This window comes from Streptomyces sp. NPDC031121 (assembly GCF_055570615.1).
The window spans coordinates 1-115,343 of sequence record NZ_JBVIGV010000015.1; the positions used below are offsets into that span (position 1 = coordinate 1).

98 protein-coding genes, 1 tRNA gene, 4 pseudogenes and 1 riboswitch (1 of these 104 running past the window's edge) are annotated in these 115,343 nt (G+C 72.3%); of the genes and pseudogenes, 61 read left to right on the top strand and 42 right to left on the bottom strand.

Annotation, left to right across the window (positions count from 1 at the left end; genetic code table 11):
* Nucleotides 1–1,436 precede the first annotated feature (1,436 nt).
* Nucleotides 1,437–1,745, bottom strand: coding sequence for a DUF6415 family natural product biosynthesis protein (locus ACZ462_RS25950; RefSeq protein ID WP_162793160.1), 309 nt, complete (start codon nt 1,743–1,745; stop codon nt 1,437–1,439).
* A gap of 191 nt (nt 1,746–1,936) precedes the next feature.
* Between ACZ462_RS25950 and ACZ462_RS25955 the strand changes: the two genes are divergently transcribed.
* Entirely contained in the window at nt 1,937–3,160 is a 1,224-nt protein-coding gene (locus ACZ462_RS25955; RefSeq protein WP_467805374.1) for a transcriptional regulator, read from the top strand.
* Here ACZ462_RS25955 and ACZ462_RS25960 read toward each other — a convergent pair.
* Nucleotides 3,141–3,806 (bottom strand): HAD family hydrolase, encoded by a 666-nt coding sequence (locus ACZ462_RS25960; RefSeq protein WP_467805376.1) that lies wholly within the window; start codon nt 3,804–3,806, stop codon nt 3,141–3,143. The two genes, ACZ462_RS25955 and ACZ462_RS25960, sit on opposite strands and share 20 nt — an antisense overlap.
* A 107-nt stretch (nt 3,807–3,913) precedes the next feature.
* Nucleotides 3,914–4,912 carry a sphingomyelin phosphodiesterase gene (sph, locus tag ACZ462_RS25965; RefSeq protein ID WP_467805377.1) on the bottom strand — a complete coding sequence of 333 codons (999 nt, stop codon included), beginning with the start codon at nt 4,910–4,912 and terminating at the stop codon, nt 3,914–3,916.
* A 216-nt stretch (nt 4,913–5,128) separates the two neighbouring features.
* On the opposite strand from sph, the gene ACZ462_RS25970 reads away from it, so the two are divergent.
* Entirely contained in the window at nt 5,129–6,031 is a 903-nt protein-coding gene (locus tag ACZ462_RS25970; RefSeq protein ID WP_467805378.1) for an oxygenase MpaB family protein, read from the top strand.
* A gap of 48 nt (nt 6,032–6,079) precedes the next feature.
* On the opposite strand, the gene ACZ462_RS25975 is transcribed toward ACZ462_RS25970, so the two are convergent.
* Entirely contained in the window at nt 6,080–7,636 is a 1,557-nt protein-coding gene (locus ACZ462_RS25975) for a M1 family metallopeptidase (RefSeq protein WP_467805379.1), read from the bottom strand.
* Between the two features lie 367 nt (nt 7,637–8,003).
* Between ACZ462_RS25975 and ACZ462_RS25980 the strand changes: the two genes are divergently transcribed.
* From ACZ462_RS25980 to ACZ462_RS26000, 5 genes are all read left to right on the top strand, one after another.
* Entirely contained in the window at nt 8,004–8,867 is an 864-nt protein-coding gene (locus tag ACZ462_RS25980) for an SCO6745 family protein (RefSeq protein WP_467805381.1), read from the top strand.
* 78 nt (nt 8,868–8,945) lie between these two features.
* On the top strand, nt 8,946–11,393 hold the full coding sequence (locus ACZ462_RS25985; protein ID WP_467805382.1) for a Tex family protein: 2,448 nt from the start codon (nt 8,946–8,948) through the stop codon (nt 11,391–11,393).
* A 279-nt stretch (nt 11,394–11,672) separates the two neighbouring features.
* The gene (locus ACZ462_RS25990; RefSeq protein ID WP_467805383.1) at nt 11,673–12,173 is read left to right on the top strand and encodes a hypothetical protein; all 501 of its coding nucleotides are present in this window, start codon (nt 11,673–11,675) and stop codon (nt 12,171–12,173) included.
* Entirely contained in the window at nt 12,163–13,341 is a 1,179-nt protein-coding gene (locus ACZ462_RS25995) for an MAB_1171c family putative transporter (RefSeq protein ID WP_467805384.1), read from the top strand. Before ACZ462_RS25990 ends, ACZ462_RS25995 begins: the two co-directional genes overlap by 11 nt.
* A 32-nt stretch (nt 13,342–13,373) precedes the next feature.
* Nucleotides 13,374–14,162, top strand: coding sequence for an SDR family NAD(P)-dependent oxidoreductase (locus tag ACZ462_RS26000; protein ID WP_467805386.1), 789 nt, complete (start codon nt 13,374–13,376; stop codon nt 14,160–14,162).
* 18 nt (nt 14,163–14,180) lie between these two features.
* Here the strand turns inward: ACZ462_RS26000 and ACZ462_RS26005 are convergent, their stop codons facing one another.
* Nucleotides 14,181–15,818 (bottom strand): ABC-F family ATP-binding cassette domain-containing protein, encoded by a 1,638-nt coding sequence (locus ACZ462_RS26005; RefSeq protein ID WP_467805388.1) that lies wholly within the window; start codon nt 15,816–15,818, stop codon nt 14,181–14,183.
* Between the two features lie 127 nt (nt 15,819–15,945).
* Between ACZ462_RS26005 and ACZ462_RS26010 the strand changes: the two genes are divergently transcribed.
* Nucleotides 15,946–16,902 carry a GlxA family transcriptional regulator gene (locus ACZ462_RS26010; protein ID WP_467805389.1) on the top strand — a complete coding sequence of 319 codons (957 nt, stop codon included), beginning with the start codon at nt 15,946–15,948 and terminating at the stop codon, nt 16,900–16,902.
* Between the two features lie 81 nt (nt 16,903–16,983).
* A complete protein-coding gene (locus ACZ462_RS26015) occupies nt 16,984–17,619 on the top strand; it encodes a DJ-1/PfpI family protein (protein WP_467805390.1) in 636 nt (211 codons plus the stop codon).
* Here ACZ462_RS26015 and ACZ462_RS26020 read toward each other — a convergent pair.
* The gene (locus ACZ462_RS26020; RefSeq protein ID WP_467805391.1) at nt 17,597–18,343 is read right to left on the bottom strand and encodes an enoyl-CoA hydratase/isomerase family protein; all 747 of its coding nucleotides are present in this window, start codon (nt 18,341–18,343) and stop codon (nt 17,597–17,599) included. The two genes, ACZ462_RS26015 and ACZ462_RS26020, sit on opposite strands and share 23 nt — an antisense overlap.
* Nucleotides 18,344–18,418: 75 nt before the next feature.
* On the opposite strand from ACZ462_RS26020, the gene ACZ462_RS26025 reads away from it, so the two are divergent.
* Nucleotides 18,419–19,075, top strand: coding sequence for an HdeD family acid-resistance protein (locus tag ACZ462_RS26025; RefSeq protein ID WP_467805392.1), 657 nt, complete (start codon nt 18,419–18,421; stop codon nt 19,073–19,075).
* A 129-nt stretch (nt 19,076–19,204) separates the two neighbouring features.
* Complete coding sequence (locus ACZ462_RS26030) at nt 19,205–19,702, top strand: ATP-binding protein (RefSeq protein ID WP_467805520.1); 498 nt, start codon at nt 19,205–19,207, stop codon at nt 19,700–19,702.
* Nucleotides 19,703–19,710: 8 nt separating this feature from the next.
* On the opposite strand, the gene idi is transcribed toward ACZ462_RS26030, so the two are convergent.
* Together idi and ACZ462_RS26040 are read right to left on the bottom strand one after the other, a co-directional pair.
* Nucleotides 19,711–20,310: an isopentenyl-diphosphate Delta-isomerase gene (idi, locus tag ACZ462_RS26035; protein ID WP_467805393.1), complete on the bottom strand. Its 600-nt coding sequence runs from the start codon at nt 20,308–20,310 to the stop codon at nt 19,711–19,713.
* 166 nt (nt 20,311–20,476) lie between these two features.
* Nucleotides 20,477–21,223 (bottom strand): annotated as a pseudogene (locus ACZ462_RS26040) (SAM-dependent methyltransferase); the annotation flags it as partial.
* 559 nt (nt 21,224–21,782) lie between these two features.
* On the opposite strand from ACZ462_RS26040, the gene ACZ462_RS26045 reads away from it, so the two are divergent.
* The 15 genes from ACZ462_RS26045 (at nt 21,783) to ACZ462_RS26115 (ending at nt 38,979) form a co-directional block, all read left to right on the top strand.
* Nucleotides 21,783–23,582, top strand: a complete 1,800-nt coding sequence (locus ACZ462_RS26045; RefSeq protein ID WP_468252970.1) for a DUF5941 domain-containing protein — start codon at nt 21,783–21,785, stop codon at nt 23,580–23,582.
* Complete coding sequence (locus ACZ462_RS26050; RefSeq protein WP_467805397.1) at nt 23,579–24,331, top strand: phosphocholine cytidylyltransferase family protein; 753 nt, start codon at nt 23,579–23,581, stop codon at nt 24,329–24,331. Before ACZ462_RS26045 ends, ACZ462_RS26050 begins: the two co-directional genes overlap by 4 nt.
* Nucleotides 24,319–25,380, top strand: a complete 1,062-nt coding sequence (locus ACZ462_RS26055) for an iron-containing alcohol dehydrogenase family protein (protein ID WP_467805398.1) — start codon at nt 24,319–24,321, stop codon at nt 25,378–25,380. The genes ACZ462_RS26050 and ACZ462_RS26055 overlap by 13 nt, the downstream gene beginning before the upstream one ends.
* Nucleotides 25,358–26,137, top strand: coding sequence for a CDP-alcohol phosphatidyltransferase family protein (locus ACZ462_RS26060; protein WP_467805400.1), 780 nt, complete (start codon nt 25,358–25,360; stop codon nt 26,135–26,137). Before ACZ462_RS26055 ends, ACZ462_RS26060 begins: the two co-directional genes overlap by 23 nt.
* Nucleotides 26,134–27,027 (top strand): glycosyltransferase family 2 protein, encoded by an 894-nt coding sequence (locus tag ACZ462_RS26065; RefSeq protein WP_467805401.1) that lies wholly within the window; start codon nt 26,134–26,136, stop codon nt 27,025–27,027. The genes ACZ462_RS26060 and ACZ462_RS26065 overlap by 4 nt, the downstream gene beginning before the upstream one ends.
* Before the next feature lie 96 nt (nt 27,028–27,123).
* Nucleotides 27,124–28,053, top strand: coding sequence for an ABC transporter permease (locus tag ACZ462_RS26070; protein WP_467805402.1), 930 nt, complete (start codon nt 27,124–27,126; stop codon nt 28,051–28,053).
* Nucleotides 28,046–28,828, top strand: coding sequence for an ABC transporter ATP-binding protein (locus tag ACZ462_RS26075; protein ID WP_467805403.1), 783 nt, complete (start codon nt 28,046–28,048; stop codon nt 28,826–28,828). The genes ACZ462_RS26070 and ACZ462_RS26075 overlap by 8 nt, the downstream gene beginning before the upstream one ends.
* 337 nt (nt 28,829–29,165) lie before the next feature.
* The gene (hpnC, locus tag ACZ462_RS26080; protein WP_467805404.1) at nt 29,166–30,101 is read left to right on the top strand and encodes a squalene synthase HpnC; all 936 of its coding nucleotides are present in this window, start codon (nt 29,166–29,168) and stop codon (nt 30,099–30,101) included.
* On the top strand, nt 30,098–31,066 hold the full coding sequence (gene hpnD / locus ACZ462_RS26085) for a presqualene diphosphate synthase HpnD (RefSeq protein WP_467805405.1): 969 nt from the start codon (nt 30,098–30,100) through the stop codon (nt 31,064–31,066). Before hpnC ends, hpnD begins: the two co-directional genes overlap by 4 nt.
* Nucleotides 31,063–32,466 carry a hydroxysqualene dehydroxylase HpnE gene (gene hpnE / locus ACZ462_RS26090; protein WP_467805406.1) on the top strand — a complete coding sequence of 468 codons (1,404 nt, stop codon included), beginning with the start codon at nt 31,063–31,065 and terminating at the stop codon, nt 32,464–32,466. Before hpnD ends, hpnE begins: the two co-directional genes overlap by 4 nt.
* Before the next feature lie 53 nt (nt 32,467–32,519).
* Nucleotides 32,520–33,614, top strand: a complete 1,095-nt coding sequence (locus tag ACZ462_RS26095) for a polyprenyl synthetase family protein (protein WP_467805521.1) — start codon at nt 32,520–32,522, stop codon at nt 33,612–33,614.
* Nucleotides 33,615–33,738: 124 nt separating this feature from the next.
* The gene (shc, locus tag ACZ462_RS26100) at nt 33,739–35,853 is read left to right on the top strand and encodes a squalene--hopene cyclase (RefSeq protein ID WP_467805407.1); all 2,115 of its coding nucleotides are present in this window, start codon (nt 33,739–33,741) and stop codon (nt 35,851–35,853) included.
* A complete protein-coding gene (locus tag ACZ462_RS26105; RefSeq protein WP_467805409.1) occupies nt 35,853–36,512 on the top strand; it encodes a phosphorylase family protein in 660 nt (219 codons plus the stop codon). Before shc ends, ACZ462_RS26105 begins: the two co-directional genes overlap by 1 nt.
* Nucleotides 36,513–36,517: 5 nt before the next feature.
* Complete coding sequence (hpnH, locus tag ACZ462_RS26110) at nt 36,518–37,549, top strand: adenosyl-hopene transferase HpnH (RefSeq protein ID WP_467805410.1); 1,032 nt, start codon at nt 36,518–36,520, stop codon at nt 37,547–37,549.
* Nucleotides 37,546–38,979, top strand: coding sequence for an aspartate aminotransferase family protein (locus ACZ462_RS26115; RefSeq protein ID WP_467805412.1), 1,434 nt, complete (start codon nt 37,546–37,548; stop codon nt 38,977–38,979). Before hpnH ends, ACZ462_RS26115 begins: the two co-directional genes overlap by 4 nt.
* 49 nt (nt 38,980–39,028) lie before the next feature.
* Here ACZ462_RS26115 and ACZ462_RS26120 read toward each other — a convergent pair whose 3' ends face one another.
* Nucleotides 39,029–39,847, bottom strand: a complete 819-nt coding sequence (locus tag ACZ462_RS26120) for a tyrosine-protein phosphatase (RefSeq protein ID WP_467805413.1) — start codon at nt 39,845–39,847, stop codon at nt 39,029–39,031.
* Nucleotides 39,848–40,157: 310 nt separating this feature from the next.
* A riboswitch (cyclic di-AMP (ydaO/yuaA leader) is annotated at nt 40,158–40,342 on the top strand.
* Nucleotides 40,343–40,346: 4 nt separating this feature from the next.
* Between ACZ462_RS26120 and ACZ462_RS26125 the strand changes: the two genes are divergently transcribed.
* From ACZ462_RS26125 to ACZ462_RS26140, 4 genes are all read left to right on the top strand, one after another.
* Nucleotides 40,347–41,312, top strand: a complete 966-nt coding sequence (locus tag ACZ462_RS26125) for a M23 family metallopeptidase (protein ID WP_467805415.1) — start codon at nt 40,347–40,349, stop codon at nt 41,310–41,312.
* 178 nt (nt 41,313–41,490) lie between these two features.
* Entirely contained in the window at nt 41,491–42,279 is a 789-nt protein-coding gene (locus ACZ462_RS26130; protein WP_467805416.1) for an SGNH/GDSL hydrolase family protein, read from the top strand.
* Between the two features lie 151 nt (nt 42,280–42,430).
* Nucleotides 42,431–43,648, top strand: coding sequence for an MBL fold metallo-hydrolase (locus ACZ462_RS26135; RefSeq protein ID WP_467805417.1), 1,218 nt, complete (start codon nt 42,431–42,433; stop codon nt 43,646–43,648).
* A gap of 117 nt (nt 43,649–43,765) precedes the next feature.
* Nucleotides 43,766–44,335, top strand: a complete 570-nt coding sequence (locus ACZ462_RS26140; protein WP_467805418.1) for a GNAT family N-acetyltransferase — start codon at nt 43,766–43,768, stop codon at nt 44,333–44,335.
* On the opposite strand, the gene ACZ462_RS26145 is transcribed toward ACZ462_RS26140, so the two are convergent.
* From ACZ462_RS26145 to ACZ462_RS26160, 4 genes are read right to left on the bottom strand one after another with little or no spacing between them, the layout of a single operon-like run.
* Nucleotides 44,311–45,054 (bottom strand): nucleoside 2-deoxyribosyltransferase domain-containing protein, encoded by a 744-nt coding sequence (locus ACZ462_RS26145; RefSeq protein ID WP_467805419.1) that lies wholly within the window; start codon nt 45,052–45,054, stop codon nt 44,311–44,313. The genes ACZ462_RS26140 and ACZ462_RS26145 overlap by 25 nt on opposite strands.
* A 7-nt stretch (nt 45,055–45,061) precedes the next feature.
* Entirely contained in the window at nt 45,062–45,973 is a 912-nt protein-coding gene (locus tag ACZ462_RS26150; protein ID WP_467805420.1) for an alpha/beta fold hydrolase, read from the bottom strand.
* A complete protein-coding gene (locus tag ACZ462_RS26155; RefSeq protein WP_467805421.1) occupies nt 45,970–46,992 on the bottom strand; it encodes a macrolide 2'-phosphotransferase in 1,023 nt (340 codons plus the stop codon). Before ACZ462_RS26155 ends, ACZ462_RS26150 begins: the two co-directional genes overlap by 4 nt.
* Nucleotides 46,989–48,512 (bottom strand): AMP-binding protein, encoded by a 1,524-nt coding sequence (locus ACZ462_RS26160; protein ID WP_467805422.1) that lies wholly within the window; start codon nt 48,510–48,512, stop codon nt 46,989–46,991. Before ACZ462_RS26160 ends, ACZ462_RS26155 begins: the two co-directional genes overlap by 4 nt.
* Nucleotides 48,513–48,558: 46 nt before the next feature.
* On the opposite strand from ACZ462_RS26160, the gene ACZ462_RS26165 reads away from it, so the two are divergent.
* A complete protein-coding gene (locus tag ACZ462_RS26165) occupies nt 48,559–50,166 on the top strand; it encodes a CocE/NonD family hydrolase (protein WP_467805424.1) in 1,608 nt (535 codons plus the stop codon).
* Here ACZ462_RS26165 and ACZ462_RS26170 read toward each other — a convergent pair.
* The 9 genes from ACZ462_RS26170 to ACZ462_RS26210 all read right to left on the bottom strand — a co-directional run bounded on the left by ACZ462_RS26170 (nt 50,131) and on the right by ACZ462_RS26210 (nt 61,607).
* On the bottom strand, nt 50,131–51,210 hold the full coding sequence (locus tag ACZ462_RS26170) for a glycosyltransferase family 2 protein (protein WP_467805426.1): 1,080 nt from the start codon (nt 51,208–51,210) through the stop codon (nt 50,131–50,133). The genes ACZ462_RS26165 and ACZ462_RS26170 overlap by 36 nt on opposite strands.
* A gap of 56 nt (nt 51,211–51,266) precedes the next feature.
* Nucleotides 51,267–52,499, bottom strand: coding sequence for an ATP-grasp domain-containing protein (locus ACZ462_RS26175; protein ID WP_467805427.1), 1,233 nt, complete (start codon nt 52,497–52,499; stop codon nt 51,267–51,269).
* Nucleotides 52,492–53,196, bottom strand: a complete 705-nt coding sequence (locus tag ACZ462_RS26180) for a PIG-L deacetylase family protein (RefSeq protein ID WP_467805429.1) — start codon at nt 53,194–53,196, stop codon at nt 52,492–52,494. The genes ACZ462_RS26175 and ACZ462_RS26180 overlap by 8 nt, the downstream gene beginning before the upstream one ends.
* On the bottom strand, nt 53,193–55,217 hold the full coding sequence (locus ACZ462_RS26185) for an NAD-dependent epimerase/dehydratase family protein (RefSeq protein ID WP_467805430.1): 2,025 nt from the start codon (nt 55,215–55,217) through the stop codon (nt 53,193–53,195). Before ACZ462_RS26185 ends, ACZ462_RS26180 begins: the two co-directional genes overlap by 4 nt.
* 68 nt (nt 55,218–55,285) lie before the next feature.
* A complete protein-coding gene (locus tag ACZ462_RS26190) occupies nt 55,286–56,035 on the bottom strand; it encodes a hypothetical protein (RefSeq protein WP_467805432.1) in 750 nt (249 codons plus the stop codon).
* Between the two features lie 7 nt (nt 56,036–56,042).
* Nucleotides 56,043–57,077 (bottom strand): arginine beta-hydroxylase, Fe(II)/alpha-ketoglutarate-dependent, encoded by a 1,035-nt coding sequence (vioC, locus tag ACZ462_RS26195; protein ID WP_467805434.1) that lies wholly within the window; start codon nt 57,075–57,077, stop codon nt 56,043–56,045.
* Between the two features lie 97 nt (nt 57,078–57,174).
* Nucleotides 57,175–59,028 (bottom strand): amino acid adenylation domain-containing protein, encoded by a 1,854-nt coding sequence (locus tag ACZ462_RS26200; RefSeq protein WP_467805436.1) that lies wholly within the window; start codon nt 59,026–59,028, stop codon nt 57,175–57,177.
* A 5-nt stretch (nt 59,029–59,033) separates the two neighbouring features.
* Nucleotides 59,034–60,194, bottom strand: a complete 1,161-nt coding sequence (gene vioD, locus ACZ462_RS26205; protein WP_467805438.1) for a capreomycidine synthase — start codon at nt 60,192–60,194, stop codon at nt 59,034–59,036.
* A 21-nt stretch (nt 60,195–60,215) separates the two neighbouring features.
* Nucleotides 60,216–61,607 carry a KamA family radical SAM protein gene (locus ACZ462_RS26210; protein WP_467805440.1) on the bottom strand — a complete coding sequence of 464 codons (1,392 nt, stop codon included), beginning with the start codon at nt 61,605–61,607 and terminating at the stop codon, nt 60,216–60,218.
* Between the two features lie 488 nt (nt 61,608–62,095).
* Here ACZ462_RS26210 and ACZ462_RS26215 point away from each other — a divergent pair, with 488 nt between their 5' ends.
* From ACZ462_RS26215 to ACZ462_RS26265, 11 genes are all read left to right on the top strand, one after another.
* Nucleotides 62,096–62,827: a helix-turn-helix domain-containing protein gene (locus ACZ462_RS26215; protein ID WP_467805441.1), complete on the top strand. Its 732-nt coding sequence runs from the start codon at nt 62,096–62,098 to the stop codon at nt 62,825–62,827.
* Nucleotides 62,828–62,897: 70 nt separating this feature from the next.
* Nucleotides 62,898–64,631, top strand: coding sequence for a carbamoyltransferase family protein (locus tag ACZ462_RS26220; protein ID WP_467805443.1), 1,734 nt, complete (start codon nt 62,898–62,900; stop codon nt 64,629–64,631).
* The gene (locus ACZ462_RS26225) at nt 64,628–66,406 is read left to right on the top strand and encodes a condensation domain-containing protein (protein WP_467805444.1); all 1,779 of its coding nucleotides are present in this window, start codon (nt 64,628–64,630) and stop codon (nt 66,404–66,406) included. The genes ACZ462_RS26220 and ACZ462_RS26225 overlap by 4 nt, the downstream gene beginning before the upstream one ends.
* A gap of 32 nt (nt 66,407–66,438) precedes the next feature.
* On the top strand, nt 66,439–68,013 hold the full coding sequence (locus ACZ462_RS26230) for an AMP-binding protein (RefSeq protein ID WP_467805445.1): 1,575 nt from the start codon (nt 66,439–66,441) through the stop codon (nt 68,011–68,013).
* Nucleotides 68,010–69,701 (top strand): ABC transporter transmembrane domain-containing protein, encoded by a 1,692-nt coding sequence (locus ACZ462_RS26235; RefSeq protein WP_467805447.1) that lies wholly within the window; start codon nt 68,010–68,012, stop codon nt 69,699–69,701. The genes ACZ462_RS26230 and ACZ462_RS26235 overlap by 4 nt, the downstream gene beginning before the upstream one ends.
* Complete coding sequence (locus ACZ462_RS26240) at nt 69,698–71,539, top strand: ABC transporter ATP-binding protein (RefSeq protein WP_467805448.1); 1,842 nt, start codon at nt 69,698–69,700, stop codon at nt 71,537–71,539. The genes ACZ462_RS26235 and ACZ462_RS26240 overlap by 4 nt, the downstream gene beginning before the upstream one ends.
* 235 nt (nt 71,540–71,774) lie before the next feature.
* Nucleotides 71,775–73,559, top strand: coding sequence for a sensor histidine kinase (locus tag ACZ462_RS26245; RefSeq protein WP_467805449.1), 1,785 nt, complete (start codon nt 71,775–71,777; stop codon nt 73,557–73,559).
* A gap of 59 nt (nt 73,560–73,618) precedes the next feature.
* Nucleotides 73,619–74,047: a roadblock/LC7 domain-containing protein gene (locus tag ACZ462_RS26250; protein WP_114058593.1), complete on the top strand. Its 429-nt coding sequence runs from the start codon at nt 73,619–73,621 to the stop codon at nt 74,045–74,047.
* Between the two features lie 14 nt (nt 74,048–74,061).
* Nucleotides 74,062–74,469, top strand: coding sequence for a DUF742 domain-containing protein (locus ACZ462_RS26255; RefSeq protein WP_467805450.1), 408 nt, complete (start codon nt 74,062–74,064; stop codon nt 74,467–74,469).
* A complete protein-coding gene (locus tag ACZ462_RS26260) occupies nt 74,447–75,076 on the top strand; it encodes a GTP-binding protein (RefSeq protein ID WP_467805451.1) in 630 nt (209 codons plus the stop codon). The genes ACZ462_RS26255 and ACZ462_RS26260 overlap by 23 nt, the downstream gene beginning before the upstream one ends.
* On the top strand, nt 75,073–75,624 hold the full coding sequence (locus ACZ462_RS26265) for a GAF domain-containing protein (protein WP_467805453.1): 552 nt from the start codon (nt 75,073–75,075) through the stop codon (nt 75,622–75,624). Before ACZ462_RS26260 ends, ACZ462_RS26265 begins: the two co-directional genes overlap by 4 nt.
* A 23-nt stretch (nt 75,625–75,647) precedes the next feature.
* Here ACZ462_RS26265 and ACZ462_RS26270 read toward each other — a convergent pair whose 3' ends face one another.
* The gene (locus tag ACZ462_RS26270; RefSeq protein WP_467805454.1) at nt 75,648–76,544 is read right to left on the bottom strand and encodes a transketolase family protein; all 897 of its coding nucleotides are present in this window, start codon (nt 76,542–76,544) and stop codon (nt 75,648–75,650) included.
* Between the two features lie 45 nt (nt 76,545–76,589).
* Nucleotides 76,590–77,291 (bottom strand): transketolase, encoded by a 702-nt coding sequence (locus ACZ462_RS26275; protein WP_467805456.1) that lies wholly within the window; start codon nt 77,289–77,291, stop codon nt 76,590–76,592.
* A 147-nt stretch (nt 77,292–77,438) separates the two neighbouring features.
* Between ACZ462_RS26275 and ACZ462_RS26280 the strand changes: the two genes are divergently transcribed.
* A tRNA-Pro gene (locus tag ACZ462_RS26280) sits at nt 77,439–77,512 on the top strand.
* 155 nt (nt 77,513–77,667) lie between these two features.
* On the opposite strand, the pseudogene ACZ462_RS26285 reads toward ACZ462_RS26280, so the two are convergent.
* Nucleotides 77,668–78,038, bottom strand: a pseudogene (locus ACZ462_RS26285) (hypothetical protein); the annotation flags it as partial.
* A 547-nt stretch (nt 78,039–78,585) separates the two neighbouring features.
* Here ACZ462_RS26285 and ACZ462_RS26290 point away from each other — a divergent pair.
* Complete coding sequence (locus tag ACZ462_RS26290) at nt 78,586–78,990, top strand: hypothetical protein (protein WP_467805457.1); 405 nt, start codon at nt 78,586–78,588, stop codon at nt 78,988–78,990.
* A 198-nt stretch (nt 78,991–79,188) separates the two neighbouring features.
* Here ACZ462_RS26290 and ACZ462_RS26295 read toward each other — a convergent pair whose 3' ends face one another.
* From ACZ462_RS26295 to ACZ462_RS26325, 7 genes are all read right to left on the bottom strand, one after another.
* A complete protein-coding gene (locus ACZ462_RS26295) occupies nt 79,189–82,770 on the bottom strand; it encodes a hypothetical protein (protein ID WP_467805458.1) in 3,582 nt (1,193 codons plus the stop codon).
* 44 nt (nt 82,771–82,814) lie between these two features.
* Entirely contained in the window at nt 82,815–85,106 is a 2,292-nt protein-coding gene (locus tag ACZ462_RS26300; RefSeq protein ID WP_467805459.1) for a hypothetical protein, read from the bottom strand.
* Between the two features lie 54 nt (nt 85,107–85,160).
* A complete protein-coding gene (locus tag ACZ462_RS26305) occupies nt 85,161–86,039 on the bottom strand; it encodes a hypothetical protein (protein WP_467805460.1) in 879 nt (292 codons plus the stop codon).
* Between the two features lie 663 nt (nt 86,040–86,702).
* Entirely contained in the window at nt 86,703–87,311 is a 609-nt protein-coding gene (locus ACZ462_RS26310) for a topoisomerase C-terminal repeat-containing protein (RefSeq protein WP_467805461.1), read from the bottom strand.
* Nucleotides 87,308–88,408, bottom strand: a complete 1,101-nt coding sequence (locus tag ACZ462_RS26315; protein WP_467805463.1) for a hypothetical protein — start codon at nt 88,406–88,408, stop codon at nt 87,308–87,310. Before ACZ462_RS26315 ends, ACZ462_RS26310 begins: the two co-directional genes overlap by 4 nt.
* Nucleotides 88,405–88,827, bottom strand: a complete 423-nt coding sequence (locus tag ACZ462_RS26320) for a hypothetical protein (protein ID WP_467805464.1) — start codon at nt 88,825–88,827, stop codon at nt 88,405–88,407. Before ACZ462_RS26320 ends, ACZ462_RS26315 begins: the two co-directional genes overlap by 4 nt.
* 166 nt (nt 88,828–88,993) lie before the next feature.
* Nucleotides 88,994–89,584, bottom strand: a complete 591-nt coding sequence (locus ACZ462_RS26325) for a hypothetical protein (protein WP_467805465.1) — start codon at nt 89,582–89,584, stop codon at nt 88,994–88,996.
* A gap of 885 nt (nt 89,585–90,469) precedes the next feature.
* Here ACZ462_RS26325 and ACZ462_RS26330 point away from each other — a divergent pair.
* Nucleotides 90,470–90,754 carry a hypothetical protein gene (locus tag ACZ462_RS26330; RefSeq protein WP_467805466.1) on the top strand — a complete coding sequence of 95 codons (285 nt, stop codon included), beginning with the start codon at nt 90,470–90,472 and terminating at the stop codon, nt 90,752–90,754.
* Between the two features lie 209 nt (nt 90,755–90,963).
* Here the strand turns inward: ACZ462_RS26330 and ACZ462_RS26335 are convergent.
* Nucleotides 90,964–91,091 (bottom strand): annotated as a pseudogene (locus tag ACZ462_RS26335) (IS5/IS1182 family transposase); the annotation flags it as partial.
* 515 nt (nt 91,092–91,606) lie between these two features.
* Here ACZ462_RS26335 and ACZ462_RS26340 point away from each other — a divergent pair.
* From ACZ462_RS26340 to ACZ462_RS26360, 5 genes are all read left to right on the top strand, one after another.
* Nucleotides 91,607–91,774: a hypothetical protein gene (locus ACZ462_RS26340; RefSeq protein ID WP_467805467.1), complete on the top strand. Its 168-nt coding sequence runs from the start codon at nt 91,607–91,609 to the stop codon at nt 91,772–91,774.
* Between the two features lie 240 nt (nt 91,775–92,014).
* Nucleotides 92,015–93,907: a nucleotidyltransferase domain-containing protein gene (locus ACZ462_RS26345; RefSeq protein ID WP_467805468.1), complete on the top strand. Its 1,893-nt coding sequence runs from the start codon at nt 92,015–92,017 to the stop codon at nt 93,905–93,907.
* Nucleotides 93,904–94,953: a hypothetical protein gene (locus ACZ462_RS26350; RefSeq protein WP_467805470.1), complete on the top strand. Its 1,050-nt coding sequence runs from the start codon at nt 93,904–93,906 to the stop codon at nt 94,951–94,953. The genes ACZ462_RS26345 and ACZ462_RS26350 overlap by 4 nt, the downstream gene beginning before the upstream one ends.
* A complete protein-coding gene (locus ACZ462_RS26355) occupies nt 94,950–95,738 on the top strand; it encodes an SDR family NAD(P)-dependent oxidoreductase (protein ID WP_467805471.1) in 789 nt (262 codons plus the stop codon). The genes ACZ462_RS26350 and ACZ462_RS26355 overlap by 4 nt, the downstream gene beginning before the upstream one ends.
* Before the next feature lie 97 nt (nt 95,739–95,835).
* On the top strand, nt 95,836–96,261 hold the full coding sequence (locus ACZ462_RS26360; RefSeq protein ID WP_467805472.1) for an NUDIX hydrolase: 426 nt from the start codon (nt 95,836–95,838) through the stop codon (nt 96,259–96,261).
* A 910-nt stretch (nt 96,262–97,171) separates the two neighbouring features.
* Here the strand turns inward: ACZ462_RS26360 and ACZ462_RS26365 are convergent.
* The 4 genes from ACZ462_RS26365 to ACZ462_RS26380 form a co-directional block, all read right to left on the bottom strand.
* Nucleotides 97,172–98,458: a hypothetical protein gene (locus tag ACZ462_RS26365; protein WP_395509896.1), complete on the bottom strand. Its 1,287-nt coding sequence runs from the start codon at nt 98,456–98,458 to the stop codon at nt 97,172–97,174.
* Nucleotides 98,459–98,516: 58 nt separating this feature from the next.
* Nucleotides 98,517–98,942, bottom strand: a complete 426-nt coding sequence (locus ACZ462_RS26370; protein WP_467805473.1) for a hypothetical protein — start codon at nt 98,940–98,942, stop codon at nt 98,517–98,519.
* A 2,199-nt stretch (nt 98,943–101,141) separates the two neighbouring features.
* A complete protein-coding gene (locus ACZ462_RS26375) occupies nt 101,142–101,273 on the bottom strand; it encodes a hypothetical protein (protein WP_467805474.1) in 132 nt (43 codons plus the stop codon).
* Nucleotides 101,274–102,032: 759 nt separating this feature from the next.
* Nucleotides 102,033–102,368, bottom strand: a complete 336-nt coding sequence (locus ACZ462_RS26380; protein ID WP_467805475.1) for a histone-like nucleoid-structuring protein Lsr2 — start codon at nt 102,366–102,368, stop codon at nt 102,033–102,035.
* Between the two features lie 104 nt (nt 102,369–102,472).
* On the opposite strand from ACZ462_RS26380, the gene ACZ462_RS26385 reads away from it, so the two are divergent.
* The 8 genes and pseudogenes from ACZ462_RS26385 (at nt 102,473) to ACZ462_RS26420 (ending at nt 109,123) form a co-directional block, all read left to right on the top strand.
* The gene (locus ACZ462_RS26385; RefSeq protein ID WP_467805476.1) at nt 102,473–102,754 is read left to right on the top strand and encodes a hypothetical protein; all 282 of its coding nucleotides are present in this window, start codon (nt 102,473–102,475) and stop codon (nt 102,752–102,754) included.
* Nucleotides 102,751–103,701, top strand: coding sequence for a single-stranded-DNA-specific exonuclease RecJ (locus ACZ462_RS26390; protein ID WP_467805477.1), 951 nt, complete (start codon nt 102,751–102,753; stop codon nt 103,699–103,701). The genes ACZ462_RS26385 and ACZ462_RS26390 overlap by 4 nt, the downstream gene beginning before the upstream one ends.
* Nucleotides 103,698–104,501, top strand: coding sequence for a lysostaphin resistance A-like protein (locus ACZ462_RS26395; RefSeq protein WP_467805478.1), 804 nt, complete (start codon nt 103,698–103,700; stop codon nt 104,499–104,501). The genes ACZ462_RS26390 and ACZ462_RS26395 overlap by 4 nt, the downstream gene beginning before the upstream one ends.
* Nucleotides 104,502–104,894: 393 nt before the next feature.
* Nucleotides 104,895–105,493, top strand: a pseudogene (locus ACZ462_RS26400) (IS110 family transposase); the annotation flags it as partial.
* 233 nt (nt 105,494–105,726) lie between these two features.
* Nucleotides 105,727–106,218, top strand: coding sequence for a hypothetical protein (locus ACZ462_RS26405; protein ID WP_467805523.1), 492 nt, complete (start codon nt 105,727–105,729; stop codon nt 106,216–106,218).
* 194 nt (nt 106,219–106,412) lie between these two features.
* On the top strand, nt 106,413–106,976 hold the full coding sequence (locus ACZ462_RS26410) for a hypothetical protein (RefSeq protein ID WP_467805479.1): 564 nt from the start codon (nt 106,413–106,415) through the stop codon (nt 106,974–106,976).
* Between the two features lie 8 nt (nt 106,977–106,984).
* Nucleotides 106,985–108,220, top strand: a complete 1,236-nt coding sequence (locus ACZ462_RS26415) for an MAB_1171c family putative transporter (RefSeq protein WP_467805480.1) — start codon at nt 106,985–106,987, stop codon at nt 108,218–108,220.
* A gap of 273 nt (nt 108,221–108,493) precedes the next feature.
* A complete protein-coding gene (locus ACZ462_RS26420) occupies nt 108,494–109,123 on the top strand; it encodes an HAD-IA family hydrolase (RefSeq protein WP_467805481.1) in 630 nt (209 codons plus the stop codon).
* A gap of 329 nt (nt 109,124–109,452) precedes the next feature.
* Here ACZ462_RS26420 and ACZ462_RS26425 read toward each other — a convergent pair whose 3' ends face one another.
* Nucleotides 109,453–110,328, bottom strand: coding sequence for a helix-turn-helix domain-containing protein (locus ACZ462_RS26425; protein WP_467805482.1), 876 nt, complete (start codon nt 110,326–110,328; stop codon nt 109,453–109,455).
* A gap of 241 nt (nt 110,329–110,569) precedes the next feature.
* Here ACZ462_RS26425 and ACZ462_RS26430 point away from each other — a divergent pair, with 241 nt between their 5' ends.
* Nucleotides 110,570–111,088 carry a hypothetical protein gene (locus tag ACZ462_RS26430; RefSeq protein WP_467805483.1) on the top strand — a complete coding sequence of 173 codons (519 nt, stop codon included), beginning with the start codon at nt 110,570–110,572 and terminating at the stop codon, nt 111,086–111,088.
* Between the two features lie 102 nt (nt 111,089–111,190).
* On the opposite strand, the gene ACZ462_RS26435 is transcribed toward ACZ462_RS26430, so the two are convergent.
* Nucleotides 111,191–111,718, bottom strand: coding sequence for a LysM peptidoglycan-binding domain-containing protein (locus tag ACZ462_RS26435; RefSeq protein WP_467805484.1), 528 nt, complete (start codon nt 111,716–111,718; stop codon nt 111,191–111,193).
* A gap of 699 nt (nt 111,719–112,417) precedes the next feature.
* Between ACZ462_RS26435 and ACZ462_RS26440 the strand changes: the two genes are divergently transcribed.
* Complete coding sequence (locus ACZ462_RS26440; protein ID WP_467805485.1) at nt 112,418–112,825, top strand: hypothetical protein; 408 nt, start codon at nt 112,418–112,420, stop codon at nt 112,823–112,825.
* The gene (locus ACZ462_RS26445) at nt 112,785–113,330 is read left to right on the top strand and encodes a hypothetical protein (RefSeq protein WP_467805486.1); all 546 of its coding nucleotides are present in this window, start codon (nt 112,785–112,787) and stop codon (nt 113,328–113,330) included. Before ACZ462_RS26440 ends, ACZ462_RS26445 begins: the two co-directional genes overlap by 41 nt.
* A gap of 177 nt (nt 113,331–113,507) precedes the next feature.
* Here ACZ462_RS26445 and ACZ462_RS26450 read toward each other — a convergent pair whose 3' ends face one another.
* The 3 genes from ACZ462_RS26450 to ACZ462_RS26460 all read right to left on the bottom strand — a co-directional run.
* Nucleotides 113,508–113,822: an HU family DNA-binding protein gene (locus tag ACZ462_RS26450; RefSeq protein ID WP_467805487.1), complete on the bottom strand. Its 315-nt coding sequence runs from the start codon at nt 113,820–113,822 to the stop codon at nt 113,508–113,510.
* Between the two features lie 132 nt (nt 113,823–113,954).
* A complete protein-coding gene (locus ACZ462_RS26455; RefSeq protein WP_467805488.1) occupies nt 113,955–114,320 on the bottom strand; it encodes a hypothetical protein in 366 nt (121 codons plus the stop codon).
* A 40-nt stretch (nt 114,321–114,360) separates the two neighbouring features.
* Nucleotides 114,361–115,343, bottom strand: partial view of a hypothetical protein gene (locus ACZ462_RS26460; RefSeq protein ID WP_467805489.1) — the 3' portion only. The gene runs 496 nt beyond the window's last position; 983 of the gene's 1,479 nt are visible here — the last part of the coding sequence; the start codon falls outside the window, past its right edge; the stop codon is at nt 114,361–114,363.

Consider the following 115,343-nt stretch of genomic DNA (forward strand, 5'->3'; position numbering starts at 1 on the left):
TTGACCGACCGACCCGCCCCGGAGGCATTTTTTCTGCCGGGACGCCCCCAGGGAAACGGCCAGGGGGGAGGAGAGGCATACGGGCGCATCAGAGCCCTTCCCTCCCGCCCCGGCGGCCACATCCAGCCCCACCGGCATCAGCAGACCCGCTGGCGGCAGCCCGGGTGGCTCTGACGGCGGGAAACGACGACCAGAGCATCATCCGGATGCAGGAGCGCGTCAGATCGCTACGTGGGCGCCCTCGGCCAAGCGGCCATCGGCCGTCTGGGGCCGAGAAGCGCCCCAGGTCGCACCGATCCCTGCCCGTTCGGCGACCGGCCACCGTCTGGGGCGGCGCAGCGCCTCAGATCGGTACACGGCACGGCTCTTTCGGCGGCCGGCCGCCGTCCGGGGCGGCGCAGCGCCCAAAGTCGCTGCGCGCCTCGGTCTTTCGGCAGCTGGGAGTGGCCGTCTTCGCGGCTGCTCCCCGCCCAGGGCCGCGAAGCGCCCCGGCTCCCAATACCGCCCCTGCCTTTCCGGCCCCCGGCCGCCGACGCTGTCTGCCGTCTGCCGTCTGGGGCAGCAGAGCGCCCCAAAAAGCTGCGTACCTCTGTTCCTCGGCGGCTGGCGAGCCGTCTTGGGTCGCGAAGCGCCCCAGGACCGGACACCGCTGCCTGCTCGGCGGCTGGCCGTCGTCTGAGGCAGGGGAGCGCCTCAGGTCGCTTCGCTCCTCCCACATCGACAGCAGAGGGCCGTCGGGGGGTGCGAAGCGCCCCTGCCCTCTCCATGCTTCTCATGTATCGGCGTTCGGCGGCAGGACGGCTTCCTCCGCCCTGCCGCCCATCCCCTGCCATCCGTGCGGCGGTCAGTCGTCGAGCCGACGGCGCCCCTGTAGCGATCTTTCGCGCCTCCCGGCCCTTGACGGCCGCCGGACGCTGGAGAACCGGGCCCCGTAGCGATCTGGGGCGCTCCTGTCTCCGGGTGATGCTCTGGGCGTCGTTTCGTGCGGTCAAAGCCAGCCAGGGCCCGCACGACGGGTCTGCTGATGCCGGTGGGGCGAAAGGGGCCACCGGGGCGGGAGAGAAAGCTCTCTGATCCGCCCGGCAGGCCATGCTCCCTCCAGGCCGTTCCCCTGGGGGCTTCCCGGCAGCTTGTTGGCATTCCGGGGCGGGTCGTCCTGTCAAGGGTGGCCCGCAAGGGCCATCGCGCAGCGACGCAACGAAGGAGCGCCCTTTACAGGGCGGCCCGCCCCGGAAGGACAATGGGCTGCCGGGACACCCCCCGCACCCACCGACCCCGAGTCGTCGGCTCCCGCCAACTCACGCCCGCCGCCGTCTCTCCGACCCCGACCGCGTGGCTCCCGCCTACCCCGCCTCGCCCGCCCCGCCAACGGTGGTTCGAGCAGTCGGAAGGCGCCGGACGCGCCGGACCGGTCGCGAAGCCCCCGACCTGCCTCACTACCGCCCCGATGCCAGCAACTGCCGGATGATCCGGGCCAAGGCCCGGGCGTAGTTCCAGTTCGCGTGGGGGCCCGACCCCAGCGGGCCGACGGCTGCGAAGTACTCCCACTCGGCGAGTGCCGCGACCGTTCCGGCGGGGCGGTGCTGCGACGGCGCCCGGGAGAGCGAGCCGTGGAGCTCCTGCCCGCAGGTGAGCAGGTCGTCGACGAGCGCCGCGACGGCCTCCGGGCCGGGGCGTTCCGCGTACGGGGCGAGTGCTCGGGCGACCAGTCGGGTCGTGTCCGCGTGACCCTGCGCCATACCCATGCCGGTGCTTCCCATCGTCGTCAGCAGGTGGTGGACACACCATGGACGTAGTGAAGTCCTGTTACGAGGACTTGCCAGAGGGCTTTCTATGGACGAAAAAGGACTTCCTTACGCCCGAACCGGTGAAGCGCAGTCCGCGGGCGGACTTTCCTGCCACAGTGGTCAGATCTGAACCGGCCAAGGGAGTTGGAATGCCTCGATCCACTGGCAACGTCCGATTGCGTGCGGCCCGGCAGGCGGCAGGCTACCGATCACAGCAGGACCTCGTGAACGCGCTCGCTGCCCGCGGCGTCACCGTCGGCATTCGGCAGGTCCGACGCTGGGAATCGGAGGCTCCGCCCCTCCCGCAGCCCGATATCCGCCAGGCACTCAGCGAGCTCCTCGGCCGACCGCTCGACGAACTCGGTTTCAACGTTCCGCCGGGCGCGGAGACGCGGACATCGACCAGCCTCCTCGCCCCCGCCAACCGGGGTCCTCTGCGTACACCCAACGCGCAGCAACCCGCCACCGCTGCCACTGACTTCCTCGCCGGAACACGTGCCCACCGCCGGCTCTACTGGAGCGTGGCCCCCGCCACCCTGCACCCCGCCGTGGCCGCGCACGCGGCCTTGGGCAGCCAACTCCTGGACGCGACCACCGGGCGAACGCGGCAGCTCCTCGCCACGGCCCTGGCCGAGAGCTGGTTGCTGGCCGGCCGGATCGAGTTCTTCGACCTACGAGAGCCCGACCGTGCCGGCGACACCTGGGTGCGAGCGCTCCAGGCGGCAGGGGAGGCCGATGACGCCCTCCTGGGCAGTGCCGTCCTCGCCCACATGGCGTTCATCCCCGGGTGGAGCGGCGATCGGGACGGCGCGACGGAGCGGATGGTGGCAGCCCGCGCGTACGCCCGCCGAGGTCCTGCCAGCGCCGAACTGCTGGCCTGGCTCGACGCCGTGGAAGCCGAGTGCGCGACGCGCTGCGGCGACACCCGAGCCGCCCTCAACCTGTGTGCTCACGGCGAGGACGTCCTCGCAACCGGCAGCGAGCACCGGAGTCCTGAGTGGCTGGACTGGTTCTCGGCCGTCCGGCTGGCCGCGTTCAAGGGTCACACACAGCTCGCCGCGGGGCACCTTCCGCAGGCCCGCGACACGCTACTCGGCGTTCTCGCCGAACTTCCCGAAGACAGCGACAAGCAGCGGACCGTCGTCCTCGGTGACCTGGCTGCCGTGGCGGTTGCTGCCGGGCGGCCCGAGGAAGCCGCCCGGTACGCCCTCAAGGCGCTGGTCCTGCTCGAAACGCACTGGTACGCGACGGGGCTGGAGCGCATCCGGGAGGTGCGGCGCGCCCTGGGGCTCTGGCAGCACGAGCAGTACGTCCGTGACCTCGACGACCGGCTCTACGGCTGGGGGGCCGTCGTCAACGCCCTCTCTTGTTGAACTCGGCGATCCTGGGGGACAGGTCGGCCAGGCTCTCGATGCGGAACGTCGGGAGTGCGCGTGCCTCGGCGGTGTCCCACTGGATCGTCGCCCACGGGCCCCGGCGGATCAGCGCGGTGTGCATACCGGCCTGCTTGCCGGGGCGCAGGTCGTTGTCGACGCGGTCGCCGACGTAGAGGATCTCCGACGCGGCGGCCGGAACGACCGCGGCCACGCGCTCGAAGAACTCGGGGTCCGGCTTGCTGGCGCCCCAGTCGTCCGAGGTGCCGATCAGGTCGACGTCTTTCGTGAACAGGTCGCGGAGCAGGCCGCCGGCGCGGACGGTCTGGTTGCCGGCGATGCCGAGCCACAGGCCGTCGGCGCGCAAGCGGGCGAGGGCGGGCCGGACGTCCGGGTAGAGGTCGTCCTCACCGAACCACTCCGGCTGCCCGGCGGCAGCGCGGGCCTCGCGCTGCTCGGTGAGGTCGAAGCCGGGCCGGAAGACCTGGAAGGTCTCGCGATAGTCACGGCCTTCGGCGATCACCGCACCGAAGACGGCGGCGAAGGTGTGGCGGGGAACGCCGAGCCAGTCCGCCCACGTGCCGTACTCCCGGGTCTCGTCGACGAGGCACTCACCGACATCGAACACCACAGCGCGAATCGTCATGCGTGCACCCTACGCGGCGCCTGCTCCCGGCCCGGCACGGACGCCGCTCGGGCAAGCCCAAGCCCCGCTCCCGGCCGGGAGCGGGGCGGGTCGCCGCCGGGGAGGGGTCAGCGGCCGATGACCGGGTTGTGGTCCGAGAGGTTCGTGTACGTGTACGTCGTGCCCCAGCTGGAGACCGACCAGGGGGCCGACGCCTCGTTCACCACGTTGTTCTCCCAGCCCGCCGGGCGTGCGTGGCCCTTGCGGTACAGGACGTAGTCCAGGTCCTCCCGCGGGTCCGACGGGTAGCGGTAGCGGGCGATCGAGTTGAGGGCCGTGTCGAAGGAGTACGGGTGCCCCGTACGCGTGTCGGTGTCCGCCAGGTCGGCGTTCGCGAGCATCGACGCGTACTCCGGGGTGCGGGAGTCGACGTTCATGTCGCCCGCGACGATGACCTGTTCGCCCGCCGGGATGTTCTTGGCGTCGAGGAAGGCGTCCATCGCCTGGAACTGGCGTGCCCGCATCTGCGCCGCCTCGCCCGCGCCGCAGCCCGGGTCGGTGGACTGGGCGTGCGTGCCGACCACATGCACCTTCGCACCGTTCACGTCCAGCACGACGTAGGCGAAGCCCTTGTTGGACCACCAGTCGGCACCGCAGGCGTCCTTGTAGACGAACTGCTCCTTGCGGACGATCGGCCACTTGCTCAGCACCGTGACGCCGCCGTCCTCCGGGGTGGTGGAGGAGTAGGCCCCGCCCGTCGCGTCCCAGCCGGTCCGGCTCCTGCCGACGACCGGCGTCTGGTACGGGTACTGCGCCGCCGAGTTGGCCTTGAGGGCGTCCGAGGAGCTGTTGTCGAAGGCCTCCTGGAGTACGACCACGTCGTGGCCCTGGTAGAAGGAGGTCCGGGGTATCTCCGCGGCCCGGTGGTCCTGGCCCCAGTTGGGGTACAGGTTCTTGCTCATCAGGAACACGTTGTACGTCAGCACGCTCAGCCGGGGTCCCGCGGCCGCCTCGGCGGCGTCGGCGGGCGGGGCGCCGACGGCGGTCAGGGCGCAGGCCGCGGCCGCGGCGACGGCCACCGCGGTGGCGCGGGGGCGGCGGTGCGGGAACGGGAGGACAGGAGGCATGGACGCTCCATCAATCCGGGGTGGGGGAGACCGACCCCGTCATCCAAGCAGCCGCGGTTACCTCTGGGTAACACCCGTGACAAGGGTTTCTGGCGCCGTTCTTACGATGTGCCGTCGCCGCGGCCGGCGGGGCTGCACCACCCCGGCCCCGACCTGGGGAAACGGTACGGGTGCGGCCATACTGGACGTACGAGCACCGGACCAGGGGGACGCGCCATGACGACCGCACGACAGCCCGCCGCGCCCGGGTCGCGCCCCGGCGGGGCGCGTCGGGACGAGCCGCAACCGCCGCCCCCCGGCGGGGTGCTGTGGACCATCGCCGGGGACGTGCGGGCGCTGCTGATGCTGCCCGCGGCCTTCACCATGCAGGTCGCGCACCCCGCCATCGGCGCAGGCGTCGACGAGTACTCCGTCTTCCGCACCGACCCCTGGGGGCGCGGCGAGCGCTCGCTGCGCTCAGTCCAGCTGTGGGTGTACGGCGGGGAGGAGGCCGCCGAGGAGGGCCGCCGGGTCCGCCGCCTGCACAAGGAGATCCAGGGCGTCGACACCCGGGGCCGCCGCTACCACTCCCTCGACCCCGCCTGCTACGCCTGGGTGCACGCCACCGGCTTCCCGATCTACCTGTACGCCGGCCGCTACCTGCTGCGCCGCTTCACCCCGGCCCAGGAGCGGCAGCTGTACCGGGAGTGGCTCCAGGTCGGTCGGATCCTCGGGCTCCGCGACCGCGACATGCCGCAGACCGTCGAGGAGTACTGGCCGTACTACCACCGGATGCTGGCCGAGGAGCTGGAGCCGACCAAGGTGGCCCGCGAGCTGGTCGCCACCGATGTGCCGCTGCCCCGGCCGACGGGAGGCCCGCTCCCGGTACGGATCCTGACGCGCCTGGCGTGGCCGCTGCTGCGGGCGGCGTTCCTGCACTTCCGGGCCTTCGTCACCGTCGGGTACATGCCGCCGGAGGCGCGCGCCGCGATAGGGCTGGAGTGGACGCCGGCCCAGGAGCGCAGGCTGCGCCGGTTCAGTACGGCCGTACGGCTGCTCGTCCCGCTGCTGCCGGAGCGGGTGCGCTACCTGCCGCTGGCCTACCGGGCGCGGGCCCGCCGGCGCGCCGGCGCCTGCTGAGGGGCGCCGGCGCGGGAGCGGCGGGCGGCGGCCCGCGTCACAGTCCGGTCAGTGGCCGTGGTTGTGCCCGCGACCGTGGCCGTGGTCGTGCCCGGTGTCGTGGACCGTGTTCGTCGCGGCGATCTTCTTCCACGACTTCGGCTCCGCCCGGCCGGCGGCCGGCGCCGCCTGCGCGGCGCGCCCGTCCTTCGCCGCGGCCGAGGCGGCCGGCGGGCCGAAGGCCGGCTTGCCCGGCGTGTACAGCCAGGTGTCGAACAGCGCGGCCAGCGGCTTGCCCGACGCCTTCTCCGCGTACCGGACGAAGTCGGCGACCTTCGCGTTGCCGTGCGCCCGCTCGGTCGGCCAGCCCTTCAGGATCCGGAAGAACGCCTCGTCGCCGATCTCGTTCCGCAGGGCCTGGAGGGCGATCGCGCCGCGGTCGTAGACGGCCGCGTGGAACTGGTTGTCCGGGCCGGGGTCGCCCGGCTTGACCTGCCAGAACGGGTCTTCCGTCGGGCGCACCGCGTACGTCCACTCGGCGAGTTCCTGCGCGGTGCCCTCGCCCTCCTTCTCCGACCAGAGCCACTGGCTGTAGCGGGCGAAGCCCTCGTTGATCCAGATGTCCTTCCAGCCGTCGACGGAGACGCTGTCGCCGTACCACTGGTGGGCCAGTTCGTGGACCACGACGGAGGTGTTGGCGCCGTTCGCGAACTGGCGGGGGCTGTAGAAGGGGCGGGTCTGGGTCTCGAGGGCGAAGCCGGACGGCACGTTCGGGACGTAGCCGCCGAGCGCGTTGAAGGGGTACGGGCCGAAGACCCCTTCGAGCCATTCCGCGATCTCGGCGGTCCGCTCGACCGAGGCCCGCGCGGCGCCCGCGTTGTCGCCGAGGTCCTTGCTGTAGGCGTTCAGGACGGGCAGGCCGTTCGCCGTCCTGTCGGTGGTGATGTCGAACTTGCCGACGGCGAGCGTCGCCAGGTACGTGGCCTGCGGCTTGTTGGACCGCCAGTTGTAGCGGGTCCAGCCCAGGCGCGAGGTCTGCGACTGCAGGACGCCGTTGCTGATGGCCTGCGTGCCGTCGGGGACGCTGACGGAGACGTCGAAGGTGGCCTTGTCGAGCGGGTGGTCGTTGCTGGGGAACCACCAGGCCGCGGCCTCGGGCTCCTGTGCGGCGACACCGCCGTCCGGGGTGCGCTGCCAGGCGGACCAGCCGTCGACCTTGAACTCCGAAGGCTTCCCGGCGTACTTGACGACGACGCTCGCCTGGGTGTTCCTCGGCAGCGGCTTGGCGGGGGTCACCTCGAGCTCGTGCACGCCGGAGGTGGAGAACTTCGCCTTCGCGCCGTTGACGCGGACCTCGCTGACCTTCAGCCCGAAGTCCAGGTTGAAGCGGGACAGGTCCGTCTTGGCGGTGGCGAGCAGGGTGGCGGTGCCCTCCAGCAGGTCCGTCGCCGGCTGGTACTTCAGGCGCAGGTCGTAGTGCGACACGTCGTATCCGCCGTTGCCGCTGGCCGGGTAGTAGGGGTCGCCGATGCCCGGGGCGCCCGCGGCCGAACCCGCTGCCGATGCCGGGATCACCAGCAGGAGGGAGGCGGCGAGCACGCTCGGGGCGATGACTTTGCGGTGCACGGGTGGACTCCAAGTCGGTTGGGGGGTGGTGGTGTTCGACCGTATTCACCGCCTGCGCCCCACGTCATGTCCATGGCCCCCGCTGTCACACGATCGCCATTCGGCCGTCACACCGGCGGCCGCCCGCCCGCCGAGCGGAGTCGGTTGCGCCCCCGTCGTCCCCTTCGGCCCCCGCCCCGACCCGCTGCAGCGGGTGCCGCCCGCGGCCGAGAAAGGCCGAAACCGCAGGGTCCCACACGCCCGCCCCGTACCACCGGACCCGCGAGATTCCGTCGTTCCAGCCCAGGACGCCGTCGTTCCAGCCCCGGATCCCGTCCTTCCGGGCCCCGCCGACGCGGCATACTGAGCAGTCGGTAACCTGGCCGCCATGACGCTTCCCGAGCACGCCGCGCGCCGCGCCTGGCACGCCGCGATCAACCCGCTGCACGCGACGATCTACTTCTCCCCGGACCTTCCCGCGGAGTTCGCCGCGCTCGGCGTCGCCGACCGCTCCACCGCGGCCCTCGCCTCCCGCGCCGCCGCCATGGGCGCCGTCGGCGCCGGCACCGTCACCGCCACGTTCTACAACTACCGCCACGACTTCGTGGCCCGGCACCTGCCCGCCGTCTGGGACACCGTCACCCCCGCGCAGGCCGTCGCCGCCCGCCTGCGCGCCGCCGACCGGACCCTGCGCCGGCTCCTCGGCGACGAGGCCGTCGCGTCCCCCGAGATGGCCGAGGCCGCCGACCTGGCGATACGCGCCACCGAGGGCTGCTCCCGGCACGCCCGCACCCTGTACGCCGCCCACGCCGACCTCCCCGTCCCCGACGAGGCGCACCTGCGCCTGTGGCACGCCACCACCCTGCTGCGCGAGCACCGCGGCGACGGCCACCTCGCCGCGCTCCTCCAGGCCGGCCTGGACCCGCTGGAGGCGCTCGTCAGCCACACCGCGACCGGCCGCGGCATGACCCCGAAGTGGATCAAGGCGATCCGCGGCTGGGAGCAGTCCGACCTCGACGCGGCGGCCGCCCGGCTCCGCGAGCGCGGCCTCCTCGACGCCGGCGGAGAGCTCACCGCCGAGGGCCGCTCCGTCCGCGAGCGCCTGGAGGACGCCACCGACCGCCTCGACGCCGGCCCCTACGAGCACCTCGGCGCGCAGGGCCTGGCCCGCCTCGCCGAACTGGGCGGCGGCTTCGTCGCCAAGGCCGTCGCCGCCGGGGCCTTCCCCGCCGACGCGTTCGGAAAGGCCTGAGGGACCGCGCCCCCGGGCCCGGCCACCTGCCACAATGGGCAGCCTTCCAGTGCACGACGAAGGCAGGCGGAACCGAACGTGACGATGTCCATCGAAGGCAGGATCGCCGAGGAGCTCGGCGTACGGGAACGGCAGGTCAAGGCCGCCGTCGAGCTGCTCGACGGCGGCTCCACCGTCCCGTTCATCGCGCGCTACCGCAAGGAAGCGACCGAGATGCTCGACGACGCCCAGCTGCGCACCCTGGAGGAGCGGCTGCGGTACCTGCGCGAGCTGGAGGACCGGCGCGCGGCGATCCTCGACTCGGTGCGCGAGCAGGGCAAGCTCGACGCCGAGCTGGAGGCCCGGATCAACGCGGCCGACACCAAGGCCCGGCTGGAGGACATCTACCTCCCCTTCAAGCCCAAGCGGCGCACCAAGGCGCAGATCGCCCGCGAGGCCGGCCTGGAGCCCCTCGCCGACGGCCTCCTCGCGGACCCGTCGGTGGAACCGGCCGCCGCGGCCGCCGCGTTCGCCGACCCGGACAAGGGCGTCGCGGACGCGGCCGCCGCCCTTGAGGGCGCCCGCGCCATCCTCACCGAGCGGTTCGCGGAGGACGCCGACCTCATCGGCGAGCTGCGCGAGCGGATGTGGGGCCGCGGCCGGCTCGCCGCGAAGGTCCGCGAGGGCAAGGAGGAGGCCGGCGCCAAGTTCGCCGACTACTTCGACTTCGCCGAGCCGTTCACCGAGCTGCCCTCCCACCGCGTCCTCGCCATGCTGCGCGGTGAGAAGGAGGACGTCCTCGACCTCACCCTGGAGCCGGAGGAGCCCTCCGAGACCCCCGGCCCCTCCACGTACGAGGGCATGATCGCCCGCCGCTTCGGCATCGCCGACCGCGGCCGCCCCGGCGACAAGTGGCTCGCCGACACCGTCCGCTGGGCCTGGCGCACCAAGATCCAGGTGCATCTCGGCATCGACCTGCGGATGCGGCTGCGCTCCGCCGCCGAGGACGAGGCCGTCCGCGTCTTCGCCGCGAACCTGCGCGATCTGCTGCTGGCCGCCCCGGCCGGCACCCGGGCGACCCTCGGCCTCGACCCGGGCTTCCGCACCGGCGTGAAGGTGGCCGTCGTCGACGCCACCGGCAAGGTCGTCGCGACGGACGTGATCCACCCGCACGTCCCCGCCAACCGGTGGGACGAGTCCATCGCCAAGCTGGCCCGCCTCGCCGAGGAGCACGCGGTCGAGCTGGTCGCGATCGGCAACGGCACCGCCTCCCGCGAGACCGACCGGCTCGCCGCCGACCTGATCGCCCGCCACCCCGGGCTGAAGCTCACCAAGGTGATGGTCTCCGAGGCGGGCGCCTCCGTGTACTCGGCGTCCGCGTTCGCCTCGCAGGAGCTGCCCGGTATGGACGTCTCGCTGCGCGGGGCGGTCTCCATCGCGCGCCGCCTTCAGGACCCGCTCGCCGAACTCGTCAAGATCGACCCGAAGTCGATCGGCGTCGGCCAGTACCAGCACGACCTGTCCGAGGTGAAGCTGTCCCGCTCCCTCGACGCGGTCGTCGAGGACTGCGTGAACGGCGTCGGCGTCGACGTCAACACGGCCTCTGCGCCGCTGCTCGCCAGAGTGTCCGGCATCAGCGCGGGCCTCGCCGAGAACATCGTCGCCCACCGCGACGCGAACGGCCCCTTCCGCAGCCGCAAGGCGCTCAAGGACGTGGCCCGGCTGGGCCCGAAGGCGTACGAGCAGTGCGCGGGCTTCCTCCGCATCCGCGGCGGCGACGACCCGCTGGACTCCTCCAGCGTGCACCCCGAGGCCTACCCGGTGGTGCGGACGATGGCGAAGACCGCGGGCAGCGAGGTCGCCGCGCTGGTCGGCAACACGGCGGTGCTGCGGTCGCTGCGGCCCGAGCAGTTCGTCACCGAGGCCTTCGGCCTGCCGACCGTCTCGGACATCCTGCGCGAGCTGGAGAAGCCGGGCCGCGACCCCCGCCCGGCGTTCCGGACGGCGGCGTTCAAGGAGGGCGTCGAGAAGATCGGCGACCTGGAGCCCGGGATGGTCCTTGAGGGCGTCGTCACGAACGTCGCCGCCTTCGGCGCCTTCATCGACATCGGCGTCCACCAGGACGGGCTCGCGCACGTCTCGGCCCTGTCGAAGAACTTCGTCAAGGACCCGCGGGAGGTCGTCAAGCCCGGCGACATCGTGCGCGTGAAGGTCCTCGACGTCGACATCCCGCGCAAGCGGATCTCCCTCACCCTGCGCCTGGACGACGAGCCCGGCGCGGCGGCGGGCGGCGCTCCCCGGCAGCGCGAGGACCGCCAGGGCGGGCGCGGCGGCGGCCGGCCCCCGCAGCAGCGCGGCGGCGGCCAAAGCGGCCAGGGCGGCCAGGACCGCCAGGGCGGGCGGCGCGGCGGCCAGGGCCGCGGCGGGCAGGGCGACGGCCGGCGGCAGGGCCAGGGCGGCGGCGCCCCGGCCCCCGCGAACAGCGCGATGGCCGACGCCCTGCGCCGCGCGGGCCTCGCGGGCCCCGAGGGGCGGCGCACCCGGTAGCGCGGCCGCCCGCCGGCGCCCGGCGGAAGGCAGGCGGCGGGGCCCCGCGCGGGGCCCCGCCGCGGGTGGCCGAATAGGCACCCCACCTGCGGACATGCCTTGCCAACCGGCGCAGGTGATCGGTAGGCATGGGGAACGCCCGTTCGTCGTCCGGCGGACGGGCTTTCCGTTTCCTCTCGCGACCGCACCCCACGAGGCCCCCTGATGGCACAGGACGCCACGCCCATGCCTGCTCACGCCTACCGGCGCTGCCCGCGAAAGGGTCCGAAGAGGGATCACATGCTCCACTCGCAACTCGGCCTCCGCAAACGGTGCGAGAAGATTCTCGGCCATCTGGACCTCACCCACCCCTTCTCCCTCGAAGGGCTGTGCAACCGGATGGCCGAGCAGCGGGGGAGGCCCATCCGCCTCCACCCCCTGCCCAAGGAGGCCGCGGAATCGGGCGTGTGCGGACTGTGGGTGGGCACCGCCCGCGTCGACTACGTCTTCTACGAGGCCCACACCACCGCGCTGCACCGCGAGCACATCGTGCTCCACGAACTCGGCCACATCCTCTTCGGCCACCACTCGCTGCGCGGCGAGGAGAACGGAGGCCGGGCCCCCGCCGTCCTCGGACGCTCCAACTACACCACCCGCCAGGAACAGGAGGCGGAGATGCTCGCCAGCATGATCCGCATCCGCACGGCGACGCCCTGCCCGAAGCCCGCCGCCGAACTGCGCGGCACCCTCGCGCGGCTGGAGTCGGCCATGGGCTACGGGCGGAGCACCCGTGGCCACTGAGCTCCTCGCGCTCGGCGACGCGCTCGCCGTCCCCAGCGTCGTCTGCCTGTGGGCGGCCGTCCTGCTGCGCGCCCCCGCCGCGCTGCGCTCCCCGCAGCAGCGCGGCCTGTGGCTCGCCGTCGCCACCGCCGCCGCGGCGATGACCCTGAACCTGCCCGCCGTCGTCGCCCACGCCATGCGCGACCCGGCGCATTCCCACGCCGTGGGCCTGACCCGCAACCTCATCGGCGTGCTCTCCGCCGGCGCCGTGCTCTCCTTCGTCGCCGCCGCCACCCGCGGCCGCGCCCTCCAGATCGCCGCCTGGACCGCGGCCGCCGGCTGGCTCGCCGCGCTCGCCGTCCTCGACGCGACCGCCCCCGCCCACGGCACCCACACCATCCCCGCGCAGGGCGACCCCGTGCCGTCCACGGCGTACTGGCTGCTCCTGATCGCCGCGCACCTGATCGCCAACACCGTCTGCGTCGCCCTGTGCTGGCGCTACAGCGGGCGCACCGAGAGCCGCGCGCTCGCCTTCGGGCTGCGCCTGTTCGGCCTCGGCACCGCCCTCGCCGGCGTCTTCTGGGTCGCCTTCCTCGCCAAAGCCCTCTTCGGCAGCACCTGGGCGATGCCGGCGATGCCGCTGACCATGAACCTGCACGGCCTGCTGCGCGCCGCCGCGATCCTCGTCCCGACCCTCTTCGCGCTGCGCGCCGCCACCGCCGAGACCGCCACCGCGTGGCGGCTGTGGCCGCTGTGGCGCGACCTCGTCCAGGCCGTGCCGCACGTCGCCCTCACCAAGCCGCGGGCCGGCCGGGTCCTCGAACTGCTGTGGCCGCCGGTCCCGCGGAACCTGCTCGTCTACCGCAAGGTCATCGAGACCCGCGACGCCATCCTGATACTCGGCGAGTACGTCGCCCCCGGCGTACCCGAACTCGCCGCCGCCCACGTCACCGTGCGCGGCGTGCCGGAGCCGCGGCGCCCCGCGGCCGCCCTGGCCTGCGTCCTGAAGGAGGCCCGCGAGGCCAAGCTCGCCGGGCGGACCGGCGCGCCGGGGCCGGCCGCGCAGTGGGTGCTGCCCGCCGCCATGCAGACCCCCGCGGAGGGCACCGGACTGGAGGACGAGGCCCGCTTCCTCGTGGACGTCGCCCGCGCCTACGGCTCGCCCGAGACGACCGCCTTCGCCCCCTGACCCCCTTACCGCCGCAGGAAGAGACACCTCCCGTGCCCACCGCCTTGATCACCGGGGCCAGTTCCGGCCTCGGAGCGGCCTTCGCCCGCGGCCTCGCCGCCAAGGGCTGCCGCCTCGTCCTCGTCGCCCGCGACGCCGACCGGCTCCGCGACACGGCCGACCGGCTGCACCGCGAGTTCGGCGCACACTGCGAGATCCTGCCCGCCGACCTGCTCGACGCGGCCGGCCTCCAGCGCGTCGCCGACCGCCTCGCCGACCCCGCCCGGCCCGTCGACATCCTGGTCAACAACGCCGGATTCGGGCTCGCCGCCCCGTTCCCGTACAGCCCCGTCGAGGACGAGGAGCGGATGCTCGACCTCCTCGTGAAGGTGCCGCTGCGCCTGACCCACGCCGCCCTGCCGGGGCTGTGCGCCCGCCGCCGCGGCGCCGTCCTCAACGTGTCCTCCGTGGCCGGACTGCTCCCCACCGGCACCTACGGAGCCGCCAAGGCCTGGGTCACCGCCTTCAGCGAGTCCCTGCGCGTGGACACCGCCCCGTACGGGGTGCGGGTGCTCGCCGTGGTGCCCGGGTTCACCCGGACCGAGTTCCAGGCCCGCGCCGGCATGGACACGACCGCCCTGCGCGAGGCGGTCTGGCTGGAGCCGGAGGCCGTCGTGGACCGCGCCCTGCGCGACCTGGCCCTGCGCAGGCCCGTCAGCATCGCCGGCCGCCGCTACCGGGCGTACGCCGTGGCCGCGCGGCACCTCCCGCGCGGCTTCGTCGCCCGCCGCATGGCCCGCACCCGCAGGCCGCCCGCCGACCGGCAGCCGCCGCCGGACTAGGGTCCGGCCGGACAGACCCTACAGCTCGGCGACCCTGCCGTCGGCGACGTGCAGGCGGCGGGTCACCCGGACCGCATCCAGCATCCGCCGGTCGTGCGTGACGAGCAGCAGGGTCCCCTCGTACGCCTCCAGCGCCGACTCCAGCTGCTCGATCGCCGGCAGGTCCAGGTGGTTCGTCGGCTCGTCCAGTACCAGCAGGTTCACCCCGCGGCCCTGGAGCAGCGCCAGCGCCGCCCGGGTCCGCTCGCCGGGGGAGAGCGTCGCGGCCGGGCGCAGCACGTGCGCCGCCTTCAGCCCGAACTTCGCCAGCAGGGTCCGCACGTCGGCCGGCTCGGTCTCCGGGACGGCCGCGCAGAACGCCTCCAGCAGCGGCTCGTCGCCGAGGAACAGCCCGCGCGCCTGGTCCACCTCGCCGACCAGCACGCCCGAACCCAGCGCCGCCGAACCCGAGTCCGGGGCCAGCCGGCCCAGCAGCAGCGCCAGCAGCGTCGACTTGCCGGCGCCGTTCGCCCCGGTGATCGCCACCCGGTCCGCCCAGTCGACCTGGAGGCTCACCGGGCCGAGCCCGAAGTCCCCGCGCTTGACGGACGCCTCGCGCAGCGTCGCCACCACCGAGCCGGAGCGCGGGGCGGAGGCGATCTCCATGCGCAGCTCCCACTCCTTGCGGGGCTCCTCGACGACCTCCAGCCGCTCGATGGCGCGCTGCGTCTGCCGGGCTTTGGCCGCCTGCTTCTCGCTGGCCTCGCCGCGCAGCTTCCGGCCGATCTTGTCGTTGTCGGTGGCCTTGCGGCGGGCGTTGCGGACGCCCTTGTCCATCCAGTTGCGCTGCATCAGCGCGCGGCCCTCCAGGGCGGCCCGCTTGTCCGCGTACTCCTCGTACTCCTCGCGGGCGTGCGCCCGGGCCCGGGCCCGCTCCTCCAGGTAGGACTCGTAGCCGCCGCCGTAGAGGTTGATCTGCTGCTGAGCGAGGTCCAGTTCGAGGACCTTGGTGACCGTCCGGGCCAGGAACTCGCGGTCGTGGCTGATGACGACGGTGCCGGCGCGCAGGCCCGAGACGAACCGCTCCAGCCGCTCCAGGCCGTCGAGGTCGAGGTCGTTGGTCGGCTCGTCCAGCAGGAACACGTCGTACCGGGACAGCAGCAGCGAGGCGAGGCCGGCGCGGGCCGCCTGGCCGCCGGACAGCGCGGTCATCGGCAGGTCCAGGCCCACGGCGAGGCCCAGCTCGTCGGCGACCTCCGCGGCGCGCTCGTCCAGGTCGGCGCCGCCGAGGTCCAGCCAGCGGTCCAGGGCCGTCGCGTACGCGTCGTCCGCGCCCGGCGCCCCGTCCACCAGGCCCTGCGTCGCCGCGTCCAGCTCCGCCTGCGCGGCGGCGACGCCCGTGCGCCGGTGCAGGAACTCCAGCACCGTCTCCCCGGGCCGGCGCTCCGGCTCCTGCGGCAGGTGCCCGACGCTGCCGGTGGGCGGGGAGAGCCGCAGCTCGCCTTCCTCGGGGGTGTCCAGGCCGGCGAGCAGCCGCAGCAGGGTGGACTTCCCGGCGCCGTTGACGCCGACGAGGCCGATGACGTCGCCCGGGGCGACGACGAGGTCCAGTCCGGCGAAGAGCGTGCGCTCGCCGTGCGCGGCACCGAGGTTCTTGGCGACGAGGGTTGCAGTCATGGTGCACCGATCCTATCCGCGCCCGCACCGGCGCCGGCGCGCTGCGGCGGGCGGCCGCCGGCCGATGGCCGGATAGGTGGGGAGCACGTCATTGCGGCCGCCCCGTCCGGGCTCACACCATGGAGCCATGTCACCCCGCACCGTGCTCGCCGTCCTCTACGACGGCGTCCAGAGCCTGGACCTGACCGGCCCCGTGGAGGTGTTCGCCGCGGTCTCCCGCTTCCCGGGGCGGGCGGGCTACGAGATCCGGACCGCGTCCGCCGACGGGCGGCCGGTGCGGACCGGCAGCGGCCTCACCCTCGTGCCGGACGGCTCCCTCCGGGACGAGCGGCCGGGCCCCGGAACCACGCTGCTCGTGCCCGGCGGGCGCTACCGGGGCGACTTCGACCCGCGGCTCACCGCCTGGCTGCGCGCCCACGGGGGTGGCGCGCAGCGGCTGGTCTCCGTGTGCACGGGCGGGCTGCTGCTCGCGGAGGCGGGGCTGCTCGACGGCCGCCGCGCCACGACGCACTGGTCCGCGTGCGAGCAGATGGCGCGCGACTACCCGCACGTGGCCGTCGAACCGGACCCGATCTACGTACGCGACGGCCCCGTCGCCACCTCCGCCGGGGTCACGGCGGGCATCGACCTCGCCCTGGCGCTGGTGGAGGAGGACCACGGCAGGCAGGTCGCCCTGTCGATCGCCCAGCACCTCGTCGTCTTCCTGCGGCGGCCCGGCAACCAGGCCCAGTTCAGCGCGCAGCTCGCCGCCCAGACGGCGCTGCGGGAGCCGCTGCGCGAGGTCCAGCACTGGATCACCGAGCACCCGGGGGAGGACCTCGGCGTGGAGGCGCTCGCCGCCCGCGCGGGGCTCTCGCCGCGGCACTTCGCGCGGGCCTTCCGGGCCGAGACGGGGGTCACCCCGGGCCGGTACGTGCAGCAGGTGCGGGTCGAGCACGCCCGGCGGCTGCTGGAGGACAGCGCCGAGGGGGTGGCGCAGATCGCCCGGGCCTGCGGCTACGGCACTCCGGAGGCCCTGCGCCGCGCGTTCGTGAAGACCCTGGGCCAACCCCCGGCGGAGTACCGCCGGCGCTTCGGCCACTGACCCGCACCCGGCCGCCGTACGGCGGGGCCGCCCACCCGACCTCATCCCGACCCGTCCCAGCGCACCCCCTTCGGAGGAGACATGCAGACCGCCGTCCTGCTCTACGACGGTTTCACCGCCCTCGACGCCGTCGGCCCCTACGAGACCCTCGCGCACCTGCCCGGGACCGAGGCCGTGTTCGTCGCCGAGCGCCCCGGCCCGGTGCGCTGCGACTCCGGCCGGCTCTCCCTGGTTGCCGAGAAGGCCCTCGACGAGGTGGTGCGCCCCGACGTCCTCGTCGTCCCCGGCGGCCCCCACCCGGAGGCCCAGACCGGCAACCCGGCCGTCCTCGACTGGCTGCGGACCGTTGACACCGCCACCACCTGGACGACCTCGGTGTGCACCGGCTCGCTGCTCCTCGCCGCCGCCGGCCTCCTCGACGGCCGCCGTGCCACGGGCCACTGGCTGTACCTGGACCGGCTGCCGGCGTACGGCGCCCGGCCCACCGGCGAGCGCGTCGTCTTCGACGGCAAGTACGTCACGGCCGCCGGGGTGTCCTCGGGCATCGACATGGGGCTGGCCCTGGTGGGCCGCCTCGCCGGGGACGAGCAGGCGCAGACCGTCCAGCTGATGATCGAGTACGACCCGCAGCCGCCGTACGACGCCGGCTCGCCGGACAGGGCGCCGGCGGAACTGGTCGCGCGGCTGCGCGGGGTCAGCCCCCTGCCGTCCAGGTGAAGGCGGGGGTCCGCCGCTCCAGGAACGCGGCGACGCCCTCCGCGGTGTCGCCGCTCGCTGCGGCCTCGGCCGCCCAGTGGGCGTCCCGGTCGGTCCGGCCGTCGGCGAACTCCTTCGCCGCCGCCTGCGTGAGCTGCGAGCGGGTCGTCAGGATGCGGGCGAACTCCGCGACCCGCCCCTCCAGCCGCCCGGCCGGCAGCAGCTCGTCGAGGAACCCCGCCCGCAGGGCGTGCTCGGCGCCGATCAACTCGGCGGAGTAGAGGAGGTACTTGGCGGTGGCCGGGCCGACCAGGGAGACGAGCCGGCGCGTCGAGGAGGCCGGGTAGACGATGCCGAGCCGGGCCGGCGTCACCCCGAAGGAGGAGCCCTCCTCCGCGAACCGCAGGTCGCAGGCGGCGGCGAGCTGGCTGCCCCCGCCGACGCAGAAGCCGCGGATCGCCGCGATCGTCGGCTTCGGGAAGGCCGCCAGGGCCTCCTCGGCGAGCACTGCCAGGGCCTGCGGGTCCTCCTTCCCGGCCAGGGAGGAGATGTCCGCTCCGGCGCAGAAGGTCGGTCCGGCACCGGTCAGCACCAGCACCCGCACCGCCCGGTCGGCGGAGAGGGTGTCGAGCAGTTCCGGCAGCGCCCTCCACATCGCCGCGGTCATGGCGTTCCGCTTCGCGGGGTGCGAGATGGCGACGGTGGCGACGCCGTCGGCGACCGAGTGCAGGAGGGCTGCGTCCATGCGCCGGATGCTATCCCGGGCTGCCGATCCTATGATCGGGGAGTCCGACGGGGGGCGCTGAAAGGTGGCACGCCCATGGGCGCAGACCCGGCAGACGGCGCAGGCCCCCCGCCCGGCGGCCTCGACGCCAAGGGGGCGAAGAAGCTCAAGCGGAACTACGCGCTGCTGGCCGTCCTCGGCGCGGTCCTGGTCCTCGGCGGCCTGGCGGGCCTGGTGTACGCGGGGCTCGCGACGCTCACCTCGATGCTCCTGTTCGGCTGGCTGCTGCTCGTCGGCGGCGTCGTGGGCCTCGTCCAGGCCGTGCAGTCGCGGGGCAGCAGCCACTTCTGGCTGACGGTCATGGTCGCCGCGGTGAACATCGCCGCGGGCTTCGTGGTGCTGCGCCGTCCCGAGGCCAGCGCCGAGGCGCTGACGATGTTCGCGGCGCTGCTGTTCCTCGTCGCGGGCGTCTTCCGGCTGGTCGGGGCGATCGTCGTGCGGGGCGCGCACTTCGGGCTGACCCTGGTCCAGGGCGCCTTCGGTATCGTGCTGGGCCTGCTGATCCTCTCCAACTGGCCCAGCAGCAGCCTGTACGTGATCGGGACCTTCTTCTCCCTCGCCCTGCTCTTCGACGGGCTGGCCCTGATCGCCCTGGGCGTGGGGGCCCGGCGCGTCCTGCGCCTGGTCGGCCGGGACGACGGGGACGGGGCCCGGGAGGGACCCGCAGGAGGTCAGGATCAGTCGCACAACTGACGCTGTCATACGCCGCCGGTCGGAAAGCGGCCTAATCCCGCCGAGTTGCGGTCAGCGGTCCGGACCGCACCGTCCGATCCCCACTCTGGACGAGTGGAGACGATCGAGTGCGAAGGACGGGGCCGGGAGATGGAAGTCAGCGGGGGCGTCCCGCCGGTCAAGGCTGGTGAGCCGGAGGCCCCGGCCGGCCCGCTGGCGTACGAAGGCGTGTGGCGGTTCACCGTGCCCGCCGTTGAAGAATCCGTTCCGCAGGCCCGCCGCGCGGTCCGCGACCTGCTCGGCCGCCAGCGCGTACCGGCCCACCGGGACCTGGTGTACTCCCTGCTGCTGATCGTCTCCGAGCTGGTGACGAACTCCGTGCGGCACGCGGCCCTGCTGTCCCCGGAGGTGGCCGTCGAGGTCGCGATCGGCCGGGAGTGGGTGCGGGTGGCCGTCGAGGACAACCACCCCTACCGGCCCAAGGCGCTGGAGGCCGACCACGGCCAGACCGGCGGCCGGGGCCTGCTGCTGGTCCGCGAGACCACCCGGGAGGCCGGCGGGGTCTGCGACGTCGAGCACACCGCGGCGGGCGGCAAGGTCATCTGGGCGGCCCTGCCGCTCGCCGTGCCGCCCCCCAGGGCGCACTGAGCGGCGACCTACCAGCCGGCCGCGTCGCCCGTCAGCTCGCGGATCGCCGGCCGGGCCGCGTCGAGCACCGTCATGAACCAGGCCGAGAACGGCACCTCGGCGTGGCGCTTCGCCAGCTCCCCGGGGGTCACGAACGCCGTGTCGGCGACCTCCTCCGGATCCGGCCGCAGCGCCGCCTGCGCGAGTCCCACGAACAGGTGGTTGTACTCCTGCTCCACCAGACCCGAATCGGGGTCCGGGTGGTTGTAGCGGACCGTGCCCGCCTCGGCCATCAGCGACGGCGACAGGCCCAGCTCCTCGTGCGTCCGCCGGGCGGCGGCCGCGAACGGGGACTCCCCGGGGTAGGGGTGCCCGCAGCAGGTGTTCGACCAGACCCCGGGCGAGTGGTATTTGCCCAGCGCCCGCTGCTGGAGCAGGAGGCGGCCCTGCTCGTCGAAGAGGAACACGGAGAAGGCCCGGTGCAGCAGACCGGGCGCCTGGTGGGCGGAGAGCTTCTCCGCCGTGCCGATGGTGTTGCCGGACTCGTCGACCAGTTCGAGCATGATCGGTTCTTGAGTGCCGGTGCCGTGCTGCGCGCTGTTCGCGGCGGTGGCTGGTGTGGTCGGCATACCCATCCTTCGCTTCGGACTCAGGCCCCCAGTCTGCCCCACGCGCGACACTCGTCCGCACTTCGCCGATTCGCGCATGTCTGCCCCGGCTGCGTGGTAAGCGGCCGGGGGCGGCGCGCGGAACCCCCGCCCGCGCCGCCCCCGCCCCGGCCTACCCGCCGGACGGCGCCGGGCGCAGGACGTAGCCGGTGTAGCCGTACTCGCGGGCGTGCCGGGAGCGTACGGCGATCTCCTCGCGGGCCTCGGCCAGCGCGGCGGCGGCCGCCGCCCCGGGGGCGCCCCCCGCCCGGGCGCGGGCCTCGGCCCCGGCGATCCGCTCGGCGAGCGGCCCGTAGTACGCCGCCCAGTCGGAGTCGGGCAGCAGGTGCACCCCGAGGACCCGGTAGCCGGCCGCCTGCGCCGCCGCGATGTTGTGGGCGGTGTGGCGCAGGGGGGAGCGCGGGTCCCAGAAGGCGCGCGCCCCGGCGGAGGGCTCCTCGGCGGTCCACTCGCACTCGGTGAGCACGAGGGTGCCGCCGGATGCGAGCAGCGGCTTCCACCGCGCGAGCGCGGCGTCGAAGCCCAGGATGTACGCCGAGCCCTCCGCCCACACCAGGTCGAAGGACCCGGCGGGGAAGGGGAGCGCGGCCATGTCCGCCGCGACGGGGCGGATCCGGTCGGCGAGCCCTCGCTCCGCCGCGGCGGAGCGGAGCTCGTCGAGGAAGGGGCGGTGCAGGTCGACGGCTGTCACCTCGGCGCCCGGGCCGGCCTCCTGCGCGAGGAGGAGGGCGCTGCGGCCGGGGCCGCAGCCGAGGTCCAGGATCCGCGGCCGCTCGGGCAGGGGCCCGCACAGCGACAGCAGGTGCCGGGTGGTGGCGTCGGAGCCGGGGGCCTGCCGGGGCAGGCCCGCGTGAAGGGCGAAGAACGCCTCCACGAGTTCGGCGTGGGTGCAGTGGTCGGAAGGAGAACCGGAACGGTCTGTCAACGTGAACCCTCGAAGGGAAGGGGGCACCCGCCGACGGGCCGGATCGGTGGGATCAGGCCCGGCCGGGCACCCGCAGGGAAAGGGGGGTGAACCGGAGCTCGCTGCGCACGGCAGCGACCGCTGCGACGGCCATCAACCCACCTCCCGAACATCCCGGACCCGTACGCCGGCCGCTCGGCCGATCCGTACCGGTGCCCGCCCGCCCGCGAAGGACGGCCGCTCCTCGTCGCGGTCCGCCCGGTGCGGGACCGCCTCCTGCCGCTCCGCCGACCGGAGCCGGCGTGAGCCGCCCCACTTTAACATCCGGGGGTTTGTCGCACCTCGGTGCGATCACCGATGATGATCGCGCCCAGTGCCGCGACCCGCCCGGACACCGGGGGCCGCCGGCCCCCGGGGAGCCAAACGGGTGGTGAGCCCGTGCTTCCCGTCATCCGATAGCCTCTGCCGACGTGCTGCCGCGCCCCCGTGCGGCGTCTGCCGCCGTGATCGCCGCAAGGAGTGAGTTCGTCTGTCGACCGTCATCCTCACCGGTCTGCCGGTCCCCGGATCACCGCTCGCGGACGAGCTGCGCTCCCTCGGCTTCGACGTCCGCACCGCGGCCGGCCCGGCGGACGCGGCCGCAGTCCTCGCCGCCGTGCCCGCCGACCAGCGGGTGGCCGTCGTGGACAGCGCCTTCGTCGGGCACGTCCACGCGCTGCGGCTCGCGCTGACCGACCCGCGCTTCGACGCCTGCGCCGCGACCGGCGCCCTCACCGTGCAGCCGGCCGCGCGCGCGGCCCTCGACAAGGCCGCCGCCCTCCCCGAAACGGAGGCCGGCGACGGCCCCTGGGCCGACCGGCTCGCCGCCGCCGTCGAGGCCTCCGGAACGCCTGTCCAGCGGCCCGAGCTGGGCAGCCTCGTCGCCGCCGTCCCCGCGACCGCGGCGGAGCGGCAGGCCGCCGAGGCCGCCGTCGCGGCCGTCGACGAGGAGGCGGTGCGCCTGCGCTCCGCCGTGAAGTCCCGCGACGGGTTCTTCACCACTTTCTTCATCAGCCCCTACTCGCGCTACCTCGCCCGCTGGTGCGCCCGTCGCGGCCTGACCCCCAACCAGGTCACCACCGCCTCGCTGGCCACCGCGCTCGTCGCCGCCGGCTGCGCCGCCACCGGCGAGCGCTGGGGCTACGTCACCGCGGGCGTGCTGCTGCTCGTCTCGTTCGTCCTGGACTGCACCGACGGGCAGCTGGCCCGCTACTCGCTCCAGTACTCGACGATGGGCGCCTGGCTCGACGCCACCTTCGACCGGGCGAAGGAGTACTCCTTCTACGCGGGCCTCGCGCTGGGCGCCGCCCGGGGCGGCGACGACGTGTGGGGGCTCGCGCTCGGCGCGATGATCCTCATGACGTGCCGGCACGTCGTGGACTTCGCCTTCAACGAGGCCAACCACGACGCGACCGCGAACACCAGCCCCACCGCGGCCCTCTCCGACCGGCTCGACAGCGTCGGCTGGACCGTCTGGATCCGCCGGATGATCATCCTGCCGATCGGCGAGCGCTGGGCGATGATCGCCGTCCTGACGGCCTTCACCACCCCCCGCATCGTCTTCTACGCCCTGCTCGCCGGCTGCGCGTTCGGCGCGCTCTACACCACCGCCGGCCGGGTGCTGCGCTCGCTGACCCGCAAGGCCCGGCGCACCGACCGGGCCGCCCGGGCCCTGGCCGACCTGGCCGACACCGGCCCGGTCGCCGAGCTCACCGCCCGCGCCGCGGGCCGCGTCCTCGGCCGTACGGCGCCCGCCGCCGGGCTCGCGGCCGCCGTGGCCGGCTCGGCCGGGCTGCTGTGGACGGCCTGGGCGCAGCCCTTCGGCGCCTGGCAGACCGCGGTGGCCGCCGCCGGCTACGCGGTGCTCGCGGGGGTGGCCGTCGCCCGCCCCCTGGCCGGGGCCCTCGACTGGCTGATCCCGCCCGTCTTCCGGGCCGCCGAGTACACCACGGTGCTGATCCTGGCCGCCAAGGCCGACGTCCCCGGAGCCCTTCCGGCGGCATTCGGACTGGTCGCGGCGGTCGCCTACCATCACTACGACACGGTCTACCGCATCCGCGGCAACGCGGGCGCGCCCCCGCACCGGCTCGTGCGGGCGATCGGCGGCCACGACGGCCGGGTGCTGCTGACCGCGGTCCTGGCCGCCGTCCTGGCGACGCGCGCCGCGGACTTCCGCTTCGCGCTCACCGCCCTGGCCGTGTCCGTGGCAACCGTGGTGCTCGCCGAGAGCATCCGCTTCTGGGTTTCCTCCGGGGCACCCGCCGTACACGACGAAGGAGAACCAGCATGATCGGCCTTGTCCTCGCTGCCGGTGCGGGACGCCGCCTGCGTCCCTACACCGACACCCTGCCCAAGGCCCTCGTGCCCGTCGGCCCCGAAGGCGACGAGGAGAGCCTGACGGTCCTCGACCTGACCCTCGGCAACTTCGCCGCCGTGGGCCTCACCGAGGTCGCGATCGTCGTCGGCTACCGCAAGGAGGCCGTCTACGAGCGCCGCGAGGCCCTGGAGGCCAAGTACGGGCTGAAGATCACGCTGATCGACAACGACAAGGCAGAGGAGTGGAACAACGCCTACTCCCTGTGGTGCGCGCGCGAGGTCCTCGGCCGCGGTGTGATCCTCGCCAACGGCGACACCGTCCACCCGGTCTCCGTGGAGGAGACCCTCCTCGCCGCCCGCGGCGACGGCAAGAAGATCATCCTCGCCCTCGACACGGTCAAGAACCTGGCCGACGAGGAGATGAAGGTCGTGGTCGACGGCGCCGAGGGCGTGCGGAAGATCACCAAGCTGATGGAGCCGTCCGACGCCACGGGCGAGTACATCGGCGTCACCCTCATCGAGCCGGAGGCCGCCGAGGCCCTCGCCGAGGCCCTGAAGACCACCTTCGAGCGCGACCCGGACCTCTACTACGAGGACGGCTACCAGCAGCTCGTCAACGACGGCTTCGTCATCGACGTGGCCCCCATCGGCGACGTCAGGTGGGTGGAGATCGACAACCACGACGACCTCGCCAAGGGCCGGACGATCGCATGCCAGTACTGACGAGGCTCATCCCCTCCCCGGTCGTCGTCGACATCAGCCGGGGCGCGATGGACGACCTGGCCGGCCTCCTGGCCGACCAGCGGATCTCCGCGTCCGGCAAGCTGGCGATCGCCATCAGCGGCGGCTCCGGCCAGGTGCTGCGCGCCAAGCTGGAGCCGGTGCTGCCGCACGCCGACTGGTACGCGGTTGTCGACGGCACCATCGACTCGGCCGTCAAGCTGGCCGACGACATAAAGGGCCGCCGCTACGACGCCGTCGTGGGCCTGGGCGGCGGCAAGATCATCGACGTGGCGAAGTATGCCGCGGCGCGCGTCGGCCTGCCCATGGTGGCCGTCGCCACCAACCTCTCCCACGACGGCATCTGCTCGCCGGTCGCGACCCTCGACAACGACAACGGCCGCGGCTCCTACGGCGTGCCCACCCCGATCGCGATGGTCATCGACCTCGACGTGATCAAGCAGGCACCCGTCCGGTTCGTCCGCGCCGGCATCGGCGACGCCCTCTCCAACATCTCCGCCATCGCCGACTGGGAGCTGTCGCACGAGGTCAACGGCGAGGCCGTCGACGGCCTCGCCGCCGCGATGGCCCGCACCGCCGGCGAGGCCGTGCTGCGCCACCCCGGCGGCTGCGGCGACGACGAGTTCCTCACCGTCCTCGCCGAGTCCCTCGTCCTGACCGGCATCGCCATGTCGATCAGCGGGGACACCCGCCCCGCCTCCGGCGCCTGCCACGAGATCAGCCACGCCTTCGACCTGCTCCACCCCGGGCGCTCCGCGCTCCACGGCGAGCAGGTCGGCCTCGGCGCCGCCTTCGCGATGCACCTGCGCGGGGCCGGCGAGCAGGCCGGGCTCTTCGCCGAGGTGCTGCGCCGCCACGGCCTGCCGGTGCTCCCCGAGGAGATCGGCTTCAGCGCGGAGGAGTTCGTCGCCGCGGTCGAGTACGCACCCCAGACCCGCCCCGGGCGTTTCACGATCCTGGAGCACCGCAACCTGTCCGCCGCCGATATCAGGGACGCTTACGCCGACTATGCCAAGACCATCCGTAGCTGAGCTCCGGCCCGTCGTTCACCCGGAGGGCGTGAAGGACCGGCGCAGCGGCGAGCACTGGGGCGGCCGCCTGTACATGCGCGAGGTCTCGCTGCGCATCACCCGCCTGCTGGTCACCACCAAGGTCACGCCGAACCAGCTGACCTACGTGATGACCCTGGCGGGCGTCCTCGCGCTGCCCGCGCTGCTCGTGCCGGGCGTCTGGGGCGCCGTCCTCGGCGTGGTCGCCGTGCAGCTGTACCTGCTGCTGGACTGCGTCGACGGCGAGGTCGCCCGCTGGAAGAAGCAGTACTCCCTCTCCGGGGTCTACCTGGACCGGGTGGGCGCCTACCTGTGCGACGCGGCGGTCCTGGTCGGCTTCGGCCTGCGCGCCGCCGACCTGTGGGGCGGCGGCCGGATCGACTGGCTGTGGGCCTTCCTCGGCACCCTCGCCGCGCTCGGCGCGATCCTGATCAAGGCGGAGACCGACCTGGTCGGCGTCGCCCGGCACCAGGGCGGGCTGCCCCCGGTCAAGGAGGCCGCCGCCGAGCCGCGCTCCTCCGGCATGGCACTGGCCCGCCGGGCCGCGGCCGCGCTCAAGTTCCACCGCCTCATCCTCGGCATAGAGGCCTCGCTGCTGATCCTCGTGCTGGCCGTGCTGGACCAGATGCAGGGCGACCTGTACTTCTCCCGCCTCGGCGTGGCCGTCCTGGCCGGCATCGCGCTGCTCCAGACCGTGCTCCACCTGGTGTCCGTCCTCGCGTCGAGCAGGCTGCGGTGAGCGCCCCGCTGCGCGTCGGCGCGGTCGTCATCACCATGGGCAACCGCCCCGACGAGCTGAAGGCGCTCCTCGACTCCGTGGCCCGCCAGGAGGGCGACCCGGTCGAGGTCGTCGTCGTCGGCCAGGGCGTGGACCCCGCCGGGTTCGCCGACCCCGCGGCCGGCGTCCGCACCGTCGCCCTGCCCGAGAACCTCGGCATCCCCGGCGGCCGCAACGTCGGCATCGAGGCCTTCGGCCCGGGCGGCAGCGACGTCGACATCCTGCTCTTCCTCGACGACGACGGGCTGCTGGAGCGCACCGACACCGCCGAGCTGTGCCGCCGCGCCTTCGCGGCGGACCCCCGGCTGGGCATCGTCAGCTTCCGCATCGCCGATCCGGAGACCGGCACCACGCAGCGGCGGCACGTGCCGCGGCTGCGCGCCTCGGACCCGATGCGGTCGTCCCGGGTGACCACGTTCCTCGGCGGCGCGAATGCCGTGCGGACCGCGGTCTTCGGGCAGGTCGGCACCCTCCCGGCGGAGTTCTTCTACGCCCACGAGGAGACCGACCTGGCCTGGCGGGCCCTCGACGCCGGGTGGATGATCGACTACCGGGCGGACATGGTGCTGCTGCACCCGGCGACCGCCCCCTCCCGGCACGCGGTGTACCACCGTATGGTGGCCCGTAACAGGGTGTGGCTCGCCCGCCGCAACCTGCCCGCCCCGCTCGTCCCGGTCTACGTGGGCGTCTGGCTGCTGCTGACGCTCCTGCGCAGGCCCTCCGGGCCGGCGCTCAAGGCGTGGTTCGGCGGCTTCAGGGAGGGCTGGACCACCCCCTGCGGTCCCCGGCGCCCGATGAGGTGGCGTACGGTCTGGCGGCTGACCCGGCTGGGTCGACCGCCTGTCATCTGACACGCTGGCGTTTGAGAACATGGCGCGACCAGGGACAGAGCGCCTTTCGTCCGTGGTCCGCCTCTGCCGCATCGTGAAGACGGAAAGTTTCAACTTGTGAGTGACACAACCCAGGATGGCGCCCTCGCCACGAGCAAGCCGCCGTCCGAAGACGCGGGGCTGACCCCTGCCGAGCTCGCCAGGAAGTACGGCCTGTCCGTCAGCGGTGCCCGGCCCAGCCTGCCCGGCTACGTACGGCAGCTCTGGGAGCGGCGCCACTTCATCATGGCGTTCTCCCGCGCCAAGCTGGTCGCCCAGTACAGCCAGGCCAAGCTCGGCCAGCTGTGGCAGGTGGCGACGCCGCTGCTCAACGCGCTCGTGTACTACCTGATCTTCGGCCTCATCCTGAACGCGGGCCGCGGCATGGAGAAGGGGGTCTACATCCCCTTCCTCGTCATCGGCATCTTCGTCTTCACCTTCACACAGAGCTCGCTCATGGCGGGCGTGCGGGCCATCCCGTCCAACCTGGGCCTGGTCCGCGCCCTGCACTTCCCGCGCGCCTCCCTGCCGATCTCGTTCTCGATGCAGCAGCTCCAGCAGCTGATGTACTCGATGGTCGTCGTGCTGGTCGTCGCGGTCATCTTCGGCAGCTACCCCTCGCTGTCGTGGCTGCTGGTGATCCCCGCCCTGGTGCTCCAGTTCGTCTTCAACACCGGCCTCGCGCTGATCTTCGCGCGCATGGGCGCCAAGACCCCGGACCTCGCCCAGCTGATGCCGTTCCTGACGCGCACCTGGATGTACGCCTCCGGCGTCATGTTCTCGATCAACGAGATGCTCAAGGACCGCCCGGCGTGGATCGCGGACGTCCTGCAGTGGAACCCCGCGGCGATCTACATGGACCTGATCCGCTTCGCGCTGATCGACGGCTACGGCAGCGAGAACCTCCCGCCGCACGTCTGGGCCTTCGCCGTCGGCTGGGCCGTCGTCATCGGCCTCGGCGGCTTCGTGTACTTCTGGAAGGCTGAGGAGCGTTACGGCCGTGGCTGAGAACAACAGGGGCTCCGTCCCCACCGTCATCGCCGACGACGTGCACATCGTCTACCGCGTCAACACCGGCAGCTCCGGCCGGGGCAGCGCCACGGCGGCGCTCAGCAAGATACTCCGCAGGGGCAACGGGGACGCGCCCGGCGTCCGCCGGGTCCACGCCGTGCGCGGCGTGTCCTTCACCGCGTACCGCGGCGAGGCCATCGGCCTCATCGGCTCCAACGGCTCCGGCAAGTCGACCCTCCTGCGCGCCATCGCGGGCCTGCTGCCCTGCGAGTCCGGCAAGGTCTACACCGACGGCCAGCCGTCGCTGCTGGGCGTCAACGCGGCCCTGATGAACGACCTCACCGGCGAGCGGAACGTCGTCCTCGGCGGCCTGGCCATGGGCATGAGCCGGGAGCAGATCCGCGACCGGTACCAGGACATCGTCGACTTCTCCGGAATCAACGAGAAGGGGGACTTCATCTCCCTGCCGATGCGCACGTACTCCTCCGGCATGGCCGCGCGCCTGCGCTTTTCCATTGCCGCGGCCAAGGACCACGACGTGCTGATGATCGACGAGGCGCTCGCCACCGGCGACCGCAAGTTCCAGGTGCGCTCGGAAGCGCGGATCCGCGAGCTGCGCCAGCAGGCCGGAACCGTCTTCCTGGTGAGCCACAACAACAAGTCGATCCGCGACACCTGCAGCCGCGTCCTGTGGCTGGAGAAGGGCGAACTCCTGATGGACGGGCCCACCGAAGAGGTGGTCTCGGCATACGAGAAGGCGTCCGGTCACTGACCGTGACGGCATGGGGCCCCCGCCGCGCCGAGCGGCGGGGGTCCTCGCATGTCCCCGCGCGGTGCGGGGCATTCACGGCCGACATTCGGTGGCGCTGTGAATACCCCAGAGCGTTCCGCGGCGTTGTACAGCGTAAGCTGGGGCGGTCCTGAATCGCGGCAAGAGGGGACGATTCCCCGCAGGTGAACGGCCTGGGGCGCCCCGGGGAAAGTCCGGCGGCGTGTCCGAAATAGGATGCATTGGGTCGGCAGTGTAGAACGGGAGATATGACGGCAATGGCTACGGGAATTCTCCGGCCCCCAGGCATTACGGCCGTCCCCGCCGCGGGCGGCGGGCGGTGACCCCGGCGCACGGCATCCGTCCCCGGCCGGCCCCGGCCCCCGACGCCCACACGAGCGCCACCCTCGACAAGGCCCGGGCGGAGAACTTCCCCGTGGCCCCCGCGTTCCTCCCGCGCGCCTGGCGCGACGGGCTGACCGCCGTCTACGGATACGCCCGACTCGTCGACGACATCGGCGACGGCGACCTCGCACCCGGCGGCCGCGACGCCCTCCTCCTCGGCCTCGACCCTGCCGCCGCGGACGACCGGCCCGCCATGCTCGACGCCCTCGAAGCCGACCTGCGGCGCGTCTTCGGCGCCGGGACCCCGCCCCGCCACCCGCTCCTCGCGGCCCTGCGGCCCGTCGTCCACGACCACGGCCTCACCCCCGAGCCGTTCCTCGCCCTGATCGAGGCCAACCGCCAGGACCAGCACACCACCCGCTACGCGACGTACGGCGACCTCCTCGCCTACTGCGAGCTGTCCGCGAACTCCGTCGGCCGGCTCGTCCTCTCCCTCACCGGCACCTCCACCCCCGAGCGGATCCGCCGGTCCGACGCGATCTGCACCGCCCTCCAGATCGTCGAACACCTCCAGGACGTCTCCGAGGACCTCGGCCGCGACCGCATCTACCTCCCCGCCGAGGACATGCGCCGCTTCCGCGTCGGCGAGAGCGACCTCGCCGCCGCGACCGCCGGCGCCTCCGTCCGCTCCCTCATCGCCCACGAGGCCGCCCGCGCCCGCGACCTCCTCGACGAGGGCACCCCGCTGGTCGGCAGCGTCCGCGGACGCCTGCGCCTGCTCCTCGCCGGCTTCACCGGCGGCGGCCGCGCCGCCCTGCGCGCCATCGCCGACGCCGGCTTCGACGTCCTTCCCGGCCCTCCCAAGCCCACCAGGAGCGGCCTGCTCCGCGAGGTGGCCGCCGTCCTGCGCACCGCGCCGAGAAAGGGGTGAGCCCGACCGTGGAGGGTTCCGCACACACCACCGCGCCGTCCGCGCAGGTCCAGGCTGCCTACAGCTACTGCGAGGCCGTCACCGGCACGCAGGCGCGCAACTTCGCCTACGGCATCAGGCTCCTGCCCGCCGACAAGCGCCAGGCCATGTCCGCGCTGTACGCCTTCTCCCGGCGCGTCGACGACATCGGCGACGGCCCCTTGCCGCCCGACGCCAAGTACGCCCGCCTGGAGGAGACCCGCGCCCTCCTCGGCAGGGTCCGCTCCGGCGCCGTCGACGAGGACGACACCGACCCCGTCGCGGTCGCCCTCGCCCACGCCGCCCGCCGCTTCCCCATCCCCCTCGGCGGACTCGACGAGCTCATCGACGGCGTCCTCATGGACGTCCGCGGCGAGACCTACGCCACCTGGGACGACCTGAAGGCCTACTGCCGCTGCGTCGCCGGGGCCATCGGACGGCTCTCCCTCGGCGTCTTCGGCACCGCCGACGCCGCCGGACCGCGCGCCGAGCACGCCTCCGCGTACGCCGACACCCTCGGCCTCGCCCTCCAGCTCACCAACATCCTCCGCGACGTCCGCGAGGACGCCGGCAACGGCCGCACCTACCTGCCCGCCGAGGACCTCGCCAAGTTCGGCTGCGACCCGGCCGACTTCCGCACCGGCCGGCTCCCCGCCTCGGCCGACTTCGCCGGCCTCGTCCACCACGAAGTCCGCCGCGCCCGCACCCTGTTCGCCGAGGGCTACCGGCTGCTGCCGCTCCTCGACCGCCGCAGCGGAGCCTGCGTCGCCGCGATGGCCGGCATCTACCGCCGCCTCCTGGACCGCATCGAACGCGAACCGGACGCCGTCCTGCGCGGCCGCGTCTCCCTGCCCACCCACGAGAAGGCGTACGTCGCCGTGCGCGGCCTGTCCGGCCTCGACGCGCGGACCATCACCCGCCAGAGCACGCGGAGGCGCATCCGATGACCCCCACGACCGGCTCCCCGGACCCCGGCGCCGGCCGCCGCGCCGTCGTCGTCGGCGGCGGCCTCGCCGGCACCACCGCCGCCCTGGAACTCGCCGACGCCGGCCTGCGGGTGACCCTCCTGGAGGGCCGCCCCCGGCTCGGCGGCCTCGCGTTCTCCTTCAAGCGCGGCGACCTCACCGTCGACAACGGCCAGCACGTCTACCTCCGCTGCTGCACCGCCTACCGGTGGTTCCTCGACCGCGTCGGCGGCGCCGCCCTCGCCCCCCTCCAGGACCGGCTCGACGTCCCCGTCCTCGACGTCGCCCACCCCCGCGGCCCCCGCCTCGGCCGGCTGCGCCGCAACGCCCTGCCCGTCCCCCTGCACCTGGCCGCCTCCCTCGCCCGCTACCCCCACCTCACGCCCGCCGAACGCGCCGGAGTCGGCCGCGCCGCCCTCGCACTCGGCCGCCTCGACCCCGCCGACCCGGCCCTCGACGGCGTCGACTTCGCGACCTGGCTGGGCCGCCACGGGCAGAGCCCGCGCACCGTCGAGGCCCTGTGGGACCTCATCGGCGTCGCCACCCTCAACGCCACCGCCGACCGGGCCTCCCTCGGCCTCGCCGCCATGGTCTTCAAGACCGGCCTGCTCTCCGGCAACGGCTCCGCCGACATCGGCTGGGCCCGCGTGCCCCTCGGCCACCTCCACGACACCCTTGCCCGCCAGGCCCTCGACGCCGCCGGCGTGCACACCGGACTGCGTGCCCGCGCCACCGCCGTCACCCGCCTCGCGGACGGCACCTGGCAGGTCGCCACCGAGGACGGCACCCTCGACGCGGACACCGTCGTCCTCGCCGTCCCCCAGCGCGAGGCCCACGCACTCCTCCCGCCCGGCGCCCTCGCCGACCCCGACCGGCTCCTCGACATCGACACCGCGCCGATCCTCAACGTCCACGTCGTCTACGACCGCAAGGTGCTCCGGCAGCCGTTCTTCGCCGCCCTCGGCACCCCCGTCCAGTGGGTCTTCGACCGCACCGACTCCTCCGGACTGCCCGACGGCGGCCAGTACCTCGCGGTGTCCCAGTCCGCCGCCCAGGACGACATCGACGAGCCGGTGTCCGTCCTGCGCGCCAAGTACCTCCCCGAACTGGAGCGCCTGCTGCCCGCCGCACGCGGCGCGAAGGTACGGGACTTCTTCGTGACCCGGGAGCGGACCGCCACGTTCGCCCCCACCCCCGGCGTCGGCCGGCTCCGCCCCGGTGCGCGGACCGACACGCCGGGCCTCTATCTCGCCGGTGCGTGGACCGCCACCGGCTGGCCCGCGACCATGGAGAGTGCCGTCCGGAGCGGATGGGACGCGGCGCACGCCGCGCTCACCGCGCTCGGCCGCCACCGCGCCCACCCCCTGACGGAGGCGGCATGACGATCATCAGCACGAACGGCAGCGCAGCACGCACAGGAAACAGAGGAGAGCCAGTGAACCCGGGGAACCCGGCTGTCGAGAACACGGATGCCGGCAAGGGAGCCGCGGAGGCGGCCGCGGCGGACACCCTCGCCCTCCTGGAGCGCGGGCGCACGCTGTCCACCCCCGTGCTCCGCGCCGCGGTCGACCGGCTCGCCGCACCCATGGACACCGTCGCCGCCTACCACTTCGGCTGGATCGACGCCCACGGCAACCCGGCGGACGGAGACGGCGGCAAGGCCGTCCGACCCGCCCTCGCCCTGCTGTCCGCCGAGGCCGCGGGCGCCCCCGCCGAGGTCGGCATCCCCGGCGCCGTCGCCGTCGAACTCGTCCACAACTTCTCGCTGCTGCACGACGACCTGATGGACGGCGACGAGCAGCGCCGGCACCGCGACACCGTCTGGAAGGTCCACGGCCCCGCCCAGGCCATCCTCGTCGGCGACGCCCTGTTCGCCCTCGCCAACGAGGTCCTGCTGGAACTCGGCACCGTCGAGGCCGGCCGCGCCACCCGCCGCCTGACCACCGCCACCCGCAAGCTCATCGACGGGCAGGCGCAGGACATCTCCTACGAGCACCGCGAGCGCGTCAGCGTCGAGGAGTGCCTGGAGATGGAGGGCAACAAGACCGGAGCCCTCCTCGCCTGCGCCGTCTCCATCGGCGCCGTCCTCGGCGGCGCCGACGACCGCACCGCCGACAAGCTGGAGGAGTACGGCTACCACCTCGGGCTCGCCTTCCAGGCCGTCGACGACCTCCTCGGCATCTGGGGCGACCCCGAGTCCACCGGCAAGCAGACCTGGAGCGACCTGCGCCAGCGCAAGAAGTCCCTCCCGGTCGTCGCCGCGCTCGCCGCGGGCGGCCCCGCCGCCGAGGAACTCGGCGAACTCCTCGCCGCCGACGCCAAGAGCAACGACTTCGAGAACTTCTCCGAGGAGGAGTTCGCCGCCCGCGCCGCCCTCATCGAAGCGGCCGGCGGACGCGCCTGGACGGCGGAGGAGGCGCGCCGCCAGCACGCCGTCGCCATCCGGGCCCTCGACGGCGTCGACATGCCCCAGCGGGTCCGCGACCAGCTGGTCGCCCTCGCCGACTTCGTCGTCGTACGCAAGAAGTGACCGCCACCCTCGTCACCCGGGTCCGGATATGACGCGCGAGTCGCCGGCCGGCGCCCCCACCTGAGCGGCGCCGGCCGACGGCAGACCCCAGCACAGCAGAAGCCACTGCACGTAAGGGGAAGCCATGACAGCGACGACCGACGGCACCGGCTCCCGGGACGCCGATCCGGAGGACACCACCACGGCCCCGCCGCCCGCCGGCGCGGCCCGCACCGGCCTGTGCGCCGGCCCCCGCACGGGCAGCCGCGACGGGGCCGGCCGCACCGCCCCCGCACGCACCGCGGCGGCCCTCCCGCACCCCGCCGGCCCGCCCGACGTCCACGAGGCCGCCGCGCGGGCCGTGCGCCACCTCCTCGACCGGCAGGACCCGGCCGGCTGGTGGAAGGGCGACCTGGAGACCAACGTCACCATGGACGCCGAGGACCTCCTGCTGCGCCAGTTCCTCGGCATCCGCGACGAGGCCACCACCGCGGCCGCCGCCCGCCACATCCGCGGCGGCCAGCGCGCCGACGGCGCCTGGGCCACCTTCCACGAAGGACCGCCCGACCTGTCCGCCACCGTCGAGGCGTACGTCGCCCTCCGCCTGGCCGGCGACGCCCCCGACGCGCCCCACATGTCCCGCGCCTCCGCGTGGATCCGCGCCCACGGCGGCATCGCCGCCGCCCGCGTCTTCACCCGGATCTGGCTCGCCCTCTTCGGCTGGTGGAGCTGGGACGACCTGCCCGAACTCCCGCCCGAACTGGTCTTCCTGCCGCCCTGGGTGCCGCTGAACATCTACGACTTCGGCTGCTGGGCCCGGCAGACCATCGTCCCGCTGACCATCGTCTCCGCGCTCCGCCCCGTCCGCCCCGGGCCCTTCGCCCTGGACGAACTCCACACCGACGCGCGCCGGCCCGTCCCGCCGCGCAGGTACGCACCCCTCGGCTCGGTGGACGGCCTGTTCCAGCGCATGGACCGGGCCCTGCACCTCTACCGCCGGTTCGCGCCCCGCCCGCTGCGCAAGGCGGCCATGGACACCGCCGCCCGCTGGATCATCGAACGGCAGGAGAACGACGGCTGCTGGGGCGGCATCCAGCCCCCGGCCGTCTACTCCCTGATCGCCCTGCACCTCCTCGGCTACGACCTCGGGCACCCGGTGATGCGGGCCGGCCTGGAATCCCTGGACCGGTTCGCCGTCTGGCGCGAGGACACCGCCCCCGGCCCGGACGGCCTCCCCGGCGCCCCCGCGCCCGTCCGCATGGTCGAGGCCTGCCAGTCCCCGGTCTGGGACACCTGCCTCGCCGCCATCGCCCTGGCCGACGCCGGCCTGCCCCCCGACCACCCGGCCCTCGTCAAGGCCGCCGACTGGATGCTCGGCGAGGAGATCACCCGCACCGGCGACTGGGCCGTCCGCCGACCCGGACTCGCCCCCGGCGGCTGGGCGTTCGAGTTCCACAACGACAACTACCCCGACATCGACGACACCGCCGAAGTGGTCCTCGCCCTGCGCCGCGTCGCCCACCCCGACCCCGACCGCCTCGACGCCGCCGTCGACCGGGCCGTCACCTGGACCCTCGGCATGCAGTCCGGCGACGGGGCCTGGGCCGCCTTCGACGCCGACAACACCAGCACCCTGCCCAACCGGCTGCCCTTCTGCGACTTCGGGGAGGTCGTCGACCCGCCCTCCGCCGACGTCACCGCCCACGTCGTGGAGATGCTCGCCGCCGAGGGCCGCGCCCGCGACCCCCGCACCCGCCGCGGCATCGCCTGGCTCCTCGACCGGCAGGAGCCCGACGGGAGCTGGTTCGGCCGCTGGGGCACCAACTACGTCTACGGCACAGGCTCCGTCCTCCCCGCCCTCGCCGCCGCCGGGATCCCCGCCGCGCACCCCGCCGTGCGGCGCGCCGTCGCCTGGCTGGAGTCCGTGCAGAACGACGACGGCGGCTGGGGCGAGGACCAGCGCTCCTACCAGGACCCCGGCACCTGGGCCGGACGCGGGGCCTCCACCCCCTCGCAGACCGCCTGGGCGCTGATGGCGCTCCTGGCCGCGGGGGAGCGCGGTGGCAAGGCCGTCGAACGCGGCATCGCCCACCTCGTGCGCACCCAGCTCCCCGACGGCACCTGGGACGAGCCGCACTTCACCGGCACCGGCTTCCCCTGGGACTTCTCCATCAACTACCACCTCTACCGGCACGTGTTCCCGCTCACCGCCCTCGGCCGCTACCTGTACGGGGAGCCCTTCGCGCCCGGGACGCCCTGATGCCCGCCCGGCCCGGGCCCCCCGGGGCGGCCCCGCTGCTCGTCGCCTGCGCCCTGCGCATCGAGCGGGCGGCCCTCGGCGGCGGGCGGGGCGCGCCGCCCGGCACCACCGTCCTGCGCACCGGGATGGGGCCGCGGGCCGCCGAGCGGGCCGTCGTACGGGCGCTCGCCGCGCCGGAGCTGGCCGGGGCGGCCGTCCTCGCCACGGGGTTCTGCGCCGGGCTCGTCCCCGGCATGCACCCCGGCGACCTCGTCGTCGCCGACGAGGCCCGCGACCCCCGCGGGACCGTCGCCTGCACCGGCGCCGCCCGGCTCGCGGAGGCGCTGGCCCGTGCCGCCCCCGGCCGCACCGTGCACACCGGGGTCCTCACCGGCTCCGACCACGTGGTCCGCGGGCAGGAGCGGGCCCGGCTGCGCGCCGGCGGCGCCATCGGCGTCGACATGGAGTCGGCCGCCACCCTGTGGGCGGCGACCCAAGCCGTCGGCGCGGACGGCGGGATCCGCCCCGTTGCGGCCGTCCGGGTGGTCGTGGACGCCCCGGAGCACGAGCTCGTCCGCATCGGCACCCTGCGCGGTGGAATATCGGCCTTCCGTGTACTGCGTGCCCTACTGCCTGCTTTTCACGACTGGCACCGTTCTTCGCCGCTCCCCAGGAGGTGAGCCAGATGGCCATGCCGCTGCGACAGTCCATCAGGGTCGGGACCTATCTGATCGAACAGAAGCTCCGCAAGCGCGACAAGTTCCCCCTGATCGTCGAGCTGGAGCCGCTCTACGCCTGCAACCTGGCCTGCGAGGGCTGCGGGAAGATCCAGCACCCGGCGGGGGTGCTCAAACAGCGCATGCCGGTCGCCCAGGCGGTCGGCGCCGTCCTGGAGTCCGGGGCGCCGATGGTGTCCATCGCGGGCGGCGAGCCGCTGATGCACCCGCAGATCGACGAGATCGTGCGCCAGTTGGTCGCCCGCCGCAAGTACGTGTTCCTGTGCACGAACGCGCTGCTGCTCCGCAAGAAGATCGCGAAGTTCACCCCGTCCCCCTACTTCGCCTTCGCCGTGCACATCGACGGGCTGCGCGAACGCCACGACGAGTCCGTGGCCAAGGAAGGCGTCTTCGACGAGGCCGTCGAGGCCATCAAGGAGGCGAAGAGGCGCGGATTCCGGGTGACGACGAACTCGACGTTCTTCAACACCGACACCCCCCAGACGGTCATCGAGGTGCTGAACTACCTCAACGACGACCTCCAGGTCGACGAAATGATGATCTCGCCCGCCTACGCCTACGAAAAGGCACCCGACCAGGAGCACTTCCTGGGCGTCGACCAGACCAGAGAACTCTTCAGAAAGGCCTTCGCAGGCGGAAACCGCCGCCGCTGGCGCCTCAACCACTCGCCCCTCTTCCTGGACTTCCTGGAGGGCAGGGCCGATTTCCCCTGCACCGCCTGGGCCATTCCCAATTACTCCCTCTTCGGCTGGCAGCGCCCCTGCTACCTGATGAGCGACGGGTACGTGCCCACCTACCGGGAGCTGGTCGAGGAGACCGACTGGAGCAAGTACGGCCGCGGCAAGGACCCGCGGTGCGCGAACTGCATGGCGCACTGCGGCTACGAGCCGACCGCCGTCCTCGCCACCATGGGCTCGCTGAAGGAGTCGCTGCGCGCGGCCCGCGAGACGGTCGGCGGCAGCCGGGGCGGCCGGGCATGACCGAGGCGCCGGAGGCGGGCGGCGTGCGCGGGCCGGGCCCGGGCGCGGGCCCCGGCTTCGACCTGCGGGCGCTGCTGGCCGAGCGGGGCGCCGAGCGGTACGAGCTGCACGCGCGCCACCTCAACCCGCAGCTGCCCCGCATGCTGCACACCATCGGCTTCGACAAGGTCTACGAGCGGGCCGAGGGCGCCCACTTCTGGGACGCCGAGGGCAACGACCACCTGGACATGCTGGCCGGGTTCGGGGTCATGGGGCTCGGCCGCCACCACCCCGTGGTCCGCAGGGCACTGCACGACGTCCTCGACGCCGGACTCGCCGACCTGACCCGCTTCGACTGCCCGCCGCTGCCGGGCCTGCTCGCGGAGCGGCTGCTCTCGTACAGCCCGCACCTGGACCGCGTCTTCTTCGGCAACAGCGGCACCGAGGCCGTCGAGACCGCCCTGAAGTTCGCCCGGTACGCCACCGGGCGGCCCAGGGTCCTCTACTGCGACCACGCCTTCCACGGGCTGACGACCGGCGCCCTGTCGGTCAACGGGGAGCGCGGCTTCCGCGACGGCTTCGCGCCGCTGCTGCCGGACACCCGGATCGCGCTCGGCGACCTGGCCGCCCTGGAGCGGGAGCTGCGGCGCGGGGACGTCGCCGCGTTCGTCGTCGAGCCGATCCAGGGGAAGGGCGTGCACGCCGCCCCGCCGGGCTTCCTGGCCGCGGCCCAGGAGCTGCTGCACCGGCACAAGGCGCTGCTCATCGCGGACGAGGTGCAGACCGGCATCGGACGTACCGGTGACTTCTACGCGTACCAGCACGAGCCGGGCGTCGAGCCGGACCTGGTGTGCGTGGCCAAGGCGCTGTCGGGCGGGTACGTCCCCGTCGGCGCCACCCTGGGCCGGGACTGGATCTTCCGCAAGGTGTACTCGTCCATGGACCGGGTGCTCGTCCACTCCGCCAGCTTCGGCTCCAACGCACAGGCGATGGCCGCCGGGCTGGCGGTGCTGTCCGTCATGGAGGACGAGCGGCTGGTGGACCGGGCCCGTGCGACGGGCGACCTGCTGCGCGGGCGGCTGGCCGCGCTCGTCGGCGACTACGAGCTGCTGCACGAGGTGCGGGGGCGCGGGCTGATGATCGGCATCGAGTTCGGGAGGCCGTCCTCGCTGCGGCTGCGCAGCCGGTGGACGGTGCTCCAGGCCGCCCGCAAGGGGCTCTTCGCGCAGATGGTCGTGGTGCCGCTGCTGCGACGGCACCGGATCCTGACCCAGGTGTCGGGGGACCGCCTGGAGGTCATCAAGCTGATCCCGCCGCTGGTGATCGACGAGGCGGACGTCGACCGGTTCGTCGTGGCCTTCCGCGAGGTCATGGACGAGGCGCACGACGGCGGCGGGCTGATGTGGGAGTTCGGGCGGACGCTCGTCAGGCAGGCGGCCGCGGGGAGCTGAGCGGTCCGGGGGCGCCGGCGGCCGGCCGGCGCCCTGCGGTCGCGGGCGTTCAGACGAGCAGCCGGCCGCGGAGGCGGTCCAGGGTGGCGGGGGAGAGGCGCAGGCCCTCGGCCAGGTAGCGGTCGGTGCCGCCCCACTGCGCGTTGATGGTGTCGAAGGCCGCGTCCAGGTAGGCGGCGCGGGCGTCGAAGAGCGGCGCGAGGAGTTCCGCGGCCTCGGGGGAGCGGGCCTCGGGGATGCCGCTGCCGGGGCGCACCCGGTAGCGGCGGTGCGGGGCGTTCGACTCCAGGTAGTCCGCCAGGATCGCCTCCCGCTCCACGCCGAGCGCGAGGAGCGTGACGGCGATCGCGACTCCGGCCCGGTCCTTGCCGGCGGCGCAGTGCATCAGCGCCGGGACGCTGTCCTCGGCCAGCGCGTGCACCACCCGGCTGTGCTCGGCCGTGCGCTCCACGACCATCACGCGGTAGGAGTCCGCCATCCGGGCGGCTGCCCTGCCGCCGCCGAGGACGCCGCGGAGCTGCTCGGTGTCGCCGTCGCGCACCATCCTCCAGAAGTCCTCGCCGGCTGCCGGGTCCGAGAGCGGGATGTTGAGGTTGCGCACGCCGGCGAGGGGGATGTCGGGCCCCTCCAGGGCCTGGTCGACGGCGTTGCGGAAGTCGAAGACGGTGTGCAGGCCCAGCGATTCGAGGAATTCTGCATCGCTTTCGGTGGCATGTGCCAGATGTCCGCTTCGGAAGAGTCGTCCCGACCTGACCTGCCGTCCGTCCAGGGCCGGGAGGCCGCCCACGTCGCGGAAGTTGCGTACGCCGGCCAGTTGCGGCTCGGGTGCCGGTCCGGCCGGCGGGGGCGAGGGTATCTGCTGGGTCACGTGGATCCTCCGCATCGTCACCGGATGTCCGAATTGAGCTGCTTGGGGCCAACATGCCGCCGTCGGAGGGGAGATCGGGCGCAGCCCCGTGAGCCAGATCATACGGTGACCGTGCGTGCCCGAGGGGGAAACGCGAATGCCCCGGCCGGAGGGGCTGTTGGCACAAGCGAATGGACACAGGGTGACCGGAATTCCGCCGGAATCGCGTTCCTGTGAATCCGTCAGGAAATTCGCGGCTTGTTCCGCCCCGTCGGACTGGATTACGTTCGCGACCGATCCGGACGGACCGCCTAATCCTGCCGCCGCCCGGAAACCGCACTCGACCATTCACGCGACCGGCAGGAGCGGGGGAACCAGGTAGGCCGCCGTCGCCGGAGTTCCGCTCCGGAAACGGCTCGGGGTGAAGCCGTGCACGTCCCGCTCGCGGGGCCGTGCCGGCCGGACAGCTCCCGGTCCGAACCCGACAGCTCACCTCGCAGGCGCCGGAGAGGAATCCGCCATGCCGGCAAAGGGCAAGCACCGCCGACCGAAGTCCCGCACGATGGCCCGGGGTTTCGCCGCCGCCGGAACCGGAGGCGCCGCGCTCGCGCTCCCGCTGCTCGGCGCCGCCGGCGCCCACGCGGCCCCCGCCGCCCCCGCGGCGGCCCCGCAGACCCCCTCGGCGGTGCAGGCGGAGCCCGTCGCCGCCGCGCCGGCCCCGGCCGCCGTCCCCGCCGTCTACACCGTCGTTCCGGGCGACTGCCTGTCCACCATCGCCGCGGACCGCGGCGTGGAGGGCGGCTGGCAGCGGCTCTACGCCGACAACCGCGAGGCCGTCGGCGCCGACCCGTCCCTGATCCACCCCGGCCTCCGGCTCCACCTCGGCGCACCGGGTGCGGCCGAGGCCGCGGCCCCCGCCGGGAAGCCGGCCGCCGCCCCGAAGAAGAAGTCCCCCGCCCCGGCGGCGGCAGCGGCCGCCGGCCAGCGGACCGCCAAGGCCGCGGCCGAGCGGCAGGTCGCCGCCCCGAAGGCGTCCGCCCCGCAGGCCGCCGCACCCGCCGCACCCGCCGCCCCGGCCGCCGCCGGATTCGTCGCCCCCGTCGGCGGCGGCGTCTCCACCGCGTACCGGACCGCCGGCGCCATGTGGTCCAGCGGCTACCACACCGGCGTCGACTTCATCGCGAGCTCCGGCACCCAGGTCCGGGCCGTCGGCGCCGGCACCGTCGTCTCCGCCGGCTGGAGCGGCGCGTACGGCAACGAGGTCGTCATCCGGCACGCCGACGGCAAGTACTCCCAGTACGCCCACCTCTCCCAGCTGTCCGTGACCGCCGGCCAGAGCGTCACCGCCGGCCAGAGCATCGGCCTCTCCGGCTCCACCGGCAACTCCACCGGCCCGCACCTGCACTTCGAGATCCGCACCGGCCAGTCCTACGGCTCCGACATCGACCCGATCGCCTACCTCCGCTCCAAGGGCGTGACCATCTGATCCCCGCCCCGACAGGGGCGGCCGGACCCGTGCGGGGCCGGGACCCGAGGGGGGTCCCGGCCCCGCACGCACTCGCCGAACCGACCGGGTGGTACAGATCACGGCCCGTCAACCCCTTCCTACGGTGGCGTAGGTCACGTGCCGGGGTGAAAAATACGGTCTCGTGGCAGTGACGACGATGACAGAGACGACAGCGACCGCACGCAGGACCATCGGCTCGTACACGGCGATCGGGGACAGCTTCACCGAAGGGGTCGGCGACCCCGGGCCCGACGGGAAGTTCCTCGGCTGGGCGGACCGCCTGGCCGTCCTCCTGGCCGACCGGCGGCCCGAAGGCGACTTCCGCTACGCGAACCTGGCGGTACGCGGCCGCCTGCTGGACCAGATCGTGGCCGAACAGGTCCCGCGCGCCAAGGAGCTCGCCCCGGACATGGTCAGCTTCTGCGCCGGCGGGAACGACATCATCCGCCCCGGCAGCGACCCCGACGCCGTCGCCGAGCGCTTCGAGGCGGCCGTCGCCGACCTGACCGGTGTCGTCGGCCTCGTCATGATCACCACCGGCTTCGACACGCGCGGGGTGCCCGTCCTCAAGCACCTGCGCGGCAAGGTCGCCACCTACAGCGCCCACGTGCGGGCCATCGCGGACAAGTACGGCTGCCCGGTCCTCGACCTGTGGTCCCTGAAGTCCGTCCAGGACCGCCGCGCCTGGGACTTCGACCGGCTGCACCTCTCGCCCGAGGGCCACACCCGGGTCGCCCTGCGCGCCGCCCAGGTCCTCGGCCTCGACGTGCCGGCCGACCCCGACCAGCCGTGGCCGCCGCAGCAGCCCCTCAGCTCCGTCGACGCCACCCGCGACAACATCCAGTGGGCCCGCGAGCACCTCGTCCCCTGGATCGGCCGCCGCCTGCGCGGCGAGTCCTCCGGGGACAACGTGGAGGCCAAGCGCCCCGAGCTGCTGCCGCTGTAGTACGGGAGCGGCGGCCGGGCGCGGGAGGCGGCGGGGCGGGGGAGGCCCGCCGCCGGCCGGAGGAATCCTTCGGGGCCGTCGGGCGTTGCCAGGGTACGGGGCCGTGCCGGGCACGGCCCCGCGCCCACATGCCGCACCCCCAGGAGGCGCCTTGACCGGCTCCCGTCCCCCGCTCGCCCAGCTGCGCGCCCTGCGCCCCGAGTCCTTCGGCGCGGACCCCTCCGGCGCGCGGCTGCAGCGGATCCGGAACTCGCCGAACTTCCGGGACGGCGCCTTCCGGAACCCGGTCGGCGCCCGCACCCGGCCCTCCGGCTCCCCGCTCGAACTCGCCAAGGTCTACTTCCGCAAGGACGAGCGGGCCCGCCGCAGCCCGGCCGCGCCCATCCCGGTGCACCCGACGACCCTCGCCGACCTGGCCCGCCCGCCGGCCGGCGGACTGCGCCTGACCTGGATGGGGCACTCCGGCGTCCTCGCCGAGATCGACGGCCGCCGCGTCCTCTTCGACCCGGTCTGGGGCGAGCGGTGCTCCCCCTTCCCCTTCGCCGGCCCCCGCCGCCTGCACCCCGTACCGGCGCCGCTCGCCGCCCTGGGCCCCGTCGACGCCGTCGTCATCTCCCACGACCACTACGACCACCTCGACCTGCCCACCGTCAAGCAGCTCGCCGGGACCGGCACCGTCTTCGCCGTCCCGCTCGGCGTCGGCGCCCACCTGGAGCACTGGGGCGTCCCCGCCGACCGGGTGCGCGAGCTCGACTGGAACGAGAGCACCGACATCGCGGGCCTGACGTTCACCGCCACCCCGGCCCGGCACTTCTGCGGCCGCGGCCTGCGCAACCGGCAGCACACCCTGTGGGCGTCCTGGGTGGTCGCCGGCGCCGAGCACCGGATCTTCCACAGCGGCGACACCGGCTACTTCGACGGCTTCCGCGCCATCGGCGCGGCCCACGGCCCCTTCGACGCCACGATGATCCAGATCGGCGCCTACTCCGACCACTGGCCCGACATCCACATGACCCCGCAGGAGGGCCTCCGCGCCCACCTCGACCTCCAGGGCGGCCGCCCCCACGGCGTCCTGCTGCCGATCCACTGGGGCAGCTTCACCCTGGCCCCGCACGCATGGGCGGAACCGGGGGAGTGGACGAAGGACGAGGCCGAGGAGGCCGGCCAGGCGGTGGCGTTCCCCCGCCCCGGCGAGCCGTTCGAGCCCGCGGGGAAGCTGCCGTCCGACCCGTGGTGGCGGGCGGTGTCCCGGCCGATCGCCCGCCCGTGGCGACGCCCGCCGGCGGCCGCCGACGGTGCGGCCGGGGCCGCCGCCGGGACCGGGACCGGGGCTCGCAGGGCGGACCTGGACCTCGCCGGCGAGCGGTGACCCCCGGAGCACACAGACCGGAGTGCGGGCGGGGCGGGCCGGATCTCGGGTCCGGACCGCCGCCCCATTCGGCCGAAACCCGCCCTCACCCGGGCAGGCCGGTCATAGCCTCGGGCCATGACCACGACCCATGACACGACGTACGAGTTCCGCACCGCACGCCCCGAGGACACCGGGGCCATCGAGGCCCTCGACGGGTCCTTCATTACCGGCACCGTCTTCGAGGTGGCCGTGACCGGCGACGGGTTCGCCCTGCGCGAGGTCCCGGTGGACCCGCCGCTGGTCAAGGTGTTCCCCGAGGACGACGGCAGTGGGGAGGAGGACGGCGAGGAGGGTGAGGACGGAGACAGCCGCACGTTCGTGGCCGTCGGCGCCGGCGGCGGCCTCGCCGGCTTCGCCGCCGTCTCCTACTCCCCGTGGAACCGGCGGCTGACCATCGAGGACATCGAGGTCGCCCCCGGCCACCGCGGCCGGGGCATCGGCCGCACACTGATGCGGCACGCGGTGGACTTCGCCCGCGAACGCGGCGCCGGACACCTGTGGTTGGAAGTGACCAACGTCAACGCCCCGGCCATCCACGCCTACCGCCGGATGGGCTTCGCCTTCTGCGGCCTCGACACCGCCCTGTACCAGGGAACCGAATCCGAGGGCGAGCACGCGCTCTACATGAGCATGCCCTGCCCCTGAGCCGCCAGCAGACGGCTGACGACGGGGCTGCGGCCGTCGCCCGGCGCGACCGTGGCGGTCAGGAGCCAGGCGGCGGCCCCCTCCGGCCCCGATGCCGGCGCGTACCACTCCACGCGCGCGTCCAGCAGCCGGTCACCGGCCTCCCGGCGGGCCGCGTACCACGCCCGGAACTCTTCCGTCCGCCACACCGGCAGCGGCACCGCCCGCTCACCGCCCCCGCGTACGGCCCCCGTCCCGACCGCCCGCAGGGCGGCCCCGGCCGCACCCGCAAGGGTGCGCTCCACCGGCACGCCCAGGGTCTCGGCGAAGTGGAGCAGGTACGCCATGCGCTCGGCCTGCGGCGGCGCCCCGAGCACGGCGCGGCCCGAGCCGCACCACGCGCCCCACTTGATGTTCGACACCAGGCCCGGCAGCCGCGCCATGTCGCGCGGGATCCAGAACAGGATGACGTCGGAGCGGCGCATCGCCTCCTCCTCCCAGGCGATCTGGTCCGCGTACGCCGGGTAGGAGCCGCCGGGCGCCGGCTCGGGCAGGAACACCGCCAGGCGCCCGGCGCCGGACCACAGGGAGCGCAGGGCGGCGACGGCGTCCGGCCGCCACGACGGCTCGGCGGGGTCGGTGGGGGTCGGACCGCACAGGTACACGGCCGCGGTCCACGACTGCGGCGGCTCCTCGCCGACGTGGACGACCGCCACCTCCGGCAGGGCGGGGGCTGACACGGGGGACTCAAGGGACACGGGACACTCCGGGGTCGTCAGGGGCCACGGTGGCGAGGAAGTCGAACAGGAGGGAGTTGAAGGCCTCGGGGCGTTCCAGGAACCCGAGGTGGCCGGCGTCCGGCAGCTGCGCGTAGCGGGCGCCGGGGATCGCGGCGGCGACCTCCCGGCCCAGCGGGGCGGGCGCCAGCACGTCGTCGGCGAAGCCCACGACCAGGACGGGCACCGTGATCCGGCCGAAGGCGGCCAGCCGGTCGGGAACCGGCGGGGCCGGGCGGCAGCCGGCGGCCGACGTGCCCGTCAGCGCGGCGACTTCGAACAAGTCGAGCCATTCTGCCGCGGCGGCCTCGTCGGCGAGGGTCCTGGGGGAGAGGTTCTGCACCAGCCGCACGAAGGCCTCGTACTCCGCGGGCAGCCGGGTCCCGGCCGCGGCGGTCGCGGCCTCGGCCCGCGCCAGCGCCTCGCCCACCGCGTCGGGCCGGCCGCGGGTCGCCGCGAGCAGGGCCCCGCTCGCGAGCTGCGGATCGGTCAGGAGCAGCTCCTGCACGGCGAGCGCGCCGAGGGAGTGGCCCACCAGCGGGCAGGGCGGCAGGCCCAGCGCCGTCAGCAGCTCCCGCAGCCGGTCGGCCAGGTCCGCCGGGCATCCGGCCGCCGGTCCGTGGTCGAAGGTGACCACCCGGCGGCCCGCCGAGGTCAGCGCGGGCACCTGGTGGTGCTCCCAGATCCCCCCGGAGCCGCCCCCGCCCGCGACCAGGACCACCGGCGCTGCCTCCCCCGGCGCGGCGTGTACCGGCTGGTGGAGCGCGTACGCCGTCCCCGCGGGGGTGTGCCCCGCCGTGCGCCCGGGGAGGCCGCGGCGCGTCCCCGGCTCCTGCGGCTCCACGCGCCCGCGGTCGTCGCGGTGCTCCGGCGCGGCCCTCACGGCGCCATCCTGCGCAGCGCCGTCTCGGTCCACGCCGGGCGGCCGGTGTCCAGGCCGCGCAGCGCCACGTGGACCCACAGGAAGGAGGCCCGCGCCAGGATGTGCTCCCGCAGGCCGGGCCGCACCTCGCCGCCCGCCGCCCCGTAGGCCGCCAGGAGGCGGTCGAGGACGGCGGTGCCCCCGGCGTACAGCATGTCCACGAAGTCGGCCGCGGGGTCGCCGACATCGGCGTTGGCCCAGTCCAGCAGGCCGGAGAGGGCCGGCGGGCCCGACGGGGGGCGCACGACCAGGGTGTGCCCGGGGTGTACGTCGCCGTGGACGAGCGCCAGCCGGTCCGGCCACAGCCGCTCGTCGTCCAGCCAGGCCTGCCAGCGGCGCAACCGGGCCTCCGGCAGCGGCAGTTCGGTGCGGGCGCGGGCGAGCCGGTCCGCGATGCGCGCGCGTACGGAGCCGGGGTGGGCCTGGGCGCGGGCCGCGAGGACGGGGGAGTCCTCCAGCGGGGTGCCGTGCACCGCGACCAGGGCCCGGGCGAGGGGCTCCAGGTAGTGCGCGGGGTGGGCCAGCGGGTCCACGGACCAGCCGTAGACCAGGGTTTCGGGATCCTCCGTGCCGGCCGGGGCGCCCGGCAGGCGCGGATAGGCCACCAACTCAGGTGTGTGCAGCCGCCAGTAGGGCACGGGGACGGGGATCCGGTCGCGTACGGCGGCGAGTACGGCGCCCTCGAAGGCCAGTCGGGCCGAGGCCTCGGGGCGGCGCGGCCGGCGCAGGATCCACCAGGTGCCGTCCGTCCCCCGGACGTGCACGACCCGGAAGTCCCAGCCGGACTCGTCGGTGCGGGCGGTCGCCGGATCCAGGACCACGCCCAGCCGTCGCGAGGCGTACGCGGCGAGGCCCGCCGGGTCCGCCGAAGCCGCCGCGGCTGCCGCCCCTGCCGGGTCGGCCGCGGCCGCCTCACCCGGTCCGCGCCGGTCCGCCGCGGTGCCACCGGCTCCCGCGGTCCGCCCCGCCGGCGCGCTCATCGGCCCGCCCCCGTCGCGGCCAGGTACCGGTCCCGTGTGGCAGACCGGTCGACCTTGCCGGTGTGGGTGCGCTCCAGTTCCGCGACCGGTACCAGCAGGCTGGGCACCAGGTGCGGGGCCGCCGACTCCTCCAGCCGGGCGCGGACCCCGGCCGCCACCTCGGCGGGATCGCGGTCGGGCAGCGGGACGAAGAAGGCCGCCAGTGTGCTGTGCTCGCCGCGGTCCACCCGTACGGCGGCCGCCTCCAGCACGCCCGCGCAGCTGCCGACGAGGCCCTCCACCTCGACGAGGTCCACCCGGTGGCCGCGGATCTTGACCTGGTGGTCGGAGCGGCCGCGGAAGACCAGCGCCCCCGAGGGCGCCACCGTGACCAGGTCCCCGGTCCGGTACCAGCGGATGCCGCCCTCCTCGCGGAACCGGGCCGCCGTGGCCTCCGCGGCGGCGTGGTACCCGAGGGCCAGACCGGGCCCGGACACGTGCAGCTCGCCGCTGTCATCGACGTGCTGGCCGACGTGCGGCAGCGGCAGCCCGATGGGCAGGTCGCCGCCCGTGCTCGGCAGTTCGGGCGCGCCCGGTCCGGCGAGCTGCACCGCGTGGGTGACCAGGGCCGTCTCCGTGGATCCGTAGGTGTTGAGCAGCCGCACCCCGTCGGCGCCGAGCCGGTGCCAGCGCTCCAGCATGTCGGCGCGCACCGCCTCGCCGCCGATGACCACCGTGCGCAGGGACGGCGGCAGGGCGGCGCCCTGGTGCAGCAGGTCGCCGGTCAGGCTGTGCCAGAAGCCGGTCGGCAGCACCGCGACCGTGACCTCCTGCTCCTCGGCGACCCGGGCGAAGCCCTCGCGCGCCGCGTCGTCGACGACCAGGGTGGCACCCCCGGTCAGGGTCGGCAGGATCTCCTCCAGGCTCGTGTCCCCGCCCGCGCCGTGGAAGTGCAGGACGGTCGCGTCCGGCCCGATGCCGTACAGGGTCCGCAGCGGCGGCACCACGGCCGTCAGGGCCCGGTGCGGGACCACGACGCCCTTCGGCTCCCCGGTGGAGCCCGAGGTGAACAGGACGTACGCCGGGTCCTCGGGCCGGACACCGCTGTCGGGGAGGACGGCGGCATCGGCAGGCGCGGATGCGGCGGGCGCCCAGCGCGGGCGGACCACGCGCGCGGCCGGCGGCTGCCAGCCGGTGTCGGCGGTCGCGACGGCCTCCTCGACACCGAGCCGGGCCAGGACCGTCTCCAGCCGGGCCGCGGGATGCGCGGCCTCCAGCGGCACGTACGCGCGGCCCGCCGCGAGGACGCCCAGGAGGGCGGCCACGTCGCGGACCGAGTGGTGCACGACCACCCCGACCGGCGGCTGGGGCCCGTCCGTGCGGGGCGCGACGGAGCCGGCCACCTCCAGCACCCAGGCGGCGAGGGTGCCATAGCCGACGACGAGCCCGTTGTCGACGACGGCCGGCCGCGCCGGATCGGTACGGGCCGTCTCGAAGAACGGCTCCAGGAAATGGATTCCGAAAATGCCGGGCGGGTGCATTGTGAATGTCCTCGTCCTGATGGAATATGGGCGGGTGCGAATTGTTGTGGAACACGATCTGGAAATACCCCTGCGCGACGGCACCTTATTGGGTGCCGACCTCTACCGCCCCGACACCGCCGATCCGGTACCGGTGCTGGTGCGCCGGACGCCGTACGGGAAATCGGGCAGCCCGGGCGGCGCCTCCGTCGACGGGCTGCGGCTGGTCCGCGCCGGCTACGCCCTGCTGGTGCAGGACGTCCGCGGACGGTTCGGCTCCGGCGGCGCCTTCGAGCCGTACTGGAACGAGGCGGCGGACGGCGCCGACACCGTCGCATGGGCGGTGCGCCAGCCGTGGTGCGACGGCTCCGCGGGGATGTTCGGCCGCTCCTACGAGGGGATGGCCGCCCTCCTGGCGGCCGCCGAACGCCCGCCGGGCCTCGGCGCGGTCGCCACCCACGTGGCCGGATCGGGCTTCGACGAGGGCTGGACCCGCCAGGGCGGCGCCTTCCAGCTGGGCTTCGTCCTGTACTGGGTGCTCTACGACCTGCTGCTGGAGGGCGCCGGGCTGGAGCGGGCCGAGTGGGAGGAGGTGGTCCGGGCGATCGACGGGATCGACGGGCTCTACCGGGACCCGGACGCCGCCTCGGACCTCCTGGACCGGCTGGCCCCGTACTACCGGCAGTGGCGCGAGCACCCGGGCGGCCACCCGTACTGGCGGCGCGCCGCCCCGCGCGAGTCGTACCCGGCGATCGACGTCCCGGTGCTCCACGTCACCGGCTGGTACGACATATTCCTCGGCGGCGCCCTGGAGAATTACCGGGGAATCCGGGACTGCGGGAATTCCTCGCGGCTGGTGGTCGGTCCGTGGTCCCACTGCATCACCGACGGGATATTCCCGCAGCGCCGTTACGGGCTCGCCGCCGACGAACGCAGCATCGATGTCACCGGAATGCACCTGGAGCATTTCGACCGGCATCTGCGCGGGCGGGCCGGCGCGGCGGCGCCGGAGCCGGTGCGGCTGTTCGTCACCGGCGCCGACGCCTGGCGCACGTTCCCCGACTGGCCCGTCCCCGGCACCCGGGACCTCGTCCTGCACCTGGACGGCCCCCGCCTGACGGACTGCGGCGCCCCCTTGGCGGCCGGCTCCGACCCGCTCCGCCACGACCCGGCCGACCCGGTGCCCACCACGGGCGGTGCCACCGCCCAGCCCGGCCAGTACACCGGCGGCGACTGCGGCCCGCTGGACCAGCGCGAGGTCGAACGGCGCGCCGACGTGCTGTGCTTCACCGGAGAGGAGCTCACCGAGCCGCTGACCGTCGTCGGCGACACCGTCCTGAAGGTGTACGTCACCCCGGACGCCGCGGGCGCCGACGTGGCCGGCAAGCTCGTCGACGTGTACCCCGACGGCCGGGCCGAGCTGCTGTGCGACGGCGTGCGCCGCCTGGCGCCGGGGGCGGACACCGCGTCCGGCCCCGGCGAACCGGTCGAGGTCACCGTCGCGCTGGGCGCGGTCGGCCACGTGTTCCGCGCGGGCCACCGGATCCGCCTGGAGATCGCGGCGAGCAACACGCCGCGCTTCGACGTCCACCCGCCGGTCCCAGCCCACCACACCGTCCACCACGGCGGCGACCACCCCTCACGCCTGCTGCTGCCGCGCCTGTCCGGCGGCTGACGGGCCGGCCGGGCCGGCGGCGTCCGCGTGGAAGACCGACAGGTCGGCCACCTTCTCGATCCGCCGGCCCGCCTCCCAGTGCGCCCGCCGCAGGCGGCGCAGCTGGGCACCGGTCAGCTTGGTGCTGTGCTGCGGGATCGAGCGGACCATCCGCGCCCGCTTGGCGGAGGCGGGGTAGCGGTCGCGCACCCGGTAGGGGTCGTTGAGGAGGTGGTGTGCGGTGCCCACGTGGAAGGCCGCCTTCAGCAGCGCGTAGTACGCCGCCGCGCCCGGGCCCTTGTCGCGGGCGCAGTGCACGAGCGTCCGGGACGCCTCGAACAGCCGCCACACCACCGGCACCGCCGGAGTGGTGAAGACGCCGGTCTCCTGCGCGATGCCCTCGCCGACGCCGTAGCGGAAGTAGCTGCGCATGTTGGCGAAGCCGTGCTGGGCGTCGTGGAAGATCCGGGCCTCCGGCAGGTACACCACGGGAATGCCCGCCAGCTGGAGCCGGAAGTCGAACTCCCGGTCCTCGCACCAGTGGATCAGCTCGTCGAAGTGGTAGCCGCCGATGTGGTCGACGATGGCGCGGTTGTAGATCAGCGGCGGGGACAGCGCACTGACGTAGTCGCCCTCGTCGAACTCCCGCACCCGCGCGGTCAGCCGGCTGAGCAGCCCGTCCGACTCCCCGTACACCACCTGGCCCTTGACCACGGGGGCGGTCAGCACCGCGCGGACCATGGAGCGGACCACGCCGGGGGCGAAGGTGCAGTCGGAGTCCATCAGCAGCAGGTACTGGCGGTCCGTGGCCGCGGCCCCCGCGTTGTAGGCGGCGCCCAGGTTGCCGACGTCCTCGATCTCGGTGACGGTCAGCGGGCGGGGGTGGTCGGCGATCAGCTTCAGGACCGCGTCGCTGGGTCCGTTGAGCGCCAGGACGATCTCGACGTCCTCGTCGATCGAGGCGATGCAGTCGGCGATCCGCAGGTCGTCGCGCAGGGCGATGACCACGCTGGTCCGGGCGATGCCCCGGTCGACCGCCGCCTCGTCCACCACGTCGGTGGCCATGTCGTTCTCCCTCGGCAGGCTGGTGTGCGTACGGTGGGCCCGCGGCCCGGGCCCGGTCACGGCGTCCCCGCCTTGAAGCGCAGCGGCAGGGCGCGCAGGGTGCGCTCGGCGACGGCCTCGGCCTCCTCCGGCCGGTCGGCGTGCGCGATCACGCCGGCCAGGACGTCGGCTCCGCCGCGGTAGGGCGGCACGACGGTGCCCGGCTCCAGGTCCAGGCCCCAGAACACGTCGTACACCCCGGGCCGGCGGGCGACGTCCCGGGGGTCGCCGGCCCACTCGACCACCCCGCCGTCCGCCGGCAGGAACCGCTGCACCACGGCCCGGCTGTGCCGGGGCCGGAGCTCCTCCAGGTCCAGCGGCCGGCCCAGGGCGAGGCGGACCACGTTGGGCAGCGGGTCCACCCCGGTCGCCAGGCGCATCACCTCGGTGGCGATGCGGGCGCCGGTCAGGCGGCAGGTGATCTCCAGGAGGACCACCCGGCCGTCGTGCGTGCGCAGGATGTCGGTGTTGACCACGGCCGGGTCCAGGCGCAGGGCGGCGGCCCCGCGCCGTACGGTGTCGGTGACCTCCTCGATCTGCTCGGCGGTCAGCCGGCTCGGCAGGGTGTCGCCGCCCTCGAAGAAGTGCGGGGCGAACTCCTCCTTGCGCCCGTACTCCCGGTCGGCGAACCCGAAGGGGTGCAGTACGCCGTCGACCACGAAGGCCGCCAGCGTGTGCTCGGTGCCCTCCAGGAACTCCTCGACCACGATCCGCCCGCCGGGACTCAGCCGCAGCGCCTCCTCCGCGAGCGCCCGCACCTGATCGGCGGACTCCGCCTTCAGCACGCCCAGCGAGCCGGTCTGGTCGCTGGGCTTGACGACCACCGGCAGCCCGATGTCCGCCACCGCCCGCACCGCCTCGCCGACGCTCTCGGCGGTGGCGAACCGCGGCAGGTCGAGCCCGGCGGCGCGCAGGATCCGCAGCCGCCGGTCCTTCAGCGTGCAGTCCAGGGCCGTCTCCAGCGGGAGCCCCGGGCAGCCGAAGCGCCGCGCGAGGGTGCTGATCACCGGCGGGTTGTCCGCACCGAGGGAGAACACCCCGTCGATCCGGTCGATGCCGGCCGCCGACAGCTGCGCGAGCACCGCCACCGCGTCGTTCGGATCGACGGCGAGCAGGACGTCGGCCGCGGCGCGGGCCCGGTCCGTCGGACGGTCGGTGGCCACGACCAGCTCCCAGCGGGGCGAGCGCAGTTCGGTCAGCGAGCGGTCCATCCCGGAGCCCAGCCCGCAGACCAGGAGGCGGTCAGTCACGGCCGCCCCCCGCCGGGCCGGCGGCGGGCACGGCGCCCAGGGAGAGCACCTGGAACACCTCCGCGTGCCCCGAGCCGGACGACACCGCCCCGCGGTAGCGGGCCAGGCCGCGGATGCCCTCGTCCCAGGCGGCGTGCCGCAGCTGGGAGGTGTACGCGCGCATCGCCTCGACCTTGGTCTCGATCTGCCCGCCGATGTCCTCGGCGTACTGGAAGCGGGCCATCGGCGCCCACACCTCGTACCCGAGCACCAGGCGGGGCGCCGGCATCGGGGGCCCGCCCGCCTCCTGGAAGAACTCCGACTGCGCCATCCACAGCGCCTCCACGGTCAGCTGGTGGACCATGCGGTGCTCGACGTCGTCGTCGTTGTCGTGCGGCAGGTACACCACCTGCGGCCGCACCTCCCGCAGGACGCGGACCAGGTCCAGGTGGACCCTGCGGGACAGGGCGAAGTCCCGAGAGGGCTCCTCCAGGCGGATGCAGCGGTGCACGCCCAGAGCCTTGGCCGCGGCCTCCGTCTCGGCGGCGAACTCGGCGTCGCTCACCGCGTCGTCGAGGGCGCTGCGCTCACGGCCGATGACGATGACCACCGTCACCCGGGCGCCGTCGCGCACGTGCTTGGCGATGGACCCGCCGCAGCCGATGACGTCGTCGTCGGGATGCGGCGCGACCACCAGGACGTCGCTCAGCCCGGTCATGCGCCGGCCTCCGGGGCTTCCCCGGCCCAGCGCGCCCACTGCCCGGTCAGCTCCACGGCCTCGGCGAACGGGGTGCGCGCCGTGAAGCCCAGGACCCGGCGGGCCTTGTCCACGCCGGCGCGGGCCGTCGAGCGGTACAGGTCCAGCTCCCAGTCCGCCACCGGCTCGCCCGCCGGCACCGTCGAGGGCCCGCCCAGGCCGCGCAGCGCGCGGACCGCGTCGAAGAAGGCGCCCCAGCGCAGCTCCTCGGCGTGGCCGACGAGGAACCGCTCGCCGGCGGCCGCCGCGCTGTCCACGGCCAGCAGCACGGCCTCGGCGAGGTCGTCGACGTACACGGCGTTGCACACACCGCCGCCCGAACCCGCCGGAAGCTGTGCGAAGTCGCTTGCAGGACGCCGGAGTTGCGCGGCGGTCCACTGGCCGCCCCAGGGACCGTGGACGACGCCCGGCTGGATCACCACCGTCTCCAGGCCATCGCCGTGGGCCTCCGCCACCAGCCGCTCGGCGGCGAGCTTCTGCTGCTCGTACTCGCGGTCGGCCGGGTCGGCGGGCCGGGCGGGGGAGTCCTCGGTCAGCGCGCCCGTGACGGCGGGGTCGTAGACGTCGATCGTGCTCAGGTGCACCACGCGGCGCACGCCGGCGGCGCGTGCCGCGGCCAGCACGTTCGCCGTGCCCTCCACGGAGGCGGCCCAGCGGCCGGCCTCGTCGCCGGAGCTGCCGAAGGCGCAGTGGACCACGGTGTCGCAGCCCTCGAACGCCGCCCGGAGCGCGTCGGCGTCCAGCAGGTCGGCCCGGCGGAACTCCAGCCGGTCCTGCGGCAGGACCGACAGCCGCGCGGCCCGGCCGAAGCCGCGGACCACCGGCCGGACCCGGGCCCCGGTGCCGAGGACGAGCCGTTCGACCAGCCTGCCGCCGATGAACCCGCTCCCGCCCGTGACCGCCACCGTGCGGCCGGCGAGCTGCGGCCCCCCGCCGTCGCCCGCGCGGGTGGTCCACGGCTGGGCGGAGGCCTCGCGGGCCGGGCCGCCGTAGCACTCCTGGATCAGCTTCACGACGCGTACGCCGTCCTCGGCGCCGGAGTGCGCCGGGGCGGCGCCGCGCACGGCGGCGGCGAAGTTGGCCAGCTGCTCGGTGAAGAGCAGCTCCCACTCGTCCTGGGCCGGGGCGACGGCGTCCACGTCGCCGCGGTGCAGCTCCACCCCGTCCGCGGTGACCAGGGTGCACTCCCCGGCCGGGAAGTCGGTGCCGATCGTGGCGGTCGCCCGGGTGCCGGTGACCGTGCAGCTGATCCCGAGGTCGCGCAGCCGGCTGAAGTCGCAGCGCACGTCGGTGGAGCCGAAGCGCAGGTCGGCGCGGGCGTCGGTCTCCACCCCGCCGAGGGAGTTGTCCTCGTAGCGGACCACCTCGACGTCCGGGCCGAGCCACCACAGCAGGGTGTCGAAGACGTGCGAGGCGGTGTCGGTGAGCACCCCGCCGCCGGCGAGCCGCCGGTCGAACATCGACCAGGACACGGGCTCGTGGGCGTAGGGGTGGCCCTCCGACCAGTCGACCCGCACCACCTCGCCGAGGTCGCCGCCGTCGATGAGCCGCTTGATCCAGGCGTAGGCGGGGAAGAGGCGCCGCGGGTGGGCCATGGCGAGCACCGGCGCGCCCTCCGCGGCGGCGGCCTCGGCCAGCGCCTCGGCGTCCTCGACCGAGGTGGTCATCGGCTTCTCCAGCAGGACGTGCTTGCCGGCCGCCAGCAGCTCCCGCACGATCGGCGCGTGCAGGGTGTGCGGGGCGACGACCACGGCGGCGTCGAACGCGTCGGCGGCCTCAGCCGGATCGGCGGCGAGCACCACCCGGTCGGCGTCGGTGCCGCCCAGTTCCCGGTAGAGGGCCAGGGCGGCCTCGGCCTGGCGCGGGTCGCGGTCGACGAGGGCGGTCAGCTGGACGTCCCCCTTGAGCGGGGGCAGGGCGGGCAGGTGGCAGCCGCGGGCGGCGGCGCCGCACCCGACGATCGCGAGGCGTACGGGAGGCATGTGTGCTCCAGGGGTCGTGTGAGGAAGGGGAGGGCGAGGGGCGGGGCGGGCGGGCAGCCGCGAACCGGTCACGGCGCCGGCGGTCCGGCGGGGTGGTGGACCCACACGTTGGGCTCGGTGTACGTGCCGTAGCCGTCCTCGCCGACGCGCAGCGGCGCCAGGGCGCCGGGCAGCAGGTGGTCTCCGGGGCCGGGCAGCGGGTGGCCGAGGAACTCCTCCCAGCGGGCCACCGGCTGGCGGATCACCAAGGACCGCTCGGCCATGCCGAGCAGGGAGGCGCCGAGGTCGAGATGGGTGCGCAGCCACGGGTCGAAGCAGCGCCCGTCGGGCCGGACCCAGGCGGCGTACTCGCCGATCGGGACCAGCGGGTAGCGGTGCTTGCGGGTGGGCCGGACCGGGATGACCACCCCGCGGGGCGCGTGCTGCGCGGACCGCCGCCGCACCTCGGCCAGCAGCCGCTCGGCGTGGCCCGCCGCCCGGTGGCCGGGGTGCACGGACACCGACAGCATGCACACGGCGTCCGGACGGTCCGGCGGGCCGTGGTCGACGGCCTCCACCAGGACCTCGTCGCTGCCGGACGGCAGCGACGAGACGCTGCCGTCCCAGCGGACCGGCAGCCCGTTGGCCGCCGCGACCAGGTCGCCGTCGCCGTCCACCAGGCACAGCTGGTGGGCGGGGTAGCGCTCGTACATGCCGTGCCAGCGCCAGTTCCCGGGGGACTCCCAGCCCATGAACGCCGGCATGTTGGCGGCGATCAGGTCGTCGACCGCGGGCAGCAGCCACGGATCCCGGGACAGGTCGGTGAGGATCGGGGACACCGGCGCGTCAGCCCAGCAGCCGGGTCCGGGCCGTGGCCCGCATCTCGCGGGAGCGCCGCAGGTCGGTCGTCACGCACACCCGCTTCAGCCACCGGTCGGTGCCGTCGTAGCGGGCCTGGAACGGCAGCCGGCCGTGGACCGCGCGGTGGTTGTCGATGAACAGCACGTCGCCCTGGTCGGCGACGACCTCCCGCATCCCGGCGTCCACCACCTTGAACAGCGCGTCGTACGCCCGCCGGGCCTCGGTGTCGTCCTCCGGCACGGAGGTGAAGTACGGGTCGAGGCGCATGTACGGGTCCAGGCGCGAGCCGTAGAGCAGCGGGCCGAGCGGCCGCTCGTCGATCATCCGCTGGATGGTGGCGAACCGGGCCGCCTCCTCCTCGGAGGCGATCGTGTTGTTCTTCGGCAGGTGCGACTCGTCGGGGGCGATGTAGTAGCGCGGCTCGAAGAGGATGTCGATGTCCTCGGCGGACAGCGACGACAGGTCCAGCTCGCCCACCGTCGTGGGCACGTGGTCGGGATTGCGCAGCGCGCCGAGGATCAGGTAGTCGCTGCGGTAGGGGTGGAAGGCGTCCTCCGTGTGCCAGGTCAGCAGCTCCTTGCTGCCCATCCCGAGCTGGTCGTGCTCGTGCTGGCGGATCGGGAAGATGTCGTGCACGAGGTGGCCGTCCTGCTGGGTGGCCCAGCCGAAGGGCTCCCCGAGCAGCGCCGAGTACAGCATGAGCAGCAGCTCCTCGGGGAACTCCGGGCCGGGCCGGCCGCGGCCGCGCCAGTGGTCCGGGGTGGGGCCGATGCGCTGCTGGTCGAAGTCGTGCCCGCGGATCACGGTGTGGCCGTGGCGGTCCGCCAGTTGGAACTCGCGCAAAAAGTCCTGCACGCCCTCGGGCAGCCGGGCCGCGAGCCGCGGCAGGTCGTGCAGCAGGCCGGGATCGCCGAAGGACGGGTAGGAGGCGGCCAGTTCGAGGCTCAGCTCCGCTATGGCGGAGGCCTCGTCGGCCGTCAGGGTGTAGCCGGGCGTGGACTGGTCGGTGAGGTTCGACATGCCAACTCTCGCTGAGTGGTCGGGGATGGTGGCTGCCCGCGGACGGCCGGAGCCGGGGCCGCGGGCCCTCGGGTGGTGCGGTGGCGGACGGGGGCGCTCAGCCCCGGGCGGCCCGGCGCTCGGCGAGCGCTCCGGTGAGCAGCCGGGGGGTCGGCGAGGCGAAGAGGGCGCTCGCCCGCAGTCCGGCGGCAGCCGGGTCCGACTCGCGCAGCCGCGCCAGCAGGCGCATGGCGAGCAGCGACTGGCCGCCGTGGTCGAAGAAGTTGTCGTCGGGACCGAGCGCGGGTGCGCCCAGGACCTCGCGGAAGAGGGCCAGCACGGGCTCCAGCGGCTCTTCCCGGGAAGCGTCCGCCGCCTGGTCCCGGACCGGCACCCCGGACTCGGCGTCCGCCCGGCCGCCTGCCCCGGGGCCGGCCTGGGCCGCCGCCGCCCAGGCGGACAGCAGGCGCTTGTCCACCTTGCCGTGCGGGTTCTTCGGCAGGACCGCCACCCGGTGCAGCACCCGCGGCACCGCCCAGTCCGGCAGCTGCGCCTCCAGGGGTGCCACGAGCGCGTCCCGGTCGCCGCCCGTCAGCCGTAGGGCCTCGCCGGGCAGCGGCGCGGCCGCGGGGTCCGCCGGGACGGTGAAGGCCCACAGGGCCGTTCCCGTCGCCGGGTCGGGGAAGACCACCGCCTGGTCCACCCCGGGCAGCTCGCACAGGGCGCGCTCCACCCGGGCCGGCTCCAGCCGGTGCCCGCGGATCTTGACCTGGTCGTCGACCCGGCCGAGGAAGACCAGCTGCCCGTCGGCGTCGATCCGCCCCAGGTCGCCGGTGACGTACAGCCGGGCCCCCGGGTCGGCGGAGTCCGGGTCGGCGACGAAGCGGCGGGCGGTGGCGGCCTCGTCGTCGAGGAAGCCGCGGGCCAGCAGCGGGCCGCCGATGTGGATCTCCCCGGTCTCGCCGTCCGGGACCGGGCGGCCGCCCTGCCGGATGCTGATCTCCACGTCCCGCAGGGGCGTGCCCAGCGGCACCTCCTCGGCGTCGGACGGCAGCAGCCCGGTGTAGAAGGTGGAGCTGACGGTGCATTCGGTCAGCCCGTAGACGTGGGCGAGGGCGGCCGGCTGCCGTGCCTGCCAGGCGCGGTAGGGCCGCGGGTCCATCCGCTCGCCGCCCACCACCACCGTGCGCAGCCCCGCCGGGGTGGTCTCGCCGCTCGCGGCGAGCCAGCGGGCGTACTCCAGCCAGTACTGGGTGGACAGCTCGACCACGGTGGTCCGGGTCCGGGCCATGGCGGTGTGCAGCTCCTCGGCGTCCAGGGCCCGGGTGTCCTCCCGGCACACCACGGCCGCCCCGGCGGCGAACGCCGGGAACACCTCCTCGATCAGCACGTCGAAGCCCAGCGACGCCACCTGGAGCCAGCGGTCGCCCGGCGTCAGCCCGAGCCGGTCGGCGACCGCCGAGGCGAACCGGCTCAGGGCGTCCCGCCCGACGACCGTGCCCTTGGGGCGGCCGGTGGACCCGGAGGTGAACAGCACGTACGCCACGTCGGACCCGTCGGCCCGCCGTTCGGGCCGCGCCACCGCCGCCGCGTCGCCGCCGGTATCCGGACCGGGCGGTACGTACGCACCCTCCGGCGCGTGCCCTCCGTCGCCCAGCCACACCGCGGCCGCCGTACGGCCCACCAGGGCCGCGCGGGCCGCCGGCGGCAGCCGGTCGTCGAGGACGGTGAACCCCGCCCCGGCCTTGAGCGCCGCCAGCATGCCGAGCACGGTGCGGGCGGGGTCGCCGAAGGCCAGGCCCACCAGCTGCCCGGGCCCGGCCCCGCGCGCCGCGAGTCCGGCCGCCCAGCCGTCGGTGAGCCGGTCCGCGTCCTGGTAGGACAGCACCCGGCGCGGGGTGACCAGGGCGGGCGCGGCGGCGTGGTCGCGCACCGAGCGGTCCCACAGGTCGAGCACGTCGGGTGCGGTCACGGCGGTCACCGGCCGCCCCCGCGGGAGCGCAGGAACTCCGACAGCCCCGCGAGGCCGGCCCGGAAGCCCTCCCGGGGGCCGCCGAAGCCGAGCCGGGCGCCGTGCGGCGCGCCGAAGGCCGTACCGGGCACCAGCAGGGTGCGGTGGCGGGCGAGCAGCTCCAGGCAGAAGCGTTCCACCGCCTCCGGTCCCGCCGCCGCCCGCTCCAGTTCGCGGAAGACCGGCAGCGCGCACACCCCGCCCTCCGGCGGGGTCCAGCGCACCAGGTCCTCGTGCCCGGCCATCCACTGCTCCAGGTACGCGAGGTTGGCGCGGGCCTCGGCCGCCCGTACGCCGATCAGCTCGTCGGCGTGCCGCATGGCCCGCTCCGCGACCAGCTCGACCAGCGGCGAGAGGAACAGCGTGGTCCGGTCGCGCAGCGGGAAGGTGGCGGTGATCAGCTCCTTCGGGGCGACGGCCCAGCCCACCCGCAGGCCCGGCAGGCCGAAGGTCTTGGAGAACGTGCCGTAGGACACCGTGTCGGCGCCGTCGGCCCCGGGGTCGGGAAGAACCTCCCAGCGGTGCGCGATCTCGGCGGTGGCGGCGTCCCAGACGAGTACGGCGCCGGCCTGCGCGGTGTGCTCCTTCAGGGCCTTCAGGCCCTGCGGGGACAGCGTGGCGCCGGTGGGGTTGTGCGGGAAGTTGACGACGACGGCCGCGGTGCCGGGCGTGACCAGGGCGGCCAGCACGTCGGGGTCGATCTCCCCGTCGTGCACGGCCCGGGCCGGCAGTTCGGCCACCTCGCAGCCGGCCGCCCGCGGGTAGTGCCCCAGCGAGTGGTAGATGCCCTCCTGGACGACCACCCGGTCTCCCGGGTGCAGCAGGGTCCCCAGGGTGAGCGCGATGGCCTCGCTGGAGCCGTGGGTGACCAGCACCCGGTCGGCGTCGCCGCCGGCGTAGCGGTCGGCGATGGCCTGGCGTATCCCGGCCCCGCCCTGGGAGACGCTGTCGTCCATGACGATCGCGTCGAGGTCCGCGGCCGGGATCCGGCACATGTCGCGCACCTCGGCGAAGGTGTACGGGTGGACCCCGCTGGAGCTGATGTCGTGGATGTCGGGGCCGAGGTGCCGGCGGTACCACTCCTCCAGCACCGGAGGGTCTTCACGCCGTGGACGGAGACTGCTCATGGCTGTGCAACTGTCCCTTCTCTACCCCTGACGGGTTTCCCGCCACCACCGCTGCCCGGAGAGCGGGAGCGTGTCGATGGGGTCGTAGTAGTGGTACGAGCCGCTGTGGGCGTCCGGATCCGCCGCCTCCAGCGGGGTGAGATAGCTCTTGCTCCAGTGCGACACCCCGAGCTCGCGGTCGTAGGAGTCGGTCTGGTCCACCCACCGCTTTCCGGCCATCGGCACGTCGCACACGATGCGCGGGGTGGCGAACCCGGGGAGGTAGCCCATGATCTGGCGCTGGATCGCCTGCGCCCGGTGCAGCGGCACCCGCCAGTGCTCGGCGTTCGGGATCATGTCGCACATGTAGAAGTAGTACGGAGTGATGCCGGCGTGGTCGGCGAGCGCGAAGCACAGGTCGAGCAGGTCGTGCGCGCTGTCGTTGACCCCGCGCATCAGCACGCCCTGGTTGCGCACGTCGTGCAGGCCGGCGCCGAGCAGTGCCCAGGCCGCCCGCGCCACCCCGGGCGTCACCTGCTGGGCCGCGTTGGCGTGGGTGTGCAGCGCGATCCGCACGCCGCGCGAGCGGGCCGTGCGGGAGAGGCGCTCCACGCCTTCGAGCACCGGGCCGGAGCTCCAGTGCTGCGGCAGCCCGATCAGCCCCTTGCTCGCCAGCCGGATGTCGCGGATGGAGTCGATCTCCAGGAGGCCGTCCACGAACCGCTCCAGCCGTGGCCAGGGCAGGTTGGCGAGGTCGCCGCCGGAGACCACCACGTCCCGGATGCCGGGGGAGGCGCGCAGGTGCTCCAGGATCCGCTCGGCCCGGTCGGCCGGCTTGAGGAGCAGCTTGTTCTTGGTGACCGTGGGGGTGGAGGTGCCCACCAGGTCCATGCGGGTGCAGTGCCCGCAGTACTGGGGGCAGGTCGAGAGCAGTTCCGCCAGCACCTTGGTGGGGTAGCGGTGGGTGAGCCCCTCGACCACCCACATGTCCTGTTCGTGCAGCGAGTCCCGGCTGGCCATCGGGTGCGACGGCCAGTCCGGGTGCCGGTCGGAGAACACCGGCAGCATGTAGCGGCGCACCGGGTCGTCGTAGAACGCCTTGGTCAGCTCGCCGGGGCGGGCCGCCGCCGCGTCCGGGGCCATGGTGTTGACCATCTGGGGCGGCAGCAGCACCGACATGGTCGCGCGGTGCTTCCGGTCCTGCTCCCAGTCCTCGTAGAACTCCTCGTCGAGCAGGTCGCCGACGACGGCGCGCAGTCCTTTCGCGTCCTTGACGCAGTGGGCGCGCTGCCACTGCGGGTCCGCCCACTGGGCTTCGGTGACATCGCGCCATCCGGGGAAGCGCCGCCAGTCCGGTTCCGTGAGGGGACTGCTCCGGTACGTGTAGACGCCTTCGATTGCCGCTGATTCCGTCTGGCTGCGTGCTGTGTCCACCAACCCGCCACCCATTCCCGTCGCTTTCGGCCGTATCGCCTGACGGCAACCGATCTTGCAGAGCCGCGGAGTTGTACACGAGGGCCGGTTGTACGGGGCGCAAGGGAGGTTCGGCCCTGTACAACGGCGCGCCGAAGGCGGATGGTTGTACGGGGCACCGGACTGCGGCCGCCCCGTGCGGCGCAACGCCGCGTGCCGGTCGGCGGAAGGCGCGGAGAGCGGGTCCGGACGCCCCGGTGCGGTGTGCAGGTAAGGGGAGCCTTATTCGGACGAATCCGGCCGTAGCGTGGCCGGATTCTTCGGCTGCCGATTGATCGATATGTCACTGGCATGTACCAATGTCCGACAGGTCCCGGTGCGGCGGTCCCCAGGTGCCATGGGGTCCTGGCAACCGGTCGTCACGCACGGAGCGTCTGCCGGCCACCAGGTTGTACGGCGTGACGAAAACCTGCGCCTCGCTCGACACCATCCATCACCAGGGGAGAAGCATGCCCAGGCCAGAGCGGTTGTTGGACCCCACGGCAGGACCGCTGGAGGAGTTCGCCCACGAACTGCGCGGACTGCGCAGGCAGGCGGGGAACCCCTCGTACCGGACGATGGCGAAACGTGCCCACTACTCCGTGGCCACCCTCGCCGAGGCGGCCCGCGGACTGCACAAACCCTCCTTGAAGGTGACGCTCGCCTACGTGGAGGCGTGCGGCGGCGACCCGGAGCCCTGGACGAGCCGCTGGAACCGCCTCAGCAGCGAACTCGCGTTACGCGAGGAGTCCTCGCGGAGCCGGTCGGGATCCGCCGCCGCCCGTCCGTCGCCCGCCGTGCCGGCGACCGGGCGCGGCCCCAGGTACGGCGGACCGGCCGCCGCCTCCAAGGCGGTAGCCGCCTCGAAGGCGGTCGCGGCCTCCCGGGCGGCCGCCGGCTCCCTTCCGGCCGCCGTGCCCCGGCAGCCCGCGCCGCCCGCGGCCGGGCCGCGCCCCGCCGGTTCCCGGCGGGCCGGCGCCAGCCGCCCCGCCGCCCCGGCCGGCGCTGCCGCGCGCCGCCCCGCCGGGGACGCGCTGACCGCCGGGGAACGGGCCGAACTGCGCCGGCTGCGCGACGAGGTCGCGGAGCTGCGGCATGCCAACGAGGTGCTGAAGGCGGCATCCGCGATCTTCGCCGCGGATCTCCGCACAAAGTCCCAGGTCGTGTACAACCCGGCGGACAGACAGGATCCGGTGCCGTGACCGGACGCCGAGCGCCCCGACGGGCCCGAGGCGGAACCGGAGGATCCCGACCGACCTTTGGGGACTGACCATGCGTGTGCTCGGAGTCAACGGCTGGCCCGGCGCCAGCCACGACGGTGCCGCCTGCCTCGTCGTGGACGGCGACGTCATCGCCCTGGCCGAGGAGGAACGCTTCACCCGCCACAAGCACGCCTACGGGGAGGCACCCCTCAACGCCGCGGCCTACTGCCTCGCCGAGGGCGGTCTCACCCTGGACGACATCGACGTGGTCGCCCACGGGTGGGACCTGCCCGCCCTCTTCGCCGACCGGGGCCTGGACTGGTTCGCCAGCGACGCCGAGGCCCTCGAACACCTGCTGCCCAGGAAGCTGTTCCCGCGCGGCAAGGACCCCCGGCTGACCTTCGTCGGCCACCACATCGCCCACGCGGCCAGCGCCTACCACCTCTCCGGCCGCGACCGCGGCGCGATCCTCGTCCTGGACGGCCAGGGCGAGAACGAGAGCACCACCCTCGCCGTCGGCATCGACGGCGAGATCAAGACACTGCGCGCGCACACCCCCGGCTGGTCGCTGGGCTACTTCTACGCCGCCGTCTGCGCGTACGCCGGCCTCGGCGCCGACAACGCGGGCAAGATGATGGGCCTGGCCTCCTACGGCACCCCCGGCGACCTCACCTTCGGAGGCGCCCTCGCCTTCACCGACGAGGACTTCACCGTCGGCGCGGTCCCGCCCGACCTCCGCTCCACGGGCAGCACGGACGAGGAGGCGGCCACCATCCGGCACTGGCTGGAGCACCTGGAGAAGGCCCTCCCCGACGCCCCCAACCGCAGCACGCGACGCTTCGACCCGGTCACCGGCCGCTTCACCAAGGTCACCGCCCGGGACCCGTTCGAGTACCGCGACGTCGCGGCCACGGCGCAGGCCGCCCTGGAGCGTGCCGTCATGGGCCTGGTCCGCGGCCTCCTCCGGGAGACCGGCGAGACCACGCTGATGATCGCCGGCGGGGTCGGGTTCAACGCCACCCTCAACGGCAAGATCATGCGGATGCCGGAGGTCCGGGACCTCTTCGTCCAGCCCCTGGCCGGCGACCAGGGCGTCTCGCTCGGCGCCGCGGTCTGGGTCGCCGCCCAGGAGGGCGACAGGATCAAGCCGATGAACGGCTCCGTCGCCTGGGGACCCCAGTGGTCCCCGGACGAGATACGCCGTGTGCTGGAGGCCTCCGGCACCCCGTACACCGAGCCCTCGGACATCGCCGCCGCCACCGCCGGCGTACTGGCCGCCGGCGGGGTCTCCGGCTGGTTCCAGGGCCGCGCGGAGGGCGGACCCCGGGCCCTCGGCCACCGCAGCCTGGTCGCCGTGCCCGACCCCGAGTCCACCCGCGACCGGGTCAACGTCCGGATCAAGGACCGCGAGGCGTGGCGGCCGTTCGCCCCGAGCATGCAGGAGGAGGCCGCCGAGGCCCTCATCGGCACCGCGACCCCGCTGCCGTACATGATCGTCACCACGCCGGTGACCGAGGCCGGGGCCGCGGCGATGCCGGCGGTCGTCCACAGCGACCGCACCACGCGCCCCCAGACCGTCTCCGCCGCGGTCGACCCGCTCTACCACCGCCTCATCGGCGAGGTCGGCCGGCACACCGGCACCGCGGTCATCATGAACACCTCCTTCAACGGCCGTGACGAGCCGGTCGTGTGCAGCCCCGGCGACGCGCTCGCCACCTTCCACCGGCTGCCCCTGGACGCCCTCGCCCTCGGCCCCTTCCTCGTCCGCCGCCCCGCCGGCTCCCTCGGGGAGGCCGGCGCGTGAGCACCCCCGTTCGACCGGCGGACCCCGGGGCGCGCCCCGCCCCCGAAGCCGCCACCACCCCCGGCCCGCGACCGCCGTCCCCCGGGGAGGGCCCGGCCGACGGGGCGGCCGCGACCGCCGCGCAGGTGCGCGACCGGCTCGCCGACTGGCTCTCCGAAGCGGTCCTGACCCCCGACGCGGACCTCACCGCCCCGCTGCGCGACCTCGGCGTGGACTCCCTCGACCTGATCCGCACCGCCCGCCGCATCGAAGCAGGCTTCGGTGTACAGGTGCAGCTGCGCGAGCTGTTCGGTCCCGAGCTGACCGTCGACCGCCTCGCCGAGCTCGTCGCCGAGCGGCTCGCCCGTCGCGGCACCACCGAGGCCGCCCCACCCGGCGCCGCCCAGGGCCCCGTCGTCCTCACCCCGGCCCAGGAACAGGCCTGGGAGGAGCAGACGGGCGAACGCGGCCACTGGAACCAGGCCATGCTGTTCACCACCAAGCCCGGTATCGACCCCCACCTGTTCGCCGAGGCCGTCCGGCGGCTCGTCGCCGGCCACGCGTCGCTCCGCCTGGCCGTCGAGGACCGCCCCGCCCGGCGGCCCCGGCAGCTGACCTCCGCCCTGGCCACCGACGGCCCGCCGGAGGCCGCCCTCGGCACGGTGCTCGACACCGTCGACGTCCGCGAGATCCCCGACGCGGACCTGTCGGCCGCGATCACCCTGCGGTGCGCGGTGGAGCAGCGCTCCCTGGACCCCGGCGCCGGCCGCGTCGCGCGCTTCGTCCGCTTCGACGCCGGCCCCTCCCGCCCCGGCCGGCTGCTGATCGCCGTCCACCAGATCGCCATCGACATGGTCTCGTGGTCCGTGCTCCTCGCCGACCTGGAGGAGGTGTACACGGCGCTGGAGGCGGGCCGGCACGACGTGTGGCCGACCGAGGGCACCTCCTACCCCGAGTGGGCCCAGGCCCTCGCCGCCCACGCCCGCACCCCCGAGGCGGAGGACCAGGCCGAGTGGTGGACGGAGGTCGCCCGCACCCCCGCCACCCTGCCGCCGGACCACCCGGTGGCCGACCCGCGGGCGGTGAACACCGCCGCCACCGCGGCCACCCACCGCGAGGATTTCCCCGCCGAGCTCACCGCCCGCCTCCACACGGCGGCCCGCACCCACCGGGCCCACCCCGGCGACCTCGTCCTGCACGCCCTCGGCGAGGTGCTCGCCGAACGCCTCGGCGAGCCGGCGGTGCGCCTGGACGTCCTGCGCCACGGCCGGGAGGAGAGCGTGGGGGACACCCGCCTGTCCCGCACCACCGGCTGGTTCACCACCACCGTCCCGGTCCGCTTGGACCTCGCCCCCGGCACCCCCGCCGAACGCCTGGCCCGGACCGTCGGCCACCTCGCGGCCCTCCCCGGCGGCGGTGTCGGCCACGGCGCGCTCGCCCGGCACGGCCGGCCGCGGATCGCCGCCGCCCTGCGCGCCGCCCCGCCCAGCGACGTCTCCTTCGACTTCGAAGGCGACGACGCCGACGCCCTGCCGCTCGGCACCCTCCTGCCGGACATGGCCCCGGAACCCGTCGGCGACATCACCGCCGGGCACTGGACGCGCCCGCACCCGGTCGAGGTGATCGCCACCACCGACGACGGCGTGCTGCGCGTCGAGTGGTGGTACTCCACCGCCCTGCACGAGGAGGCGACCGTACGCGCACTCGCCACCCGCCACCGCGCCGCCCTCACCGCCCTCCTCGACGCCCTGCCCGGGCCCGGCGCGCCCGGCGCCCCCGAGGCCCCCACCCGCTGAACGCCCGACGGACGGACCGGAAGACGCCTGCCATGATCCTGCCCAGCGTGCTGGACCCCTTCTTCGCCATCGCCCGCTCGGACCCGGACCGGCCCGCCGTGGTCGACAACGGGGTGACCGTCGGCTACGGCCAGCTGGCCCGCTGGGCGGGGGCGGTGGCCGACCTGGTCGCCACCCGCACCCCGGAGGGCGCACCGCCGGTGGCCATCCACGCCCACCACAGCGTCCGCGACATCGCGGCCGTCCTCGGCATCCTCGCCGCCGGCCGCGGCTACGTCCCCGTCGCCGACGGACCGGAAGGCCACGCCGACCGGGCCCTGCACGCCCTCGGCTGCCGCGAGCTCGTCGCCACAGCCGAGACCGGCCGGCTGCCCGCCGTCGACCGCGTCCTGCGCCCCAACTGGGGCCCGTCCCGCGCCCCGCTGCGCGAGGCCGGCGAACCCGTACGGGCGCAGGACCCCGCGTACGTCCTGTTCACCTCGGGCTCCACCGGAGCCCCCAAGGCAGCCGCCGTCCCGCACGGCGCCCTGCACGCCGTACTGCCGCACCTGATCCGCCAGTACGGCGCCGGACCCGGCACCGTCGCCCTCAACCTCCACCGGCTGGACGGCGACACCAGCCTGGAGGAGATCCTCCCGGCCCTGCTGACCGGCGGGCTCGTCGTCCTCGACGAGGACAGCGAGGCGGACCTCGACCGCGTCCTGGCCGACAACGAGGTCACCCTCGTCAACCTGCCCGTCGACTACTGGCACGTCTACACCGGCCACCTGCTGGACACCGGACGGGACCTGCCCGACTCCGTGGAGACCGTGGTCATCGGCGGCGAGGCCGTCCGCGCCGACATGCTGGAGCGCTGGCGCCGCCTGGGCGCCGACGGCGTCGTCCTGCTCAACACCTACGGCTCCACCGAGACCGCGCTGGTCACCCACAGCGCGGTCCTCGCCGGCCCGGGAGCCCCCGGGGACTTCCCCGACGGGGTGCCGATCGGCCGCCCGCTGCCGTCCGTACGACAGGCCGTCGTGCCCAGGACCGACGCCCCCGACGGCCCCGGCGAACTCCTCGTGGCCGGGCCCCAGCTGGCCACCGGATACGTCGACGACCCCGCGCGCACGGCCGCGCGGTTCGTCGAGACCGACCCCGGCTGCGGCACCGACCGCTGGTACCGCACGGGCGACCTCGTCACGGAGGGCGGCGACGGCACGCTCGTCTTCCACGGCCGCATCGACCACCAGGTCAAGATCCGCGGCCACCGCGTGGACCTCCTCGACGTCGAGGAGGCCGTCGGCCGGCTCCCCGGCGTGACCGCGGTCGCCGCCGCGGAGCACGCCAAGGGCGACCACACGGCCCTCGTCGCCTTCGTGGTCCTCGCACCCGAGGCGACCGTACGGACCCCCCGGCCCGGAGCGGATCCGGACGGGGCGGCCGCGGCCGGGGAGGGGGCGGACGGCGCCCTGCGCCCGGAGGAGGCCGCCGCGGCGCTGCGCGAGCGGCTGCGCGACACCGTCCCCGAGCCGTTCGTCCCCGACCGGATCGTCGCCGTGCCCGCCCTGGTGCACACCCGCACCGGCAAGGTCGACCGCGCCGGCACCCGGGACCGGTACCTGTGAGCAACCGACTCTTCGACGCCTCGGTCGCCCCCGCCTCCGTACCCGAGGCGGACGCCCGCGGCCCCTGGGCCTACCTGTGGTGGCTGGTGCGGATCCGGCCCCGGCCGCTGGTCCTCGCCGCCATGCTCGGCGCCCTGTGGATGGTCCCCCTCGCACTGATCCCCCTGGTCATCGGACGGGCCATCGACGAAGCCGGACGGGACACCGGCCAGGCCGGGCTCTACCTGTGGTCGCTGCTCGCCCTCGGCCTCGGCGTCCTCCAGGCGCTCGCCGGCGCCGGGCTGATCCAGGCCGCCGTCGGCGCGGAGGCCCACGCCCTGTCCGTCACCCACCGCGTGCTGATGCGGCAGGTCATCAGGCTCGGCGCCACCCTGCGCAGCAAGGCCCGCTCGGGCGACGTCGCCGCCTCCGCCGCGGCCGACGTGGAAAGCATCGGCAACGCCTTCGAGGTCGTCGGCCGCACGGTCGGGGCGGTGGTCGCAGCCGTGCTCGTGGCCGTGGCCCTCACCGTCACCTCACCCGTGCTGGGCCTCGCCGTCCTCATCGGCGTACCCGCCGCCGTCCTCGGCATCGGCCCCCTGCTGCGGCCCCTCCAGGAACGCGACGAGGAACAGCGCGAGCAGATGGGCATCGCCACCTCCCAGGCCGGCGACATCGTGGCCGGCCTGCGCATCCTGCGCGGCATCGGCGGCGAGGCCGGCTTCGCCGAGCGCTTCCGCCGCACCAGCCAGCAGGTGCGCCGGGCCGGCGAGTCCGCGGGCCGCATGGAGGCCTGGCTCCAGGCCGCCGGCGTCTTCCTGCCCGGCCTGGTCACCGTCGGCATCGTCTGGTTCGGCGCCCGCCTCGCGCTGGACGGCACCATCACCGCCGGCGAACTCATCGCGTTCTACGGCGCCTCCGCCTTCCTCACCCTGCCCGTCAGCACCGCCACCGAGGCCGCCGAGACCCTCAGCCTCGCCAAGGTGGCCGCCGGCCGGGTCTGCACCCTCCTGCAACTGACCCCCGACACCGTCCGGCCCGACCACCCCGAACCGCTCCCGGCCGGCGCACTCGCCCTGGCCGACGCCCGCACCGGCATCACCGCCGGCGCGGGCCGCCTCACCGTGGTCACCGCCCCCGCCGACCGCGCAGGCGACCTCGCCGACCGCCTCAGCCGCCCCGGTGCCGGCGGCACCGAGGGGGAGGTCCGGCTCGGCGGCGTCCCCCTGGACCGCGCCGATCCCGACGAGGTCGCCGCCCGGCTGCTGCGCTCCGGCCCCGCCGACATCCTCTTCAGCGGCACCGTACGGCAGGAGCTGACCGCCGGATCCGCCCGGCCCGGACCGGCCCTCGAACAGGCCCTGTTCGCCGCCGACGCCACCGACGTCGTCGACGCCCTGCCCGGCGGCCTGGACGCCCGCCTCGACGAAGGCGGCCGCGCCCTCTCCGGCGGACAGCGCCAGCGGCTGATCCTCGCCCGCGCCCTGCTGGCGGCCCCCGACGTCCTCGTCCTGGAGGACCCCACCGCCTCCGTCGACGCCCACACCGAAGCCCGCATCGTCGCCCGCGTCGCCGCCCTCCGCGCCGGCCGCACCACCGTCGTCCTCACCGACAGCCCCCTGTGGCAGGGCGCCGCCGACCGGGTCGTCCGCCTCGACGGGCAGTCCGCCCCCGGCAGCACCGACCGCTCCGCAGGAGTGCCCTCATGACCACCACCCCCACCCGGGCCCCCGAGGCCGGCGCCGACACCGCCCCCGGCCCCGCCGGACCGGCCGGCGCGCCCGGCCGGCTGCCGCTCGCCGACCGGTCCGACGTCCGCGCCTGGACCGGCGCCTTCCTGCGCGGCGAGGCACCCCGACTGGCCCTCACCTTCGGGATGTTCGCCGCCGCCCTCGTGGCGAGCCTGGTGGGCCCCCGGCTCCTGGGCCACCTGGTCGAATCGGTCAAGGACGGCACCACCGCCGGCCGCGTCGACGTGCTCGCCCTCGTCTTCGTCGCCGTCCTCACCGTCCACTCCCTCCTCGCCCGAGCCGCCCGCACCCAGGCCACCCTGCTCGGCGAACGGGTCCTCGCCCGCACCCGCGAGAACTTCGTGCGCCGCGTCCTCGCCCTGCCGCTGTCCGAGGTCGAGGCCGTCGGCACCGGTGACCTGCTCAGCCGCGCCACGACCGACGCCGACCGGCTGAACGAGAGCATCCGCCAGGCCGTCCCCCGCATCGCGCTGGCCGCCGTCACCCTCGTGTTCACCATCGCGGCCATCCTGCTGACCTCACCCCTGCTCGCCCTCGGCCTGCTGGCCGGCGTACCGTTCGCCGTGCTGTCCACGTGGTGGTACCGGCCGCGCGCCACCCGCGCCTACGAGCGGCTCCTCGCCCAGGAGGCCGACGTCCTGGCCGTCACGCACGAGACCGCGCGCGGCGCCGCCACCGCCGAGGCCCTCCGGCTCGGCCCGCGCCAGGCGGGCCGCCACGGCGCGGCCGTGGACCGGGTGGTGCGCACCCGGCAGCGCACCACCTGGCTCCAGACCATCTGGTTCCCGAGCCTCGACCTGGCCACCATGGTCCCGATGGCGCTCACCCTGCTGATCGGCGGACTCGCCTACCAGCGGGGCGAGGTGGGACTGGCGGAGCTGACCGCCGTCGTCCTCTACGTCCAGGCCCTCGGCGAGCCCCTGAACGACCTGCTGACCTGGACCGACGAACTCCAGATCGGCAACGCCGCGCTCCGCCGGATCCTCGGCGTCGAGCGGCTGCCCCGCGAGGAGCCGCGGCCGCCGGCCCCCACCGACGGCCACGCCATCCGTCTCGAAGGCGTCGGGTTCGGCTACGGAGCGGGCCGCGAGGTGCTCACCGGGATCGACCTCGACATCGCCGCCGGCGAACGGCTGGTGGTCGTCGGAGCCTCGGGCGCCGGCAAGTCCACCCTCGGCAAGCTGCTCGCCGGCGTACACCACCCCACCCGAGGGACCGTGCGCATCGGCGGCGCCGACCTCACCGCCCTGCCCGTGGGGCAGCTGCGGCGCGAGATCGTCCTCGTCACCCAGGAACAGCACGTGTTCACCGGCACGGTACGGGACAACCTGCTGCTGGCCGGCGGGCGCGAACCCGGCGCCGACGGGGCGGACGAGCCGCTGTGGGAGGCACTGGAGAGCGTCCTCCTCGCGGACTGGGTGAGGTCCCTGCCCGAGGGACTGGACAGCGAGATCGGCCCGGGAGCGGCCCTCGTGTCCCCCTCCCACGCCCAGCAACTGGCCCTGGCGCGCCTGCTGTTGTCCGACCCGTACGCGCTGGTCCTCGACGAGGCCACCGCGCTGCTGGACTCCACCGCGTCCCGCCGCGTCGAACGCTCGCTGGCGGCGCTGATCGAAGGCCGCACCGTCGTCTCGATCGTGCACCGCCTGGACTCCGTACGCGACGCGGACCGGATCGCCGTCATGGACGGCGGACGCATCGTCGAACTCGGCAGCCACGACGAACTCCTGGCTGCGGACGGCGCGTACGCCGCCCTGTGGCACGCCTGGGACACCGCCCGCCACACACACCCCTGACGGCGCCCTCCCGGATCCGCCGCAGGCCGCCTGATCCCGGACCGCCGGCCGCCCGAACACCCGCGCACCGCGGATTCGGGCGGTCGTGCGAGCGCTCCACCGGGAGCGGGAAGTACCCCGGTGAACTTCCCCGACTCGTCCTCGGCGGCGTGAGGATGCGGTCTAGCGTGGGTACCCGGTGATCAACACCGGGCTCCACACCCCCGGGAGCCCGGGCCCCATGTAGAGGACGCCGATGTCCGGACTCCGCGCTGCCCGCCACGCCCCGTCGAGACACGCCTCCGGCGGTCCCGGGCGGCAGATAAGGCCCCAGGTGGTGCGCGCGGCCGTGCTGCCCACCCTCGCCGCCGGCCTCAGCGGCACCGCCGCGGTGATCTTCACCCTCCAGCTCGGCGGCGGCTCCGGACACCCCGACCCGCGCCTGTGGCCCGTCCTCGCCGGCTGCGCCCTCCTCGTCGCCGGCGCGCTCGCCGCCGCCTTCCTCGGCGCAGAGCGCTCCGCCAAGGCCGTACGCGACCGCTGCGACGCCCTGCGCCGCTCCAGCGTCCGCGGCCGCCAGGAGCTGCGTACGGCCGCCGAGCGGCTGGAGCGCGGCGAGGCGCCGAACCCGCCCGTCCGCGGCGGCCCCACCGGCCCGCCTCCCGGCACCGACCCCGGGCGCGTCGACGAGTTCTGGCTCCTCGCGCAGGAGCTGCGCGGCGCGCGCGAGCAGGCGCACACCGCGCTCGTACGGGTCGCCGGGCCCGCCGCGCCCTCCGACAGCGACCGGAAGGTCGAGGTGTTCATGAACCTCGCCCGCCGGCTCCAGTCCCTCGTGCACCGGGAGATCACGCTCCTCGACGGCCTGGAGGACACCGTCGAGGACCCCGACCTCCTCAAGGAGCTCTTCCACGTCGACCACCTCGCCACCCGGATCCGCCGCCACGCCGAGAACCTCGCCGTGCTCGGCGGCGCCGCCTCCCGCCGCCAGTGGACGAGGCCCGTCGACCTCGGCGAGGTGCTGCGCTCGGCCGTCGCCGAGGTCGAGCAGTACACGCGCGTGAAGGTGGTGCCCCCGGCGGGCGGCACCGTCCGCGGGCACGCCGTCGCCGACGTCGTGCACCTGCTGGCCGAACTCGTCGAGAACGCCACCGTGTTCTCCGCCCCCGAGACCGACGTCGTGCTGCGCGCCGAACGGGTCACCGCGGGCATCGCCGTGGAGGTCGAGGACCGCGGGCTCGGGCTGCCCGCCGCCGAGCTGCACCGGATGAACGCCCTCCTCGCCGACCCCGACCAGGTCAGCGTCCGGCACCTGCTCGCCGACGGCCGGATCGGCCTGTTCGTGGTGTCCGCGCTGGCCCGCCGGCACGGCATCGCCGTCGAGCTCAAGACGAACATCTACGGCGGCGTGCTCGCCGTGCTCGTCCTCCCGCAGGACCTGCTGGGAGCGCAGGCCGCCGGCGAGGGGCGGGGCGGCTCCCGGCCCACCTCCTGGGGCACCGGGAACGGGCCCCTGACGGGGCACCCGAACGGGAACGGCGCCCCCGCCGGTGCGGCCGCGCTGCCGCTGGAACCGGCCCGGGTGGCCGCACCGCGGCCGGAGGCGCCGGCCGCGCGCCCCGCCGCCGACCCTGCCCGGGCGCCGGCGCAGCCGGGCCCGTACGCCGACCCCCGCCTCCCGGCGCCCGCGGCCCCGGCCGTCGAGCCCCCGGAGCAGCGGGTGCAGCGGGAGCAGCGGGAGCCGGCCCGCCCGGCCCCGGCCGCAGAGCCCCCGCCCCCAGCAGCTCCGGCGTCCGCCCCGCACCCCTGGCCCGTGCCCCCCGGCCCGGACGCCGCGCAGGTGCCCGTACCGGCCGCGCGTGCCGCGGCCGGGCGGCCGCCGCTGCCCCGGCGCTGCGCACAGTCCCACCTCGCACCCGAACTGCGCGACGTCCCGGCCCCCGGCCGCCCGCCCGCACCCGACCAGCCGGTCCACGACCCGCACCTCATGGCCGCCTTCCAGCGCGGCTTCGGCCTCGCCCAGGCGGAGCGCGAGACATGACCCCCACCCCCAGCCCGATGCCGGCCCCCGGCCCCGGACCCAGCAAGGAGCGCACCACCATGGGCGGCGACACCGCAACGGCGACCAGCCGGCTCTCCGACCTCGACTGGCTGCTCAGCGGACTCGTACAGCGCGTCCCCTACACCCGCAGCGCCGTACTGCTGACCCGCGACGGCCTCGTCACGTGCCTGCACGGCCTGGACGCGGACGCCGCCGACCACCTGGCCGCCCTCGCCTCCGGCCTGTACTCCCTCGGCCGCAGCGCCGGAGCCAGGTTCGGGGACGGCGCCGAGGTGCGGCAGGTCGTCGTCGAACTCGACACCGCCCTCGTCTTCGTCTCGGCCGCCGGATCCGGGACCTGCCTCGCCGTCCTCGCCGACCGCGAAGCCGACGCCGGCGTCCTCGGCTACGAGATGGCCATGCTCGTCAAGAGCGTCCGCCCCTACCTGGCGGCCCCGCCCCGGCGGCCCGCCGCCGCAGCGGAGTGACCCGGGCCCGCGCCGTGCCCGGCACGGGGGCCCCGCGCGAGCCGGCGCCCTGGCTCGACGACTCGGCGGGGCGGGTCGTGCGCCCGTACACGGCCAGCGGCGGCCGCACCCGCCCGGCCGTCGCCCTGGACCTGCTCTCCGCGGTCACCGCGACCGGGGCGCGGCCGCGCGCCCCGCTCGGCGCCGAGCACACCGCCGCCCTGCGGCTCTGTGCGGGCGCCGCGGCCGTCACCGTCGCCGAGGTCGCCGGGCAGCTGCGGCTCCCGGCGGCGGTGGTGAAGGTCCTCCTGTCCGACCTGGTCGAGGCCGGGGCCGTCACGGCGCACGCGCCGCGCTTCCCCGGCGCGGGCGGGCCGTGCGCCCCCGCCGACGACCAGACCCTCCTGCGGGCGGTGCTCGATGGCCTACGCCGCCGACTGTGACCCCCGCGGCCCCGCCGCCACCCGGCCCGCGACGCTGAAGATCCTCGTCGCGGGCGGCTTCGGCGCGGGCAAGACGACCTTCGTCGGCGCGGTCAGCGAGATCCCGCCGCTGTGCACCGAGGAACTCCTCAGCGGCGTCGGCGCGGACACCGACCCCCTCGACGGCGCCGACGCGAAGACGGCCACGACCGTCGCCCTCGACTTCGGCCGGATCACCCTCGACACCGGCCACGTCCTGTACCTCTTCGGCACCCCCGGGCAGGAGCGCTTCTGGTTCCTCTGGGAGGAGCTGTGCGCCGGGGCGCTCGGGGCCGTCGTCGTCGTCGACACCCGCCGCCTCGCCGACTGCTTCCCCGCCGTCGACTTCTTCGAAAGCCGCGGCATCCGCTTCGTCGTCGCCGTCAATGAGTTCGACCCGGGCAGCCGCTACACCGCCGGAGAGGTCCGCGCAGCGGTCGGACTCGCGCCCGGCGTGCCCGTCGTCCACTGCGACGCCCGGCTCGCGCACTCCGCGACGGCCGTCCTCGCCGAACTCGTCCACCACCTGCTGTCCACGGCCGCACCGGCCGTGCCCGCCCAGCCCACGGATCGGGGGGAACCGACGTGACCCACTACGAGTCGACCGGACACCTGCTGCTCACACCCGTCGACCGGGAGGCGCCCGCGCGCGCCGTCCGGCTGCGGGAACTGGGCCTGGGGGAGCGGGCCGACACCGAACTCGACGCGTTCGCGCGCCATATCGCCGAGGAGCTGCGCGCCCCCTACACGGGCGTCAACTTCGTCGGCGAGGAACGCCAGTTCTTCGCCGGGCTGCACCACGTACCCGGCGCGCCCGCCAGCGGCTATCCCGCCCGAGTGCTCTCCCGGGACCGCGGCTGGTGCCCGCACGTCGTCGTACGGCGCCGGGCCCTCGTCCTGGAGGACGTACGGGACTTCGCCCGTTTCGCCGGCAACGCCGTGGTCGACGAGAGCGGCGTGCGCAGCTACGCCGGAGCCCCGGTCACCGACCGCGGCGGCACGGTGCTCGGCACGGTGTGCGCGGTGGACGTCGAACCCCGCAAGTGGGGCACCGAGGGCCTTGCGGGCATCAAGGCCCTGGCCGCGGAACTCGGGGGGATCATCCGCGCCCGGGAGGGCGCCCGCCGCACCGGCTGAGCCTGCCGTCGGGGGCCGCCGCCTCAGCGCAGGAAGGCGGTGACGCGCTCACGCAGCGAGCGGGGGTCCAGGCCGTGCGCCGCCGTGTGCTCGTCGACCGTGCCGTAGCGGCGCAGCTCCGCCCGGTCCACACCCAGTCCCAGCACCCGGTGCGGCACGTCGACCAGCGCCTCGGCCGCGGCCCCGGCGGACGTGCCGGCCAGGTACGGCTCGACCAGCACGACATCGGCCGCCGCCCGGCCGGCCGCCGCGCGGAGCGCGGCCCCGTCGAAGGGCCGTACCGTCGGCGCGTACAGGACCGTCGCGTCCAGGCCCTCCGTCGCGGCGAGCACGTTGTCCAGCATCGGGCCGACCGCGACGACGACCCCCGCGCCGCCCTCCCGGACGGTCTGGATCCGCCGCCCGTCCACGGGGCGCGGCGCCTCGTTCGACAGCGCCGACAGCCGGACGTACACCTTGTCGTCGCCGGCGGCGTACGCGTGCCGCAGCAGCGCCTCCGCCTCGTCCGGGTGGCCCGGCACGTGCACCGTCCAGCCGTCCAGGGTGTCCAGCAGGGCCACGTCGCCCGGTGCCATGTGCGTGAAGCCGCCCGCCGGCCAGTCGTAGCTCGCCGACGCGCTGACCAGCACGCCGCCCGTTCCCTGGTGTCCGAAGTCCAGCTTGACCTGCTCGAACGGCCGTTCCACCAGGAAGCTGGCGAACGTGTGCATGATGGGCCGCATGCCGGTGAGGGCCAGGCCGCCGCCCACGCCGATCAGCAGCTGCTCGCGGATCCCCACGTTCAGCACCCGGTCGGGGTGGCGCTTTCGGGCGGGCCGAAACCCGTCCATGGTGATCTCGGCCAGGACCAGCGCCAGCCGCGGGTCCTCGTCGAGCAGCTGCGATGTCACGGAGACGAACCGCTCCCGCATGGTGTCCACACAATCCTCCAGAATCTCCGGAACCCTCGGGTCCCCCCGGGCGGGTCAGGCCTTCTTCTCGACGCGGGCGACGACGGCGTGCGGGCGGCCGGGGTGCGGCGCGGTGAACGCCGCGTACAGCGCCTCGTGATCGCGGCCGTCCACGGTCACCGCCGACCAGCCGGCCGCCTCGAAGCGGGAGGCGATGCCGCCGGGCCAGCCGTGCGTCGCCGAGTCGTTGTCGATCACCACGGTGTGCAGGCGCTCCAGGCCCGCGGAGCCCGCGTAGGCGATCGCCTCGTGGTTGCTGCCCTCGTCCAGCTCGGCGTCGCCGATGAGCACCCACACGGCCGGATCGGCCAGGCCCTGCGCCCGCAGGCCCAGGGCGCTGCCGACGGCGAGCGGCAGGCCGTGGCCGAGCGAGCCGCTGGCGATCTCCACCCCGGGGACCAGGACGCGGTCCGGATGGTGGCCGAGGGGGGAGTCGTACGAGCCGAAGCCGCTCAGCCAGTCGACGGGGAAGAACCCCTTCGCGGCGAGCACGGCGTAGTAGGCCATGGGGCCGTGCCCCTTGGACAGCAGGAACCGGTCCCGGCCGGGGTCCCCGGCGGTCTCCGGTGCGACCCGCAGCACCCGGTCGTACAGCACCCACAGCACGTCGAGCGTGGAGGTGGCGGCGGGGCCGTGCTTCTCGGCCCCCGTCATGAGCGCCATCAGGCGGCCCAGGTCCTCGTGGCGGACCCCGGGGTCCGCGGTTGCGTGAGACATGAGTGGATCATGCAACCTCAAGTTCGGTCGAGGTCAACCCGTCGGCCGCGGCGCGGGAGAGCGGAAGGGTGCGCGCGATCACCCCGCGGAGTGCGGTATTGTTCTCATGCGCGTTCGGCCGGGGGGAAACCCCAGGTCAGCGGGTATCGGGACGTGGCGCAGCTTGGTAGCGCACTTGACTGGGGGTCAAGGGGTCGCAGGTTCAAATCCTGTCGTCCCGACTTGCGAATACGCAGGTCAGAGGCCGTATCGGAAGCATCCGATACGGCCTCAAGATCGTTTTTGGGGGCCGGCTGGGGACCAAGCCGGTCTGGCCGGGTCGGACGGCGGCATTGCCGTGAGTGGCAGTGAACGAGGTGCACGGAGCACCATGAGGTGCGCAGGTGCGCAGGTGCGCGCGGTCCGTGGGCCGCGTGATCAGGTGTGTGCCTTCGACACGGCTCTCCTCCGGCAGGAGCGAGCGCGGCCTCGACGACACAGGGGTTCGCTCCGGCTGGCGCCCGTCCAGACGGAGTGGGCCGCGTGCTCGGCCTCGATACCGCTCCTCGTCGCCCACGATCCGCGGATGGATCTCGTGGGGCTGGAGCAGGGCGACCAGCCGATCGTCGAGTTCGGCTCCGACGCGCAGCCGCGCGTCCGGGGAGAAACGGGGTTGTGCGGGCGGGGCGCCGCCGTCGTCCCAGCGCGCGAGTCGGCGTCGTCGTCCGGAGTGGTGGCGGGGGCGTGGACGTGGCGGTGGGCGCGCATCGCGAGCGGCCCCCGTGCGCGGAGCCGGTGACGCCCGGGGGCTGCCGGACGGCCGAGGCGGACAGCTGCTTGCCGAGGGTGAGGAGAGCGGCCCCCTTGACGCCGACAGCCTTGACGACGGCGGCGGCGGCGACGGCGTCGCGATCCTCCAGAGGAGCGATGCCGACCAGATTCACGAGCGCGGCTCTGGTGCCGGGGACGGCCTCGGTCTGCTGGTAGCTGAGTTCGTGTTGGCCGGCAGCCCGCCGCCACTGGACGGGAACAGGTACTCGTGGTCGGCAGACGCCCCGCCGGTGCAGCGTCTGCAGTGGCGCGTCCAGGACGGCGAACACAGCGCCCCATCAGACCCAGTCCGCAAGGGCGCTGACCGGGCATCGGCCCGACAACCTCCGAGAAGGCACCTGACAAGCGGTCCCGGTCCGCCAAAAGCCCCTATCCATAGGTTATTTTGACTGGCCTGTCCGTCTCGAATCGACTGCCATAACGAACGAAGGGAAACGCCATGAGGATCACCAGGACTGCACGCAGGACGCGGGCCAGGATTGCCGTGTCCGTCGCGGCCCTGGCCGCGGGCTCACTCATACTCACCGCCTGCGGCGGAAGCAGCGACAGCGCCGGCAAGCTCGACGGCACCTACTACATCAAGGACGTCAACGGCACGTCCAAACTCGGCCAGCTGGTCGTCAAGGGCAACAGCGTCTCGCATCATGAGTACGGCTGCGATGGTGTCTACGAGAAGCCGGGCGTGACCAGCACCGGCGAGTTCAACAAGGACCAGTCCCAGATCATATGGACGGTCGCCGGAGACGACACCCGCAACAGGCGGACCGGCAGCGAGGCAGTCTCGACCAGCAACACCTCGATCAGCATCAGCGGTAGCGTGTACGTGCGTGACGACTCCGATGCCGGCAAGGCACTGTTGGACGGCTTCAAGACCAAGTGCGCCAAGTAGCGTCGACGTCCCGCCTGGCCGGCGCAGCAGCACAGAACCCCGTGGCATCGCGTCCACGGGGTTCTGTCCTTCCTCGGGTGGTCAAGCCTCTGACGTCTCCTCCTGAAGCTGCGGCGCCGCGTATGGACGACGCACCCGGTGAGGTTGATCGTTTTCACCGGATGCGTCAGGCCTCCACACTCGCCCTCGATCGGAGGATCAGTCGCGCCGGTCTCGGCGGGGGCCGACGGCCGGCCGCTGCTGCGGCTCCGGGGTCTCCACGCTCCGGGGAGCCGGATCGGCCGTCCGGTGCGGACGTTGAACCGGAGCCTGCCGCGGCGAAGGAGCCGGTGCAGGAGCAGGTGGCCGCGGAGCACGCCCCGACGGGGCAGGCGTCGACGTCTGGCTCGAAGCCGGCTGACGCACTGCCTGCGCCCGACCCGGAGTCCGCCCACCAGGCGCAGCCGGAGCCTGACCCACAGCCGGAGCACCGGACCCTGGCCGCCTCGGAGCCGAGGAGCCGTCGCGGCGGGCGCTGTTCACGGGCAGCAGCCGGGCCCTGTTCGTCTGCGCCTCGGCCTGCTCCTGCCCTGCCGGCGGCCGGACGGGGGTCTGGGCCGGAGTCGGGGCAGGGGTGCTCTGAGCGGAGCGCGTGGGACGCGCGCTCGGCGCACCCGGCTGTGTCGGAGCAGGAGCCGGGGCAGGCACGGCGTCGCCGCCGAAGCGCTGCGGTGCAGCCTGCTGGTTGCCGTCCTGTTGGCTCTGCGCACCCTGGGAGCCCGCGCCGAACTGGGTCGGACGCGCGCTGGGCGCACCCGGCCGCGTCGGAGCCGGAGCAGGAGCCGGGGCGGGCACGGCGTCGCCGCCGAAGCGCTGCGGTGCAGCCTGCTGGTTGCCGTCCTGTTGGCTCTGCGCACCCTGGGAACCCGCGCCGAACTGCGTCGGTACCGTCTGACCGGCGACAGCCCCACGGGATCCGCTGGTCGGGACAGAAGCAGCGCCGTTGGCGCCGCTCTCGCCCTGAGCACCACCACGAGGACTCGACGGGTCCGTCGACGAGGAAGGTACCTCACCTTGGATGACGTTGCGGCCGTCCGCGGTGTACCCGAGGTTCGACAGGCCACCCTGGGCGCTCAGACCCTGCGCCGTGTGCTTGTCCGAGCGCGAGCTGCCCGCTCCGCCACTTGTCAGCTGCAGCGGACCACCCTTGTCGGCCTGTCCGTCGCGACCGGGCGTGCCCGGACCACCGGCGGGACCGGTGCCGCCCGGCAGAGCCTTGACGCCGTCACTGCCGCCGTCGGAGCCACTACCACCAGGACCACCATCCAGCACCGGACTGTCCGGTCCATCCGGACCATCGTGCCCGCCGCCCTCGAGGGCCAGCTGTTGCTTACCGGACGTCAACTCCGTGGCGCCACCGTTCGTGCCGCCGGCGTTCGTCGGCGCCGTCTTGCCCGTGGGCTTGCCCCCGCTCGGGGACGCCGGACCGCTGGTCTTGCTGTCGAACCCGTTGGCGAGCTTGTTGCCCATGGCCATACCCGCGCCGGCCCCCGCACCCGAGGCCAGAGCAGGCATCAGCCCGCCCTTGTCCGGCTTCGGCGTGCTGTTCGTCTCGAGGAACTTGTCCACGAGCTTGGTGACCACCTCGTCCATCGCCTGCAGCACAGTCTTGCGCACCCGTAGCAGGGCGAAGGTGATGCCTATGATCACCAGCGAGGAGATCAGGGTCAGGACCACCACGATGATCCCGCCGAGCGTGGGGCTGCCCCACAGGCCACCCGGGCTCATGAAGCTCGACACGGGGCCGGCCATGATGTCCGGGACCGAGATCAGGAATTCCGAGACGAACTGGTAGACGAACAGCGTGACGAGGACTTCCATGATCATGGCCGTGGAGTACACGATCACTTTGGCGATCGCCTGCAGGGCGCCCAGCGTCGCGAACGGTACGGCGGCCACCAGGCCGAAGGTCCGCTTGATCGCCCCGGCCAGCATGCCGATGGCGTACCAGAAGCCGAGCAGGACGATGGAGCCCAGGACCGTGGCCGCGTTGCTCCAGTACATGAACTTCGCCGGCCCAGTGCCCACCTGGCTGACGGCCATGTGGTTCTCGCGGGTGAACCCGCTGGTGGCGTTGTTCGATGAGTACATGGCCAGTGAGCCGGGGTTGAACCCGGTGTTGAGGTAGTTGTACGCCGCCAGGGGAGACAGGTTGCACGAGGAGGGCGTCTTGCCCACCGTGAAGCCGCAGCCACCCTTCGTCCCTGTCGTGGTGAAGACCGTCGAATCCTTACCGGGATGAGAGGAGGTCAAGCCCGTGCCGTCGGTCGAGATCACCGGGTGATCGACCGGCTTCGGCCCCGCTTCTTCACCGAACTGCTTCACGTCGCCGTAACTGTCCTCGTCGACGAACCAGCTCTTCTTGGTATCCGCGCTCTCGTCCAGTTGCGTGATCGAGGTCTTGATCCCCGACTCGAAGTCGGAGGCTGCGATCTCGTTGCTCGCGATGTACTTGCCGATGATCCCGAAGGTCGAGAACACCGCTTTGAAGTCGTCCGAGGCACGGCCTCCGTTGGCGGAGACGGTGCCGTCCTTCCAAGCCGACTCGGCGTCTTTGGCCTTCGTCCCGATGTTGATGCCGTTGAACGTCGCCCCGTGGGACTGCTTGTTGATCGCCAGCGCACTCGTGCGCACGGACATCATCGCGTCCGGGCTGGCCTGGCCATCGTCCCAGGAAACAGTGGCCTGATCCGGAATCCCCAGGCGGTCGTTCATCATCCACGCTTCGAAGTCGACGTAAGTGCTCAGCACGACGCGCGTCGGGCCGGCGTGTTGACCGAGAACGGAGTCGTCGAACTTTCCGAGCACGCCGGAGTACATCGACCCGATGAGCGGCAGGCCGACGCCGATGAAGACGACGCGCACGACGAGCTTCTTGATCGCCGAGCCTCGGTCCATCTTCTTGAACAGGACCAGGCCGATGAGCACGAAGCCGATGAAGATCGGCACGAGCGCCTGCCACGAGATGTCGACGAGCAAGCCGTACCAGCCGCTGATCCAGTGCTGCAGACCCGCGAGGGCGCCGCCTCCGGTATCGCCTCCCGTCATGCCCTCGGCAAAAGTCGGATTCACCGCCGCGACCGCGTTGTAGAACCACAGGAAGGGGTTGACGAGCTTCAGGAACTGGATGATGACGTAGAACAGCGTGCCGACCGCCAGCGCCAGGGCGTAGAGGACCCAGATGACCGACCCCCCGATCACGCTCACGATCTGGCCGCCGATGCCCGAGGACATCGTGTCCAGGCCGAGATCGTTGTTGGCCGCCCCGAAGTGCGCGTAGTCGAGCATGCCCGCGTACTTGGCGTTGCCCTTGTCGTCCTTCGCGGCCAGCGTCTCGTAGGTGACGGTCTGCGAGGACCCCGACACCTCGGCGAAGAACCAGCCCACGATGTCGCCCAGGCTGAACTCCGGGTCGGCGTAGCCGAGAATGGAACCGCCCGAGGACGGGCTGGACGTGACCGGCTTCCAGTTCTCGTGCATGCCCTTGTCGTTCTGCGGCGAGTTCTTCTCGCTGAAGTACGAGCTCGCGTTCGAGGCCAGCTGGTAGAGGCTGTAGTTGTCGCGCTCCTTCTTGTCGTCCGCAGACGCCGGCGAAGACGTCGCCATCATGAAGACCGGCACGAGCAGCGCCGCCAGGAGCATGAGGGCGAGCCCGCGCACGGGCCTGCCCGGGCGGACTGCACCCACGTCGTGGCCGGCCCGGGCACGCAGCCTCGCCACCGCCGTGATCGTCCGGTTCATGCTCTCTCCTCTGCTCCTCGTCCTCGTATCAGTGCCGACCTCGCTCATGTCTTTTCCAGCTTCTTGGGCTTGGGCCTTGTTGCCGGTCGCCTTGCCTTGCCATCGGGCCGCTGCAGGCTCTTGCCGCCGCTGCGCTTGATCGCGTCAGCCTGGCCCGCGTCGGCCCCACCGCCGTCGCCCTCGCCGTGCTTCCGGATGCTGGTGAGGTTCGCGCCCGGCATCGGCTTGTCGTGCATGATCGAGTCCATCCGCGCCGTCTCTTCGGCCTTGGCCGCCTCCAGCCGGACCTGCCTGCGTTGGGCCTCGCGGTAGGGGTTGATCCCCAGTGCCAGATCCAGGTGGAAGACCACGTTGGAGACGCCCCGGCGCAGGTACGTGAGGTTCTCGTCCTTGGTCGTGATGAGTCGGGCGAGATCCGGCGGGATCCGCTGGTGCAACTGCTTCTGGTACTCCGCCACCGTTTTGTCGCGCATCGGGCCGAAGAGCGTGTAGTCCGCAGCGTCGAACTTGTTGAAGTCGCTGTCCGCCAGCATCCTGTCGACGTCGTTGTAGCTGTAGACCACCCGGCCGCCGCGTTCGTGCATATGGTCGAACTGGTCCTTGAGGTACTTCTTCACCCGGTCGTCGATGTGCTCGGTGCCGTGGATGATCACCGTGTCGCCGATTCCCAGCTTGCCGACGGCGAAGCCGACGATGTTCACCAGCTGCGCCATCGCCACGCCCTTGCCGCGGCGCATGAGCCGCGAGAAGTCGTAGACCACGCGCCGCGAATCCCGGACCCCGTCCACGGCCGAGGCCGTGTGGTTGTTGAACAGGTCGCCGTTGGTGCTCAGCATCGCGTTGGCGATGCCTCTGAGCACGTTGTAGGCGCGCAGCTGGTCCGGGTCGGTCTTGCTGGAGTTCAACAGCGCCTTGTGCGCGGTCGCCAGGTAGGAGACGAACATCTGGAGACGCGGCACCTGGGTGTGCGGGATGTTCACCACGCGCAGGCGGTTGCGCTGCTCCTTGGCGTTGTGCCGCCACATGCCCTGCTCGATGTAGAAGTCCGTGGCCGTGTCTTCGAGGGCACTGCGGATGATCGAGCCGACGGCACCGTCGGTGGACTCGTAGAGCTGCTCGAACATCAGCTTGAGCTTCTCCATCTGAGCGGAGAAGACCGTCAGCTCGTCCTCCTCCTCGCCGAACATTTCGAACATGTTCACGTCGCCCTGGTTCAGGTCCACGCGCGAGGTGAGCCGCTCGAACCTCGGGCCGAGCTTGTCGAGATTCGCCCCGTCAAGGACGAGGTGGACGACCTGGCCGTTGTTCAGCAGCGTCGCTTGCGAGATCTTCGAGCACCACATGTTGGCCACCCGCTGGCGGTCGAGGTACTCGCTGAGGGTGGCGTCGGCGACGATCACGTGGTGGGCGTAGGCGTTTACGTCCATGAGCACGGCGCTGTTGTTGACGTCGCCGACCATGTAGCCGACGTACTCGCCGCCCTTGTCGTTGAGGCCGTTGGTCACCAGTGAGTACGATCCGGCCAGCTCGGTCGAGGTGAAGTGGAAGCCCTTGCCCTTCTTCTTCTCGTTGTTCTTCCACAGGCCCGAGAGCTCCTGGCGCTGCTCGCCGGCGTAGGGCGCGGCCTTCAGCGTGCCGAAGCGGTCGATGTACAGGCGCGTGACCCGGTCGATCGTGTCGTCCAGGGTCGCCAGATCCGGGGCCTTGAGAAAGAGCCGGTTGTGCACCGAGAGGTAGCTCGCGCCGTCTTGGAGCTCTCCGATCGTGACCCCGAGGTCACCGGAGATCTTCGCGGCCTTGCGCTTGGAGGAGGTCGTGCCCGTCTCCTCCTGCTCGTTGGCATCGAGCCGTTCCAGCTTCTCGGACTGTTTCGTATAGGAGTCGATCCACTTGTCGTCCATCCGCTTGACCTGCTCAAGCACGACCGCGGTGACCCGCTCGTCCAGGCCGTCCGGGATCCGATCGATGCCCCAGAAGGCGGCGAAGTTGTCGTGCGCGGCGTCGTCGTGGAAGTACGCCAGGATGCAGGCGACCGAGCCGTCGACCTCGAAGTAGTCGGAGCGGAAGAGGTACTTCTCCTTCGGCTTCAGCGCGAGCAGATGCGGATAGGCGTCGAATGCGCCCTGGAGGTGCTTCACCTCCCGGCGGCGCTGCCACCAGTTCTTCTTCGGCTCGGCGGCTTCGTCGGCCACGCCGTGGACTGCCGCAGTCGTCTGCACGCCCTCAGCCTGAGCAGCGTCGTCCGCGGGCAGATCACCGACCGGAAGCTCCCCGCTCTCCTTCGTCTCGTCAGGCTTCTTTCCCGGGACGCCGAGCTGTGCCCGGACCTTCGTCATCAGCGCCATGGTGTCCTTCGTTCGTTCCTCGTCGTGGGGGTCGGCCTGGCGCTGTCAGTTCAGCGACGTCTTGAGGTCGAGCAGTTCGTCGTCGATGCCCTGGTAGAAGACCCGCAGCATCGGCTCGACCTCCTCGCGGTCGAGCATCGTGGCTTCCTTGATCATGAGGGTGGAGCCGCCGACCTCGGCCTGGAGGACTTGGTGTCCCTTGCGCAGCGCGTCGGTGTTCTTGCCCTTGAGCAGCAGGTACTGGTGGATCGAGGGGAACTTGCCGCCCACGTGCTGCGTGAGGATGTCGTACTGCTCGTTCTGCAGCTCGATCAGATCGGGGTCACGGAGCTGAAGGGCCTGGTTGCGCCGCTCCAGGTTCGCCACCTGGTGGTAGATCCGCTGCGGCTCCTTCGTCGTGATGAAGCTGTGCTCGCACGTCGTCTCGACCTTGCGCCAGAAGGAGTCGACCCGGTCGAGGATCCCGATCCGGTCCTCGTCGAAGAGCAGATAGCTCGCTGATCCGACGACCAGGTAGACCCGGCCTTCGCCGCCGTCGGAGAAACGGATCAGCCCGTCCTCGTCGATCCCGTCGATACCGACGATCGAGTAGAAGTCCGTGGGGTTCGAGCTGCGGCGGGTGAGGACGTGCCGGGCCTTGCGGGGCAGGTAGGCAAGCAAGGCCGGCACCCGCATGATGCGCAGTTCCTTCGTCTTCATCAGCCCGCCGAAGTAGGCGATCGCCGCCAGTCCCCAGAGAACGAAGAACGTGATGGCGACTGGGCCCGAGCTCGCGACGAACGTCGACGTGCTGAACCACAGCAGGGCGAGGATGCCGCCACCGAAGAAGAGCAGTTGCTTGATCGGGGAGGGCTTCGCCGCCCAGCCGCCCTTGCTGAGCGTGATCTCGTGATCCAGAAAGCTCCTGTTCAGCGAACTTGGCACCTTATAGGACAGTTTCGCCATGAAACCCCCATCCCCCCTGCCATCGCAATGGCCATTGCTCGACCTGTCGAGAAGCCTTCATGTGTGAGGCGCGCGAATGGCATCCTATCTTAGACAAGTCATTCGAAACGAGAGTGAAAGGGAGTCGGATGGCTGTGTGAGGCGAGTCTGACTGGCTGATCCGAGTCGTCGAGTGTTGTTTGAACGGCTGACGGATCAGTCGCACCGCGGAAGCGGTGGCGCTCAGTCCATCGCTTCCGCCTCGAGGCGCGGAACGTCGTCGCCCAGGCCGAGCACGGCCAACGCATCGGAGGAGCCGTTCTGGTCGAGGCCTTCCTGACGAACCGACATCCCGTCGAGCACTGCCCGCTCAGAGTGCCGAAGGGGGTGCGCCTCGGCGCCACACAGCGTCTCCTTGACCGGACCGGACCGGACCGGACCGGACCGGACCGGACCGGACCGGACCGGACGCCGGCGCCGCCACTGCCTCGCGCAAGAACATGGCGTCGCCGGCGTCGCTGTGTACGTCGCCGATCAGGCCACCCGGTCGCCCGGCTGAGTGATTTCGCGCATCGTTCCCCCCGCATCCTCGTTCCTGTCGTGATTGGCAGCAGCGGGCCCCCAGGTCTGGACCCGCTCCCACTCGTCACTACCCGGCCGCCATCAACCGAACGACGGGACGATCTTCTTCTTGCCGCCCTGCCTCTTCCAGGAGATGCGGGCGTCGAAGGTCTTGCCCTTGGCCGAGACGAAACCCGTGCCCTGGATGGTCTTACCGGCCGCCAGGTCCTTGCGCTGCGCATCGGTGAAGGTCACCTGGCACCAGGACCGCGGTGGCTCGTCGTCGGAGCCGAAATCAGGGATGATCTTCCTGGCCTGCGCGTCCCAGGTGACCTTGCAACCGAAGGTCCTGCGAGTCCGCGCGCTGACGAAGTCGTCGATTTCCAGCGCTTGGCCCGCCAGGAGCGCCGCGACCTCCGCCGGCGTGAACGTCCGGCCAGACCACTTCGTCGGCTTGTCCGGCACCTCCAGCTGGAACCCGACGAACCTGCGACCCCTGAAGTTGCCGACGCCGAGCGCACCGGTGGCCGGGAAGGGCTTGTTCTCCTTCGGCCTCGCCTCGAACGAGATCGTTTCGCCCGCGAGCAGCTTGGCCACCTCGTCATCGGTGAACTCGTGGCCCGACCAGACCTTCTTGAAGGCGACCCTCTTCGGTCCACCTGGAGCGGCCTGCCATACGCCCTCGGCGCGGGCGGCGCCGATCGCGGTCATCGGATCGGCCGCCCTTCCCGCTCGCGTTCGAGCCTCGACTGCTTCCTGGTCGCCTCACGGGCCATGTCCCGGAGATGGATCGCCTCCTTGTGTGTGATCGGCGCGTCATGAAGGTTGTGCGAGCCCCGCAGGAAGTTCTCCGTGCGGTCGGCGATGGAGTATGCGAGCGCCTGCTCGATCACCGCGCTGGTCTGGCGCACCTCGCCCAGCTCGTCGCGCAGCTTGCGCAACAACCCGTCCCGCTCGCGTTCGACAGCCTCGATGCTCATCAACCGTGTCAACACGCTGCCCAGCAGCGGGTCGCGGGAGCGGAAGAGTTCCACGGCGCGCTCGGTGGCAGGATCGGCATCAAGGCGCAGGTCGAGCTGTGCCAGCAGGAACGCCATCACCAGCGTGCCCTGGCTCAGCCGCCGGCTGAACTCCCGAGCGGCGCTGTCGCTCACGCCCAGCTCACGGACCGCGGCTGCTCGCAGCTGCTCCCGCAGCGCGTTCACAACGCTCTCGGGCAGCGCCTTGATGTGCGGCTGGCTCTGCATGCCGACGAGCCGGAAGCCCGACTGGGGGAGCGCGGCGGTCTCGGCAGTGCTGCCCGAGCCCCTCTTCGAGGGCGCGCTCTGCGCGGCGCGCCGATCACCGGTGAACTGCAGCGATCCGGGCCCCACCTGCTCGGGTTCGTCCGGCGGGGCGATGTCGTCGGCCGCAGGGCCCGCCGGCACGCCGCCCGGGAGCAGCCCGTCAGCGGTGTTCTGCCCGCCGCCGGCGCCACCGCGCTGATGGGATCTGCCGGCGCGTTCGGAGTTGCCGACGTCGGGCTCGCGGTCCTGCTCCAGGTTCGGGCGATCCGTTTCGGCTTGCCCGTCGAAATCAGCCCGCGGACCTTCAACCCCGAGTTGAGAGTCGATGTCGCCGGTCTCATCGAACCGAACCTCCGGCCCGGGTGTTGCCGCCGCAGGCCCACGCCGTGCGGCCTGAGACTGGTCGCGCTTCAACTCCTCGCTCCCAGCACGCCGGTAGGCGTCGAGGAAGGACGTGTCCACATCCATCAACTCGTCGGTGGGCGTGGCCGCCTCCAGCATCTCTGCGAAGTCCCGGCTCATACAAGCTCACCGTCCTCCTCGTCGAGCAGGTAGTTGTCGCCGCGGGTGAGCCCGATCAGCGAGTCGAAGCCCGTGGTGACGACACGTTCGAGGTTCGCCGAGTTCTTCGCCAGCGCCGCGACCTGATCGACGAGCTCATTGAGCCGCGCGATCTCCAGGGTCGGCAGGTCATAGTCGAGGTTCTCGCGCCGGATCTTCTCGACCACCGCCTCGGCCACGTACTCGCTCACCGAGGAGAACCCGCGCTTGTCGGCCCAGTACTCCGCGCGCTGCTTCTCGTCCGAGCTCAGCCGGACGAACATGCCCTGGCGGCCACCGCTGCCGGTCTGGGTCCCGGCCGACGGCTTTTTCCTCGCGCCGCGCACAGGTTGCGTCGTCTTGTCCAACTCGTGTGCGGCAGTCATCTGCGGCTTCTCCATGCCTTGCCTCTCCAATCCGTGAAGTCGCACTATCGGCGCTAATGGATAAGACATCTGCCACTCTTTTTGTTACCTGTCGAGCATCGGCAGAGTCGAAGACGCGCCCAGTCAGCTCCCCCTGCCACGCACTGCCGCAGGAGGTGGGCCAGTCTGAATGAGCGCCCGCTCAGGACTCGGACGGGGGAGTCGGCGTCGCGTTCGCCGTGCAGTCGACAAGCTCCTGGGTGAACCTCGGGGATTGCCAGATCGCCTTGTCCTTGTCGTTCGGCACGTGGTCGACGATTGACCCGGTGCCGAGCGGCGCACCACCGGCGAGGAAGTGCAGCGTCTCCTGGCTGAAGCCGGCCTTGTACACCGAGGTCGCCAGGCACTGGCCGGCCGCCGCGTAGGTCTTCTTCTGGCTCTCGTCACGGGCGTAGGAGGAGAACATCGAGACCAGGCCCTTGGTGAGCTCGATGGAAGAGCTGACCGGCTGATCCGCGCGGACCGGGTAGGCAGGCTTCAGGTTCGGCTTGCCCGCCACTGGCTTCGCGGCTGCCTCCGGCGGCGTGTAGCTCTGGGCCTTGGGGCTACCGCTGTTCGGAAGTACGGCCTCGCTGACGCACCCGTCGAAGGCCTCGCGCAGCGACCGCGAGGCCAGCAGAGCGGCGTCGTCCTCGCTCACCTTGCTCAGTCCGCCGATGACCGCGCCCATGTCGTCGCTGTCGGCCTTGATGATGTAGGCCAGCGCCTTCTCCGACATTCCCGCGTTCCGCACCGCGCCACCGAGGCAAGCTCCGCTGTTCTTTCCGGAGCTTCCGGCGCCTTGGAAGGCGAGCTTGTCCAGCGCCTTGCCGAGAGCCGTGTCGGCGACCTTGGCTGTGCTCGCCGCCGGGCTTGATGCAGGCGACGGCAGAGTCTCCTTGGCCGTTCCGCCGTTGCCGCTGGAGCACCCAACGAGCACAACGCCCGCAGTCAGCGCCGCAGTGGAGAGCCCAACCTTCCTCGTCCGCCAGGTCCTCATCTCTTCTCGCCTCGCATCCCCTGTTGCCGACCAGTCCGATTGGATCCACTGGTCTCTGAGGGTATCTCATTCGAGTTGCCATTCGATGATGGTCTGCGGTGAGTCGGAATGTCGCGCGATAGGGGTTGTAGAGGCTGCACAGAGCGGGACTCGGTTGCGCAGAGTGCCTGCGGGCCCGTCTGGCGCTTGGGGATCAACAGAGTTGATCCGGAGGGCTCTGCGACAGCAGGGCGCAGCCTGGTGCAAGGAACTGCCCTGCCTCGCAGTCGAGATGGCCTCGACCTGCTGCGGTCGGCTCCCTCGCGCCTGCGGCGCAGTGCTCGCGTCCCTCCCTGGAGGCCGGGAGTTCACGCAGGGGGCCACGCTCTGACGCGTGTCCACTTCGGAAGGAGAGCGCCGGACAATGCACGGCGCGCACCACCCAGACCTTGGCCTGGGGTACGACCCGCCAGGGCGCAGCAAGCGCCGGCCCCGACTGGTCGGCACCGGGGCTGTGACCCCGTCCCGGTGGCGAGTTGCCACCACCGCGAACCGCAAGGCCCACGAGGCACCCGAGGGCCTCACATACGACACGAGCGCAGATGCCGCCGTCGGCGTCTTCCGCGCCGCCAACACCACCACGACGGACGGAGACACGACATGGTGCTCGCGATCGGCGCGCTGCTCGGCTGCGCGGCCACTCTGCTCGCCCTCGCCATCCGGCGCAGCCTGACCCGCACGCCGCACTGCGGGTGGTGCGCGACCGCCTCGAACTGGCCCACCTCCCAGCACGACACCCTGCTCTGCCGCGGCTACGTCCAGGACCGCCGCCGCGAACGGCTGCGCGACATCGGGCGCGGCCACCCCGTCGAGGAGCCGAACCAGTGGGGCGAGGCGTACCCACTCGACGAAGAGATCGCCCAGCGAACGAAAGCCGACGCATGAGTGCCGCGACCACCTCGGCCGCCGCCTGTTTCGCCCAGGCGCTCGCCGGGCCGGCCGCCGCATGCCCGACCGACCCGGAAGGCACAGCACCCGTGATCGCCAAAGTCACCGACCGGCGGCAGGCGGGCAGCACCGGTCCCGACCGACCCCGGGCCGGCTCGGCCGGGTGAACGCCCTGGTTCGGGGCGAGCGGGACACCTGCCGCGCCGCCCGGTGCCCAGGTAGGCAACGTCCCCGATCACCGTCGTCCCGGCGGCCACGGCCGGCAGGTTCGACTCCCGCCACACGTGGGCATCGGCCTTGTTCTCGGCGCCGGCCGGGCCGATGCCATGACCAGCGGGGTGTACGTCCGCGACGGGACGCGTTGCCGGCTCCAGCGCCTGCAACGGCCCCAGCCGGGCAGGGCCCGCACCGTGCCGGCACGTCACGCCGACGCCGTCCGCGGCTTCACACGATTCCGTTCAGCACCCGCCGGTCGTCCCACCTCGTTGCCGGGCTGGGGGGCGTCGCGCCGTGGTCTGGTCGGGAATGGTCGGTTGCTCGCGAGGAGCGTCAATTTGATCGGCGAAGCCGATCCGGGGTTCGGAGTGACGAGGTATTCGGTCAGCGCAGCCGCTCTCCGGAACTCGTCAGCTCATGACGACGTGCCATGCCGACATGATCGCGTATCAGAACCCTTTGGTGGTGCGCCTGGCGCGGGCCAAGTGAAGTTGATCGGCGAAGCCGATCCGGGGTTCGGAATGGCGAGGTATTCGGTCAGCGCGGCTGTCTCGGAACTCGTCGGCTCATGATGACGCCACGTGCCGACATGATCCCGCATCAGAACCCCTGGCACGTCTTGGCGCAGGTCAAGTGAATGCCGAGCCAGGGGACATCACGCCGTTGGTCTGGTCGGGAGCGGCCGGTTGCTCGGCGGAGAACGCGAGTTTGATCGGCGAAGCCGATCCGGGGCTCGGAATGACGACGCAATCGATCAGCGCAGCTGATTCGGATGAAGCACTGAAAGAGAAAATCATCTGATCGGCGAAGCCGATCCGGATGGGGGCATGACGGACAACTGAATATCTCAGCCCCATCAGCCAACTGCGCTCGGACGACGTCGTCGATCCGGGCGCTTTGCTGTATCCCCCGTCCGGCTCTGTGTTGAACCCATCGGGATTGGCCGCGACCAGGCCGGATCCCGCACTTGAACCCCTTTCCCTGAACACCCACGTGGTGGGCAGCGCTTTGTGCTGCCCGCGCAGTAGGAGGAGAAGCCTGATGAATCACGAGTCCACGAAGTTGTCGGTCGCGTTCAGCGGGGCCGACAACACGGGTAAGACCACGCAGATCGGCCTGCTGGGCCGCCGGATCGGCCCGGCTGCGGCGCTCGCCGGCGCCCTGCACGACCACGACTCTCGATGGACCGACATCCGGGGCGACATGGCCGGGTGGTGGTTCGAGACGAGCCGCATCGAGGAGTTCACGGACGTCCTCGCGTCTTCTTACCTCGCGCGATCCGCCGCCCGCGGCGACGAGAGCCTGCGACTGTTCGACCGGGGCATCCCCATGCTGGAGGCGTCGGTCGCCGCCACCGTTGCCGTCCGCGAGAACCTGGCCGCCCCGGAGGCGGCCGACCGGGCACGGGCCCTGCTCGAACCGTGGGCCACGGACCTTCGCGCCGCCGAGAACGCTGAGCTTTCCCTCTACCTGGCGTTCTCCAATGACATCGGCAAGAACGTGACCCACAGCCTCGCCCACCAAGCGAGCGTCACCCCGCCCTACGACCGCTACCAGCAGGCCCTGCACGAACGACTCCACGTCATGGCCACCGAAGAGGGCCGCTTCTCGCACACGGTGCTGATCGGTGGCCGCTCCATCGTCGAGGTGCAGCGGGACATCCGGCGTCTGCTGCACCCGCGGCACCCGGCCGTCCCTGCCCGTGCCCTGGACGGGGTGCAGGTCATCGCGCTCGCCGGGCTGTCCGAGAGCGGCAAGAGCAGCGCCGGCGAGTACCTGCGCGTGCGACACGGCCACGCCCGCCTCAAGATCGGGTGGCTGCTCGACACCGCCGCCGCGCACGCCGGCCTTCCCGACCCGTACGCGGTCACGGAGGACGTCCAGGCCGAGTTGATCGTCGACGCCCTGGACCGCTACCTGACGGCCCACCACTACCTGACCGACGTGACGATCGAGTCGCTGCACTCCTTGGAGTCCACCGCCGCACTCCGGCGACTGCTCGGACGGCAGGTCACCGTCACGTACCTCGACACGCCTATGGCGGCCCGCCGCGCACGCAGCGAAACCGGAGCCGACGACGTGGCCGTACGCGACCTCGTCAAGGAGAGTCGAGGCGCGGACAGGATCGCGGGCATCGCGGACCGGGTGATCGACAACTCCGGTACACGGCTCCGCCTGGAGCGCTGCTTGGACGCGCTGGTCCTCGACCGCCACTGGCCCGCACGGCACCCGGAGACGCAGCCCGTGAACACCCTGGGCCTCCCGATCAGCCTGGAGTCCTACCTGCACAAGCTGCTGGACCGCACCACCGGCGGCGCTGACCCGGTGGTGGACCTGCTGGCCGTCACCGGGTCCGCCGCCAAGGGCAGGTACCGGAGCGGGTGGAGTGACCTCGACGTGCTCGTCGTCGCCGACAACGCCCGTTTGGGCCCCCTCGCCGACGTGCTGGCCGAACTCCGCCCCGACCTGGAGGGCGTCAAGGTCGGCGTCAGCGTCGTCACGCTCGCCGAATGCCGCACCGGCAACGTGTCCGTTCGACTCCAGCACGTGCTGGCCCAGATCGGTGCCGGTGACATCACGCCGCTGTGGGTCCGAAACGGCCTGCGGCTCCCCGCTCCGGACCCGGCCGCCATCGTGGCCGCCACCGTCATGAACGGTGTCCAGGCAACCTTCGACATCCGCCGCCAGATCCTCGCAGGCGCCGGCGATCTGCACGCCCTCTACAAGGTGACGGCGCTGTCCGCGAAGGTGCAGTTGGAGTTCCGCCGCGCACCGGTCTCCGCCGACGAGGACGCCCTGACCGCGCTCCTCGGCGCCCACGGCCACGACACCTCCCTGGCCCGAACCGCCCGTACCGACCGCGCCGCCGCCCTCGAGGCCGCCCGGATCATCCTCGACCTGTGGGACGACACCATGAACGGAGTGGAGCAGTGACCGACGAAGTCTTCGCGAAGGACTTCCCCAATCGCACGGCCGCGATTGGGGAGGTTCGTGGCCACCGCCTGATCAAACACCGCCTCTCCGTACCCCGGCTCCATGGTCTTCACGACGGGCCGGACGGCAGCCAGGTGGTCTTCGACGACGTGTTCGCTCAGGGACGGTGCGAACTCCTCCTCGGCGACCTCATCGCCCTCGCCGACCGCGACCCGAGCCACATACCCCGTCTCGTCAAGCTCGTTGAAGCCGTGTGTCACGACCTGACCGCCGCTTTCACGGACGAACGCCGACACCCCCTGAGCAGCTGCGTTCCCACCCTCTACGCCGACCGCATCCGACCCGGTGGACGCCTGGACACCTGGTACCTGCACCCCGGCCACTCCGTCGTTCCGGCCGAAGGAAACGTTCCCGCTCTCACTGTGGCCGACCTCGCCGACCACACGATCACCGTCAACGGTCGGCCGCTCACCATCAACCTCCCCGACATCGTCCGTACCACCCGCCAGATCCTGACACCGGACAGCAGCTGGGTGTGCGGACACACTCAGGGAGACCCCACCGAGCCCAACATCGCCGACCCCCTGTGCTGGCTCGACTTCGCACTCGCCGGCCTCAACACCCTTCCGGGCGAAGCCGCCAACCTCCTCTGGTACCTGATGGGCCTGGGCGGCTGGCTCGTCCCCACCTATCAACCCGACACCTACCAGCGCACCATGCGCCTCGCCCTCCCGCCCCTCACAACCCCCCGGATCACCCACCTGGACCACCACCCCCGACTCCGCCACCTCGACATCCACTACCGCTGGAACACCGGCCCCGGCCGCCGAGCCGCCCTCACCACCGCCCTGCGAGCCCTGCCCGACATCCCCTGGCACGACTTGCGCCCCTTCCTCACCCTCCGCGTCCTCGGTGTCGTCCGTCCCTGGCCCATCACGACGACCGACACCCTCCTGACGCTGATCAAAGCTGCCGAACTCCATCAGCCGAGCAGCAACGCCACCGAGTTCTTCACTCAGCACACATTCGAAACGGAGCTCTCGTGAACCCCTCCCTCTCCCTCACTGATCAGTCGCTGCGCGCCCGACCCCTGCTCGGCCGCACTGCTCTCGTCACCGGAGCCACCGGTGGCATCGGCACCGCGATCTGCCGTGCCCTCGCCACCGCCGGCGCCCACGTCGCCGTCGCCCACTACAACGAGGACGCGGCCGCCGCCGACCTCCTGGACCAGCTGCCCACCCGAGGCATCGCCGTCTCCGGTGATCTCACCGATCCGAAGTTCCCGGCCGCCCTGATCACCACCGTCACGGACGCCCTGGCACCCGTCGACATCCTGATCAACAACGCCGGCGCCTACCCCCGTATCGCCTGGGAAGACCTGAACGAGGCCGACTGGGAGCAGTCCCTCGCCGTCAACCTCCACGCTCCGCGCCGCCTGTGCCAGGCTGTCACCGCGAGCATGACGGCACGCCAGTGGGGCAGGATCGTGAACATCGGCTCGATCAACGCCCTCGTGGGCCGTCGCCAGCTCACCCCTTACGCCACGGCCAAGGCCGCGATGATCGGACTGACCCGGTCCCTGGCCCGCGATGTCGGCGTGGGCGGGATCACCGTCAACTCGGTCCTGCCCGGGGCGATCCAGGTTCCTGCCGAGAACGCCCTCCCGCCCGCCGCCCGGGTCTCCCCCGAGCACCAGATCGCCCGCCAGTGCGTTCCCCGCCGCGGGCGGCCGGAGGACGTGGCCGCCGCTGTCGCCTTCCTGGCAAGTCCTGCGGCCGGGTTCATCACCGGTCAGAGCCTCCACGTTGATGGCGGGTGGGTGATGAGCTGATCTTCTTCGGCCGGGTTCACCCCCGGTCGAATTCTCCACGGTGGTGGCGGCCGGATGATGAACTGGTCTACTCGACAGCAACGCCTGAGGAGACACAGTGAAAGAACGCGTCCGTGCCGTCCTGATCACACCGGACCGCACCATGCTCATCATCCGCCGCACCATCCCCGGCCGCGACGTCTACCACGTCCTCGTCGGCGGCGGCATCGAGGAGGGCGACCCCACACCGGAAGCGGCTCTCCATCGTGAGATCCACGAGGAGATCGCCGGGAAGGCTCACATCGTCCGGCTGCTGGGCACTCTCACCGACACCGAACGCGAAGAGATCCAGCACATCTATCTCGCCGAGGTCCGTACCTGGGCCTTCGACGACCGTACGGGCAGCGAGTTCACGCGTGACGATCGCGGCACCTACGAACTCGTCGAGACATCCCTCACCACCCCCGAGGCCCTGGCCACCCTCAACCTCCAGCCTCCCACGGTGCTGCCCCTGATCCAGAAGGTCATGTCCGAATGGGCGTGAGGCTCTGCACGGCGCGGTTCTGATCCGCAGTGCGCCGGCTGACCCTCGGCGTACGCCACTGGGAACACCGTGCGGGCCACCCACGGAACGGGTTCGACTCCTGAGCGCTGCAGACGGTCCCTGGGGCGTGTCCCTGGAGATCCATGCAGCTCCAACCACCCCAGCACCCCGGTGCGCGCGCTGCCTTCGGGCAACCGCGGCGCCGGGGTGCTGTTTTTTTTCGTGGCTCGCCTTACTCGCCCCGCGAAGGCCGTGCGCACAAGGGATCAGCAGAGCTGATCCGGATCTGACGTCGAAGAACATCCTCGCTCCGCCAGGAGTCGGCCTGGCCGACTCCATGAGCGGCTACCGCCTTGCCCTGTCCTGTGCCGGCCCGTGCACTCCAGCATCCGTACCGAACCATGACCACCACGACGGCACGCAGCATCGTTCGGGAGATCGCCCCCCGCTCCTGCCGCCGCCGCGCCCGAGACGGCGACGCCGGCAACTTGCGACCAGGGCAACCGCGCGCGGCACCGCGTGGAGCACGGCCGCCGAGAGCGGCGAGTGTTCCGAGGTGTCGGCCACCGTGACCGAGCGGCTCCGTCACAGCAAGCCCGAGTGGTCTCTTCTCGAACGGTGGCCGGCAACTGCACCAGGCTCTTGTCTTCCGCCTGATCAGCGGAGCTGATCCGGTCGGCCCTTCGGAAGATCACGTCCACGCCAGGAGTACAGCCGTGAGCCAGGCCCTCCGCTGCAGAGCAGCGGAGGGAGTCTCACTGCCGAATCCTCACCTCGTCCGGGGGAGATCGCCAGACTCCGAGCGCCTCCTCCTACCTGCCCTGTTTCGATGCCCACGATCAGGCGCGGGTCGCGAAGTACCTCTGCGGCGTACGCGTTCGGCCCTCACCCGCTGCCCGAGGGTGGCGCCTTACTGTGCTTGCCCGCCGGCTTTCGCGGCGAGGGCCTGCTGCTCGACGTGCCGTGCCGCGATGTACAGGCCCTCGCGGTTCAGGTGCCGTGAGTAGCTCGAGTCGAGGTAGAGCACGGGCACATCGCCGGCGGCCTTCAGGAGCGCAGGGTGCAGGAGGTGCTTGATGGGACCCGAGCCGCCGCCGTAGACGTAGACGACCTCGGTCGTCGCACCGGCCTGGGAGAGGACGTCGCCGAAGGACGAGGCGATCTCCTCGACCAGGTAGCCGGCCTCGTCCTCGACGAAGCCGACGGCGCGCTGGTGACGATTCTTCACCAGCACAGACGGCTTGGCGTGGAGGAAGTCCGCCAGCTGCTTGCGCGAGGAGAACTGCAGCGTGGCGTCCGACTCACTCATGCGCTCCATGGCGTTCATCAGCGCGGTGCCGTAGCCCTCGTCGAGCGTGGCTGCCGCCTCGGGGTTGAACCGCCCATCGGTGAAGACCGGGAAGTTCACGGTGCCCTCACCGACATCGACACCGATGGTGTTCTGCACCGCCACCAGATCGGAGGCCGAGACCCCTTCCACCACGGACGCGTCGCGAGTGCGCAGATCATCGAGAAGAGCCTGGGCCAGAGGTTCGCCCTTGTCGGTGATGGCGAACTGCGCGGAGGCACCCTCGGCCATCACCTGGACGTCGACGAACTGCAGGCGCACCGAGACCGGGGTGCTGAAGTTCTTGATCGTCACCAGGTGCACCGCGGGGTCGGAGCTGCCCAGCAGACCGATGAACTCTGCGGCGTAGGCGTGGCGGCGCGCGACGAACTCGGAGATCGGCAGCGCCAGGCCGGCGCGCACCTGCACGCGCAGCTCGTGACCGGGCAGCGCGCCGTTCTCGCGGACGTAGTCGCGCAGGGCCTTCGCGGCGAAGACACCCAGGACCAGGACCTTGCTCAGCTCCTGATCAGCCTTGGAGTGCTTGCCCAGTACCTCGAACTCGGTGAACTTCGAGCCGCGCACGCTCAGCGCCGCCCGGCCGAAGATCCGGCGGTCCGACGCCGCTACCAGTGTGGTGGTGAGTGAGCAGTCGATCTGGTTGTAGAAGTCGCCGGCCATCACGGAGGCCGCATCCGCGTCGGGGAGCGGCACCTTCGGCGAGGTGCGGGACGTCGAGACGACCGCGCTGGGCAGATCGATCTCGTCGAAGATCTCCCGCTTCGTATTCTGGATGACGCCCTTGACGTAGCCGTTGCCGACGTCGATGCCGCCGGTGAGGGTGATGATGTCGTTGCTGTTGGCGCTCATGAATTCGGTCCCTCGGTGTCTGTGTCGTCTGCCTGGAAAATGAGATTCACCGCGTCACTCAGCGCCGAGTACTCGCCATGATTTCGTCAATGGAGGCCTGCTTCGGAGGCTCCGGGTTCGGGCCGCTGGCACTTACCGCAGGATCCCCGACCGTCTCAACAGGTGTGGCAACCGGCTCGTGTTGGGCTACCGGCCCTGGTGCCGTCTTCTCGACGACGGCGTCGGCCTGGTCGGCGACCACGGGCCGTGGCCGCCGAACAGGCATGGCGGCCGGACGGCGCTCGGTGACCGCCTCGTCGTCCTCGCGCTGCTCGGTGCTCTCCAGGGGCGGCCGGCCGCGACGCGGCAGCTGCTCGACGGGCTTGTAGTAGACGTCGACGTATCCGTCGCGCTGAATGGACTCCCGAATGAGCAGTCGCAGCGACTGCGAGATGTTCTCCTGCTGATCGAGCCACTCGATCACCGAGGTGTCGGCAGCGGGCACGGTCCAGCGGACCTTGCGAGGTTCACTCGGCCGATTCGCCATCGCACCCACCTCGCCCTGCCACTCGCTCCTGCACTCCATCCGGTCGTTCGCGGGATGTCTCTCGCTCTGTCACATGGACTCACCACCCTTCATGTTTTCTTTTGAATGCGAATCGCTATGAGTCGACTCTAGTGTCCCTATCGAAGCCCATGCAAGTCCCACTCGATACACGAGTCGGGCTCCATTAGTGTCGTCAGTCGTCTCTGGTGGGGGCGCCTGTGAGACGCCGCAGTGCCCCTGCCGGAGACGGCTGGGCGCAAGCCGAGGGCGCCATGCGCCCATGAGTCCCCCGTGCAACGCAGCAAGGGCTCGCACGGGACACCTGAGAGACACCTGGCGTCAGGGCGTGGTCTCGGGGAAGCTGCACGGGGGCACACGCAGGCTTCCACTCGTGTCCCGACTGTGTCTCGTGAGAGACACCACCCGGCTTCCCGATGCAGATGTGTCCTCCGAGGGCACTGTGTGCGACACGGGGGCGGCACCGTTGGAGCGCGCGCGAGATGCCGTGCGGACACGCGCGGGACTTCGAGGGACCCAGGAGTAGCAGTCGGTGTCTCGTACGTGTCCCGGTCACGGCCCCTGCACGTTCCGATGGGTCACCGCAGAGACGCGAGGTGAGCGCTGATTCACGGGCCCGAGAGGCCTGACCGCACCCCTTGCTGCAGCCCTCCGGCATGTACGTGGCGACGGTCACGGACGCCGGCGGAGCGTGGCCGGCACAGCTCTGAGCGAGACACCGACGCAGTGCCGGTGCGGCGGTCGGCGCGGGGCGTCATCGACCCGACGAGGTTACGCAGAGAGAGAAGGGGCGAAGCGGGAGTAGGCCCCCACGCCCGGCGAGCGGGGGAGGAACGACGTGCTTGCGCAGCATGGGCCGCGGGGTGGAAGAGGCTCGGAGGCATCGCTGCGGAGGCCACCGCCTGGAGGAAGGCGACAACGCTCCGATACCCCTCGGGCTGCTCGCTTTGCCCGATGGGCAGGTGGTCGCAGCAGCCGGGGCCCTCTTCTTCCGATGCGTCCACGAGAGACCGCCCCGGGCTTGCCGCGCAAGAGCGAAACGAAACACGGCCCGGGGTCGGATCGTGTCGACAAGGCAGTGCCGAACGCCCGCCTCGGCCGCGGTGCGTGACGTGCGCCGGCATGCTGCCGATGCAGCACCGGAGCAACGACTGGAGCACGGCGAAGCCAGGTTGGTGCAGCCGGCGCAGCACGATGGTGCGAGGCCGGCACGCCGTCAGCGGCGAGCGATGAGGTCGAGCGTCATCCACAGCCGAAGCGGCGGCGTCGCGAGAGGGCGGATCCGCTGCCGGGCGAGGGCTGCGCCGCCTGCGGCGGCAAGGGGATGGACCGGAGCTGTGCCCCGTCGGAAGCAGACCCGTTTCCCGCCTCGTTCGTGACTCACGAGGACGGCTCGGCACGGGGGTACGGCCTTATCCCGAACGGCGAAGCAGCAGTACCACCAGAAGACGTGATGACCAGGCGAGACAGCCTGCCCCGTACCCCCGCTGAACGAAACGGGGGAGGGGTACGAGTCGAGAGGGTACGGCCCGTTTCCCCTGGTGTTCCAGGCTTTCGCCAATGCTCCAGCCGTGGAACGGTGGGATGGCGACAGAGAAGTGAAAAAGAAAAAGGGCATAAGGGAATCTGATAACACGTGTCCTGCGGCCCCTCGCTCCGCTCGGCCTCTTCACCGCGCTCCGATGACGTGTCAGACATGGCCGACGGGCCCACCGGTCGGTTGGCTCGCCGGTCCGTCGGTCGCCGGCGCTTCCTCAGGCCATGCCGGCGCTGCGCTTGAGTTACGACCCCCGACACCGCCCCGCCGCAGTCGTCCGCAGGCGTGTGGGCAGGGGTGAAGGGTGCGATGGTGGATGGGCAGGCACGCAGCGCCTGGCTCAGCCGAGAAGTGACGCATCGCGCGGTGGCCGGCAGTGCGATCCGGCCCGGGGTAGACCACTCCAGCGGGACCTTCCGGGTCGTCAGCCGGCAGTGCCGCCGCGGGAGCTGGACCGGACATCGAGATCGCACGGACCCACCGGGGTCCGCACTCGGTGGCCGCCACTCCACTCGAGTCCACGAAGAGGCGCACCACGACACGGCCCCGGCCTGAACTCGTTCTGCGAGGGAGGAGCCCGCTGCGTGGCGGAGTTGTAGAAGTCAAACAGCGAAGCCGTTGGCGAGGATGCGCTCCGGCGAAGCCGGGGACGTCGACGACGTCGACTCAACTGACGACGAGAACAGCACGGTCGTCACCGTGAACATCCCCCGCAGCGGTGACGGGATGTACATCGTCCACCTCTTGCGATGTGCGGTGACGATCGGATTCGCGTCGAGCTCCAGCGGGAGAAGGACCTGGCCGTGATCGGCGGGTCCACTACCGGGCGGCCGGAATGGGGCAGCGGCACGCAGGCCGCCGCGCCTGCACAGGCGCCAGGACCGCGGCTCTCGACTCCAGCTGTGGAGACCGCCGAGTCACCAGGAGAGGAGACTGAATGATTGCTGAAATGATTCCAGGTCGCCGGTTCCCGCAGCTGGAACGAGGCGGAGAGCATGCGCAAGGCGTTCGACGACGCCTGGCGCGGCCGGGGGCCCAAGAACGTCACCCGGCCGGTGGTTCTTCCGGGGCACTGTCCCAGGGGGCTGACGCGAGGGCGGAACTGATGTGGCGGGACGCAGGCTCGGAGCTCGTCGTCCTTCCCGCCGACTGGTCGGCCCGGGAGCAGCCGGATTCCAGCGGAACCAGGAGGTGGTCGACGCCGCCCGGGCCTTCCGCGAGGCCGGGGGCTCAGGTGCTGTGCACGGCCTTCCTCGGCCTCTGCCGGCAGCGCGGATGCCCGAAGCGATGCCAGGAGCAGCCCATGCCGGATGCACCGGGGCACGTCTCGCACGGCGCCATCCGCTGCAGGGCTCGAGTGTGAGCTGCGGGGACCAAGACGACCCGTGTGATCCATCCGGCCCGAAGACGCGCGATGGGCCCTGCAGTGTGCTGCAGGGCCCATCGGGGGTGAAGGAGAGAAATCGGCCGGGAGGCGAACATCAGGCTCGGCGCTAGTTGCTCCGATCGATGCCGTGAGCCTCGTCGTAGGCCTTCATGACCTTCTTCGGGATGCGCCCCCGATCCGCGAACTCGTAGCCCTCCTTCTTGGCCCACTCGCGGATCTTGTCTCGCTCCTCGGCAGTCGTCTCAGGTACGACTCGCTTCTTGGGCGCAGGCTTCCCGGCTTTCCGGCTGACCTCCAGGTACGACTTCAGCGCAGCCTCAAGGTCCTTCCTCTCCTCAGCTGTGAGGTCGACTTCGTACCAGGTGTCTCCCAGGCCGAAGGTCACGGTAGCCGCATCCGGCTTACCGCTGAGATCTGACTCGACAATGCTTCGAATAGCCATACCGGTGACAGTAGCCGATTGCAAGAACTTTGGAAAGCCTGTCGAACTCATTCGATATAGGCGCGCCATCTGGGACCCGAATGAGACCCAAAGGTGCTGGCAAATTGGCAGAAGAACTGACTGTTACTGCTAAAATCGCAGCAACATTGAAAGGGCGTCTCGTACCTCGTTCTCCACCGACCAGCGACCCCATCGAGAGGGCCTCCACCATGTCCACGCTTCATGCCGCCGACGACCACTCGCTCACCGACGAGGACATCGACCTCTTCACGCCGCTGTGTCAGCGCACGGGACGGTCGGATCAGTACCTGAAGGAGAACGAGCCGATATCAACGGCCACCGCGGTGTCGCCGCCGCGCGTGTCCCGGGCTGGACGACGTTGGTGACCGACCACCACGAGGAGTTCGCGTCGGGCTCGACCGCGGACATCACTGTCGACCCGCGCCGGATCGACGAGGCCTACGCCCACACCGGGGTCTGCGGTGCCCACGTCCTCTGCCAGGCGATCGAGGCATACACCCGCGTGCACCGGCCCGAGAAGCGCTGGGAGACCCGCCTGCTGCGTCTGCTCGCCGGGCTCGGCACTGTCTCCGACGTCATGCCCGTGCTGTACGCGAACCGCCGGCCGGTGCGCGATGCGATCTCGATTGCCCGCCCGCTGCGCGTCGCCGCGCCGAAGACCATCCCCCATCCCTGGAGCGGGTTCGACGCCGACCCCGATGCCATCGACATCGAGCAGTCGATACCGATGCAGCCGCCGCTGCGCACCGAGCCGCATCACCCGGTCTTCTACCGGGGCCTCGATGGCTTCGCGATCGTGCTGAAGACCTTCGCCCGGGTCGTCAGGATCCGAGACGCGCCCCCCGGCATGTACGGACTGTCGGCCAACCGGATGATGAGGCTCAACGGCCACCCGGTCGTCGTCAACCGGCCTGCCGGCCCCGACGATCTCGTCAGCGGTTCCGGCCGCGCGCCGGGGTGGTTCGACATCGTCACCAGCCTGGAGCAGCACGACGGTCTCAGCGCCATGGGACACCAGCAGGCCTGCGGCCTTCGCGTCGCGCAGGCCGAGAAGCTGGGCCACCCGGTCGCCGTGCCGCAGGAGACCGCCCGGGTCGCGCTGCTCGCTGACAGCACCGATGGCCCGAAAGGCGATCTCATACTCGGCCCGGACGCCGACTGCGACGCCGGCCCTCACGATCTGCGGCCGCTGTTCGAGCTGGTGCGCCGGACCGAGGGCCTCAAGCCCTTCGGGCACGGCTTCACCACGCCGGTCGTAGAGATCGAAACAGATCACCACGGGTGCTTGAGCCCGTACAGGAGGAGACCATGACGACGCCACCGACCACTTCGCGGCTGCTCGGCATCGGGTGGTGCGCCCTCGTGCCGTTCGCCGTCGTCGCGGTCTACCTCGGTCTGGGCACCGCCGCAGTCAGCCTCATCGGAGAGCCCATCGTCGCGACCTGCGTCCTGGGCATGCTTGTTGTCATCCTGGTCGGCTCAGTGAGGATCCAGCGGCCCCAGTGGCTCGCGCATGCGCCGGCCCCGCGGCCGCGCGTGGAAGTTCCGCGCTTCGGGCGGACCGCCGTCGGCTGCGCGGTTCTGGCATTCCTCGCCGGGCAGTCGACGGCCTTGTGGATCTACGCCACGACCGGTTCCACGGGCTTCGACGCGTCGAACCAGACGAGGCACGCGGCCGGAGTGCTGGCGACCCTGCTGCTCGCCATGGTCGCGGCTCCTGCGGGGGAGGAGGCCCTGTTCCGGGGGCTGGTCTACCCCTTGCTGCGCAAGCGGGTGAGCATCCTCGCTTCCACGCTGGTCACCGCCGTGGTGTTCGGCCTGCTGCACGGCAACGCCGTGCAGTTCGCCTCGACCCTGCCATTGGCGGTGCTCCTGGCCCTGGTCTACGAACACACGCGCGTGCTGTGGCCCTGTGTGCTCCTGCACCTGGGCTTCAACCTCGCTGCCGCCCTTGTCCCGGCGCAGGTGCTCTTCCCTCTGGCGAACCCCGTCTCCGCGGCGCTCCTGTACCTGGCTTTCGCCGGCTGCGCCTTTGGGCTCTACCGGCGGGTCGCCGGCTTGACCGCGCCAGGCGCGGTCAAGGCCTCGGGAGGCGAGTCCGCGATGCAGTGAGCGAGGTACTCAGCGTCTTCTGAAAACGATGTCGCCAAGGTCCTGACGTCCATGCCGGGGATCGGCGTCAGGACCGAAGGGCGCATCCTCATCGACGTCGGCGACGGATCCGGCGCCCAAACGAGCCTTCCTCTCTCTGCGTTCGCTGCCCCGGCCAACCGACCTCCCGCAGCTGATGCGACAAGAAGATCAGTCAAGGGGGCCGGCACGCCCAAGCCATCCTCTGCCTCGCCAGACGCCGAGCCGACATCCTCTTCGCGATGCTCCGAGACGGCACCTTCTGCGAACCCACCCCGCCCCATCAGCTGGACCCACCTCTTCGGGGTACCCGTTGATGCGCGAGCACGGTGCCACCGCCGAGGCCGACACGGTCAACGCCTGCGGAAGCATGCGATGTCGGGCACCGAAGGCACAGGCGTCTTCCTCGGAATGGACGTCGGCAGGACCGCCCCCACGGCCATGGGCTCACCCCGGCCGGGAAGAAGGTCTTCGACAAGCCGATGCCCGACAGCGAACCGAAGCTGCGCGCCGTCTTCGAAGAGCTCGAGGCCACGTTCGCCACCGCCCTGGCCATCGTGGTAGCCCGCCTCGATCGGCGCCCTGCCCCTGACCGTCGCCCGCGACGCCGGCTGCGAGGGCGCCTACCTGCCCGGGCTCGCCATGCGACGGATCGCCGACCTCTACCCGGGCGAGCGAAAGCCGGTGCGAAGGACGCGGCAGTGATCGCGGATGCGGCCGGACAACGCCGCACAGCCTGCGCTCGCTCGAGCTGACCGACGCAATCGCCGCCGAACCCACCGCCCTGAAAGGCTTCGGCCAGGACCTCGCCGCAGAGGCCACCCGCACCAGCGACCGGATACGCGGCCTGCTCATCCGGTTCCACGCATGACTGGAAGCTGGTCCTGGGTCTACGGCCGGACCACCCTGCCGTCAGCCGGCTCCTCGAGCGCTACGGATCCCCGGCCGCACTGCGCAAGGCCGCCCCCAGTCGGACGTCACCACGCCGAGTACCCCTCGACGATGGTGCCCGCGGCGCTCGCCGCCGGCAGCCTGATGCAGCGGGCGCAGATCCCGACTACACCCGAACCCACGCTAAATGCAATCGACTTGACAGGATCGTTGTGCGTAGGGATATCTTACGAACTCTCAAGTGGGCTGGATACTCAACACCTTTGGTTGACCCGGTCATGCTGTTCTGTTCCGCAACGGGGGGTAAGGCCAGTACATGCGGTGGAAAGCTCGCCGCGTCGGCAAGGGGCCTACGGTCAGCCACCGTGCCGTACGCAGGGCGGCCGGGAACATCGTTGAGGAAGCCAAGCGCCGGGCGCAGCCGTTCGACGACATCTTCCGCCCGCGCAGTGTCCGTGGACCACGACCGGTCCACCGCACTGTCACCCGGGCGTTCACGGGCGCCGTCATCGCGTTGGCCTTCGCGTTCACCATTGCGTTCGAACTTGCCGCTGAAATCCCGTACTTCATGGAACCGCACGCCGGTGTCTTGGGTCTACCGATAGGCATGGGCCTGTTCTGTCTCTGCACCGCTGCCGTCGCGGTCTGCGCGGCGCAGCGGGGCGGCGCGGTCAAGCAGACACCCGGGCGGGCGGTGGATGCCGTGGCAATGGTGCTGGACGCCGTCTACGACGTGCTGCACATGGTCACCACACATCGTCACGCTGGGCAGCGAAGCGAGGGTTCACTGCACACGCGAAAAGTCTGACGACTACTTGGCTCAGCCTGCCGACGCATGACTGAGCGCGGGGTGGGTTGGAGCTCCGAAAGCAAACGGGGCAGGGGCGAGGGGGACGGGCGATGAGGTGGGCTGCTCTACGGGGGACCGCCTGGAGCGGGGAGAGTGGCGGGCTGCGTGCAGAACCAGGCGGTAGAACGCCGATGCACCTCGCGAGAGCAGTCATGCAGTGGCGCAGGGACCCTTCGCGACGCGCGCTCTTGAAGGAGTGCGAGAAGCTGCTTGCCGATCTGCCTGTGCCCACACCCTTCAGTGTCGAGGCGCTGGTCCGAAACATGGAGCATGCGCTCAAGCGTCAGATTCGGCTGGTGGCTTTTGACGACCCAGACGGAGGGCTGGGCACAGCCTGCGGCCTTCGAGTCAGGACGCCGGAGTTCACGGTCGTGCTCTACCGGCGCCGGTCCAGCCGGAACCAGACCGAGCACATCATCCTTCATGAGCTGGCGCACGAGTGGCTGGACCATGGGAGCACCCTGACCGATGAAGAGGTCGAGCGATACGTCCCTGAGCACATCCGGGAGGAAGTCCTTCGTCGATTCCCCCTGGCTCTGGTCCAAGGCCGCGTGAACTACGACAGCCCGGAGGAGCAGCAGGCCGAGTTGTCGGCGTCCCTGATCAAGCGGTCGGCCCGCCGTCAGTCGTTGGCCGGCGACGACATGGTCAGCCTCTTGGAGTCCTCGCTCTCCCACCCGGTTGCTCCGCCGCGGCGTGGCCCCAAGAGCGCATGACGGACGGCATGCTCGACTTCTTCAGGTACCTGACCGCGGCCGTGATGACCCTCATAGCCGTTTGGCGATTCCCCGCCGTCCGGTACGGTGACGCGCACCGCCGAGCCCTCTGGGGCGGCTACGCCGGATTCTCCGTGGCCCTGTGGCTCTACACACCAGCAGCGATGCAGGCCGTGGACCGCATCCCCGTGATCGATCTGAACGCTCTCCTGAGACACTTCGCCAGCACCGCCGCCCTCATCGCGTCCTTGACGTACGTTGCGACCAGCTACGGCAAGAGCTCCGAAGCCGTGGTGCCACGGCACGTCACGGTGTCGCGCTGGATCGCCCGTGCCTCCTATCCGGTGGGCGCGGTCGGCGTGACCCTGCTCACCATTCTTTTTTTCACCGTTGTGGACCGCCGGCGGCAAAGTGAGGACTTCCTCAGCGATCATGCAGGGGAATTAGGCGCCGCCGCGTATATGAGCGTCTTCTACTTCTTCCCGCTCGTCACAGCCGCCGTCTGCGGCTACCAGTGGTCGCGTGGGGCGCGAGAAGCCGAGACGATCAGTATGCGAATCGGTCTCAGGCTCATGGGAATCTCGATGTGGATGGGGCTCCTCCACACGACGGCCCGAATCGTCATCGTGTGGACGGCGGTATTCTTCCCGCTGAGTCATTCCACAATGGAGATGCTCATTGATCTCACGGCGATGTGGATGAACCTGCTCTTCCTGATCGTGGCAGTAGGTGCGAGCATCCCCACCACCAGCGTCGTTGCTGCTCGCTGGAAGACATGGAAGACCCTCTACCGGCTTCACCCGCTCTGGTTCGACCTGGTGAAGGCGTTCCCCGGAACGAGTCTCTACCCGCCCGGGTCGCGCCTGGCCGAGCTGATCCACATGCGGGTCCCCAGCGATGTCCGCCTGGACCGATGGACCCAGGACATCGCTGATGCCTGCGAGAAGCTCCGGTACTACGCCCCGGAGACGCTCCTGTGGGCTGCTGAGGAGGCAGCCGCGTCGCACCCCGACCCCGAGCCGGGCGCCGAGGCGTACTGGATCGCCGCGGCGCTCCGTGCCGCTGCCACCACGAAGCCCAGCCAATACGCGACGGGCCCGCTCCAGGAAAAACCGTTCGTCGACACGAACAGCGAGGCGGCTTGGCTCGTGCGAGTGAGCAAGGCTTACGCGGTCATCACCCCGGGCGACGCTCAAGAGCTTCTGGAGCAGTCTGCGGAGCTGAGTCTTGAACCGGACGCGTAAAACGCTGAAGAAGTCGACTCGATGGGGAGGCCGCGTGAAATAGAAAACAGCCCCAGGCGCTATTGCCGCCCTTCGGATTCGGGCGGGGCCGTCAGTCCCTCAAAGACGTGGCTGGTGCCGTGGGCCAGACAGTGGGTGGCATCGTCTTCCGCCCTGTAAATACCGCCGACCCTGGAAAGCGAAGCGCAGGCGCTGTCGCCGCCACGCGGATGCCGGGGCCGGAACGCTGTCCAGTACGGGCGGCGCCCAGATTCTCAGCACTGGAGTTCCTGCATGTCTCAGCACACCGGCCTCGTCCTCGACTTCGGAGGCGTGCTCACCACACCGCTCCTGCCCGTGGTGCTCGCCTTCGAGCAGCGCGAAGGGCTTCCCCAGGGTGCATGCATCTCGGCCCTGTACCAGGACGAAGAGGGCGTCCGGATCACCAGCGACCTCGAGCGCGGAGCGGTCAGCCAGACCGAGTGGAACGAGTTCGCCGGCAAGAAGCTGGGCGTCTCTCCCGACAACCTGATGGGCAGGATCTTCGGAGGCCTGCGTCCGGAGCCGCTGCTGATCAACGCGGCCGCCGCGGCGCGGCGAGCGGGGATCAAGGTGGGCATCCTGTCCAACTCGGTGGGCCTCACGCCCTGGGACCTCTACGACGGCTACGACCTCGAGAAGCTGTACGACGTCGTGGTGATCTCCGAGCACCACCAGCTGCGCAAGCCCGACCCCGAGCTCTTCGAGATCACGCTCAAGCTCATGGAGATGCCTGCCGAGCAGTGCGTCTTCGTGGACGACACCGAGGCGTACGTCCAGGCGGCGGAGCAGCTCGGTTTCGCGGGGGTGCACAACAAGGACCCCAGGCAGACGGTGGTCGACCTGTCGAACCTGCTGGGCGTGGACCTCACCGCCGCGCCGTAGCCGTCCCCCGAGCGGGCGGCTGGTCCGGCCGCCCCTGGCTGTCGACCACCTCACTGCGAGGTGGTCAACAGCCGGCGATCTGCGTTGTGCCGGTGCGGCTCGGGGTCCTGCTCGTGGGCGTCAGGACAGGGGGACCGCATCCGGTACGCGGAAGGTGGTGTTCCGACACCGGACGCAGCCCGGCCGTCGGTGGCCTCGACACGCCGCATGAGCGTGCCCCGAGCTGCAGCCCAGCCGCAGGGGGCGTCAGGCCGAGAGCGGCAAGCGGCCCGCTCCGCCATGGCCGGGGGCGGACTGCTCGGCGGCGCTGTCAAGGCGTGGCGCCGGCGTCACTGCTCGCTCTGCTCGCCCGGCAGCTTGTTCTTCAGCTCTCCGACGACTTCGTTGATCTTGGCCATCATGTCGGCCGACAGCCCCGCCTGGTTGCCCCGGGCGGCGAGGCCGAGGATCTGGCCCTGGTGGATCGACCCCAGGAAGCGGATGGCTTCGAGGAATTCACCGGCCGCAGGGCTCAACTCGGCGTCGTCCTGGAAGAGGGCGATGTCGACCTGGAGAGCATGGGCCAGGCCGGCACGTACTGCGCCCGAGGCAGTCGCCGTGGCGCCCGAACGCAGCGCGGCGATGTCATCGGCAGTCATGTGCGTCGTGCCGCTGTGCTCGTTGACGGCCTGCGCGATCTGCTCGTTGGACGGAGGCGTCCCGCCCGCGTACCCGTGCTCCAGCAGATAGTTGATCTTCTCGCCGACGGTGCGAGGTGCAGACGGACGGGCTTCCCTCGGGGGCCGCGCCCTGCGTAGCCCGAACGAGACGTCCTGCGCGGCCAGCAGCTCTTCCGTCGTCACCCCGTAAGCCTGCGACAGAGGTCCCACGTAGGCGTCCTGGAGCCGACGCCTGCCGGACTCCGCGTTGCTCAACGGCACGCGACTGGCGTTGATGGCCTCGGAGGCCTGCGCCACGCTGAGGCCGGCGTCGCAGCGGAGCAACTGCAGGTCCACGGCGCCGTCGTAGGGGAAGAGGGCGTCGAGGTCCTGACCAAGCGCTGACGCGATCCCCGGGAGTTTCTCCCCCTTGGGGAACTCTTCGCCGCTTTCCCATCGCGCCACGGTGGGGCCGCTGACGCCTACTCTCGCGCCCAACTCCTTCTGGCTGAGCTCCTTGCCCCGTCTGACAGCTCGCACTCGGCTGCCGTCGAATTGACGTGGCACATGAACTCCTGCGACTTGGCGGTCTAGACCTCGGGTGCTGATGAGAGAACCCTAACGGAAACTGGCTTGATCGATCCATGCATCTAACGTACGTTTCTGTATCGCACCTGATGGTGGGGCTCTGCTCGTGCGTCGATCTTATGCCCTGTGGTTAGTCCATCGCTGAACTACCCGCCCTGTACAAGGCGGGTCCACCGGACCCGGTCATGCAACGGCCCAGGAACCTGGAAGGATCCCACCGATGATCCAGTCTCACCCAGAGGTGTCCGACTCTGGCGAGTTCAAGGGTTTCAACGAAGCCCGGCGCATCATGTGGTGCTACGAGGCTCGCGCCCGCGTGTCCGAGCGGTTCGAGGAGACGAGCTTCCTCGCTGATGCCAACGTCGCAGCGGTCCACGTCGACAACACCACTCGGGCCGACCGCGTGTTCCTCGTGGCGTTCGACGAGGCCGGCCGGCAGGTCGGCGCTGACACGCTCTACGTCGACGGGCCGCACCAGCACCTGGACGTCGCTTCCGAGTTCGACCATGACTTCACTGGGATGAACGTCGTGCTGGACTCGCAGCTTGACCAGGCCATCTCTCGGGAGAACGGCTGGGTCGTCAATCTGAAGGTGCTGCGCGAGTACGAGCCCTTGGCCGATCGTCGGGCCACGCAGCGCGCGGTGTTCTTGATGCATCTGCAGGACATGATGAAGAACGGCGAGGTCCGCGGATTCCTGTTTGGCCGAGATGAGTCCGACGAGGCTGATGCGGCGTGAGGGACCGCGGGTCCGCGAGGAGATGACGACGCCCTGATGGCCCCGCGGCGTCAGGGCGTCGATTCAGGCGCGGGTGCGTGAGGGTGTTGCCCTGTCGCGTCGTCACGCCGGTGGGAGGAGCCGCGAGGCCCACGCGTGGATGAAGTCCGGATTCAAGATCTTCTTCGCCTCGATCAGAATGTCGATCGGAACCCCCGTCGCCCCCGAGATCGCAGCGAGCGTATCGCTTGGCGTGACGGTGGGCGGCTTCGCCTTCGGCACGGGCTGGGTCCGTGCGTCCGATCCGTTGGGCTCGTCCTCGCCGCCGCGACCGGGCCTCGGAGTCGGACTCGACCCGTTCTCGTCCTGCTTCCCCGCGGCGCTCTCGCTCGGCTGCCTGGCGCTGCTGCCTCCGGCGTGCTTCTCGTCCTGCTTCCCCGCGGCGCCCTCGCTCGGCTGCTGGGCGCTGCTGCCTCCGGCGTGCTTCTCGTCAGGGTTCCCCGGCGCCTCGGCCGGGGCGTGATTGCCCGGCAGCGCCCGGGCGAAGCCGCCGTCGGAAGTCGCGAGCTGCGTCAGGCCCCAGCCGACGAAGAGCGCCGCTCCGCCCGCCATGACGCCGACCGCGATCAGCGGCCCCTTGCCGAAGCCCATCGGGCCGGAGTGACTCGGAGCAGTTGCTCTCGTCTCTGCCGTCGGCTTCGACGCCGGCCCCTCTGGCCTCTGAACCGTAGCCGCCATCCCTGCCCCAACTCCTCTATGAATAGCATGCAGAGTCATCCGCGTCTGCCATTTACATTCTACTCAGAGTCTAATCTAAGTCGATGCAATAAGGGATTGAATGGTAGCACGAACCCTGCCCGAGAGAGCGTCAATGGCTCCCCGAACCATCGACCGCCAGGCCGAGCGAAGGAATCGCGCCACCATGGCCAACTGCTCCGGTCTCTCTTCTGCTCTGGCCGATCCGAGTAGGGCGACCGCGGGTTCAGCGTCCGAACTGCGACCTGGGGCCGGCTGGGTCAACCCCGGGGGGCGGGCTGTCGATGCTCTGCTCCTGATGGGCAGACGGGGAGGCATCCGCTCCGACCGCGCCGTCAAGTACGAGCTGTTGGACGCCCAGATTCGTGACGCCTGACGACGCCTCTCGGCCCTGGACGGCCGTCGTGACTGTCCATGAATCAGAGCCCGTGCTCCAGTCTGTACCGTGCGGGACTGGAGCACAGGCTCCTCCTTCTCCTGCCCGGCTCCCACTCAGGGATGGAGTGAGCCATTATTCGACGTCCGTGTCGACTCGGCGATAACCCTCGTATACGAGTCGACAACAAGTCACTCAAGACTGACTACAATGAAGGCATGACTCGCAACGACAATGCCCACGGCGGCAGCAGTCCCGGCGCCGAGCTCCCGAAGTTCTCTGTCAATGTCGTCCCGACAGACCAGCTCGGGCACGAGGAACTCGCCACGGTCCTGAACCTCTATCGCCGCGGCCAGATCACGCCGCTGATCTTCGGAGACGGCAACAAGCCCGAGGCCGCGATCATCCCCTTCGCGGCGTTCGTGCGCCTCATGAAGTACGACCACGCGGCCCACGTCCACGCTGAGGCTGATTTCCAGGCCGAGCTCTCCCATCGCATCCAGGAGTCCGACGCCTCCGGCGAGGCGGGCATGACCGTCGAGGAGCTGGCCGAGAGCCTCGGCCCGCTCGGTCACCAGTGGGCGGATGACCATCGTGCTGCCCAGCAGGAGAAGCGTCGTGAGTGAGCGTCGGCCTGTCATCCGCATCCTGCCGACCGCCGGTCTCAGGCAGGACCTCCAGGCTCTCCACGACGCTGCGCTGAAGAAACCTCAAGGACCAGAGGGCCGGCTCCTGCGCGTGGCTCTCAACCAGCTGGGCCGGATCCAGCAAGGCGTGCCGGGCACGCACCCGCTGGGGTGCATGCCCAGTTATCCCGATCTCTCGGATTGTGAGACCACGTACGTCGGCGCAGATCCGAATGCAAAGCCCTCGCACCGGATCGTCTGGCGGGAGCGCGCGCCCCGGCGCCCGGGCGAGCCCGTCATCCGCGAGATCATCGCCCTGGGTGAACGCGCGAACGGGCAGGCCTACTACATGGCCGGCCGGCGTCTGGGCCGCCCTGTGGGCTTCACTCTCGCCGAGCTGGCCGCGCAGCGGGAGCCGATTGCGAGTCCCTCGCGACCCAGGCAGCGCTTGACCGGCAGTTTCGACACGCCATCCATGAACGAGCCTGACCACCAGTTCGAGTGACCATCGCCGACGGCTGAGCCTCTCGGCCGAACTCATCTCATCCACAAAGAACATACCCGTGATGCATGCGGGTATCACGGGTATGTTCTTTTCCGCCGGCTCCTCGCTTTCTGCGACGCGGGCCGCAGTCACGACCCTCAATGACGTTTTCGAACGTGCCGGCATCCCCGATCGTCTCTAGGTCCGTGGTGAGGCCTCGTCCTCATGGCCCCCCAGTCGGCGGTTGAAGCTGCTCGATGCGGAGAACTTGAGAACCACGTAGTCATCGACGTTGCTCTTGCCGAAGCGCACCTTGTGACCCTTGTGGTCCTGCCGGTAGAAGCGGCCGAAGCTCGTGAGCACGACCGTCTCACCGCCGCTGACCGCTCCAGTGAGTTCGCCAAGCAACGACTCGTATACCTTGTTCACCACCCGAATGGGCAGCTTGCTGCGAGTCGCGACCCGCGAGATGAACTCGCGCTTATTGACGCGCGGTGTCTTCGTCGCTTCCATGTCCACACCATGCCCTATCGCCGATCATTACGTGGTTCCACTTGGGAGCCAGTCTATCGGAGATGGTCATGAGCAGAGAAGGGGAGTGAGGCCTATCAAGTGCCGTCGCGATGCTTATCGTTGCCCATCCGGCTAGATTTCCAGATCCGGCTCGATGCCCTCCCGGTCGCCCTTGGGCTCATAGACGACCGACTCGATGATGCTCCGCGTGTTCGGATCGCGGCGCTGGTTCAGGACCCTGTCGTGAGACTCCTCGAACCGCTGCTGCGCCGCCACGCGGTGGGCCGCATCGAGCTTCGCGCCGATGTTGCGCTCTCCGAACTCCATCATCGAACTCAGTGCCGACACCGCGCCCTGCCGGATCGCGTTGACGTTCGACTTGTTCTGCGCCCGCTGCTGCTCCCATCGGCTCCGATCCTCCGGTGTGACGTAGCCGAACATCCGCGCGAAACGCGATCCGAACCTGACCTGCTGTCCCTCGTTCTGATCCTGCTTCATGCCCCTCCTCCTACTTCTCGTCCGTGTTCTCGGATCGCGCTCAGGTGGCCTGGAAGTCCTCGGAGTCGGCCTCAGCGTTCGGGCCGTCGTTCTGCGCGCCGGCCTCCTGCCCGGCCGACGGACCCGTAGGGCGCGACCGCGGCTTGAGCCGCTGCTCCTCGAAGAAGGCCCCGGGGTCGTCGACCGCCGTCTGCAGTGTTTGCTGCCAGTTCTCTCCGAGGCTCCGCTTCAGCTGCGCCTCGAGATCCGGGTACTTCTCGTTCACTGCCTCCATCGCGTCGACGTAGGCGTTGGAGTAGACCCGCTGCTGCTCCTCGGGTGGCAGACCGTCGATGTCCATGCTCGCGATCATCACCTCGGACTGGTCCAGGCGGTGCTGGAGCATGTCGGGCAGCCCGCTGGTGTCCAGACCCTGTTTCTGCGCCGCGAAGCCGACCAGGTAGCCGAGCATGTTGCCTCCGAAGGCCTCCTTGTCGCCGCGGCCCAGCGCGTTGAGAAGCGAGGTCTTCATCGTCTCGGCGAGCTGAACCTGGTGGGCGTCCGCGTCCATGGGCCGGCGGAGTGTGAACATCCCGTCCTCGGGCAGACGCCGGCCCAACTGGTCGTGGAACTCCCCGCTCCAAACCGTGTGGACCCGGTCGGAGCCCGCGATCCGCTCCTCGTGTGCGGGGGCCTTGACGATCCGTCCGTGGGCCACGCCGTTGAACATGGTGCGCAGCTCGGGCTCGTACTCCATCCGCTCACCGATGATCTTTCGGGCGCGCTGGACGACCTCCCGGCGCTCCAGGCCGTCTTCGCTGATCTGCTCGTACAGGCGCTTGCGCAGCGCCCGGTGGCCCTCGCGGATCAGGTCGACGTCCGCGCCCGGCTCACGCATCTTCCAGAAGGCGTTCTCCAGGAGAGCGACCTCGGTCATGGCTGCCGAGTCCGTAGTGAACATCTCCCGGTGGCCGCGCTCACGACGCTGCATGGCGTCCAAGCGCGTGCGCCACTTCTTGGACAGGTGGTCACGCGGATCCGTGC

Bases quoted from the DNA above. Each gene is read 5' to 3' on its own strand.
- ACZ462_RS26220 (WP_467805443.1), top strand. From the start codon at position 62,898: ATGCGTGTGCTCGGAGTCAACGGCTGGCCCGGCGCCAGCCACGACGGT.
- ACZ462_RS26050 (WP_467805397.1), top strand. From the start codon at position 23,579: ATGATCGGCCTTGTCCTCGCTGCCGGTGCGGGACGCCGCCTGCGTCCC.
- ACZ462_RS26275 (WP_467805456.1), bottom strand. From the start codon at position 77,291: ATGTCTCACGCAACCGCGGACCCCGGGGTCCGCCACGAGGACCTGGGC.
- ACZ462_RS26415 (WP_467805480.1), top strand. From the start codon at position 106,985: ATGCTCGACTTCTTCAGGTACCTGACCGCGGCCGTGATGACCCTCATA.
- ACZ462_RS26215 (WP_467805441.1), top strand. From the start codon at position 62,096: ATGCCCAGGCCAGAGCGGTTGTTGGACCCCACGGCAGGACCGCTGGAG.
- ACZ462_RS26140 (WP_467805418.1), top strand. From the start codon at position 43,766: ATGACCACGACCCATGACACGACGTACGAGTTCCGCACCGCACGCCCC.
- ACZ462_RS26005 (WP_467805388.1), bottom strand. From the start codon at position 15,818: ATGACTGCAACCCTCGTCGCCAAGAACCTCGGTGCCGCGCACGGCGAG.
- ACZ462_RS25960 (WP_467805376.1), bottom strand. From the start codon at position 3,806: ATGACGATTCGCGCTGTGGTGTTCGATGTCGGTGAGTGCCTCGTCGAC.
- hpnE (WP_467805406.1), top strand. From the start codon at position 31,063: ATGACCCCCACGACCGGCTCCCCGGACCCCGGCGCCGGCCGCCGCGCC.
- ACZ462_RS25950 (WP_162793160.1), bottom strand. From the start codon at position 1,745: ATGGGTATGGCGCAGGGTCACGCGGACACGACCCGACTGGTCGCCCGA.
- ACZ462_RS26230 (WP_467805445.1), top strand. From the start codon at position 66,439: ATGATCCTGCCCAGCGTGCTGGACCCCTTCTTCGCCATCGCCCGCTCG.
- ACZ462_RS26245 (WP_467805449.1), top strand. From the start codon at position 71,775: ATGTCCGGACTCCGCGCTGCCCGCCACGCCCCGTCGAGACACGCCTCC.
- ACZ462_RS25955 (WP_467805374.1), top strand. From the start codon at position 1,937: ATGCCTCGATCCACTGGCAACGTCCGATTGCGTGCGGCCCGGCAGGCG.
- ACZ462_RS26105 (WP_467805409.1), top strand. From the start codon at position 35,853: ATGCCCGCCCGGCCCGGGCCCCCCGGGGCGGCCCCGCTGCTCGTCGCC.
- ACZ462_RS26450 (WP_467805487.1), bottom strand. From the start codon at position 113,822: ATGGAAGCGACGAAGACACCGCGCGTCAATAAGCGCGAGTTCATCTCG.
- ACZ462_RS26130 (WP_467805416.1), top strand. From the start codon at position 41,491: ATGACAGAGACGACAGCGACCGCACGCAGGACCATCGGCTCGTACACG.
- ACZ462_RS26395 (WP_467805478.1), top strand. From the start codon at position 103,698: ATGACGACGCCACCGACCACTTCGCGGCTGCTCGGCATCGGGTGGTGC.
- ACZ462_RS26240 (WP_467805448.1), top strand. From the start codon at position 69,698: ATGACCACCACCCCCACCCGGGCCCCCGAGGCCGGCGCCGACACCGCC.
- ACZ462_RS25980 (WP_467805381.1), top strand. From the start codon at position 8,004: ATGACGCTTCCCGAGCACGCCGCGCGCCGCGCCTGGCACGCCGCGATC.
- ACZ462_RS26055 (WP_467805398.1), top strand. From the start codon at position 24,319: ATGCCAGTACTGACGAGGCTCATCCCCTCCCCGGTCGTCGTCGACATC.
- idi (WP_467805393.1), bottom strand. From the start codon at position 20,310: ATGCCGACCACACCAGCCACCGCCGCGAACAGCGCGCAGCACGGCACC.
- ACZ462_RS26030 (WP_467805520.1), top strand. From the start codon at position 19,205: ATGGAAGTCAGCGGGGGCGTCCCGCCGGTCAAGGCTGGTGAGCCGGAG.
- ACZ462_RS25990 (WP_467805383.1), top strand. From the start codon at position 11,673: ATGCTCCACTCGCAACTCGGCCTCCGCAAACGGTGCGAGAAGATTCTC.
- ACZ462_RS26365 (WP_395509896.1), bottom strand. From the start codon at position 98,458: ATGAGCGCCAACAGCAACGACATCATCACCCTCACCGGCGGCATCGAC.
- ACZ462_RS26160 (WP_467805422.1), bottom strand. From the start codon at position 48,512: ATGCACCCGCCCGGCATTTTCGGAATCCATTTCCTGGAGCCGTTCTTC.
- ACZ462_RS26375 (WP_467805474.1), bottom strand. From the start codon at position 101,273: ATGTACATCCCGTCACCGCTGCGGGGGATGTTCACGGTGACGACCGTG.
- ACZ462_RS26300 (WP_467805459.1), bottom strand. From the start codon at position 85,106: ATGACGAAGGTCCGGGCACAGCTCGGCGTCCCGGGAAAGAAGCCTGAC.
- ACZ462_RS26125 (WP_467805415.1), top strand. From the start codon at position 40,347: ATGCCGGCAAAGGGCAAGCACCGCCGACCGAAGTCCCGCACGATGGCC.
- ACZ462_RS26180 (WP_467805429.1), bottom strand. From the start codon at position 53,196: ATGACCGGGCTGAGCGACGTCCTGGTGGTCGCGCCGCATCCCGACGAC.
- ACZ462_RS26315 (WP_467805463.1), bottom strand. From the start codon at position 88,408: ATGAGCCGGGACTTCGCAGAGATGCTGGAGGCGGCCACGCCCACCGAC.
- ACZ462_RS26420 (WP_467805481.1), top strand. From the start codon at position 108,494: ATGTCTCAGCACACCGGCCTCGTCCTCGACTTCGGAGGCGTGCTCACC.
- ACZ462_RS26445 (WP_467805486.1), top strand. From the start codon at position 112,785: ATGACCATCGTGCTGCCCAGCAGGAGAAGCGTCGTGAGTGAGCGTCGG.
- ACZ462_RS26155 (WP_467805421.1), bottom strand. From the start codon at position 46,992: ATGAGCGCGCCGGCGGGGCGGACCGCGGGAGCCGGTGGCACCGCGGCG.
- ACZ462_RS26455 (WP_467805488.1), bottom strand. From the start codon at position 114,320: ATGAAGCAGGATCAGAACGAGGGACAGCAGGTCAGGTTCGGATCGCGT.
- ACZ462_RS26060 (WP_467805400.1), top strand. From the start codon at position 25,358: ATGCCAAGACCATCCGTAGCTGAGCTCCGGCCCGTCGTTCACCCGGAG.
- ACZ462_RS26185 (WP_467805430.1), bottom strand. From the start codon at position 55,217: ATGCCTCCCGTACGCCTCGCGATCGTCGGGTGCGGCGCCGCCGCCCGC.
- ACZ462_RS26170 (WP_467805426.1), bottom strand. From the start codon at position 51,210: ATGGCCACCGACGTGGTGGACGAGGCGGCGGTCGACCGGGGCATCGCC.
- ACZ462_RS26345 (WP_467805468.1), top strand. From the start codon at position 92,015: ATGAATCACGAGTCCACGAAGTTGTCGGTCGCGTTCAGCGGGGCCGAC.
- ACZ462_RS26310 (WP_467805461.1), bottom strand. From the start codon at position 87,311: ATGACCGCGATCGGCGCCGCCCGCGCCGAGGGCGTATGGCAGGCCGCT.
- ACZ462_RS26435 (WP_467805484.1), bottom strand. From the start codon at position 111,718: ATGGGCTTCGGCAAGGGGCCGCTGATCGCGGTCGGCGTCATGGCGGGC.
- ACZ462_RS26410 (WP_467805479.1), top strand. From the start codon at position 106,413: ATGCAGTGGCGCAGGGACCCTTCGCGACGCGCGCTCTTGAAGGAGTGC.
- ACZ462_RS26295 (WP_467805458.1), bottom strand. From the start codon at position 82,770: ATGAACCGGACGATCACGGCGGTGGCGAGGCTGCGTGCCCGGGCCGGC.
- ACZ462_RS26260 (WP_467805451.1), top strand. From the start codon at position 74,447: ATGGCCTACGCCGCCGACTGTGACCCCCGCGGCCCCGCCGCCACCCGG.
- ACZ462_RS25970 (WP_467805378.1), top strand. From the start codon at position 5,129: ATGACGACCGCACGACAGCCCGCCGCGCCCGGGTCGCGCCCCGGCGGG.
- ACZ462_RS26250 (WP_114058593.1), top strand. From the start codon at position 73,619: ATGGGCGGCGACACCGCAACGGCGACCAGCCGGCTCTCCGACCTCGAC.
- vioD (WP_467805438.1), bottom strand. From the start codon at position 60,194: ATGAGCAGTCTCCGTCCACGGCGTGAAGACCCTCCGGTGCTGGAGGAG.
- vioC (WP_467805434.1), bottom strand. From the start codon at position 57,077: ATGTCGAACCTCACCGACCAGTCCACGCCCGGCTACACCCTGACGGCC.
- ACZ462_RS26405 (WP_467805523.1), top strand. From the start codon at position 105,727: ATGCGGTGGAAAGCTCGCCGCGTCGGCAAGGGGCCTACGGTCAGCCAC.
- ACZ462_RS26020 (WP_467805391.1), bottom strand. From the start codon at position 18,343: ATGGACGCAGCCCTCCTGCACTCGGTCGCCGACGGCGTCGCCACCGTC.
- hpnH (WP_467805410.1), top strand. From the start codon at position 36,518: ATGGCCATGCCGCTGCGACAGTCCATCAGGGTCGGGACCTATCTGATC.
- ACZ462_RS26330 (WP_467805466.1), top strand. From the start codon at position 90,470: ATGGTGCTCGCGATCGGCGCGCTGCTCGGCTGCGCGGCCACTCTGCTC.
- ACZ462_RS26010 (WP_467805389.1), top strand. From the start codon at position 15,946: ATGTCACCCCGCACCGTGCTCGCCGTCCTCTACGACGGCGTCCAGAGC.
- ACZ462_RS26115 (WP_467805412.1), top strand. From the start codon at position 37,546: ATGACCGAGGCGCCGGAGGCGGGCGGCGTGCGCGGGCCGGGCCCGGGC.
- ACZ462_RS26380 (WP_467805475.1), bottom strand. From the start codon at position 102,368: ATGGCTATTCGAAGCATTGTCGAGTCAGATCTCAGCGGTAAGCCGGAT.
- ACZ462_RS26440 (WP_467805485.1), top strand. From the start codon at position 112,418: ATGACTCGCAACGACAATGCCCACGGCGGCAGCAGTCCCGGCGCCGAG.
- shc (WP_467805407.1), top strand. From the start codon at position 33,739: ATGACAGCGACGACCGACGGCACCGGCTCCCGGGACGCCGATCCGGAG.
- ACZ462_RS26320 (WP_467805464.1), bottom strand. From the start codon at position 88,827: ATGGAGAAGCCGCAGATGACTGCCGCACACGAGTTGGACAAGACGACG.
- ACZ462_RS26015 (WP_467805390.1), top strand. From the start codon at position 16,984: ATGCAGACCGCCGTCCTGCTCTACGACGGTTTCACCGCCCTCGACGCC.
- sph (WP_467805377.1), bottom strand. From the start codon at position 4,912: ATGCCTCCTGTCCTCCCGTTCCCGCACCGCCGCCCCCGCGCCACCGCG.
- ACZ462_RS26430 (WP_467805483.1), top strand. From the start codon at position 110,570: ATGATCCAGTCTCACCCAGAGGTGTCCGACTCTGGCGAGTTCAAGGGT.
- ACZ462_RS26025 (WP_467805392.1), top strand. From the start codon at position 18,419: ATGGGCGCAGACCCGGCAGACGGCGCAGGCCCCCCGCCCGGCGGCCTC.